General features: G+C 36.4%; 119 protein-coding genes, 1 tRNA gene, 1 pseudogene and 1 riboswitch (2 of these 122 only partly in view). Of the genes and pseudogenes, 34 read left to right on the top strand and 87 right to left on the bottom strand.

Features of this window, described 5'->3' with window-relative positions; genetic code table 11:
• Nucleotides 1-664: the 5' end (the start) of a hypothetical protein gene (locus EL194_RS02775; RefSeq protein ID WP_003775067.1), read on the bottom strand. 689 nt of this gene lie to the left of the window's left edge; 664 of the gene's 1,353 nt are visible here — the first part of the coding sequence; its start codon is at nt 662-664; the stop codon falls past the left edge of the window.
• Between the two features lie 154 nt (nt 665-818).
• On the opposite strand from EL194_RS02775, the gene EL194_RS02770 reads away from it, so the two are divergent.
• The 3 genes from EL194_RS02770 to EL194_RS02760 all read left to right on the top strand — a co-directional run bounded on the left by EL194_RS02770 (nt 819) and on the right by EL194_RS02760 (nt 2,383).
• Nucleotides 819-1,265 carry a hypothetical protein gene (locus tag EL194_RS02770; RefSeq protein ID WP_003775064.1) on the top strand — a complete coding sequence of 149 codons (447 nt, stop codon included), beginning with the start codon at nt 819-821 and terminating at the stop codon, nt 1,263-1,265.
• 90 nt (nt 1,266-1,355) lie between these two features.
• Entirely contained in the window at nt 1,356-1,880 is a 525-nt protein-coding gene (locus tag EL194_RS02765; protein ID WP_003775061.1) for a signal peptidase II, read from the top strand.
• Between the two features lie 86 nt (nt 1,881-1,966).
• Nucleotides 1,967-2,383 carry a hypothetical protein gene (locus tag EL194_RS02760; RefSeq protein WP_013853194.1) on the top strand — a complete coding sequence of 139 codons (417 nt, stop codon included), beginning with the start codon at nt 1,967-1,969 and terminating at the stop codon, nt 2,381-2,383.
• Nucleotides 2,384-2,401: 18 nt separating this feature from the next.
• Here the strand turns inward: EL194_RS02760 and EL194_RS02755 are convergent, their stop codons facing one another.
• From EL194_RS02755 to EL194_RS02700, 12 genes are all read right to left on the bottom strand, one after another.
• Nucleotides 2,402-3,010: a VanZ family protein gene (locus EL194_RS02755; RefSeq protein WP_126345113.1), complete on the bottom strand. Its 609-nt coding sequence runs from the start codon at nt 3,008-3,010 to the stop codon at nt 2,402-2,404.
• A 71-nt stretch (nt 3,011-3,081) separates the two neighbouring features.
• Nucleotides 3,082-3,504 (bottom strand): GNAT family N-acetyltransferase, encoded by a 423-nt coding sequence (locus EL194_RS02750; RefSeq protein WP_003775055.1) that lies wholly within the window; start codon nt 3,502-3,504, stop codon nt 3,082-3,084.
• Between the two features lie 36 nt (nt 3,505-3,540).
• Nucleotides 3,541-4,038 carry a DUF3307 domain-containing protein gene (locus EL194_RS02745; protein WP_034886736.1) on the bottom strand — a complete coding sequence of 166 codons (498 nt, stop codon included), beginning with the start codon at nt 4,036-4,038 and terminating at the stop codon, nt 3,541-3,543.
• 112 nt (nt 4,039-4,150) lie between these two features.
• A complete protein-coding gene (locus EL194_RS02740) occupies nt 4,151-4,444 on the bottom strand; it encodes a hypothetical protein (RefSeq protein WP_003775052.1) in 294 nt (97 codons plus the stop codon).
• Nucleotides 4,445-4,458: 14 nt separating this feature from the next.
• Nucleotides 4,459-5,157 (bottom strand): N-acetylmannosamine-6-phosphate 2-epimerase, encoded by a 699-nt coding sequence (locus EL194_RS02735; RefSeq protein WP_003775050.1) that lies wholly within the window; start codon nt 5,155-5,157, stop codon nt 4,459-4,461.
• A 4-nt stretch (nt 5,158-5,161) separates the two neighbouring features.
• Nucleotides 5,162-5,995 carry a carbohydrate ABC transporter permease gene (locus tag EL194_RS02730; protein ID WP_003775049.1) on the bottom strand — a complete coding sequence of 278 codons (834 nt, stop codon included), beginning with the start codon at nt 5,993-5,995 and terminating at the stop codon, nt 5,162-5,164.
• Nucleotides 5,996-6,007: 12 nt separating this feature from the next.
• On the bottom strand, nt 6,008-6,904 hold the full coding sequence (locus EL194_RS02725; RefSeq protein ID WP_003775043.1) for a carbohydrate ABC transporter permease: 897 nt from the start codon (nt 6,902-6,904) through the stop codon (nt 6,008-6,010).
• Between the two features lie 68 nt (nt 6,905-6,972).
• Nucleotides 6,973-8,268 carry an ABC transporter substrate-binding protein gene (locus tag EL194_RS02720; RefSeq protein ID WP_003775042.1) on the bottom strand — a complete coding sequence of 432 codons (1,296 nt, stop codon included), beginning with the start codon at nt 8,266-8,268 and terminating at the stop codon, nt 6,973-6,975.
• Nucleotides 8,269-8,465: 197 nt separating this feature from the next.
• On the bottom strand, nt 8,466-9,287 hold the full coding sequence (locus tag EL194_RS02715; protein WP_003775039.1) for a MurR/RpiR family transcriptional regulator: 822 nt from the start codon (nt 9,285-9,287) through the stop codon (nt 8,466-8,468).
• 1 nt (nt 9,288) lies between these two features.
• Nucleotides 9,289-10,164, bottom strand: a complete 876-nt coding sequence (locus tag EL194_RS02710) for an ROK family protein (protein ID WP_003775037.1) — start codon at nt 10,162-10,164, stop codon at nt 9,289-9,291.
• An 11-nt stretch (nt 10,165-10,175) separates the two neighbouring features.
• Nucleotides 10,176-11,048, bottom strand: a complete 873-nt coding sequence (locus EL194_RS02705; protein WP_003775036.1) for an N-acetylneuraminate lyase — start codon at nt 11,046-11,048, stop codon at nt 10,176-10,178.
• A 269-nt stretch (nt 11,049-11,317) separates the two neighbouring features.
• Nucleotides 11,318-12,001: a YjjG family noncanonical pyrimidine nucleotidase gene (locus EL194_RS02700; protein ID WP_003775034.1), complete on the bottom strand. Its 684-nt coding sequence runs from the start codon at nt 11,999-12,001 to the stop codon at nt 11,318-11,320.
• Nucleotides 12,002-12,101: 100 nt separating this feature from the next.
• Between EL194_RS02700 and EL194_RS02695 the strand changes: the two genes are divergently transcribed.
• A complete protein-coding gene (locus EL194_RS02695) occupies nt 12,102-13,424 on the top strand; it encodes an MATE family efflux transporter (RefSeq protein ID WP_003775031.1) in 1,323 nt (440 codons plus the stop codon).
• A gap of 6 nt (nt 13,425-13,430) precedes the next feature.
• On the opposite strand, the gene EL194_RS02690 is transcribed toward EL194_RS02695, so the two are convergent.
• Complete coding sequence (locus EL194_RS02690) at nt 13,431-14,213, bottom strand: alpha/beta hydrolase (protein WP_003775030.1); 783 nt, start codon at nt 14,211-14,213, stop codon at nt 13,431-13,433.
• A 26-nt stretch (nt 14,214-14,239) separates the two neighbouring features.
• On the bottom strand, nt 14,240-15,067 hold the full coding sequence (locus tag EL194_RS02685) for a hypothetical protein (protein WP_051009466.1): 828 nt from the start codon (nt 15,065-15,067) through the stop codon (nt 14,240-14,242).
• A gap of 145 nt (nt 15,068-15,212) precedes the next feature.
• Here EL194_RS02685 and EL194_RS02680 point away from each other — a divergent pair, with 145 nt between their 5' ends.
• On the top strand, nt 15,213-15,710 hold the full coding sequence (locus EL194_RS02680; RefSeq protein ID WP_003775025.1) for a YbaK/EbsC family protein: 498 nt from the start codon (nt 15,213-15,215) through the stop codon (nt 15,708-15,710).
• Between the two features lie 20 nt (nt 15,711-15,730).
• Here the strand turns inward: EL194_RS02680 and EL194_RS02675 are convergent, their stop codons facing one another.
• The gene (locus tag EL194_RS02675) at nt 15,731-16,222 is read right to left on the bottom strand and encodes a GNAT family N-acetyltransferase (RefSeq protein ID WP_003775023.1); all 492 of its coding nucleotides are present in this window, start codon (nt 16,220-16,222) and stop codon (nt 15,731-15,733) included.
• A gap of 37 nt (nt 16,223-16,259) precedes the next feature.
• On the bottom strand, nt 16,260-17,567 hold the full coding sequence (locus EL194_RS02670; RefSeq protein WP_003775022.1) for an MATE family efflux transporter: 1,308 nt from the start codon (nt 17,565-17,567) through the stop codon (nt 16,260-16,262).
• Between the two features lie 149 nt (nt 17,568-17,716).
• Here EL194_RS02670 and EL194_RS02665 point away from each other — a divergent pair, with 149 nt between their 5' ends.
• The gene (locus EL194_RS02665; RefSeq protein ID WP_003775020.1) at nt 17,717-18,217 is read left to right on the top strand and encodes a YbaK/EbsC family protein; all 501 of its coding nucleotides are present in this window, start codon (nt 17,717-17,719) and stop codon (nt 18,215-18,217) included.
• A gap of 224 nt (nt 18,218-18,441) precedes the next feature.
• Here the strand turns inward: EL194_RS02665 and EL194_RS02660 are convergent, their stop codons facing one another.
• The 4 genes from EL194_RS02660 to EL194_RS02645 form a co-directional block, all read right to left on the bottom strand.
• Complete coding sequence (locus EL194_RS02660) at nt 18,442-21,744, bottom strand: hypothetical protein (protein ID WP_003775018.1); 3,303 nt, start codon at nt 21,742-21,744, stop codon at nt 18,442-18,444.
• 360 nt (nt 21,745-22,104) lie between these two features.
• Nucleotides 22,105-22,824, bottom strand: a complete 720-nt coding sequence (locus tag EL194_RS02655) for a LytR/AlgR family response regulator transcription factor (RefSeq protein ID WP_003775016.1) — start codon at nt 22,822-22,824, stop codon at nt 22,105-22,107.
• Between the two features lie 138 nt (nt 22,825-22,962).
• Complete coding sequence (locus EL194_RS02650) at nt 22,963-23,535, bottom strand: alkylmercury lyase (protein WP_013853211.1); 573 nt, start codon at nt 23,533-23,535, stop codon at nt 22,963-22,965.
• A 56-nt stretch (nt 23,536-23,591) separates the two neighbouring features.
• Entirely contained in the window at nt 23,592-24,146 is a 555-nt protein-coding gene (locus EL194_RS02645) for a DUF1697 domain-containing protein (RefSeq protein WP_003775013.1), read from the bottom strand.
• A 130-nt stretch (nt 24,147-24,276) separates the two neighbouring features.
• On the opposite strand from EL194_RS02645, the gene EL194_RS02640 reads away from it, so the two are divergent.
• Complete coding sequence (locus EL194_RS02640; protein WP_034886731.1) at nt 24,277-24,726, top strand: hypothetical protein; 450 nt, start codon at nt 24,277-24,279, stop codon at nt 24,724-24,726.
• Nucleotides 24,727-24,754: 28 nt separating this feature from the next.
• Here EL194_RS02640 and EL194_RS02635 read toward each other — a convergent pair whose 3' ends face one another.
• Genes EL194_RS02635 through EL194_RS02625 form a run of 3 tightly spaced genes read right to left on the bottom strand, consistent with a single transcriptional unit; the run spans nt 24,755 to nt 27,391 of the window.
• On the bottom strand, nt 24,755-25,432 hold the full coding sequence (locus tag EL194_RS02635; protein ID WP_003775009.1) for an ABC transporter ATP-binding protein: 678 nt from the start codon (nt 25,430-25,432) through the stop codon (nt 24,755-24,757).
• Entirely contained in the window at nt 25,425-27,023 is a 1,599-nt protein-coding gene (locus EL194_RS02630) for a hypothetical protein (protein WP_003775004.1), read from the bottom strand. The genes EL194_RS02635 and EL194_RS02630 overlap by 8 nt, the downstream gene beginning before the upstream one ends.
• Nucleotides 27,024-27,073: 50 nt before the next feature.
• Nucleotides 27,074-27,391 (bottom strand): hypothetical protein, encoded by a 318-nt coding sequence (locus EL194_RS02625; RefSeq protein ID WP_123244883.1) that lies wholly within the window; start codon nt 27,389-27,391, stop codon nt 27,074-27,076.
• 209 nt (nt 27,392-27,600) lie between these two features.
• On the opposite strand from EL194_RS02625, the gene EL194_RS02620 reads away from it, so the two are divergent.
• Together EL194_RS02620 and groL are read left to right on the top strand one after the other, a co-directional pair.
• Nucleotides 27,601-27,891 carry a co-chaperone GroES gene (locus tag EL194_RS02620; protein ID WP_003775000.1) on the top strand — a complete coding sequence of 97 codons (291 nt, stop codon included), beginning with the start codon at nt 27,601-27,603 and terminating at the stop codon, nt 27,889-27,891.
• The gene (gene groL / locus EL194_RS02615) at nt 27,891-29,504 is read left to right on the top strand and encodes a chaperonin GroEL (protein ID WP_003774997.1); all 1,614 of its coding nucleotides are present in this window, start codon (nt 27,891-27,893) and stop codon (nt 29,502-29,504) included. Before EL194_RS02620 ends, groL begins: the two co-directional genes overlap by 1 nt.
• Nucleotides 29,505-30,121: 617 nt before the next feature.
• Here groL and EL194_RS02610 read toward each other — a convergent pair.
• Entirely contained in the window at nt 30,122-30,358 is a 237-nt protein-coding gene (locus EL194_RS02610) for a hypothetical protein (RefSeq protein WP_003774995.1), read from the bottom strand.
• A gap of 160 nt (nt 30,359-30,518) precedes the next feature.
• On the bottom strand, nt 30,519-32,177 hold the full coding sequence (locus tag EL194_RS02605; RefSeq protein ID WP_051009465.1) for a restriction endonuclease: 1,659 nt from the start codon (nt 32,175-32,177) through the stop codon (nt 30,519-30,521).
• A 297-nt stretch (nt 32,178-32,474) separates the two neighbouring features.
• On the opposite strand from EL194_RS02605, the gene EL194_RS02600 reads away from it, so the two are divergent.
• The 3 genes from EL194_RS02600 (at nt 32,475) to EL194_RS02590 (ending at nt 35,124) form a co-directional block, all read left to right on the top strand.
• Nucleotides 32,475-32,813 (top strand): nucleotide pyrophosphohydrolase, encoded by a 339-nt coding sequence (locus EL194_RS02600; RefSeq protein WP_003774992.1) that lies wholly within the window; start codon nt 32,475-32,477, stop codon nt 32,811-32,813.
• Nucleotides 32,791-34,554 carry a DUF2075 domain-containing protein gene (locus EL194_RS02595; RefSeq protein ID WP_003774989.1) on the top strand — a complete coding sequence of 588 codons (1,764 nt, stop codon included), beginning with the start codon at nt 32,791-32,793 and terminating at the stop codon, nt 34,552-34,554. Before EL194_RS02600 ends, EL194_RS02595 begins: the two co-directional genes overlap by 23 nt.
• 102 nt (nt 34,555-34,656) lie before the next feature.
• On the top strand, nt 34,657-35,124 hold the full coding sequence (locus EL194_RS02590) for a GNAT family N-acetyltransferase (protein ID WP_003774986.1): 468 nt from the start codon (nt 34,657-34,659) through the stop codon (nt 35,122-35,124).
• A gap of 148 nt (nt 35,125-35,272) precedes the next feature.
• On the opposite strand, the gene EL194_RS08635 is transcribed toward EL194_RS02590, so the two are convergent.
• From EL194_RS08635 to guaB, 13 genes and pseudogenes are all read right to left on the bottom strand, one after another.
• Entirely contained in the window at nt 35,273-35,680 is a 408-nt protein-coding gene (locus EL194_RS08635; protein WP_003774984.1) for a serine hydrolase domain-containing protein, read from the bottom strand.
• An 875-nt stretch (nt 35,681-36,555) separates the two neighbouring features.
• On the bottom strand, nt 36,556-36,807 hold the full coding sequence (locus EL194_RS02580) for a GNAT family N-acetyltransferase (RefSeq protein ID WP_232013002.1): 252 nt from the start codon (nt 36,805-36,807) through the stop codon (nt 36,556-36,558).
• A 26-nt stretch (nt 36,808-36,833) separates the two neighbouring features.
• Entirely contained in the window at nt 36,834-37,013 is a 180-nt protein-coding gene (locus tag EL194_RS02575) for a hypothetical protein (RefSeq protein WP_003774976.1), read from the bottom strand.
• Between the two features lie 799 nt (nt 37,014-37,812).
• The gene (locus EL194_RS02570; protein ID WP_034886730.1) at nt 37,813-38,118 is read right to left on the bottom strand and encodes a hypothetical protein; all 306 of its coding nucleotides are present in this window, start codon (nt 38,116-38,118) and stop codon (nt 37,813-37,815) included.
• 46 nt (nt 38,119-38,164) lie between these two features.
• Entirely contained in the window at nt 38,165-39,859 is a 1,695-nt protein-coding gene (locus EL194_RS02565; protein WP_003774971.1) for an AIPR family protein, read from the bottom strand.
• Between the two features lie 550 nt (nt 39,860-40,409).
• On the bottom strand, nt 40,410-40,682 hold the full coding sequence (locus EL194_RS02560) for a hypothetical protein (RefSeq protein WP_003774969.1): 273 nt from the start codon (nt 40,680-40,682) through the stop codon (nt 40,410-40,412).
• Between the two features lie 36 nt (nt 40,683-40,718).
• Nucleotides 40,719-41,282, bottom strand: coding sequence for a hypothetical protein (locus EL194_RS02555; RefSeq protein WP_003774967.1), 564 nt, complete (start codon nt 41,280-41,282; stop codon nt 40,719-40,721).
• Nucleotides 41,283-41,520: 238 nt separating this feature from the next.
• Entirely contained in the window at nt 41,521-41,691 is a 171-nt protein-coding gene (locus tag EL194_RS08550) for a hypothetical protein (protein ID WP_003774961.1), read from the bottom strand.
• Nucleotides 41,692-41,902: 211 nt separating this feature from the next.
• Nucleotides 41,903-42,655: an IS3 family transposase gene (locus EL194_RS02550; protein WP_003774960.1), complete on the bottom strand. Its 753-nt coding sequence runs from the start codon at nt 42,653-42,655 to the stop codon at nt 41,903-41,905.
• Nucleotides 42,656-42,763: 108 nt separating this feature from the next.
• Complete coding sequence (locus tag EL194_RS02545; RefSeq protein ID WP_003774958.1) at nt 42,764-42,979, bottom strand: hypothetical protein; 216 nt, start codon at nt 42,977-42,979, stop codon at nt 42,764-42,766.
• Between the two features lie 21 nt (nt 42,980-43,000).
• Nucleotides 43,001-43,051: pseudogene (locus tag EL194_RS08730) on the bottom strand (hypothetical protein); the annotation flags it as partial.
• 214 nt (nt 43,052-43,265) lie between these two features.
• Complete coding sequence (guaA, locus tag EL194_RS02540; RefSeq protein ID WP_003774956.1) at nt 43,266-44,798, bottom strand: glutamine-hydrolyzing GMP synthase; 1,533 nt, start codon at nt 44,796-44,798, stop codon at nt 43,266-43,268.
• A complete protein-coding gene (guaB, locus tag EL194_RS02535) occupies nt 44,788-45,924 on the bottom strand; it encodes an IMP dehydrogenase (protein ID WP_016357387.1) in 1,137 nt (378 codons plus the stop codon). The genes guaA and guaB overlap by 11 nt, the downstream gene beginning before the upstream one ends.
• Before the next feature lie 82 nt (nt 45,925-46,006).
• Here guaB and EL194_RS02530 point away from each other — a divergent pair, with 82 nt between their 5' ends.
• Together EL194_RS02530 and EL194_RS02525 are read left to right on the top strand one after the other, a co-directional pair.
• Entirely contained in the window at nt 46,007-46,807 is an 801-nt protein-coding gene (locus EL194_RS02530; protein ID WP_232012994.1) for a Cof-type HAD-IIB family hydrolase, read from the top strand.
• Between the two features lie 40 nt (nt 46,808-46,847).
• Complete coding sequence (locus EL194_RS02525; RefSeq protein ID WP_003774951.1) at nt 46,848-47,573, top strand: hypothetical protein; 726 nt, start codon at nt 46,848-46,850, stop codon at nt 47,571-47,573.
• A 324-nt stretch (nt 47,574-47,897) separates the two neighbouring features.
• Here EL194_RS02525 and EL194_RS02520 read toward each other — a convergent pair whose 3' ends face one another.
• From EL194_RS02520 to EL194_RS02475, 10 genes are all read right to left on the bottom strand, one after another.
• Nucleotides 47,898-48,872: an ornithine cyclodeaminase family protein gene (locus EL194_RS02520; RefSeq protein WP_003774945.1), complete on the bottom strand. Its 975-nt coding sequence runs from the start codon at nt 48,870-48,872 to the stop codon at nt 47,898-47,900.
• Nucleotides 48,873-48,881: 9 nt separating this feature from the next.
• Nucleotides 48,882-49,766 carry a sulfite exporter TauE/SafE family protein gene (locus EL194_RS02515; protein ID WP_003774944.1) on the bottom strand — a complete coding sequence of 295 codons (885 nt, stop codon included), beginning with the start codon at nt 49,764-49,766 and terminating at the stop codon, nt 48,882-48,884.
• Nucleotides 49,767-49,779: 13 nt separating this feature from the next.
• Nucleotides 49,780-50,577: a TrmB family transcriptional regulator gene (locus tag EL194_RS02510; RefSeq protein WP_003774943.1), complete on the bottom strand. Its 798-nt coding sequence runs from the start codon at nt 50,575-50,577 to the stop codon at nt 49,780-49,782.
• Between the two features lie 239 nt (nt 50,578-50,816).
• Nucleotides 50,817-51,071 (bottom strand): hypothetical protein, encoded by a 255-nt coding sequence (locus EL194_RS02505; protein ID WP_003774941.1) that lies wholly within the window; start codon nt 51,069-51,071, stop codon nt 50,817-50,819.
• A 130-nt stretch (nt 51,072-51,201) separates the two neighbouring features.
• Nucleotides 51,202-51,576 carry a hypothetical protein gene (locus EL194_RS02500; protein WP_013853249.1) on the bottom strand — a complete coding sequence of 125 codons (375 nt, stop codon included), beginning with the start codon at nt 51,574-51,576 and terminating at the stop codon, nt 51,202-51,204.
• A 192-nt stretch (nt 51,577-51,768) separates the two neighbouring features.
• Nucleotides 51,769-53,859 (bottom strand): heavy metal translocating P-type ATPase, encoded by a 2,091-nt coding sequence (locus EL194_RS02495; RefSeq protein ID WP_003774936.1) that lies wholly within the window; start codon nt 53,857-53,859, stop codon nt 51,769-51,771.
• A 3-nt stretch (nt 53,860-53,862) separates the two neighbouring features.
• Nucleotides 53,863-54,198 (bottom strand): ArsR/SmtB family transcription factor, encoded by a 336-nt coding sequence (locus tag EL194_RS02490; RefSeq protein ID WP_013853252.1) that lies wholly within the window; start codon nt 54,196-54,198, stop codon nt 53,863-53,865.
• A gap of 121 nt (nt 54,199-54,319) precedes the next feature.
• On the bottom strand, nt 54,320-56,134 hold the full coding sequence (locus EL194_RS02485) for a restriction endonuclease (RefSeq protein ID WP_034886729.1): 1,815 nt from the start codon (nt 56,132-56,134) through the stop codon (nt 54,320-54,322).
• A gap of 80 nt (nt 56,135-56,214) precedes the next feature.
• Complete coding sequence (locus EL194_RS02480) at nt 56,215-56,982, bottom strand: HAD family hydrolase (protein ID WP_003774929.1); 768 nt, start codon at nt 56,980-56,982, stop codon at nt 56,215-56,217.
• Nucleotides 56,979-57,857 (bottom strand): NAD(P)/FAD-dependent oxidoreductase, encoded by an 879-nt coding sequence (locus EL194_RS02475; protein WP_003774928.1) that lies wholly within the window; start codon nt 57,855-57,857, stop codon nt 56,979-56,981. The genes EL194_RS02480 and EL194_RS02475 overlap by 4 nt, the downstream gene beginning before the upstream one ends.
• A 126-nt stretch (nt 57,858-57,983) precedes the next feature.
• Here EL194_RS02475 and EL194_RS02470 point away from each other — a divergent pair.
• A tRNA-Lys gene (locus EL194_RS02470) sits at nt 57,984-58,059 on the top strand.
• A 90-nt stretch (nt 58,060-58,149) separates the two neighbouring features.
• On the opposite strand, the gene EL194_RS02465 is transcribed toward EL194_RS02470, so the two are convergent.
• Together EL194_RS02465 and EL194_RS02460 are read right to left on the bottom strand one after the other, a co-directional pair.
• Complete coding sequence (locus tag EL194_RS02465; protein WP_003774927.1) at nt 58,150-58,875, bottom strand: Type 1 glutamine amidotransferase-like domain-containing protein; 726 nt, start codon at nt 58,873-58,875, stop codon at nt 58,150-58,152.
• A gap of 81 nt (nt 58,876-58,956) precedes the next feature.
• Nucleotides 58,957-59,139 (bottom strand): hypothetical protein, encoded by a 183-nt coding sequence (locus EL194_RS02460; RefSeq protein ID WP_003774925.1) that lies wholly within the window; start codon nt 59,137-59,139, stop codon nt 58,957-58,959.
• Nucleotides 59,140-59,252: 113 nt separating this feature from the next.
• Here EL194_RS02460 and EL194_RS02455 point away from each other — a divergent pair, with 113 nt between their 5' ends.
• From EL194_RS02455 to EL194_RS02440, 4 genes are all read left to right on the top strand, one after another.
• Nucleotides 59,253-59,735, top strand: coding sequence for a hypothetical protein (locus EL194_RS02455; protein WP_003774922.1), 483 nt, complete (start codon nt 59,253-59,255; stop codon nt 59,733-59,735).
• Between the two features lie 86 nt (nt 59,736-59,821).
• Nucleotides 59,822-60,853: a M42 family metallopeptidase gene (locus EL194_RS02450; RefSeq protein WP_034886728.1), complete on the top strand. Its 1,032-nt coding sequence runs from the start codon at nt 59,822-59,824 to the stop codon at nt 60,851-60,853.
• 245 nt (nt 60,854-61,098) lie between these two features.
• Nucleotides 61,099-61,917: an AraC family transcriptional regulator gene (locus tag EL194_RS02445; RefSeq protein WP_003774918.1), complete on the top strand. Its 819-nt coding sequence runs from the start codon at nt 61,099-61,101 to the stop codon at nt 61,915-61,917.
• Nucleotides 61,918-62,026: 109 nt separating this feature from the next.
• Nucleotides 62,027-62,962, top strand: a complete 936-nt coding sequence (locus tag EL194_RS02440; protein ID WP_003774916.1) for a 2-dehydropantoate 2-reductase — start codon at nt 62,027-62,029, stop codon at nt 62,960-62,962.
• 13 nt (nt 62,963-62,975) lie between these two features.
• Here EL194_RS02440 and EL194_RS02435 read toward each other — a convergent pair whose 3' ends face one another.
• The 11 genes from EL194_RS02435 to EL194_RS02385 form a co-directional block, all read right to left on the bottom strand.
• The gene (locus EL194_RS02435; RefSeq protein ID WP_003774914.1) at nt 62,976-63,743 is read right to left on the bottom strand and encodes a membrane lipoprotein lipid attachment site-containing protein; all 768 of its coding nucleotides are present in this window, start codon (nt 63,741-63,743) and stop codon (nt 62,976-62,978) included.
• 148 nt (nt 63,744-63,891) lie between these two features.
• A complete protein-coding gene (locus tag EL194_RS02430) occupies nt 63,892-64,245 on the bottom strand; it encodes a response regulator (RefSeq protein WP_013853260.1) in 354 nt (117 codons plus the stop codon).
• A gap of 4 nt (nt 64,246-64,249) precedes the next feature.
• Nucleotides 64,250-65,674, bottom strand: coding sequence for a GNAT family N-acetyltransferase (locus EL194_RS02425; RefSeq protein ID WP_003774911.1), 1,425 nt, complete (start codon nt 65,672-65,674; stop codon nt 64,250-64,252).
• 107 nt (nt 65,675-65,781) lie between these two features.
• Nucleotides 65,782-66,537: an AIM24 family protein gene (locus EL194_RS02420; RefSeq protein ID WP_034886725.1), complete on the bottom strand. Its 756-nt coding sequence runs from the start codon at nt 66,535-66,537 to the stop codon at nt 65,782-65,784.
• Between the two features lie 106 nt (nt 66,538-66,643).
• Entirely contained in the window at nt 66,644-67,522 is an 879-nt protein-coding gene (gene sdaAA / locus EL194_RS02415; protein ID WP_003774909.1) for an L-serine ammonia-lyase, iron-sulfur-dependent, subunit alpha, read from the bottom strand.
• 8 nt (nt 67,523-67,530) lie between these two features.
• Nucleotides 67,531-68,202, bottom strand: coding sequence for an L-serine ammonia-lyase, iron-sulfur-dependent subunit beta (gene sdaAB, locus EL194_RS02410; RefSeq protein ID WP_003774908.1), 672 nt, complete (start codon nt 68,200-68,202; stop codon nt 67,531-67,533).
• Nucleotides 68,203-68,312: 110 nt separating this feature from the next.
• A complete protein-coding gene (locus EL194_RS02405; protein ID WP_003774907.1) occupies nt 68,313-68,690 on the bottom strand; it encodes a Rid family detoxifying hydrolase in 378 nt (125 codons plus the stop codon).
• Nucleotides 68,677-69,867, bottom strand: coding sequence for a MalY/PatB family protein (locus EL194_RS02400; protein WP_003774906.1), 1,191 nt, complete (start codon nt 69,865-69,867; stop codon nt 68,677-68,679). The genes EL194_RS02405 and EL194_RS02400 overlap by 14 nt, the downstream gene beginning before the upstream one ends.
• A complete protein-coding gene (locus tag EL194_RS02395) occupies nt 69,851-70,621 on the bottom strand; it encodes a MurR/RpiR family transcriptional regulator (RefSeq protein ID WP_003774905.1) in 771 nt (256 codons plus the stop codon). Before EL194_RS02395 ends, EL194_RS02400 begins: the two co-directional genes overlap by 17 nt.
• A gap of 37 nt (nt 70,622-70,658) precedes the next feature.
• Nucleotides 70,659-71,951, bottom strand: coding sequence for a PTS sugar transporter subunit IIC (locus EL194_RS02390; RefSeq protein WP_003774904.1), 1,293 nt, complete (start codon nt 71,949-71,951; stop codon nt 70,659-70,661).
• Between the two features lie 145 nt (nt 71,952-72,096).
• Nucleotides 72,097-73,125 carry an NAD(P)H-dependent amine dehydrogenase family protein gene (locus EL194_RS02385; protein WP_034886724.1) on the bottom strand — a complete coding sequence of 343 codons (1,029 nt, stop codon included), beginning with the start codon at nt 73,123-73,125 and terminating at the stop codon, nt 72,097-72,099.
• Between the two features lie 81 nt (nt 73,126-73,206).
• On the opposite strand from EL194_RS02385, the gene EL194_RS02380 reads away from it, so the two are divergent.
• Nucleotides 73,207-74,028, top strand: a complete 822-nt coding sequence (locus tag EL194_RS02380) for a MerR family transcriptional regulator (RefSeq protein ID WP_003774902.1) — start codon at nt 73,207-73,209, stop codon at nt 74,026-74,028.
• An 88-nt stretch (nt 74,029-74,116) separates the two neighbouring features.
• Here the strand turns inward: EL194_RS02380 and EL194_RS02375 are convergent, their stop codons facing one another.
• Complete coding sequence (locus EL194_RS02375) at nt 74,117-74,719, bottom strand: SIMPL domain-containing protein (protein WP_003774901.1); 603 nt, start codon at nt 74,717-74,719, stop codon at nt 74,117-74,119.
• Between the two features lie 83 nt (nt 74,720-74,802).
• Between EL194_RS02375 and EL194_RS02370 the strand changes: the two genes are divergently transcribed.
• Nucleotides 74,803-75,336, top strand: coding sequence for a hypothetical protein (locus tag EL194_RS02370; RefSeq protein WP_003774900.1), 534 nt, complete (start codon nt 74,803-74,805; stop codon nt 75,334-75,336).
• Between the two features lie 15 nt (nt 75,337-75,351).
• On the opposite strand, the gene EL194_RS02365 is transcribed toward EL194_RS02370, so the two are convergent.
• The 8 genes from EL194_RS02365 to deoD all read right to left on the bottom strand — a co-directional run bounded on the left by EL194_RS02365 (nt 75,352) and on the right by deoD (nt 84,725).
• Nucleotides 75,352-75,927, bottom strand: a complete 576-nt coding sequence (locus EL194_RS02365) for a phosphoribosyltransferase family protein (protein WP_003774899.1) — start codon at nt 75,925-75,927, stop codon at nt 75,352-75,354.
• Nucleotides 75,928-75,960: 33 nt separating this feature from the next.
• Nucleotides 75,961-77,337, bottom strand: a complete 1,377-nt coding sequence (locus EL194_RS02360; RefSeq protein ID WP_003774898.1) for an NCS2 family permease — start codon at nt 77,335-77,337, stop codon at nt 75,961-75,963.
• 80 nt (nt 77,338-77,417) lie between these two features.
• Nucleotides 77,418-77,519, bottom strand: a riboswitch (purine riboswitch).
• Nucleotides 77,520-77,692: 173 nt separating this feature from the next.
• Nucleotides 77,693-78,988 (bottom strand): phosphopyruvate hydratase, encoded by a 1,296-nt coding sequence (gene eno, locus EL194_RS02355; protein WP_003774897.1) that lies wholly within the window; start codon nt 78,986-78,988, stop codon nt 77,693-77,695.
• A gap of 50 nt (nt 78,989-79,038) precedes the next feature.
• Nucleotides 79,039-79,782 carry a triose-phosphate isomerase gene (gene tpiA / locus EL194_RS02350; protein WP_003774896.1) on the bottom strand — a complete coding sequence of 248 codons (744 nt, stop codon included), beginning with the start codon at nt 79,780-79,782 and terminating at the stop codon, nt 79,039-79,041.
• Between the two features lie 3 nt (nt 79,783-79,785).
• The gene (locus EL194_RS02345) at nt 79,786-80,985 is read right to left on the bottom strand and encodes a phosphoglycerate kinase (protein WP_013853269.1); all 1,200 of its coding nucleotides are present in this window, start codon (nt 80,983-80,985) and stop codon (nt 79,786-79,788) included.
• Between the two features lie 222 nt (nt 80,986-81,207).
• Nucleotides 81,208-81,399: a heavy-metal-associated domain-containing protein gene (locus EL194_RS02340; protein WP_003774894.1), complete on the bottom strand. Its 192-nt coding sequence runs from the start codon at nt 81,397-81,399 to the stop codon at nt 81,208-81,210.
• Between the two features lie 16 nt (nt 81,400-81,415).
• Entirely contained in the window at nt 81,416-83,872 is a 2,457-nt protein-coding gene (locus tag EL194_RS02335; protein ID WP_003774893.1) for a heavy metal translocating P-type ATPase, read from the bottom strand.
• A gap of 133 nt (nt 83,873-84,005) precedes the next feature.
• Nucleotides 84,006-84,725, bottom strand: a complete 720-nt coding sequence (gene deoD / locus EL194_RS02330) for a purine-nucleoside phosphorylase (protein WP_003774891.1) — start codon at nt 84,723-84,725, stop codon at nt 84,006-84,008.
• Between the two features lie 222 nt (nt 84,726-84,947).
• On the opposite strand from deoD, the gene EL194_RS02325 reads away from it, so the two are divergent.
• Nucleotides 84,948-85,676 (top strand): TetR/AcrR family transcriptional regulator, encoded by a 729-nt coding sequence (locus EL194_RS02325; RefSeq protein ID WP_232012993.1) that lies wholly within the window; start codon nt 84,948-84,950, stop codon nt 85,674-85,676.
• Between the two features lie 175 nt (nt 85,677-85,851).
• On the opposite strand, the gene rihC is transcribed toward EL194_RS02325, so the two are convergent.
• On the bottom strand, nt 85,852-86,781 hold the full coding sequence (gene rihC / locus EL194_RS02320; protein WP_003774887.1) for a ribonucleoside hydrolase RihC: 930 nt from the start codon (nt 86,779-86,781) through the stop codon (nt 85,852-85,854).
• Nucleotides 86,782-86,959: 178 nt separating this feature from the next.
• Nucleotides 86,960-87,178 carry a hypothetical protein gene (locus EL194_RS02315; RefSeq protein WP_003774885.1) on the bottom strand — a complete coding sequence of 73 codons (219 nt, stop codon included), beginning with the start codon at nt 87,176-87,178 and terminating at the stop codon, nt 86,960-86,962.
• An 805-nt stretch (nt 87,179-87,983) separates the two neighbouring features.
• Between EL194_RS02315 and EL194_RS02310 the strand changes: the two genes are divergently transcribed.
• Nucleotides 87,984-88,340: a carboxymuconolactone decarboxylase family protein gene (locus EL194_RS02310; protein ID WP_003774883.1), complete on the top strand. Its 357-nt coding sequence runs from the start codon at nt 87,984-87,986 to the stop codon at nt 88,338-88,340.
• An 80-nt stretch (nt 88,341-88,420) separates the two neighbouring features.
• On the opposite strand, the gene adhE is transcribed toward EL194_RS02310, so the two are convergent.
• The 4 genes from adhE to EL194_RS02290 all read right to left on the bottom strand — a co-directional run bounded on the left by adhE (nt 88,421) and on the right by EL194_RS02290 (nt 92,969).
• On the bottom strand, nt 88,421-91,060 hold the full coding sequence (gene adhE, locus EL194_RS02305) for a bifunctional acetaldehyde-CoA/alcohol dehydrogenase (RefSeq protein ID WP_003774881.1): 2,640 nt from the start codon (nt 91,058-91,060) through the stop codon (nt 88,421-88,423).
• A 164-nt stretch (nt 91,061-91,224) separates the two neighbouring features.
• Complete coding sequence (locus EL194_RS02300; RefSeq protein ID WP_003774879.1) at nt 91,225-91,608, bottom strand: zinc ribbon domain-containing protein; 384 nt, start codon at nt 91,606-91,608, stop codon at nt 91,225-91,227.
• Nucleotides 91,605-92,450, bottom strand: coding sequence for an aldose 1-epimerase family protein (locus EL194_RS02295; protein WP_003774877.1), 846 nt, complete (start codon nt 92,448-92,450; stop codon nt 91,605-91,607). Before EL194_RS02295 ends, EL194_RS02300 begins: the two co-directional genes overlap by 4 nt.
• Nucleotides 92,451-92,561: 111 nt before the next feature.
• Nucleotides 92,562-92,969 carry an OsmC family protein gene (locus EL194_RS02290; protein ID WP_013853275.1) on the bottom strand — a complete coding sequence of 136 codons (408 nt, stop codon included), beginning with the start codon at nt 92,967-92,969 and terminating at the stop codon, nt 92,562-92,564.
• A 160-nt stretch (nt 92,970-93,129) separates the two neighbouring features.
• Between EL194_RS02290 and EL194_RS02285 the strand changes: the two genes are divergently transcribed.
• Genes EL194_RS02285 through EL194_RS02275 form a run of 3 tightly spaced genes read left to right on the top strand, consistent with a single transcriptional unit; the run spans nt 93,130 to nt 95,336 of the window.
• Entirely contained in the window at nt 93,130-93,879 is a 750-nt protein-coding gene (locus EL194_RS02285; protein ID WP_123244904.1) for a methionine ABC transporter ATP-binding protein, read from the top strand.
• Nucleotides 93,876-94,538: a methionine ABC transporter permease gene (locus tag EL194_RS02280; protein WP_003774871.1), complete on the top strand. Its 663-nt coding sequence runs from the start codon at nt 93,876-93,878 to the stop codon at nt 94,536-94,538. Before EL194_RS02285 ends, EL194_RS02280 begins: the two co-directional genes overlap by 4 nt.
• Before the next feature lie 9 nt (nt 94,539-94,547).
• Nucleotides 94,548-95,336 carry a MetQ/NlpA family ABC transporter substrate-binding protein gene (locus tag EL194_RS02275; protein ID WP_003774869.1) on the top strand — a complete coding sequence of 263 codons (789 nt, stop codon included), beginning with the start codon at nt 94,548-94,550 and terminating at the stop codon, nt 95,334-95,336.
• 45 nt (nt 95,337-95,381) lie between these two features.
• Here EL194_RS02275 and asnA read toward each other — a convergent pair whose 3' ends face one another.
• The 7 genes from asnA to EL194_RS02240 form a co-directional block, all read right to left on the bottom strand.
• On the bottom strand, nt 95,382-96,386 hold the full coding sequence (gene asnA, locus EL194_RS02270) for an aspartate--ammonia ligase (RefSeq protein ID WP_013853277.1): 1,005 nt from the start codon (nt 96,384-96,386) through the stop codon (nt 95,382-95,384).
• An 85-nt stretch (nt 96,387-96,471) separates the two neighbouring features.
• Nucleotides 96,472-97,611 (bottom strand): YibE/F family protein, encoded by a 1,140-nt coding sequence (locus tag EL194_RS02265; protein WP_003774865.1) that lies wholly within the window; start codon nt 97,609-97,611, stop codon nt 96,472-96,474.
• Nucleotides 97,611-99,014 (bottom strand): murein hydrolase activator EnvC family protein, encoded by a 1,404-nt coding sequence (locus tag EL194_RS02260; RefSeq protein ID WP_003774863.1) that lies wholly within the window; start codon nt 99,012-99,014, stop codon nt 97,611-97,613. The genes EL194_RS02265 and EL194_RS02260 overlap by 1 nt, the downstream gene beginning before the upstream one ends.
• On the bottom strand, nt 99,014-99,934 hold the full coding sequence (locus EL194_RS02255) for a metal ABC transporter solute-binding protein, Zn/Mn family (RefSeq protein ID WP_003774861.1): 921 nt from the start codon (nt 99,932-99,934) through the stop codon (nt 99,014-99,016). The genes EL194_RS02260 and EL194_RS02255 overlap by 1 nt, the downstream gene beginning before the upstream one ends.
• A 179-nt stretch (nt 99,935-100,113) precedes the next feature.
• Complete coding sequence (locus EL194_RS02250; RefSeq protein ID WP_003774860.1) at nt 100,114-101,517, bottom strand: murein hydrolase activator EnvC family protein; 1,404 nt, start codon at nt 101,515-101,517, stop codon at nt 100,114-100,116.
• Nucleotides 101,518-101,602: 85 nt separating this feature from the next.
• Entirely contained in the window at nt 101,603-102,361 is a 759-nt protein-coding gene (locus EL194_RS02245) for a tyrosine-protein phosphatase (RefSeq protein ID WP_003774858.1), read from the bottom strand.
• A gap of 113 nt (nt 102,362-102,474) precedes the next feature.
• On the bottom strand, nt 102,475-102,921 hold the full coding sequence (locus EL194_RS02240) for a hypothetical protein (protein ID WP_003774856.1): 447 nt from the start codon (nt 102,919-102,921) through the stop codon (nt 102,475-102,477).
• A gap of 234 nt (nt 102,922-103,155) precedes the next feature.
• On the opposite strand from EL194_RS02240, the gene EL194_RS02235 reads away from it, so the two are divergent.
• The 3 genes from EL194_RS02235 to EL194_RS02225 are packed head-to-tail and all read left to right on the top strand — an operon-like array spanning nt 103,156 to nt 106,619.
• A complete protein-coding gene (locus tag EL194_RS02235) occupies nt 103,156-104,580 on the top strand; it encodes an ABC transporter permease (RefSeq protein WP_003774854.1) in 1,425 nt (474 codons plus the stop codon).
• 10 nt (nt 104,581-104,590) lie between these two features.
• The gene (locus EL194_RS02230; RefSeq protein WP_003774851.1) at nt 104,591-105,283 is read left to right on the top strand and encodes an ABC transporter ATP-binding protein; all 693 of its coding nucleotides are present in this window, start codon (nt 104,591-104,593) and stop codon (nt 105,281-105,283) included.
• A complete protein-coding gene (locus EL194_RS02225; protein WP_003774849.1) occupies nt 105,276-106,619 on the top strand; it encodes a PASTA domain-containing protein in 1,344 nt (447 codons plus the stop codon). The genes EL194_RS02230 and EL194_RS02225 overlap by 8 nt, the downstream gene beginning before the upstream one ends.
• 41 nt (nt 106,620-106,660) lie before the next feature.
• Here EL194_RS02225 and ppdK read toward each other — a convergent pair whose 3' ends face one another.
• The gene (gene ppdK / locus EL194_RS02220; protein WP_003774847.1) at nt 106,661-109,255 is read right to left on the bottom strand and encodes a pyruvate, phosphate dikinase; all 2,595 of its coding nucleotides are present in this window, start codon (nt 109,253-109,255) and stop codon (nt 106,661-106,663) included.
• Between the two features lie 179 nt (nt 109,256-109,434).
• Here ppdK and EL194_RS02215 point away from each other — a divergent pair, with 179 nt between their 5' ends.
• Nucleotides 109,435-109,881, top strand: coding sequence for a hypothetical protein (locus EL194_RS02215; protein ID WP_013853280.1), 447 nt, complete (start codon nt 109,435-109,437; stop codon nt 109,879-109,881).
• A 33-nt stretch (nt 109,882-109,914) separates the two neighbouring features.
• On the opposite strand, the gene galE is transcribed toward EL194_RS02215, so the two are convergent.
• Nucleotides 109,915-110,928 (bottom strand): UDP-glucose 4-epimerase GalE, encoded by a 1,014-nt coding sequence (galE, locus tag EL194_RS02210; RefSeq protein ID WP_003774843.1) that lies wholly within the window; start codon nt 110,926-110,928, stop codon nt 109,915-109,917.
• Nucleotides 110,929-111,058: 130 nt separating this feature from the next.
• Nucleotides 111,059-111,817, bottom strand: coding sequence for a hypothetical protein (locus EL194_RS02205; protein WP_003774841.1), 759 nt, complete (start codon nt 111,815-111,817; stop codon nt 111,059-111,061).
• A gap of 893 nt (nt 111,818-112,710) precedes the next feature.
• On the opposite strand from EL194_RS02205, the gene EL194_RS02200 reads away from it, so the two are divergent.
• Nucleotides 112,711-113,673 carry an ABC transporter permease gene (locus EL194_RS02200; RefSeq protein WP_003774838.1) on the top strand — a complete coding sequence of 321 codons (963 nt, stop codon included), beginning with the start codon at nt 112,711-112,713 and terminating at the stop codon, nt 113,671-113,673.
• Nucleotides 113,663-114,577, top strand: coding sequence for an iron chelate uptake ABC transporter family permease subunit (locus EL194_RS02195; protein ID WP_003774836.1), 915 nt, complete (start codon nt 113,663-113,665; stop codon nt 114,575-114,577). The genes EL194_RS02200 and EL194_RS02195 overlap by 11 nt, the downstream gene beginning before the upstream one ends.
• Nucleotides 114,570-115,343 carry an ATP-binding cassette domain-containing protein gene (locus EL194_RS02190; RefSeq protein WP_003774834.1) on the top strand — a complete coding sequence of 258 codons (774 nt, stop codon included), beginning with the start codon at nt 114,570-114,572 and terminating at the stop codon, nt 115,341-115,343. The genes EL194_RS02195 and EL194_RS02190 overlap by 8 nt, the downstream gene beginning before the upstream one ends.
• A protein-coding gene (locus EL194_RS02185) for a siderophore ABC transporter substrate-binding protein (RefSeq protein ID WP_003774832.1) crosses the window boundary here: on the top strand, nt 115,333-115,343 show its 5' portion. It continues 904 nt past the right edge of the window; 11 of the gene's 915 nt are visible here — the first part of the coding sequence; it begins with the start codon at nt 115,333-115,335; its stop codon lies beyond the right edge, outside the window. The genes EL194_RS02190 and EL194_RS02185 overlap by 11 nt, the downstream gene beginning before the upstream one ends.

Below are 115,343 nucleotides of genomic sequence, written 5' to 3'. Positions count from 1 at the left end.
AAAACCTTAGAATATCCTTCCACTCAATTGCACGATAAAACATCGCCATATCTTTCGTTTTCTTATGTGCGAGTGCTATCGTTACAACGAGTTGATGCAAAGGAAATACATCCAAGCCATTCGCTTCATGATACGCATAAAGTCTTCCAATTTGAACCAGACTCAAAGATGATAAGTCTTGATACTCCAAAACAAATTGATGTATGAGTCTTTCAAGATTTGGTTGATTTGGATTTGCTTCGCAAGTTGATGATGAACCTTCATTGTGCACATAATCGCTACGGGTTAATTTTAGTTCTCGGGACGAATGCGTTTCTGCCCGACGTTTACGACGATAATCAATACGAATTCCAAAGAGTTTTTTATACGTAATCCACAAAACAAAGAAAGCAAAAACAAGTGTACCGAGTTCACGATACGTTGTTATATTTCTGTATTTAAACGCAATAAAAAGCAATACAGCTTTCAAGGTTGCCTCGTGGTACCAAGGATCTTGCGTTCCATATTCCATTTTGAGTTCAAAAACCCCATGTGGAATATAACCTAAACTCAAGAAAACAGTTGAGAAGTAAAGACCTGTAATCCTTCTTTCTGGTATTATAAGCGCGGTAAATCCACCTGCAAGCACTGCAAGAAAAAACCAAATATGTGTTATCTTCTTCATAAATATCCCCTCAAATATTAGTCTTATTATATCAATATTTTGAAGCTCTTGATGATTCTCAACAAAGGTTGGGTAATAATTTCATGATTTTTCTAGCGTTTCACTCATTGTTCATGTTTTAATCCGTTATAATAGATAAAACAAGGAGACCAATATGGCAAATTTAAAAGATTTAGTGAAGCAATTTCTACCGCAAGACGAAACAACAGATGCTTTGATGGATAACTTCGATGTGAAGTCCTTAATGGGTCTAGCAAATAATCCTTCCGCAATGGTTATGGAGATGTTGAAGAAAACAAGTCAAGAAGATTTAGTCCAAAATCTGATGAACCAAGCACTATCTCATTTCACAAAAACGGATAGTACACAAGGAAATCAATTCTTCGATGTAATAATCAAAACCATTACATCACAATTAAGTGTTGATACCGGCGTAAAAGTCGTAAAATCACTTATGGAAACAATGATTCGCAATAAATCGTTTGATGTTGTGAATGATTTAAATGATGCCTTATCTGCACAAGATGTCAAAGAAGAAACACGTGGTTCTATTATGGATACCATCACTCAAAAAGCCTTTGATTTGGTTAAAGGCGCGTAAGCGGCACTAAAGTACAACACTTTAGTGTTTTTTTTGCACATAAATATCACACGTCCCCCCTATAATTTACATACATAGGGGGGGATTCTTATGAAAACAATGCTATGGGTATTAAGCTTTCTAATTGTTGATCAAGGAAGTAAGTATTATGTTGCATCAACCTTAAATCAATCGACACTATATCTGTGGGGAGATTCACTACAAATCCATCCACAATTCAGTCAAGATTTAAGTTGGATAAATCATTTTATGAAAGATACGTTTAATCTAACTTTTTCAGCGCATTTTATCTTACTCATGCGTATTGCCCTGTTTATTATTATCATCATGTACTTAATCTATCATATCGGGATTGATAATCGACGTTTAGACAGTCATTATCGTATTAGTGTTGCACTCATTACCAGTGCTACCTTAGCCTCGATTCTCGATCAAACATTATGGGGTGGATCACTCAACTGGATTCAATACACGACACAATCCTTATCTCAATTTTCTTTTGATCTTAAAGATGTTTTCTTAGATGTGGGGTTAATTTCTCTTGTCGGTGCGATGCTTATCAATCATGAAGGACGCTTGTCCGAGATTATATTCTTACGAAATCGGGTCAATTAGGACGATTATACGTCGATTAAGCCCACTTCATGCCTACCATTATGCTTTAACGGTATACTCAAGCTATACAACATGGAGGCATGGTTATGACACAACAAAACATAGAAATACGCGAAGCAATCAGTGCTGGAGAACAACTGCTCTATCAACTGGAGCAATCTCGTGCTCAATTAAAGAAAGCATCAGACTGGGGACTTTTTGATATGTTTGGTGGTGGGATGTTTGTGACGATGATCAAACATAACCGTATTAATGAAGCAAAACAACATATGAATGATGCACAGTTTCTACTTCAACGATTTAGTAAAGAATTACGGGATGTGCATGGTACCTTTGATGACTTAGGTGATTTGAATGGTTTCTGGACCTTTGCAGATTATTTTATGGATGGGTTTTTTGCGGATTATATGGTTCAAACAAAAATAAACAATGCCCTTTCAAAACTTGATGGTTTAATTCATAGTGTTCGCGGTATTGTTAACGATTTGCATCACATGCAATAAAAAAAAGACGCAATGCGTCTAAATATTATGAGATCTTCGTTCGGGTATAAGAGCGAAGATTTTTTCAATTGCAGGAGCACATAGCATGTACAAGGACCACCCAAGCATTCCTCCAAAGGTATTGGACAGAAGATCATTAATATCCGCAACACGACGTGTATACAGCGTTAACTGCATCATAAGTTGTGTCATTTCAATACACAAGGAGAAGGTCATACTTAAAAGCACAATCTTTAAAAAACTCGGTTTTTTAAGTTTATAATTCATAAGAAATCCAAACGGTACTAACATCACAATATTTGGAATAAGATAATCCATATAACTGGAATATTGGCTTACAAAAAGATCAATAAAAAAAGGTTGTGTATTATAATTTAGTCCAAACTTAAGGGCTTGATTTGCAAGAATTTGTTTATCGTTCATCGGGATGGGTAACAACGCTACCTCAAAGACACCACAAAAGTAAATAAAGAGAAGTATGTTGATGGCACTTTCGTTACGCTCTTGTTTTCTAAAATAAGTAAAATAACATACAACAAATAAAGCAATGTAGAGATAAATTCCAGTATTCAGTTGAACAGGACCATTGCGAATCGCGTCCAACCATGTACTCATTAATATGATCACCAAAGACTCCTTTACGGGTTACGTTGACTGTCATTGTATCACATCTATTCCAATAGACCAACGCGTAAAAACTAAAGCATTTTCACAAATTTATAGTGTGTTGATTCAAAGCCATGAGCTGTATAAAATTCATGAGCACGGATGCGATTTTTGTTGGTTGTCAGCTCAAGTTGTAATGCACCTTTTTCGATTGCATAGGCTTCCGCATGATTTAATAATGCAGATCCGTATCCTTTACCACGACAACTTGCATTCATGACAAAATCGTTGATTTCTGCGATGAAACCACTGTGATGGAGTTGGACATCAATTCTCATATTTAAACAGCCTAAAACCGTCTTATTTGCCTCATAGACAAACATATGCATATATGGATTGGAATACACAGCTTCAAATGCATCACAAAATAATTCATAAGGAAATTCAGTACATTCCAAGTCATTCATTAATTCCCAAATTACAGGTAAATCATCCAACTGAGTTTTTCGTATCATTCTAAGACTCCTTTAAAAAAAACAGACATAAGCCTGTTAGATGTTCACAAGTTCAAGTGAACCTTTTTTAATTTTAAATAAAACATGTACAGGTCGTGTAAGCATTAAAACAGCCACCACAACACTTAAACCAACGGTTGCATCCATTCCAAATACAGTATGCATTTGCGTAATTTCCAAGAAGAACTGATGTCTAAATAAATAACTAGAGAATGCATAAAGCACTCCAAAATGAACCAATTGACTGATCACTTCCACAAGCTCTAGACGATTACAAACACCTTTAAATTCACATTGAATGATGATTGCTTTCATCAACTCTAAGATAAAGTGAACAAAAACCATGGCTGCTACATAAATCCAGGCTTCTCCATCAAACATAAACGCAAACATTCCAAATACAATCGCATGGACACTAATATGTGCAATTAACCATGAAAATGATGAGCTCTTGTTCTCAAACATTTTATTGGATTGTAGATGAAAATCCGCAAGTATATGTAGAATGGCAAAATACAAAAATAAATTAATCATAACCTTCTCCATTCGTTCCCACTTCATTAGAGTATACATGAAATGATTTTAGAATATCAAGTATTTTTTACAAATAAAAAAGGCAAATGGTGACTTTGCCTTTTTAGGAGAATTATTTCATAAAAATACGAATGCGTTGTATTGCGACAAGGGATCCATTATACAAGACACTTGCGGCAACAACAGGCATATAAATAAAGTAAAGTGCATAAGCTTGTTGGTTTGGTGGTACAAGTCCCTTCGCTGCAAGTCCTAAAAGCAAGAGAATCGCTACCGCATTAATAATTAAGGGGGGTAACCATCGCTTTGTCGTTACTTTATTTAAGAGGAATGTCGCTAATACGGATAAACCCATAAATACAATACCGTAATAGAACCACCCAATAATTAATTGACTTAAAGTCATCAAACCAACTCCTTCTAGTTATCGTTCATCGCTTTCACAAAGCGATTTGTTATTTCTTGAGGTCGCGTAATTGCACCCCCTACAGTAACACAATGTACACCACATTCAATAGCCTTACGTGCTGCTTCGGGAGAATGTATTCTTCCTTCCGCAATCACTGGTATCGACAACTGTTGTACTAGATCTACCATAAGTTGGTAATCCGGTCCTTCTTGTTGTGGTGAATAATCCGTATAGCCACTAAGTGTTGTGCCCACACAGTCCATACCGATTGCTTCACAATGTATCCCTTCTTCTAACGTTGAAATATCACCCATTAAAATACAATTTGGATATTTTGTTTTAATTTCATGAATAAAGGCTTCGATGGATTTCCCATCACCTCTTGGTCTTAAGGTTGCATCAAGTGCAATGATATCACAGCCCGTTTCAACAAGTGCATCAATTTCAGCCATTGTTACCGTGATATACTGTTGATAATTTGGATAAGGTTTTTTAATGAGCCCAATTACTGGAAGTTCTACAGCATCTTTAATTTGTTTGATATCTGTAACCCCTTGTGCGCGGATCCCTACGGCACCCGCACGGACTGCTGCTTGAGCCATTAAAACCATGATCCCACCCTCTTCACGATAAAGTGGTTCATCGGGAAGTGCTTGACATGAAACGACAAGACCCTTCTCGAGTTGTTTAAAAATACTATGCTTTTTCATATGCTTATCCTTTCACAGCACCTACTGTAACACCTTGTGTAAAGAAGCTTTGGAAACAGAGGAACACAACAATCATCGGTAAGGATGCAAGTAATGCCCCTGCCATTAGAAGTCCGTAGTTTAATGAGAACTCTGCAGACTGTGCCATGGAAGCAAGGCCTAATGGAAGTGTCTTCATAACTTCCGAGTTTGTAAAGACAAGTTGTGAGAAGTAATCATTCCAACTTGAAATAAAGGTAAAGATTGCAAGTGCACCAATTCCTGGCTTCACAATTGGAAGCACAATGTGCCAGAATTTCTTAATTTCACTACAGCCATCAATGTCCGCAGATTCTAACAAAGAATCTGGAACTGCATGAGAGAACTGTTTCATTAAGAAGACACCAAAGGGCCATCCAACTGCTGGAAGAATTAAAGCTGCATAGGTATCCATTAACCCAAGTTCAGTTATGAAACGTAGAAGTGGTATTAAGATTACCTGTTTCGGTAGAGCCATCGCAGCAATAAAGATTGCGAAGATCAGCTTAACCCCAGGGAATTTTTTCTTCGCTAAGGCATATCCAGCAAGCGAAGCCGTTGTACACACTAACAAAGTTGTGGTTAAGGACACAAAGACTGAGTTAAAGAACCAGCGAGCGGTTAGTGGTTGTAGTAATAATTTATAGTTATCAAATGTTGGATTTAAAGGAAACCACTCGGGTGGCAATGCGATCGCAACATCTTGTAATTTAAATGAACCGGATGCAATCCAGTAAAATGGAAAGATAAAGAATATTGTGAGTGCGACTAAGAATATCATTGAAATGATATTAAAGAGTCCAAATTTTTTAAACTTCATATATGTTCCCCCCTAATAATTAACGTCATCGGACAAGAATTTGAATTGTAGAGTTGAGATAATTGCGATAATTACCGCAAGAATAACCCCCATCGCTGACGCCTTTCCATATTCTTGTAGAATAATCGCCGTTTCATAAACCAGATACATTACGGTTGAGGTAGAGTAGTTTGGTCCTCCGGCTGTCATTAATTGAATCAGTGAGAAAATTTGGAAGCTGTTAATGGTCGTGGTGACCACAATATAAAGTGTGGTTGGTTTGATCAGTGGCCAGATTATTTTTCTAAAAATAACCCAGTTCCCAGCACCATCGATACGTGCTGATTCCAATAACTCTTCTGGAACGTTTCCTAAAGCTGCGACATAAAGAATAATGGGTTGTCCAAGACTTGTGGTAATCAGAACTGCAATAATTGCATAGATTGCGGTCTTAGAGTTTCCAAGCCATTGTACATTTTCACTAATGAGTCCTACATTTTTTAGGATATAGTTCAAGATTCCAAAATCAGGGTTATAAATCCATAACCAAACAACTGTAATGGATACAACGGATGAGATTGCAGGAATATAGAATACACCTCTAAAGAACGAACGAACTGCAGCGTGTTTATTATAAATATGAATTGCGATAAACAGTGCCAACATTACCACAATTGGAACAGCAACCAAGGTAATAACTGCTGTATTACGCATTGATTTTAAGAATATATCATCATGCATTAAGTTTGCGTAATGATTGAGTCCATAGAAGACCTGGTTACGTCCTCTAAATCTGAAAAATGATAAGTAGATCCCTTTGACCATGGGATATAAAACGAATGTCACGAAGAATAACAATGCAGGGAGTAAGAATAAATATCCACTTGTATCAATATGCTTCTTTTTAATTTTCTGTTTTAATGCCTTCATACATATCCCCTTCTAATAAAAATGGGAGATGAAACAAACATCCATCTCCCATCACTATGATTGATAACCTATTGTGCTTCTTTTATTGTATTATTTGCTTTTTCTACAAATGCATCCGCTGCGGCTTTCGGTTCTGCTTCACCACTCATTACAGATTGTAACATTGGGAACCAGTAAGGACGCATTTTTGCATAACCTTCAATGGTATTGTAGTAAGGACCAAATTGAGGTGTTAGTGATTCTGCGAATTTAAGTTCTGCATCATCATATAATCCAGTTTGACCTTGTTGTGCTGAGAAGTTTCCTGTTGCAAGAAGTGTACGTTTACCCCATACTTCATCATTGATCATGAAGTCTGCGAATTTTTGAGCTGCTGCTGCTTTCGCATCATCACCGTTGTCAAATACGGCTGGACCTGCAACTAAGAATTCATATTTAGGTGCTTTCGCATCATTTGGATAAGGTAAGAAACGTGCATTCATGTCTGAACCTTGCATGTGTTGTGTACGAAGTCCTGGAGATGAAAGAATTGAAATTGCGGTTTTATTGGATTTGAAGTATTCTTGACCATCTTTTGATTCAAGACCTTGTCCACTTCCAAGTAATCCCTCTTTTGAAGCTTTAGCTACCCATTCTAGACCTTTAACACCTTGTTCGTTATTAATGGTATATTCTGAGATTGCTTCATCTGTAATCCATGAGCCGTATAAGTTTGAAACAAAGGCACGAGGACCTTGATCCCCTGCAGCTGATTTCGCATAAAGTAATGTCGGAATCATTTCTGGATCTTTTTCTTTAACTGCTTTTAAGAATGTTTCAAATTCATCAACAGTCCAATTACGTCCTGGATTATCTTCTTTATCTAATGGAAGTAAATCTGTGATTCCTAACTTATCTGTTACATTGGTATTTACAGCCATTAAGAACGGTGCAATCCCTTGTGGGTAAAGATAGAGTTTATTATCAAGACTACTTGCTTTTACTGCTGATGCATCAAGTTGTTTTGTATCAACATCTGCAAATTCTTTGAGGTATCCTTTTGAAGCCCAGTCAATAACACGACCTGGAGCATCATAGATTACATCAGGATTTGTTTTTGATTGAATTGCGGTTTCAACTTTTGCAGGACCATCTGTAAAGTCAATTTTTTGGTAATCAACCTTAATGGTTGGGTTTTTTTCCTCAAATGCTTTAATAAGCGCTGCATCGTAATCTGCTGAATCTGGAAATTCTTGATCATTGGTAAAGTTTGGGAAGTTCCAATATTTAATGGTTACTTCTTCAGAATCTTTCTTCTTACCACATCCTGTCAACAACAACGCTAATGCTGCTGTTGTGATAACACCTTTCGTAAATCGTTTCATGCTTTTCCTCCTCTAACATGCATATCAAGCATTTGAATATGCTGTACGTAATTTCATAATAGCATCTATTTGTATCTTTGCAAGCGTTTTCATAAAATTATTTACAATTTCATAATTCATGAAATTCATTTTCGTAAACACAGTTTAGATTTTGCTTTTATTAAAACAGTTTTCGTAAAAAACGGCTTTAAATTACCTTATTCTTCCATTTTTTCATTTGCTTTTTTTATAATCGCATCCACAGTTTGACTCATAACATAACTGTATTGATCATCTTCCAATAATTTCATGGAGATAATATCAACAAGATACATAATCGCAAACTGTGAATTCACAAAACGTTTGTTGTCGATAAATAAACTGTTGTATACAAACATTTGGTAATCACTAATATGCGCTAATTCACTTTCTGAGAAACTGGTCATGGATAATATTTTTGATCCATTATTTTTAGCTGTCTTTACAGCATTAAGTACTTCAATTGTTTTCCCCGATGTGGAGATACCAATTACAAGATCTTTTTCTTTGGTAATGGTTGAATTAATCAACATCATATGGGAATCGGTAATACCGGAGACATTGAACCCCATACGTAATAATCGTTGCGTCATTTCCATCGCTGTGAGCCCTGAACTCCCAACGCCATAGATAAAGATTCTCTGAGCATCTTTTAAAGCTGTAATTACACGTTCCAACTCTTCTTTGTCGATGTTTTTCTTTGTACGATCAATCACGCGATTGTAGTAAGAATAAACACTATCAAAGATATCCGAAGACTCAAGTGGTATCCCATCTTGTTCTGCTGCAGAAATTTGAATTTTCATATCAACAAAACTCTCACACCCAATTTTGCGACAAAAGCGTGTAATCGTTGCACTGGAAGTTCCCGTTTGTTCTGCCAGTTTGCCAATATTTATATTTTTAATTTCATTATTTTTTTGCAGAATGTACATGGCAATTTGTTTCTCTTTCTGAGAAAAATTGACATATTGTTTTTGTATTTCATCGAGGATATCCATGTTATCCTTCCTTTCTTCTTAAAAAGTGATAGAGCGCACCAACCATGCCCGCATCGTTTTTAAGTTTTGCAAACTGGATGTTTGCGGTATTAAAGGATGGGATCATGGTTTCTTCAAGTGCAGCTTTGATCATCGGTTCAAGATAAGCTTGCTGTGCCATAATTCCCCCACCAAGGACAATTACCTCGGGGTTGATTAAGTATTGAATGGTAGCAAGACCTTGAACTAAATGATCTACAAATCGTGTAAGTGCTTGTTGGCAAATAAGATCCCCTCTTTTTGCATTGGCAATTACCAATCGTCCATCAAATATTTGATCACTGGGATGATGTTTCATCACATCTTCGACCAATGCGGTTGTGGACGCTAAATCTTGAAAATATGCGTTCTTTATTGGAATGTACCCGACTTCCCCTGCCGTACCGCTTGCACCATGCCAAAGATTTCCTTCAAACATTAATGCACCACCAACCCCTGTACCAATGGTAAGGCATACCACCGACGATGCACCACGTGCAGCACCTTGCCAATACTCACCCATACAGGCACAATTCACATCATTCTCTACGAAACATGGAATGTGATAGGTTGATTCGATAATTTCTTTAAGCGGGGTTCCCGTGTAATCAGGAATGGTATACCCCGCATATTGAATCGATCCGGTTTCTAAATCCACAACACCGGCCGTTGAAATCGCAACACCATCGACATCTAAATCCTGCTTTAAAATTTGATGCAAGGTATCAACAATTTCATGATTACCGGCTGTTTGTTTTACAGAAAGGGTTTCAGTTTCAGTTAACGCCTCACCCAACTCGTTATAACATGCATGTTTTATCGATGTGCCTCCGATATCAATGCAACGGTAACGCTTCATGACAAACCTCCTTATGCCTTTACATACATCCGGTGAATTTCAATTGCACGTTTACGTTGTGCATCTTGAGGTGCTTTCATCGGTTCGCGACAAATACCTGCATGAACCCCTTCCTCCGCTAAAATTAATTTTAATGTGTTATATAGGTCATTATCTAAGACCGCACTGATTAAATCGTTAGTTTCTTTTTGGAGTTGTAATGCAGTTTTTAAATCCCCTGCATCCACGGCATCCATGGTTTGACGAGCTTTTAATGCATTCACATTAAAGGTTGAACCAATTGCACCATCAACACCCAATGCACATGCTGGCAACAACATCTCATCAAAACCTGCATAAATTAATTTTTCTGGGAATGTTGTGCGCATACGTTCAAGAAGATAGAAATCTGCTGCCGTAAACTTAACACCCTTAATTTTCTCGTTTTCAAAGAGCTCTGCAAATTGATCCAATGAAAGGGATACACCGGTTAGATAAGGAATTGAATAAATAATCATTTCAGTATCGATATCTTCTAAAATGCGGTTGTAGTAGTTTTTAACTTCCTCGAAATCAAATTTGTAATAGAAAGGCGTAACGGCTGAGATCGTTTTATATCCGAGATCAGTTACAAATCGAGCCAATTCTTTTGCTTCTTTAAGGTTTGTGGAACCTACTTGCGCAATTAAATCACAAGCACCTTGAGTTTCTTCAAAGGCAATCTCGAAGATACGTTTTTTCTCTTCCGTAGAGATTAAGAAGTTTTCCCCCGTACTTCCCCCGACATAAAGCCCATCGACTTTATTATGATCGATATTGTAACGGACAATTTCACGTAATCCTTGTTCGGAAAGATCCCCGTTTTCATCAAAGGCAACCAGTAATGCTGAATATAGTTTTTTCATTTTCCACCTCTGCGATTATCTTGGTATCGCTTACATTTGGAGTATAGCATCGAAAATTGTTTTAATCAAGATGATTTATTGAAAACAAATACCGTTTGCGTAAGCCCTTACAACGCAGTGTATACTATCTTTAACTTTGTAAATGATTACCAAATATAAAAAGAACCACTTTATAGTGGTTCTTCTGTTTGTTTTTTAAATTTTGAATTCAATCGAAAATTATTTTCATTAAAATCATTTTCGTAAATATATTTTTTATCGTTACGTTCTTATTTAATAATATCAAGGAAATCAAGCAAATTATTAATCTCAAAATCCGGTTTAATATCTGTTGAGTTGGCTTTCCCTTCAGGGTTATACCAACATCCAGTAAGTCCCGCATTCATCGCACCATAAACATCTGCTTTAATATTATCACCCAATACAATTGTTTCTGCAGGATTAAACGGTTGCATTTCTTTGGCGACAATCTCAAAAAACTCAATCATCGGTTTCGCATACCCAAGTTCTTGAGAAATAAAGATATGACCAAACCAATCACGAATGTTTGCGTGATCCAGTCGTTTATATTGTGTATCCGTAATCCCATTGGTCACAATGCCTAAACGATAGTCATCCTTGACTGCCTCCAGTAATTCCATTGCACCAGGCATAAAGATATTATTTTCTTCAATCAGTGTTCGAAACATTTGATCCATCTCACGACCTGTATACGGTAAATTAAAAGATGCTAGGGAGACACCAAAGCGCTCGTCAAGAATGGTTTGTTGATTAATCTCACCACGTTCATGTGCTTCCCATAACTTATGGTTCACATCATAGTAGTAATCCAAGACTTCTTTGGTATACGGTACCTTTAACGTTTCAAAAAGTTGTTTAAGCGCAATCGTTTCAGATTCCTTAAAATTTAACAAGGTATTATCAATATCAAATAGTAATGTAGTATATGTCATAATGTCCTCCAAATCCTCTTTATTCTATCATACATTAAAGACAAACATGATATGATGAGCTTAAATTCAACGTTTCAAAGTAGAATCTCGGAGGTCTTTTATGAATACAATAACCACACGCAAGCAATTGCGTCACAATCTCGCCCGTTACATCCTTCCCTCAATCGGAGCGATGATCTTTTTTTCTTTATATACCATGGTTGATGGGATGTTTGTCGGTAAAGGCGTCGGACCACAAGCTTTAGCCTCCGTAAACCTTTCAATGCCTTACATCAATATGATTTTTGCGTTTGCCTTAATGATTGCGGTCGGTGCATCAACCCGCATCACCTATTACTTCGGTAAAAAGAACCTCTATGAAAGTAACGTCATCTTCTCACTGGGTTTCTGGTTTTTAGGGCTTTTCGCTTTGGCCTTAGCCATACTTATGGGTCTATTCCGTGACTCCTTAATTCTTTTGTTAGGGGCAACACCTGATACCATGCACTCTGTTTCTCAATACCTAAGTATGATGATCCTATTTAGTCCATTCTTTATGTTGACCTATTACCTTGAGGTATTGGTTAAAGCCGATGGTGCTCCTGGTTTATCGTTGCTGGGTATCATCTTAAGTGCCTTTGTGAACATTATCCTGGATTATCTTTTTGTAATTCAGTTTCAATGGGGCATTCAAGGTGCGGCAATTGCGACAGGGATTGCGCAAGTCTTCGGCTTTATCTTCTTTTTATCGTATTTCCTATCTTCTAAATCAACCCTAAAATTTATCAAGCCTACTTGGAATTTTCAGACTCTCATAAAAATGATTCAAATTGGAATTCCTGATGCCTTAACAGAACTTTCTTCTGGATTTATTACCTTTGTCTTTAACCTTGGAGTTGCCTTCTATTTTGGATCCAATGGGCTTGCGGCCTTTGGAGTCTTAATGTATCTAACCAATCTGGTTACGGTTACCATGATTGGAATCAATCAAGGTATACAACCCTTAATCAGTTACTATCACGGTCAAAAACAACCAAAACTTATTAATTGGATTTTAAACGATGCACTTTTTGTCAGTGTGTTGTGTGGACTTGGGTTCTTCATCCTTTGTCAGGCTTTTCCAAAAGTCCTTGTAAGTGGCTTTATTGATGCAAAGAACATCGAACCTTTCAACCTTGCGGTTGAAGCATTACCGATCTTTAGTTTTGGATTCCTTCTATCGGGAATTAATATTGTCTTAGCCGGCTATTTTGCTGCGCTGGAACGTATTCGTCCGGCAATGCTTATTTCAATGATGCGTGGCTATCTTCTTGTAGCGCTGTGTGTAATCATCCTTCCTTACTTATTCGGTGCAAGCGGGATTTGGTTTGCTCCCCTAACGTACGAATTGCTTACCCTAGTCGTTTCATTAATCCTTTTTAAACACTATAAAAAAACAGCCTAGGCTGTTTTAGAAAAAATGTTTAAACGCATAATAGGTGCCATACTCCCAAAAAGGCCAAGAGTGGTCTCCATCATCAAGATAATGAACATCCACCTCTGTATAGGCTTGTAAATCGGTGACAAAGCGTTTTACTTCTGAAATCGAAACGGCGTCATCCATTCCGCCTGTCATAACCAAAAAAGACACAGGTAGGTTTTTTGATTGGTATGACGCAAGACTTGCACTTGGATGTTGGCGATTCCAAAGTTCATGATCAAATACATCATTTTGATCTCGGAATACATGCCACTCATAAGTTACGGTAGAGGGTGTCATGGAATACCAAACTGCAGGTGATAAAGCCATTACCTTTGAAAAATACTCAGGATAGCGTAAAGCTAAATTACTTGCGCCATAACCTCCCATAGATAAACCACCAATAAAGCGCTTGTCTCGGGTAGGCTTAAGCTCTAAACGTGCTTCAAGCGTCGGAATGAGATCTTCGATCACGGCCGTCTCCATTTGAAAACAACGACTGTTTAGATAAAACGAGTTAAAGCCATCTACAAAAATCACAACACATTTACGACATTCACCCAGTTCCATACATTCATCCAGAAATTCCGGCAATAAAAACCGTTCCGTCATATTACGATGGTTTCCAGTTGCCCCGTGTAATAAATAAACAACAGGGAGCGTACTGATTGATGCCTCACCATCTAAATATGGACAGTAAGCACTGTAATTCCAATCAAATCCTAATGATGGTGAATAGATTGTGCCATCGACCATCTCACCGCTTTTTCCCATAGAACCCCTCTTTTCTATTTTAAATACTAGTCGATATTTTTAACGTCAAAACCACCTAAGAATTCTTTCCATCCTTCAACGGTTTTACCATTATCTGCTACGAAATAACGTTGAATACCATTTGAGTTTGTTTCACTTTGATCAGAGCTTGTAAACGAATCACGGCTTGCCTTAATATTTTTATTTAGAACATCCCAAAATGGATTGTTCTCATCTTGAAGCAGTTCCTTCAGAGCATCACGATCTAAAGATCGAATAATGCCTCCTCTTGTTTTTGTTAAATCGATAACATCTTCAAAATCACTCTTTGACAGTGAGATGTTTAATAAGTGATCCATCAGTTCGTCAAACATATAGATTGAGTCTACATAATTCGTGTCTTCATCGTATTGAAGTAAGACACGCTTACCATTCTTCAACTCAAGAAACTCATAACTCGTCGAAAAGGGTGGTTTCTCTGTCAGTTTCTTTAAGGCAATTTCATTTGATTTTTTAATATTTTCAGTGACAAAAACTCCATCTGGATTCTTACGGTGGCTCAATATGTGAATCTTTTCAGTTCTTAGGTTTTGACCGTTTAAAATCGTCACGGTACCAACTACCAAATCTCCATCCGTATTTTCTTTATAGTAAACACGACCATTAAGATCATCCATATTCCCATAGGCATAATCCAATGGATTTAAATAAGTATCCAATTCACTCGATGACTCCATGCTTGAGATATAGGCTGTATAAGTTTTACCCGCAAAAAAAGCGTCAATTGCTTTTTGTCCCGACCCTTGCGAATTCGTGCCACACCCCACTAGCACAAGACTTAACATAACCAGGATGATTCCATATATTTTTTTCATAACGTCCTCCAATATGTAAGAAAATAATAGCTTAGGCACGTTTTAAAAGCAATGAGTTCACGCATTTATCATACTTGCATGGTTCTGCCTTGAAACCTGTTTCAAAATCAATTATGATGATTATAAAGAAACAGGAGGGGTTTTTATGAATCCACAACCATATCAAGAAGAAATCTATCATTTACTCCATGAACTCGACATTTCTTACCGGGAAGATCATCATAAACCAATTTTTTCCGTTGAATCCGATGATCTCGATATTCCAGGTCCACAAGTAAAATATTTACTATTACAACCTAAGAAAACGGATGAATATTACTTAGTCGTCGCTCACGATGAAACACATCCTGATTTAAAACAACTTGCACAAGACCTAGGAACTAAGCGTCTTTCATTTCCTTCGAATGAGGCAATGAAAGATTTATTAGGCATTGAGTTTGGCTCCTTGACCTTGCTTTCACTCATAGCGGATACAGACCACAAAGTCACACCAATTTTTGATACCGCGATTGATCGTGATGATACCATCGGCCTTCTCGCCAACAACAACACCATCACCTTAACTTTACAAGTTCGTGATGTAGAGAAATACCTCGAGCACCTTGGGTATACACCACGCTATCTTGAGTTAAAACAAAAATAAAGACCTCCTAGGAGGTCTTTTTAATGATATACAAGTTCAAACTCAATCATTTCATGATCTTGCATCTTTACGGTAAATCCGAGATCTGTCAATAAATGAATGGCAGATGTATTATGTGGGATGGAATAAGCAACAATTCGTTTCAAGGCTAAAGTTCTAAAACCGTACTCAATAAGGGCCTCACTGACTTCACGACCAATTCCCTGTTTCTGGGCACTCTGACGTAAAAGCCAACCCATTTCATACGTTTTAAGGTCGTCACCGACATCCTCAGTTTCCAATTCATGAAAAATCACATGTCCAATCGCTTCTTGGCTCTCACGATCTTCAATCGCAAATAAGGGAGGATTATCAATTAAACAATATGTCTTTAGAAATCCTTTGATGGTTTCATCATCCATTACCGGTTCAATAAACTGCATGACCGTGGAGTCTTTAAGCCATGTTTTCGCATAATTAAAATCTTCCCTACAAAAGGGTCTAATAATACATTTGTGTGTTTTGAGTTCCATAATTCACCTCACCGCTATCATATCAAATTCAGTTGGATTATACGTGAAAATCGTGTTTGTATTGCTTTACCTGTTTCCAATACACCACTATTGAGTACATTAAAACACAGTATTGAGCGAGTGGGACAGAAAGCCAAACACCTTTTAATCCAAACATACCCGGTAACACCCATAGTAGAAGAACTGTGGTCAAAATAGGTTCACTGTAGATCAGACGATAAGCAGTATGGTTGTCTCGCGTTGCATAGGCGTAAGATGTGGAAACACGAAGAAATGCAATCGGAATTAATCCTAATAAGAATAATGGCATGACTTCCGCAATCATCAAGGCAACTTCTTCTGATGCACCAAAAAATCCAGGAATCATAAATCTTAAACTGTATAGAATTACCATACATGTCAGTGCAACCCCTAACGCAAATCGAATCGCAATTGATACAATCTCATGAACTTTGTCCATACTATCATTACCATAATAACGACTGATTAAAGGTTGACAGCCATCGCCAATTCCATGAAGTAATAATTGAACACTAAAAACAACATAACAGATGACACCATAGCTTGCTGCTGCGATATCACCACCATATTGAATGGCAGATTGGTTTAAAACAATAATCATGAGATTGGGGGATAAGATTAATCCAAAAGGTGATAACGAAACCTTTAGGACCTGAACCACAGAACTCATTTTAACTTTGATTTTCTCAGATCCACCAAATGGCACGTGTTTAAACATGTAGCCGACGCATAAAAGCATGGTTAAAGCTTGGCCGATAATTGTAGCATAACCGGCTCCAGCTGTTCCTAACTTAAGAACGGATACAAAATAACCATCCAAAATAACATTCGTTATAAATCCAGTTATCATCGCAACCATCGCGAAGAGGGTACCACCATAATTACGGATAATGGGAACCAAACCAGTTGCCATTATTTGAAAAATTGAGAAAAGGATAATAATTCGAATATAATCGGCTGCATAATCGAAAAGACGTCCTTGCGCTCCAAAAAACGTTAAAATCTGTGGGTAGGTTTTAAAGAGTAAAACAAAAGCTACAAGGGAAGCAACGATCAGTAAGCATACCGTTGTTTTGAGATAACGTGCCTGGTCTTCATGATCATTCGACCCCAGTGCAATCGCTATTTGAATCGCACCCGCTAACCCAATTCCTGTTCCTAAAGCCTGTATAAAGGACGTAATCGGATAGGCTAAATTAATTCCAGCAATTCCTAAATCGCCTACATTTTGACCAATAAACCACCCATCGACAATGGCATATAAGCCAGAAAATGCGAACGCAAACATCGCGGGTAACACATTGCGATAAAAATCTTTACGCATATCATAAACCTCTATTATTTTCTAAGCATAATGATAAGTATAGCAGATATATTTTACATCGCAAGACACACCACTTAGCAAGAATGTTCCTTGTAATCACGTTATATTTGCGTTACGATTGAGGTACAAATAGAAAAAGGAGCAATAGAATGAAAAATCAATACGGACAACAGATTACAGACTTATTGCACGAACTGAATATTGAATATCGTGAAGATCATCATGAACCCATATTTTCAGTAGAAGTTGAAATCCCCGAGCTTCCTGGACCACAAATAAAATATCTTCTTGTGAAACCTAAAAAAACGGAACATGAGTTCTATTTAATTCTTGCACATGATGAAAAACATCCCGATCTAAAAGACTTACAAGCTCAACTTGGAACCAAACGCTTAACCTTCCCTACCAGTGAAGAGATGAGCGAATTAATTGGCGTTGAATTTGGAAGCCTTACTGCAGCTTCCGTAATTGCGGATAAAAATCATGAAATTACCGTAATCGTGGATGAAGCCATTAATCGTGATGATACAATTGGAATTCACCCAAATGATAATTCCATTACGTATACCATTGCATTTAAAGATCTTGAACGTTACCTTGATCATCTTGGTTATACACCCCGTTACATTCCTTTACTGGATAAAGAATAATCATCATATAGCACATGCGAAAGCGTGTGCTTTTTTAAACAAAAAAGAGAGAATTTACGCTTCCTCTCTTTTTTTTGTTTTTATAACTAAAACAGATTTGTATACATTTATTGATTTATAATTAACTTAAGAAGAGCTGTGAACTCGTAGGGGTAATCTCTTGTTACTTTAAATAATTATCTTGATGTAGTCCCAATAAGCTACTTGTGTACTCCATACAATTTCTATTCCTTGCGACGATGACTCATTATGACACCACAAGAAATAAGAATTCCCGCTAATTCGATTGTTTTGAATCCAACACCTGTTTTAGGTAAAACTTGATCTCTTTCTTTTTTCAGATCACTTGAATCAGGGGTTAATTGTGTTTCTGTTTCTGGTACGTTTTGTTCCGGTTTCGTTTCCTCTGGTTTCGTTTCCTCTGGTTTCGTTTCCTCTGGTTTCGTTTCCTCTGGTTTTTTTTCTTCCGCTATCCGAATAATCTTAGCCGGCATTGTTTCAATAGGCGGAAATTCATTAATTTCCAAAACAAATTTTAGGAAAGCAATGTCTTCTTGATCGTCTGTAAGCTTTAAAGTATTTAGTGTTAAATCAATATTAAACTCTTTTTCGTAAATACTACTTACTTCAGGTCGTTTCGTGATAAGAAAGCTTTTAATTCTACCCCAGTCTTTAACTTCCCGCTCCCCAATCCATTGTACTGTTCCTAAAGCAAGATTTTGGTCTACCAATTGTATATCATCTTCAGTATAAGAAACTATTAATTTAGATGCAAGAGATGGATCAAACTGAATTGGCCCGGTCAATTTATAATCGATTGTTGAACCTAAATCTGCGTCGGTTAAATAGAACCGGTCTCCAACATGCGGCAGTGTTCCTATTATTTTAAGATGTGTAATCGCTTTTTCTTTTAAGTTATTCACTTGAACACGATATGTTATATCTTTATTATCTGTATGTTTTAATGTTTTCACAAACTCATCAGAGCCTTGACCTTTTAATAATGCAGTTCCGTAATACAATGCATTCGTATGGTTAGCATAGAATCGTCGTGTATGAAAAATCATCTCTTTTGTATCACCGTTTCCATTAAAATCCCAAACGTCTTCAACTTTCCATATAAAGTGATCATCTATTTCGCTCACTGATGAAAGTTCAAAATCATCAACCAAATAACCGTAAAAATCCAAAGACATAATCTGTGGAACTCCATGTGTTACATTAACAGGAATTCGTGTTTGAATAGCTTGATCTTTGACAATGAGTGATTGATGAGCAAATGTAATTTCCAGTAATTTTCGACCACTCCCTTGATAATTTTCTTCAACAATTTTATAAGAATTATGAGTCGTCGATGTATCCGTGACCTCAACCCCTTCTGGTAATAAAAGATATCCCTTAAACGGACCTTTTAGCGCTGCAAGGCTCGAGGCATCATTTTTTAATGTCACCACAATATCGTGTTTTCCTTCTGTTATCAACGATTCATGAGCACCTTCAAATTGAACATCTGCTTGAATAACACGATTTATACCTTCTGCAGGTTCAATGAGATCAGCGCTTTTACACATTGCATAACGATAAATTTCATTGACAACAGCTGGCTTCATAAGTGGATCCATCTTTAAAGTATCCAGAATTGGTTCTGGAATATTATAATACATCGAAACATAGTCAGCATTTGGGTTTATCGCTGTATTGTTCATGTTATAACCTGTTGATGCGAATCCCATATTACTTTTAATTTTACCTTTCGATCCAGGTTTTACGGATGTGTCGAAATTTAGGGAAGCGATTGTAATGCCAGGTGGCAAAGCACTCCAAGTGCCAGGTCGATCGTTATTTTTGCCAATCGTATCCGTGAATGCGTCGTCATCATACTTATAAAAATGAATCCAAACACTTTGAATTGAGCGTTGATTATCAATACCCAACTCATTGAGATCATAAGTATTCCCTGGTTGAAGTCCAGATTTAAAGGGCTGCCAAGATTCTGAGCCTTCATAAAGTATACTCAACGACACATACACTGTTTCTCCCAAACTTTCATGTTTAAATTTTGAATTCGGACGATAGGTAACGTCACCAACATGTACTTTATCAACATTTAATTTTTCATCAGGATGAAAAAACAGGTCATAGGAATGCATCCGTTTTATTGGACTAGTATTAGAGTTTGGTGTTCCAAAGATATTCCACCGTAAGATCCCTTGACCAAAAACCTCTGGTGGTTCGTTATCAAATTTACCAGGACTTTGAATGCCTCCTTCTTCATCTAAAGGACCAAAGAAACCAAGATTATGAAGTGTTCCGCTTGATTCTATGTCTTTTTCACTATTTTTATCTGGTAATAAATAGTTTGATGCTACTGCATTTTGAGTTAATGATTTATTATCATCATAATTTGCAGTAATGGTTGCAGTCGTATCAAACTTGGAAAACGCAGATAATTTCGTATCTGTAATTTCAAAGACGACCTCAAATTCTTTTTCTGCATAATAAGTGTCGCTTTCATCAAGGTTTATAACATTCCAAGTCCAAGTTAATGTTTGCATTTTACCATCACTTGTAAGGTCCGGCTCAAGTCCCGAATTATTGGAAATATAACGTGCACCTTCCGGAATCATATATTTAAGAACGATATCCGAATTAGATTTGAGACGTATACTCCCAAATTCATATTTATTTATCGAAAATCCAAGTCCATAAGTCGGTTTATCCAAAATGCGTAATCCTTCTTGAGATGTTTCGCCTTCGGGTGTCGTAATTTTTTTTACTTTATTCGTTACTGAAATATTCTTTGTTGCCAAAAGGATAACCTCATCAGCTTCTTTTCTAAAGACCGATTCCTCATCTTTAAATAGTTCAATCGACGCATTAAGTTTCTTTTGATCAAATGGTATACCATTAATTGTTTTTACTTCAATAATAATACTTTGATTAAAAGACTTATCAAGTCCATCTAGGCTGTATACCAATTGATTTTTTTCTTTTATGTAGGATGGTGTTCGATCATGAATTCCTATCTCCTCCAAAGATTGATTAAAAACGATGTTAGTATCATCAATGGATTCCGGCAAACTTACAACCAAAGTATGAGAATCATATATTCCAGATGTAGCAAGATAACTTACATCTAACTTATACTTTACGGTTTGCCCTACATCAACTGCTTTTAGAACCGGCTGAAAAAGAAGACTAAAACTTGATTGTTCTTTTTTTTCGGTCCGTATTTCATCATCTATACTTGTGTTTTCTTGTTTTTCGGATACATCAGTATCCAATTCTTGTGTCTCGTCAATTTGTTGTAATTCTGTGCTTTCCTCTGAAGATTCATCAACCACAACTTGCTTTGGTTCAGAATTTTTTTCTTCATTTTCATCAAGTGTCTTCTTTACCTCACTCGACTGAGATTGTTCAAGTACTGGTGTAGCCTCATTGTTTTCTATGCTTGAGGCAGGAATTATCGTCGAGCTAATCATTAACCCCACTAAAAAAAGCGGTAAAAAACGATATCTTTTTTTCATAATATCCTCTTTCTAAAAGAATTCAGTACATCATTATGATAATAATGGATTCCAATTGTATATGATGATAATAAAAGAAATTAACTTTTCCCGCAGAACTCAACACAATAATAAGTCTATATATAAATAACATAGCATAGAAGCATTTATTTCTCAAATCAAAGAATTTCTTGCAAATTCTTCTCTATCGCAGTAATGTTTACAACGCCATTTGATTAATTGATAAAACCTGGAGTTAATACCTTAATCTAATCAATGAAATGGAACGATTTTTTTAAAAACCGTTCTTATAAACACATGTCGAATCTTTTTATATCCACCACTTCAAGTTTTTGTTTTTAATAATTCTCAATGTTTATCTTAAATTTTTTTTAAATATCCTTGGGACTCTTTTAACTTCGATACAATTTTTGAGTAGCGTCCACGTGCTATTACAATCGATTCTTCAAAATTTATAATTTTAAGTTCTTTGCTGCTTAACTGTACTAGATATCTCAAATTGATAATGGTTCCATGGTTCGCCCGTACAAATATCAGCTCATCTAATGACGCTTCAATCGACTTAAGAGATTGATTCATAACAGTATAAGTTCCTGCATCGGTATAAATAACGGGGTGACGCTTCTCATAGATGATTGCTTTAATTTGATTTTGTACCAGTCTTACCACACCCTCTCGTGTCTTAAAGATGATGCTTTGATCACAATTTTTAATCTTTAAAATCGCAGCGCGTAATGTTTCCTCTAAAGTTGATTCTAAATTTTCTTGAAACATTGATCCATAAATATTGGTTCCATAAGCCGTATGCATTACATCATCAAGTGACGATATAAAAATTACGATAAGCTTTGGATTTAAGCGTTCAAGCGCATGGATGCATTCGATTCCTAATTGATCGGGTATCATTACACTGATGATTAGAATATCAATCCTTGAACATAATGGATCTTTTTGAAGATCTTCAAATTTTGTGTATAAGAAACACTCCTTAATGCTATGGCGTTTTTTTATCAGTAAGAGTCTTTGGAAAAACCGGTGCCTAACATCTTCACACTCATGAACAACTGCAATATGATACATCTGTTTCCCCCCTTAGAATATTACTTAATACGCTATAAACATATAAAACCCCTAAAAATTTTATACACTACTTTTTAAATAATACGTAGAAACAATTCAATTGAGTAGTTCATTTGTACGAGTGGTAAAAAAAAGATCTCATGAAACTGAGATCTTCGCTTTAATTACATCCAGTGCATAATCAAAAAGTTGGACAGACAATACAAATGCCTCCGGTAATGTATAACTCACGCCACCACTACATGGAACGTCATCTTTAGCAATGAATTTGATTGAACTGCACGATTTAGAGGCAACACAGCAACCGGACTTCGCATTTGGAACCCAAACCTTCAGTGGGACGTCTTGGAGGTTTTCACGTGTGATTCTGGTGCCATCAAGACAAATAATTTCTGAATCCTTCAGAGATAAAAAGCACATGGCATCAAATGCACACATTGCGTAGACCTCTTCAACACCGGGTATTGAAACTTTAAAAGCGGTTTTCTGACCCGATATTGGATAGCATGCCTTACAAGAGGCATTTATTAAGTCACAATCGTAAAGTGATTGCGAACATGATAACCATGCTTCATCAGCAAGGTTCCCTTCCAAAAGTCGGCCCACAAATTCTTGGTACTCCTTTTGAAGTGCGGATGAAAGTGCTTGATACCGCTCATTAAAATCAGGATTTAAATCCAATTGTTTTTTTAAGATTTCGTATTGATTCATAGCATACTCCTTTCGCACTTATTTTATTCTAATTGCGAATGGTTTGCAACAACTTTCTAATCCTTCAACTTTTGGGAGAGTTCTAAAAGCTTGTAAACGGTATTGGCCGTTCGAAGAGTTACACAATTATTGATTGAAGTACTCGCAGTTTTGGACCAACGGGATTTCGAATAGTTTTGAAGGTCTGCGGACCAATAAATAACATCGAGTCCCGATTGAACCGATTCAAATTCCACATGCGCTTCACCCATGACTTCAATAATATCATCGAGTTTTGCAGGTGGTATTACAAAAATTGCAGTATGATAATTAGCTTTATTGGTCTTATCCCACCAAGCAGGCGCTTCATTTAAAACTTGTTCTAGGTGCTCAAGCGTTATAATGACAAGCGGAATTTCAAATTGAAAAAAATCTTTGAGGGTTCCTTCTAATGCTTCTTGCATTGATTTTAACGCTTCATTTTCACTTTTAAAAATAACATTCCCACTGTTTATGTACGTTTTAACGGAAGTATAACCCAGTGATTCAAAAATCTGTTTCAAGTCAGCCATCGGAACTTTATGCTTCCCGCCAACATTAATACCTCGTAATAATGCAATGTATGTTTTCATAAGAACCTCGCTTCATCTTTGATTATACGCGTAAACCATTTACCCTACAATCCGAGACGATTTCAATAAAATTTTATTTGTCTTGTTTAACGATATGTTATGCTTAAGAAAAGCGATTAAGGGGGATGTTATGAATATCCGTACATTTCAAAAAAATTTTAAGATTAAACACGAAGAAACCATTCTGGCTTGGATTCAAGATGGTCTTATTCCAGGTGCCTATTTTGATAAGCCGAAACAAACATGGATAATTCCGGATGCAGCACGACCACCTTATACAAAAGCACGTGCTAAAAACACTTCTGCCATTTACGTAAGTATTGTAAGAGGTTGTATGGATCGATATCATGTCCTACCTCAGCTTTATCATCTTAGTCAACAAGAGTTTGATGTTTACATCCAGCAACTTCTTAAAGCCAATTTAATTTCCGTTGTCTATCATGATCAGATTGCTTACTATTACGCGACACCCGAGAGTGAGGCTTTTATTGCATCCAAGAATCCGTTGCGTTACCTTGAAACACTTTTAGGTGTCGCAGTGAAAGCGGCAACCGAAGGAACCATTAAAGGTATGTTTTAAATGAAAAAAGCCAAGGAAACTTGGCTTTTTACGTTTTAAGGACTTCTTTGAGATAACCATCTTGAAATATAAGTTGGGTTGGACATGTAACTGCAAGTGATTGAGCATGGGTAACAAGAATGATGGTGACGCCTTGTTCATGAATATCTTTAAGGATACGCATAATCATGTGCGCATTCTCAACATCCAATGCGCCTGTAGGTTCATCTGCAAGGATAACCTTAGGACTTTGAATCAGTGCTCTTGCGATAGCGACGCGTTGTTTTTGTCCCCCTGACAGTTGGTGTGGATATGCATTCTTTTTATCTTTGATATTTAACATTTCAAGTAATTGAAGCGCTTTTTCTTGATGTTCTTTTCGAATTCGTTTTACGGGCAGTAATACATTTTGAATCACCGTCATCGTTGGAATTAAACCAAAGTTTTGCATAATGTATCCAATGGATTTATTGCGATAGTTAGCACGTAAAGCATCATTCCAATCAAGGATATTCTTCCCTTCAAACAAGACACTTCCCTGTGCATCTTCAATTAAACCAGCAAGGGTATTGAGAAATGTCGTTTTTCCTGAACCGGATAATCCCGTTACGGCAACAAAATCGCCGCGTTTAATCTCGACATTTACATTGTTTAAAGCATGTACCTTCGCGTCATGATCTCCATACGTTTTTGAAAGTGATTTAATGGTATATATTGTATCAGACATTTTCTCCTCCAATAATATTTAAAATTTGAATTGCGTTAATGCGTTTTGTGATAAATTGACTTAATAGCGCAACAAGTACGATTAAGATTGAAATACCAATGCCAAGCACAGTCCACGTTAAATCGAGGGTAATGTGCATCGTTTCAATTCCAATTAACGTCGATATAAAGATAAGGCAAAATATCGATTTTAGATATGAACGGATAAGATATTGTTTCGAGTATCCCACAACTTGATATAAAGCAAAATCTAGAGAGCGATAATGAATATCTACAAACACCGCGCAAATCAAGCCAAATAAGCTAAAAATCATATTAATCATTCCCACGCCTAAATAACTCGCCAACATCAACATTTTCTGATGATAGAATCCTTCTTGAATGCTTTTAATCGATGATACTTGGTACTTAAATGTCGGTTCATTTAAATCATTCCTAATGTGTTCCACCTCATCTTCTGAAAGATTCATAAAAAAGAGTTCATCAATAAAATTACTGTTGGTTAATTGGAGATGTTGATTAATGTTTGAGATATCGAAATACGCAATTTGGTAGTCCTTTGATGAGAGTTCTGTATAGTCGCTAGGACCAAGGAATGTAAATGGCTTTTCCACAACTTCCGCAATGACATAATTTAACCCTTCTGAATGAATTTGGTCCCCCACACTGTATTGGGAGTCACTTGTAATGATTGGTATCGTATCGGTATTCTGATACCGTTTCACGGATTCTGTATTTATGTTATTAAGTTTTAAGGCCGTTTCATTTAGGAATATAAGATTTCCAAGTATATTTGATGAATGGGAATCAAGATAGAACACAATCATATGATCGTGGTATTTTTCGTAGGTGGTAGCGAGTTTATTGAGGATATCACCACGATAGAGCTCGGGATTTTGTTCTATTTTCATGGTTTCTTGAAGAGATTCCGGATACTTAGCAGACACGGACCAAGCCGAATCTAATTGAGCATAGTTTTTATAAGGTGATACTTGCCGGTTTAAATCCTCAAAAAGAATGAGCGATACAAACAACAACATCAAAGAGGTTGAAAATTGAAATACTAAACCCACTTTCTTGGTGATATTAAGACCAACACTTTTATTTTTCCTATATGCCCTTAAACATCTCCAAAATAAAATATTGATGATCAATCCCATCACAAGAATCATGATTGTTCCCGCTATGATAATTGGCATTCCAATCGGCAATTTAAAATAGTTCAAAAAAGGAACTGACAGTAGTGATGAGAAGAGAAACGTTGCGACGAGTTGCACCATATAATCTAAGGTGAAAGAGCGTAGTATTTCTGAGTAGGTAAAACCAACAATACGCTTAATTTCGAGTATTTCTTTAGATACAAAAATCCAATATTCTGATACATAAAAGAGATTCAAGACGATTGAAACGAATACAATCGAAAATAAAACCAATAAGAACAGATTATCCTTGATGAAATAAATGAGATTCGATAAGTTGGAAACATTATTTTTCGCTATATCACAATATTGATTGAAAAAGAACGAAGTACATACAATCATATACAGTGATAAAAGCACATGATAAATTGTCAATAATTTTTTTTTATTCATATTTAACACCCCTTATAATAACTCCCTAGTTTATTAGGGAGTTCCATCGATTAATATGCATTACCCCAGGTATAGCAGGTTTCGTTATATCCTGAAAAAGCAACTGCATGAACCGATGTATATGGACTTGGACGATAAGCTTGTTTTTTAGTTTGCTTTGATCCTATTTTTGCTGTCGCTGACATATATGAATATTTAGCTTCATCAAAAACGGTAGTTTTTGAGTTACATGCCTTCGATAAAAAATTTGCGCCTGACCAACCTACATTTTCCCAACCTACTTTGGCAAGTGCGGTTAACTGTGCGCCTAGGATCATCAGTCCAAATAACAGCATTATCGGTACTGTTTTCTTTATGCTTCGTCGCAAAATATCCCCCCTTTCACCTTGATTTTATTCTCTGTGATCAATTATTCAAGACAAAATGACTAGATTGTAGTCTTCATTGATTACTCTGTATTTTATAAGCATTTTCAAACAAAAAGGGATTGACAAAATTTGAAGTCAATCCTAGAATATAGGTGTTGGCACTCATACAAAGAGAGTGCCAGAGGTCGAAATAAAGGAGGAAACGCATCATGATTAAACCATTGTATGACCGCATTTTGTTAGAAGAGATTCTTGCAGAGTCCGCTACTGCAAGCGGAATCTTATTGCCGGAATCCAAAGAGAAGCCTTCTATGGCACGCGTTGTTGCTGTAGGTAATGGAACGAAAGATAAAGAAGGTAATACACTTCCCATTGATGTAAAGGTTGGGGATTGTGTCATCTATAAAAAATATGCAACAACAGATGTAACTTATCAAAACAAAGATTATTTAATTATCGACATGAAAGATGTACTTGCAATTGTGGAGGATGATAAATAATGGCTAAAGATGTACGTTATGGACAAAACTCAAGAGATTTACTCTTAAAAGGAATGGATACACTTGCTAATGCGGTAAGTGTAACACTTGGTCCTAAGGGACGTAATGTTGTTTTAGAACGTAGTTTTGGTTCACCGCTTATCACTAATGACGGTGTTACCATCGCTAAAGAAATTGAACTTAAAAACCCTTTTGAAAACATGGGGGCAAAGCTACTTTATGAGGTGTCCAATAAGACCAATGATGTATCTGGAGATGGAACAACAACCGCTACATTACTTGCACAAGAAATGATTCATAAAGGATTAGTGCATGTTGATCGTGGCGCAAATCCCGTATTAATGCGTCTTGGTATTGAAAAAGCATCGCGGGTAATTGCTGACTACCTGCTTGAAAACAGCAGTAAAATAGAGACGAGCAGCGATATCGCAAACGTTGCCTCAATCAGTGCTGGTAGCGAAGAAATCGGTACAATTATTGCGGAAGCAATGAAGAAAGTTGGAAATGATGGTGTCATTACAGTAGATGAATCCAATACATTTGAGACTGAATTAGAAGTTGTGGAAGGACTTCAATATGACAAAGGTTATATTTCACCTTATATGGTTTCAGATCGTGAGACCATGGAAATTGAGATGGAGAACCCTTATATCTTGGTTACAGATCATAAAATCTCAACAATCCAAGAAATTCTTCCCCTCTTAGAACAAATTGTTCAACAAAATAAACCATTCTTTATTATTGCTGAAGATATTGACAATGATGTTGTCTCAACACTTGTAGTCAATAAACTCCGTGGAACCTTCAATGTAGCAGCAACAAAAGCACCAGGATTTGGAGATAATCAAAAAATGATGCTTGAGGACATTGCGATTGCAACAGGCGCTACATTCATCAGTAAAGAACTTGGAATGAACATCAAAGAAACTGAAATCGATCAGCTTGGAACGGCTTCTAAAGTAGTCATCCGCAAGGACGAAACAACCTTAATTGGTGGAGCAGGAACCAAAGAGTCCATTGAAGAACGTGCAAGCGAAATTCGTTCTCAAATAAACAATGTAAGCAGCGACTTTGATAAGAAAAAACTTGAAGAACGTCTTGCGAAACTTACAAATGGTGTTGCTGTCATAAAAGTTGGAGCAGCAACTGAATCCGAAATGAAAGAGAAAAAACTACGCATTGAAGATGCACTCAACGCAACCAAAGCTGCGGTTGCAGAAGGTGTCGTGCTTGGTGGTGGATATGCCCTTGCTCGTGCCTACACGGATCTAAAAGATAACCTAAGTTCAGAAAATCAAGACGAAAATAGAGGTATTAAAACCGTCTTTGAATCAATCCTAAAACCACTCTGGCAAATAGCTGAAAATGCCGGATTTGATGGAGACGAAATCGTTACAAAACAACTTGAATCAGAGGTGAATATTGGATTTAACGCAAAATCAGGACAATGGGAAAACCTACAAGAATCAGGAATCCTTGATCCTACACGCGTAACACGCAATGCACTGCTCAACGCTGCATCGATTGCATCCCTCTTCCTAACAACAGAAGCTGCAGTTGCATCGTCAGTTGAAGAGAAACAAATCACTCCTGAAATGCCGCCAATGTATTAACAAATCAAAAGGAAGCCCATAAAAGGCTTCCTTTCTTCATCCATAGACTTCCTATAAAATCAATAATTTGAAATGGTATCTATCATCAGTGGTCAGTACTAGAGGGTATCTTATGTTAGAAATTTTAAAATGAGGTAAATGCTATGAAGTTTGAGAATAAAAAAAAGAAATAGCTAACGAGGATTTAATCGTCCTTTTCCGAGGAAAACGGTAAAAGAACAAAATTATGAAATTTAGCAGATTCCTTATCTCAAGGATAATATTGTTTCTTTGGACAGTGATCTTGTTTTTATCAAATTTGGCGAAGTTAATAAAGTTATACTCCTCATAGAGTATTAATAGAGAGTTGTCGATCCTGAATACATTGGTAGAATTGAATTACTGATTCATGATTTAGATGAGGACTTTGAATACAAGTATTATATCTTTGATGATTTACTGAGTGAGACGGTTGATTGCTTTATCGAGAATTTGAAGGTCTAACGACTAAAAAGAACTATCTCCTGAATTGGGAACTGACCTAGTTCCGTGGGATAGTTCTTTTTTATCAATCTAAATTGACCTACTATAAATTACATCTGAAGTAGCTCTAATTGTTAAAATGTGTTAGATTGGCACTAATTCTTGTTTGATTTTCTGAATAATAAAACGCCAATCCCTGAAATTAAGAAGCCAACAACTATCAAACTAATTCTCGCAACTAGATCTACCGTTCCTAAATTACCTTGTATATTTAAGACTCTGTAAAAAATAACATCTGTAATAATAAAGCTACCTAAGGTACTTCCTCCTAAACCTGCAAGAGCAAAACCTAGAAATATTAAAAGAAATGAAATTGATTTTTTTTCAGTCATGAATTCTCCCCCTGCTTTTGTATCTCAATTATAAGCATCAATATAGAGAGTTTCAATAAACACTATCACCGAATAATTCAATCTTAACCGTAGATATCCACTTTGATTTTTTAGGTGATTGCTAGATTTACGGCTACATCAAGATATCAACTTTTTTATATTACTTCATCAGTTTTCTTGCTTCTTCTAGATCAATTTTTACTTTATGACCGTGCTTTTGCAACATATATAATAACTCTGAGCCATTAATTAAAGTGATCGGTTTATCTTTGGCAAATCCATATGAATCTGCACCATAATTCGAAGTCGTGACTAAGATGCCTTTATTGGCCCCCTCATTTAAGAGCGTCCCATATAAATCTCGAACGGCTGAAACCCCCACTACATTAGTATATCGCTTCGCTTGAATAATTATTTTTCCACCTTTTAGAGGATCTGGATCAAATGCGACAGCATCAACGCCACCATCCCTGCTTGCTTGTGTAATTTTGACTTCGCCACCATTACTGTTAAACTCTTTCTCAAATAATTCACGAATTAGATTTTCGAAATCCATCCAGTCTAAACTCGCTAAATTTGTATCATCATCCATAGTATTAATGATTTCATAGCCATCAACAAATCGATCGTCCTCTCTATTGATTCGCGCTATTGGAGCTACTGGAGTCAACGTAGTTAATTTTGTAGCAGATATCCCTTTGTTTTTTCTGAACCATTCCTTAGGATCAATGTTTGCTAGATTAATGATTTCAAAATCAGATTTTTTTACCTCTGTAGACAAGATGAAAGGCGAATGATTTAATCCAGTTGATAGATCAACCGTCTCTATAAATCCATTAATAATGACACTCTCTACATAATTATATCTGTTATCGGAAATAAATATTTTTTTAAAAACAACAAGAACTAAACTATAAATCACTTTTTCGTATAGTTTATCAATATACGTCTTTGAAAAAGCTACTTCTTTAAATTCTTTACGCGATTTAATATATTTAACTTCTTTAATGGTTGGTAGATCTTCGATAGTCGGGAGTTTTAAATCTACAATTAAATAATTTCCTTCCACATTATATTCTACGAAACTATCACGAGAATATTCGACTGGGAAAATTAGCTCATCAATAATTGATTGGAAGTATACCTCAATACTTTCCTGGTTTCCCTCAGAAAATTTTTCTCTTAATAAGTCTATGTTTTTGTTTTCTAATTCTCTTTCGTTATCATAGTTTAGCTTATCATGCTTCCATTTTTCAACAAGGCCCTCATATAAAGCAACTTTCGACTGGTATCGTTGCTCCTCATTTTCTACGAATTGCGACCATTTTTCAACATCAGCATTGAAGAGTTCTAAATTTTCATTTTGATTTCGCTCACGATTATCTTTACTTAATAATTTTATGAAACCGAGTTTTTTATTATATTTAAAATCACTTCGTTCTGGTTTTGGTTCTGGTTCTGGCTTTTGTGGTTTCACAGGTTTCTGAACATCAAAATTCTCAAAATTTTTTAATGTATCCCAATCAAATCCTCCAAAAAGAAAATCATTTTCCAGTATTGATTCCAGCATTTTTTGTTTTTCTTCTGCCTCATACGTTAGTGCAATGGCTTCTTCTTGATTATATGCATGTTCCTCTCGAACTTGTTCATTCATTAATCTCCGAGAGGCAACCTCTTGTTTTCGTCTCCACTCTTCGTCCCATTGGTTCTCTAACAGTGCAACTCTATTTTTTAACTCACGTCTGTTTGGTGCCTTAATGATTCTGTGTTTATTAAGCCCCTCATGTGTTACTGTTTGTCTATAATAATATTTAGTCATGTGCTTTCCCCTCATAGTTATAAACTTCTACAATCTACACTATCATATTTCTCTGTTTTATGCTCGGATAAATGGTCATTAATCAATCAATGCAATAAATAGCAAGAAACCGAAGCTTTTATTTAAGCATTTTCAAAGTAGTGAATAGACTCATTTTTCAAGGTCTTGATTCGTTTCAAAGCTTCATCGTACGAATTCCATTTAGTAATGTACTTTATGATTTACAAATAATGCATTTAAATCAGAATTATTTGTTATAATTTATCTAGTATACTTAACAAATTATGGGAGGGTATTATGAATAAGTCTATGGTAGCAATTAATAAATTTAGAGATGAACGAAATTGGCGACAGTTTCATAATGAAAAAGACCTGGCTATTTCTATCTCGTTAGAGGCAAGTGAACTTTTGGAACTGTTTCAATGGAAAACAGCAGACGAAGGTAAAGAATTCGTTAATGAAATTAAGGAAGAACTCGCGGACGTGTTAATTTATGCATATATGATGGCAGACAATATGAATCTCGATATCGATGAGATTATTTCAGAAAAACTTACTAAAAACGCGAAGAAGTATCCAATATCAAAGAGTTTTGGTAACAAAAAGAAGTACGATGAATTGGACAACGAAAAATAAAATGGCAAAATATAACTATATAGAATTAGATCTCAAAAATGGTGACATTCTCAATTTTGAGTCACTAAGAAATCCAGAAAAAAATATTTTAGAAAATGGTTACGTTGTATATATCTATAAAAGTAAACAGACTAAGCAAATCTATATTGGACAAACGAAACACTTTTTAACACGAAATAACCAACATTATTCCGGGAGTGAAGAAAAATTTGATAATGCTCAATTCAATCAAGCAATTATAGTGTTTTCTTCCTATTTTCATGGTTCTGCTTTAGATGATGTTGAGAATCAACTTATTACCTACTTCATGGCAGATTCCCCAAACGTTAAGAATCAAAAAATATACTTTGATGATCATGAGATTATCAACAAAACAAGCGGAAATAGTATAAACGAATATAACACACGTGAGAAAGTTGCATCGGAGGTTATTATCCCATTCTGGGAAGACTTATTCCGAAAAGGTTGGGTTAAAACACCGACACTTGAAACTTTAAAAAGTGAGGTTTTAGTTAAGTATAGCCCCATCAAAGAATTAACTGAGCAACAGATGAATTTAATCAATGAAATAGAATTGAATGAAGCCACAAGTTATGTAATTAATGGTGATGCAGGTACCGGTAAAACAGTTCTTCTTACCCATCTTGTTGCAAAACTATTAACAGAAAACAGTGATAAAAAAATAGCAGTTGTACTTCAACCAAATTGGATTAAGACAGCACGAGAAATCTTTAGTGTTTATGGTTTCAATAAACGCAATCTGACAATCGCGACATCGACACAGCTCATTAATAAGAGCGATACATATGACACAATCATAATTGATGAATCCCATAAGTTATCGAGAAAATTTTCAAAGCAGATGGCATCTTTTAATAGCGTCTATAAAGGAAAATTTCAAAACGATGAAAATCATCTGCAGTGCCTTCAAAAAAAAGGAAATCAGTTAATCTTAATGTATGATGCGCTTCAGGCAATTCGTCCAGCTAATATGACTCGTAATCAATTTGAGGATGCAACCGTCGATTTTGAAAAAAGGTACCTCAAAACCCAATTTCGTATACAAACTCCTAAAGGAAAATCATATACATCTGATGATTATATTAATGGCATTAAATATCTTTTATATAAGGATACAGGATTATTAGATCAGACAAATTTCAATCCCCATTTCGATAAGGGTGTTTTTATGGATAAAGACATCGATTCATATTTTGGTTATTTCGAAAATAACCCCTTGGAAAACTTAATCAATTGGATTGAAGAGGACCGAAATTTCAATAGTAATCATATAAATCGAATTGTAGCCGGTTTGGTTGAGCCTTGGAAACAGTCTCATGGAAAAGATTCTTCAATTAAACACTGGCATGAGAATGAAATTCACCGAAGATGGAATTCAACCCAAGAAAACTGGATTAATTCCAAGGACGAAGATGCAGAGGATCAAATCGGATCGGTTTTCGCCGTTCAAGGAATTGACTTGAATAAATGTGGTGTTTTAATTGGTAATGATCTTCAAATTGATGCAAACGGACATCTATTCGGAAATCCCGATAATTTTCATAATGTTAATGGTAAATTTTCTAAAAATGATTTTAACCCAGAAAATGAGAGAGAATTTACATTATTTGTGTTAAATATCTACTATGTCTTGATGACACGTGGAATTGATGGTATTCGTTTAGGATTTTGGAAGAACGAAGAGTTTAAATTATACATGAAGAAAACTTTAGAAATTTAAGTACAGCCTGGTAAACATTACAAAACATATAATATTTATAAGCTACAAAGATTAATAATAGACAACCGAATACACATTTACCATTATAGAGGAGCATATTATATGAAGAACGATTATTTAATTATTGACCTAAAAAACAAACCGGATCTTATTGACGCCGCAGCACTTTGGTTTCATTCGAAATGGGATGTTCCACAAGAAGCTTACCTTGAAAGTATGAACGAGGGTCTTAAGGCAAAGCATAGTGTCCCAAGCTGGTTTATTGTCACGGATCAGAATGAAAAAATTATCGCAGGTGTTGGTGTTATAGAAAATGATTTCCATACACAAGTTGACTTGACCCCGAATGTTTGTGCACTTTATGTCGAAGAAGAATATAGAAATAAAGGAATTGCAAAAAAGCTTCTTGATAATGTCTGTAAGAATTTATCCTTATCAAGCATTGATGAGGTGTATTTGATAACATCTCATACTAATTTTTATGAGCGATGTGGCTGGGAATTTTACGACATGATAGAAGAGAATGATGGTAATATGATTCGAATGTATAAACATAATAATGGACAATAGAAGTAATTGAGTGTTGATATTTAATAGAATGATTATTTATATATCCAGATGATTCATTTCGTTATCTAAGGAAAAAAAGAATTAGGCTGTGATTTATGACTCTCAAGATTGTATAGGGTTCATAAATCAAACTTAATTCTTTTTTGTATTATTCTAGAATTAACGGTTTAATATATTCCTCGATAAGATTTACTCTATCGAGTACTGAAGGTTTGAAATAAGAAGTAATCGCTATAACAACTTTGTTTTCTGAATCAAGATAGAGAATATTTCCGCTATCACCAATAGCTGCATAAATATTTTTCTGGGTATCAAGAATCCACCATAAATAACCATATTGGCTATTTTGGAAGCGTTCTAGAGGACAACTTGTAGGTTCAACAATTTCCTCTATCCATTTCGTTGAAATGATTTGTTTCTCTTGATATATTCCTTTATCTAAGCATAAATTACCAATTTTTACCATGTCTTTTGCAGATAAGCATAATCCGTATCCTGCTGTAGCAACATTGACAAGATCACAAAGCCAAATGTTTTGTTTAGAATTTTTTTTCATAATAAATTCCTTATGCTACTCTGCTGTTTTCACATAATAATTATTATGACTAGTTATTCCGATAAGATTAAATAAATATTTATTTGCAAACTCAACAGTAGAAATCTTACTAACTTGATATAACAGTCCTGTAAATATATGCAAACAAACTGTTTGATAATTAAACACCTCTGTAAAACCTTCTCTCCCGCCTAGAAAGTCTAAAGAAGCCTTAGTCCAGTCTTCACTTGAGCAGACTTTCGTCCAAGGATTGCCTTTACATTTGTATGGGGCTTTCATTGTGAGCAGGTGCTTGATTGTTACATCATATATTGTTTTTCATTTCGTTTTACTGTATATTCAGGAAAATAATCCAATACTTTATCGTCGATACTTTTAATGAGTCCCTGGTCTACGGCTATTCCAACGAGTAAAGATACATTGCTTTTTGTTGCTGATGCAATATGGCAGGTGTCATTCTTTTTTTAATGATTCCATTCGTTAGAATAGACCTCTTTGCCATCTCTATATGCAACAACTTGGCAAATATTAGGATGATTCGTTCTTATAAAAGTATTCAACGCTTCTTTTTTCATAGACAAAACCTACGCTTTCTTCTTTAAGCGTAATTCGATTTAAAATATATTTCAAGATTATTTTTTAACCACTACTTCAATGGCTACTTATTAATAAAGTTTTGCTAACTCCTAGTATCGATCATTTTTGCCAGTAACGGATAATTGGCTTTTATTTCTTCGCCATCAGTAAATAGAGAGTTAAGTTTGTAATTTTGTCACACATCAAAAAAAACTTCCATGATGGAAGTTTAAATAAAACTAAAATCTATTAAAAATATTCTTAAGAATTAACAACACTCTCCATAAGTGGTCTTCGTATTAAACTGAATAAATATAAATTTGACAAGGGTTATGTTCATCCCATAAATCAGTTATGACCTCAAATTGATCAAAGCCTAAAGATTGATAATATGAATTTGTTTTATCATATGAATCATAATATCCACTTTGTACAGTTTTAACTTGAATATACTTATAGTTATCCTTTTTAGCCACATCAATCGCCTCTTCAAATATCAATCTACCAATACCATGTCTATGATAGTTTTCTAATACACCACAAACATATATTTCTAGTACTACGTCACTTGTTGGTTTTAATGCATAAAAACCAATAACTTGCCATTTATATTTTTATAGACAAAAAAAGTACAATCAGATACGTTAGCAACATACTCATTTATTGAATCTTCTAAGCCAAACCAGAGAGATAACTCATTCAACATTTTTTCTGTAATTTCTCGTTTTAAAGACGATTCTTCTATATATTCAATCATTTGTACCCTCTTTTCTTTTTAACAAATCAATCAATTCTCGGAATACGAACTACATTCTTTAAAACCTTTTATATTTTAAATTACTACTTATTTCTCTTATTATAGCATTAAAAATGTTAGTAAAAGTTTTCAGAAATGTTAACATGAAATTTCGGAAATTATTGTTTACCTACTAATCTAGAAAACAAGATAATTTATGAAGTATACTTTATTAATTATCGTTCACTAAAGCCCCTCAAATGATTGATTTTCATTCTAAAAAAAACAAATTAAAAAGTCCACAATTTAGTGGACTTTTTAATTTGCAAATATCTAAAGTACTACTCCCACTCTGCTACACAAATTTAATAAAATTTATCTATAATAGGGATTACAGGCACATTTGATTCTACTTTTATCCATATTCTCCTCATTATCAGTTTTTGTAGACTTTTTGATATCAATTTGACATCAATTCGCTATAATCAAAATTGATAGAGATATATCATCCTTCAATACCTTACCATTAACGATAAATTTCAAAGACTATCCATCACTATGATTTCTTATTCCTTCTATTTGTCCATAAAGTTTTTTTCTATAGAAACGATCCCTTATCTATGAATGGAATGGACATTAATATGTTTACACTATTATTGTTTTGCTTCCTAAATACTAATAAATCTTAGGAAATTTTAACCTGATTCAAATCATAATCAATACTCAATGATTGAATTCCACTTATTGAATTTCTTAAAAATGTTATAGCCTGACCATATGTCTTAAAACATGTTTTTGCATAACCCTCAATAGGCTTTCATTATATTGAATAATTATAATGCTCATTAGTTTCATAATCATATAAACTAATCAAATTATTTCTTACATCCCCACTAAAATGATATCCACTTCCAAAATCATATAAACTATATTTGTTTTCCGATGAAGAGCTTCCACTAATGTGACACCCTCTACTATTATCATAAACATTGATTCTTGCTTCGCTTATTTTACCTGATACATTTATATGATCGGAAAGTGTAAAACTATACACGCTGGAATGATTTATTCCTCTAACTAATTTGTACACAATAAATGCAATAACTGCTCTTTGATTTTCTATCATGATTGGCATCTTCTGCTTTCTTTTAAGATCTATTAATACTTTATATTTATTGCAACATTACCCATTCTCTAGTTTTTGATCGTGCTTCTTCAAAAATATCACTCTTTTTAGTTAATGTCGCTGGTGAATCTATAGTTAAATGCGGTTTAATAACATCTCGTGATAAATAAATAGCATTTCTAATTAGCTCAGCCGTAGAATATTCTTTTCCCCTTGTGTCTAACGATTCCTTTAATGATTTACATACATTTAAGAGTAAAATATCAGCTGTATTCATAAATAAATATTCATTAATTGATACTATAAGGTTCTCTTGTTCAATGTTTAAATACTCACTAAACTCCTCATTTAATTCGTTTCGTCTCATTTTTCTATACTTAGTTATAACAAGTGCTATTTCACTGTACATATCAAATGACTCAATTACTCTATCCGCAGTAATATTACTTAATATCTCATTTATGTTATCAGTCTCAAATAACGCTCCTTTTCCTCTTTTTGATAATGAAGCTAAGCTGTCGATCCAATAGCCTGAATAGTATTGAATCATATCTTCTAGTTTTATTTGTTTCAACATTGAGTCAATCGTTTCGCCGAAGGCTACCTTATAATTCCGCTCGTTTTTTTGTCTTTCTAAGTAGTATCCCAACGGTTTCAAGTCATCTTGCAAGTCTCTTATAATTGAGTGATTCGCAATAAAGTAGCTACCCTTAATTGAATTTTGAGAATTCAAATAACTAGTAATTCTTGATCTTTCATCGTAATCAGCAATTACAATTACTCTAAATAGTAGTGAAACATTTTCGTGAAGTTTCCCTTCCTTATAAACTTGATATAATGAGTTCACCGTTTGACATCCATTTACTATAGAAGCTCCTTCAAGACTCAAAGTTAAGGAGTTTGGACTATTTACCGCGTGATCACAAATAAAAACAATACCATTGTTATAAAAATAAAACATATCCGAAAAATTTTCATCAGATGCTGTTTCTCTAATTTGATCATTAACAGAACTATTGTTTTCCAACAATCGAATATTTTCATCAAAAATAGTTAACATTTTATCCTCAATAGACTCAATTAGTTTTATAGCATCGAGCACTCCTACAAACGAGTTAATAACTCCTGTGCTGTATGCTTGCTGCGCTATTTTATATGGTACATCTGCCTTTACTGAGGTTGTTCTTGTCTTTTTTTCAAATAAATTTGAAATTGTCAATTTATCTATATACTCAATTTCCATTGAAGACCCAGTCTCTCTTATGAAGCTTTCTTTGTAAGACTCTACTTGTTCTTTATTATTTACCACACCATTATTAAAAGAAACAAATACAATTTTAAATTTTTCAATAAAAACACCCTTTAGGCGATCTTTAAACTCTTTAAATTTATTATTAGAATTATCCATCTCCAGTTTCCCTCTAAGAATATCAAACCCACTCAAGGTTTTCAGAATATCAGAGAGACTAATTTCTTTATCGAGTTGATCCGGATTATTAGGAAACTTAAATTGAAACACAGTTAAACTTTTGTTTTCTTCATCACAGATTATTGAATCTATGCCATTATCTCCACCTCCATCAACTATTGATTCCGCGATTTCTTGATCTGTAAAATCATACATAGATTGTAAGAACCAGTGATTGAAAGCCATAGACTTATTTAAATAGTCTTCTTCCATTTGAATTTTTTCAACAAGATCTGAGATTTTGTTATAATATTGTTCATACTTTGTTAGCATTTCTTACCTCCTTTATATTTTACATTGTATGTGTTTTCATTAATTAAAGCAACTCGTCATTGATTGCCTATTTTTTCAGAATAGTATTTCTATAAAAAAGAGCACCGCGGTTAAGTGCTGCTCTCTGAATTGGGATAATCAAGGGACACTTTATCCCACATTATACTTCTTATACTTTTTAATACCTACAATGTAGTTCTAAAAACCCTTGATTTACTATATATTTCAATTTATACTTACTCCCACTCTGCAACAGAATCTTAGTACAGTTTATCTAAGGGCCTATTTAAAGGCTATTATCACTCTGTTTTTCTCGACATTATCTCTATTATCTGATTTCGAAAAAATTTTGACATCACTTTGACATCATTAAACAGAATACCAGACATTTCACTTTTAAGAAAAACTCAAGATTCTAAATATCTGGGGTCTAAAATATATTTTAAAATTCATATATTATTCCATCTTTGTATTTATAAGTTTAAAACATTTGTTTATACTGTCATTTTCAAAGTAAGAACATTCATTAAAATATTAGCTCGTTAATCTTTCACAGTTGCCATTCTCCGGATAAACCACTATCACCAATTATTGAAATGTACGACGCTATGATATATTGTTGATTCATTAATTTAGTTTCCTTAATATATTCGGCCTGAGAATATGTCAGATCAACGATACATGGAATACCTACTTCAATATCTAATAAAGTTACCTCTTTGTAACTATCATCTATATCTATTTCTAAAATTTTGAAAATTCGTTTTCTTAGCAAGAATTTACTTCCAGATATTGTAAAGTCAATATCTTCATTTTTTAGCATTGAGTTTCTTAAAACTCTTTCAATTTCATCTTTATTTTATTTTAATGTTACGTATGAAAATAATGGATCAGCTTGTTCATAAAAATTTCTAATTATTTCTTTAAATGAATTTAAGTTTTTTAATGCTGTCTGCTTAATATCTACTTCATTCATTTGTTTGAATTTATCGCTATAATGAATACAATTATTTCTTGCTATTCTTATGAAATCGAGCTTTCCTGCCACATCAACTGTTATAACCTTACTAGTTTTAAGTCTAGTTATTCTAGTTTTTTCATTGTTTACATTCTCTCTTGAAATATTATTAATTTTGATGAGCTTTTTACAAAACTCCTCTGAAACAAGCCCTACAATTGATATACATCCTAAATAAAATCCATATGCATATAACAGCTCTGCTTCATCTAGAATTAAAGCTAAGTGTTTTTCAATATTCAATGATCCTATGTCAGCAACCTCATATAATCGATTTATAATTTCTTCTTTTTGTATGGATGTGTTCGTCATCAAATTATTCATGAGTAATTTTTTATCTTCCTCTATTTCTGCTTCATTCTCTTTTTTATGATTTGATGATTTTCTAAAATCTACATAACTCATATTGACCTCCTGTGCGTATGTAATTCATTTATTATCTTCTATTTTGATATTTTTCTCTAATTTCTAAAATATCAGTACCAGTTTCCTTATTACCGAGTAAGTTATTTACTTCCGGTTTTCCTGTCGCAATCCAGTGAGCTATCTGTGAAGCCCCGTCCACCCAACCATTATTTGTACCCGAGTCATTTTCTTTTTTATATTCAATATACTCAAAAACCTTCTTTGCTAAGAAAAAGTCTTATGCTTCCTTGATTAATTCTTTAGTCTTGTTTAACTCTTTATTGTATAAATCATAGTATATTTCTTCTGCATTTCTTCTTAGATTTTCTTTTCTTTCATTTTCTTCTCGTTCTAATCTAATTTTCCGTTCTTCTTCACTGATTTCATACATCGCGATGATGATTTCCATTATTTGATCTAAGATTGAATTTTATCTTTTTCCCAAAGTCTATACTTTAACTCCGAATCATATTTACTTGATTCTATCAGAAGTACCAATCTTCCATCGTATACGTAATCCTCTTTTCGAATTCTCGGTTTATTATACCACTCACTCTTTGTCCATTTATAGAGTTTTTTTGTTCTGGAGTTGTCAAACAAAAGTAGACATTAATAAAAGACTAGAAACCCTTATCCATTTTATATTGGATAGGGGTTTTGTAATTTAAACAGTAAGCAGGTCTTTCAAAATTATAATAATGTACATATTCTTCGATAAAATTTTCAAAGTTATCTACGGACCAGTATTGATAATCACACGCCATTTCTGCTTTAATCCATCCATTTAATGATTCGATAATTGGATTATCTGTAGGTGTTCCAGCTCGCGACATAGATCTAATTATGTTATAATTTTCATGCGCTTTAGCGAAAGCTTTAGAGTGGTAGACAGCTCCTTGATCCGTGTGAAGAATCGTGGGAGCTGTTTTTTTATTATTCTTAAGTAGCGCAAGGAGATCCTCGAGACACTTGTAGTAAGGCTTAGGATCACCAGTTGTACGCGATAATGCAGAACTTATAATTTCATTGTTGAAGATATCAACCATTAAGGTCCATTCATAATTAATCCCTTTGTTTCGAATATGTGTTATATCTGAAACAATAATTTCTAAATGTTTGGTTGCCTTCCATTGATTCTTTATAATATTAGGATAAATTCGACTTTGCGTTCCAGGTTTTTTATAGGAATAGTGTTTAACTTTTGATTTAATATTTAAAAACTTGCAACACTTGTGGATTAAATTATCGGAAAATTCAATCCCTAAATCACTTTGCTTTCTCATGACTGCAGCGATATCATGATAACCATAACTTGGAAAACGGCGATGCCAGTCTTTAATCACAAAGCTAAGAATCGCTCTTTTTGTGTTCATAAATATTGAGATCATCCTTATGCTTTAACCACTTGTAATAACCAGATCGGTTCAAATTCATAAATCTAAGAATGAACGTAATCGGATGTTTAAAAGATAAGTCATGTGCTATTTGGAATTCTTGTCTTTTAAAGTAACGTACTCCTTGTTTACACCAACTCCTTTCACCTGGTACCCTTTTTTTAATCGTGCAATCTCAATATCTCGTTTTAGAATTTCGAGTTGAAGTCGTTCGATCTCAGTTAATGATTTACTCGTATGAAGCGCAGAAAAATGATTTCCTGTCTTTTTCTTGTTTTTTAAACCCTCTTTACCATCGCGCATGAATCGATCAATCCATCCATTAATCGTTCCTTTAGGTATTCCTGTTTCTTGTGATAGTTTCGCAGCACTTATATGTTCATCAACATGACGTGCAACGACTTTAATACGATCCTCCTAAGTCCATTTATTATTTAATCCACCTTTAGGTCTTCCCATCATTAATACCTCCGTTTTATCTCTGATTTTATTATTACACAAAAAAAGTAGACAAGTCTTTTTACTTGTCTACTTTTAGTTTACTACTCCACTAAATTGTGGACTTTTTAATTTACAAATATCTAAAGTACTATTCCCACTCAATTGTTGCTGGTGGTTTTGAAGTACAATCATAGACGATGCGGTTAATTCCTTGAACCTCATTTACGATACGAACTGAGATTTTTTGGAGAATATCCCATGGGATACGTGCAAAGTCTGCGCTCATTCCATCAATTGATGTTACGGCACGGATTGCAAGTGTGTAATCATAAGTACGTTGATCACCCATGACACCCACACTTCTTAAGTTTGTTAGTACTGTAAAGTATTGCCAGATTTCACGGTCAAGACCGGCTTTCGCAATTTCTTCACGGAGAATGTAATCACTCTCTTGTACAATTTTAATTTTTTCTTCATCGACAGCACCAAGAATACGGATTGCGATTCCAGGTCCTGGGAATGGTTGACGGTGAACGATATGTTCTGGTAATCCAAGAACAAGTCCTAATTTACGCACTTCATCTTTGAAGAGTGTATCAAGTGGCTCAATCAATTTGAAGTCCATATCTTCGGGTAATCCACCAACATTATGGTGTGATTTAATTGTTTGAGCGGTCTTTGTTCCCGATTCAATAACATCAGTATATAAAGTTCCTTGTGCTAACCATTTCGCATCGCGAAGCTTTTTAGTTTCATCTTCGAATACGTAAATAAATTCGTTACCGATAATTTTACGTTTTTTCTCAGGATCATCAACACCTGCAAGTTTGTCTAAGAAACGACGTTGTGCATCAACTTTGATTAAATTCATCTTAAAGTGATCTTGGAATACTTCAACTACACTGTCAGCTTCCCCTTTACGGAGTAGACCATGGTCTACAAAGATACATGTGAGTTGATCGCCGATTGCATGGTGTAAAAGTGCTGCAACAACAGCAGAGTCAACACCACCTGAAAGCGCACAGATAACATGTTCGTTACCTACTTTTTCACGGATGATTGCAGTTTGTTCTTCAACAAAGTGTTCCATATCCCAGCCAGTTTCAGCTTTACATACGTTAACTACAAAGTTTTCTAACATTTCAATACCGTTTTCAGTATTGCGTACTTCAGTATGGAATTGGATTCCATATTGTTTCTTTTCATCATTACCCATCATAACGATGTCTGTATTTTCTGATGAAGCATATACATCAAATCCAGCAGGAACTGCTTTAACTTGATCGCCATGGCTCATCCAAACATTGTATGATGATGGTAATCCTTGAGTAATTGGGTTGTCTTGTTTTACTTCAATCGGTGCTAAGCCGTATTCACGTTTTGAATGTGATTCAACTTTACCACCATTTTGGTGCGCCATAAGTTGCATACCATAGCATACACCTAAAATTGGTAATCCAAGTTCAAAAATTTCTTGATCAATGTGATATGCATTATCTGCATACACTGAGTTGGGTCCACCGGATAAAACGATACCAGCGATATCTTTATCTGCGCGGATTTCTTCAGCTGTAATCTCATTATCTAATAATTCACTGTATACGCCTAAATCACGAATACGACGAACAATTAACTGATTATACTGTGACCCAAAGTCTAAAACAATAATCTTATTTGCCATGATAATTTGGTGCCTCCTTCACGTTGTCAACATCGTGAGGGTGACTTTCACGAAGTCCTGCGCCTGTGATTTTCACAAACTGCGCTTTTTGGTGCATTTCTTCAATCGTTCCGCAACCACAGTAACCCATTCCAGAACGTAATCCACCAAGCATTTGATAAATAACATCACGAATTGATCCTTTAAAAGGAACCGTCGCTTCAATACCTTCTGGTACAAGCTTCTTCAATTCAGAAACGCCACCTTGGAAATAACGATCACTTGAACCACGTTGCATCGCACTTAATGATCCCATTCCAACATAACCTTTAACCTTTTTACCAAATACTTCCATTACTTCACCAGGTGTTTCTTCAGTACCCGCAAGTAACCCACCTAGCATAACACAACTTCCACCGGCTGCAAGTGCCTTTGCAATGTCTCCGGATAGTTTAATACCACCGTCGGCAATAACACCCACACCATATTGGCGTGCTACAGAGTAAACATCGTTTACAGCAGTCAATTGGGGAACCCCAACACCTGCTACAACACGAGTTGTACAGATTGATCCAGGACCAACACCAACTTTAATGACGTTAGCGCCCGCATAGATTAGATCTGTTGCTCCCTGTGCAGTAACAATATTACCACCAACAATATCTAATTCTGGGAATTCGGCACGAATCATACGTACTGTGTCAATAACACCTTGTGAGTGTCCATGAGCACTATCAACCGCAACGATATCCACACCTGCATCTACAAGTGCACGAACACGCTCTAATGATGATTCGCCAACGCCAACTGCAGCACCTACACGTAGGCGTCCTTGTGGGTCGATGTTTGCATCCTCGAATGATGATTCAACTTCAGTTTCTTTAACGGCTTTAATCATTGCAGCTTGAGCTTCTACAGGCATGTTTTTGTGTACAAATCCCATACCGCCCAATTTCGCAAGCATGATTGCCATGGCATCTTCAGTAACAGTATCCATTGCAGCTGAAACAATAGGGATGTTCAGTGTAATTTTATCCGTTAGACGCGTTTGTAATTTAACTTGAGCTGGCACAACTTCTGACTTTGCAGGAACTAAAAGCAAGTCATCGAATGTGTAAGCTTCTTTAATTACTTTACCATTCATCATATTCATCTACCTCCATAAACTTATGGTATATTATACATAAAAGAACGCTAATATGAAAGCAAAATGTGCTAAAATAGTGAATATGGAAACTAAAAAAATAAAACTCGCGATTTTTGACATTGATGATACCCTCATCAAACGCGGAAAAGTCAAAATAGAATCAACAGCAGTTCAAGCAATTAACGATCTTAAAGCGAAAGGAATCGAAGTGATGATTGCGACCGGACGTGCTTTTTACTTCATCCATGATGATATCCACGAAACGATTAATCCTGATTACTATGTCACAATTAATGGAGCGTGTGTCTATGATCATAATAAGGATGTAATTTTTAATGTGCCAATGATACGAAGTGAGGTCAATGCAATTATTGACTATTGCAATCACCACGACATTGGTTTAGCTATGAAGATGCAAAAGGATATGCGTGTCTATCGAAATCTTGAAATATTTCAAACAGTTTATATGCAAGGCAGTGAAAAACAAGACATTCTTGTGGATTATACAGATGCTAAGTCTATCGAAGAAGGCGATGAAGTCCCTATGGGTCTCTTTTTAATGGGTGATGAAGCTCTGATCGAAGCCTCAAAAGCGCTATGTCCAGATGGTCATTACGCTAAAGCCTATGCCGATGCCTATGATATATATTCAAACCGTGCTGGTAAAATAGCTGGAATCGGAATTGTTTTAGACCGTCTTGGATTAACATGGGATGAGGTCATCGCATTTGGTGATGCCGCCAATGACCTTACAATGCTTGAAATGGCTGCTATTGGGGTTGCCATGGGTAATGCACCCGAACATGTTAAGGAAGCAGCAGACTATGTCACAACTGATATTTTAGATAACGGCATCTATAACGCAATTCATACATTATTCTAAAACGCCGTACCCGGCGTTTTATTGCTTTCAAGGGGGATCTATGAAACCAACACTTTTTACACTTTGCCTACTCCTTTTATTAAGTGGGTGCCACAAAGAAACAAAACAGTATTCGAAAACAGAAGGGTCAATTGGCTCGGATGTCTTAGAAGTTGAGCACCTCGAAAACGTGGTCGTACCTGAACTTTTACAGCGCTACCAAAACATCAGTGTCGTTGATACGCAACCCATTGAGGAAGCCATTCTTGAAGAGACGGAAACAGAAGATGATTCGGATTCGAATTTAGAACAAACGGATATTTCTTCCTATGGCATCAATTATAATTATAGTGGCGACAAACCCGATCTTTCTCACCCAATGATTGCAGGCATGCCTAGCAAACTGCGTCAATATTTCTATGCATTTCGTCGTGGTTATCACGAAGTTCCTGAAGGTTCCTACGCGTATGTTATGCCACATGAACCATATATCTATTTACTTCAAGATTGGATGATTATGGATACAGAAAGCATGTATCATGAGATGGCTCATTTATACGGATTTGCTACAGGTGTTCATGATACTTTAGAATGGGAAGAAATCTATTTGCAAGAATGGCAAGATGGTACCTATGGCTCCACAAACACTTATGAAGCCTTTGCGGAATCGGTAGCCGGATATTTTATCACACCGGATCTTCTGTATGGAAAACCCCACTCAAGCGCTTATGTAGATCAAATTTTTAAAGATTCCGAAAAACCGATTATCCCTCAAGGGGCTCATTAATCCTTTTTAGTAGACACAGTTGTTTTTAAATCAACGCTAAGGCGCATAATAGCCTCCTTGTTGAATGAAAACGGACAGCGAAGGAACTAACATGCTTTGAATCCGTTTGATGCATGCGAGTCCTTTATGGACACGAAAAGGAAAGTGAAATGATGGTTCAGGTAAAACAACTGTGTCCATTTCTAAATTAACCCGCACTTAAAAACCCCCTAAAAAAAATATCATTACAAATAAAAAGCCTTATTCCATAAACATGGATAAGGCTTTTTTGTTTAATTTAAAATATCGCTTTGTTTGATTGAATCTACAAACATATCAATTCTATTAGATCTCAGTACCAATTCCTAATTCGCGTGCTTTTTCATAAATCTTATGAGCCACAACAACATCAAGAACAGCAGTTCCTACAGACTTGAAGAATGTAATTTGATCATCACTTTGACGTCCTTTTGAAGCATCAAGTGCTAAGGTACCCATTTCCACAAAGTCTTCTTTTGTTTTTAGATTTTGTTCAAGAGCACTCAAGACATCCCCAGCTTCTGCAAAAACACCATCAAATGTATCAACCACAACAACATCTGCTTTCGCAATCGCTTCAACAGGAACTTCTTTCATTTCAGAAGTATAAGCACCCACACCATTAACGTGAGCACCTGGTTTCACAAGGGAACCATCAAATACTGGACGTTTTGATGTTGTAACTGCAGTAATAATATCCGCATTTGAAATGGCTGCATCAACATCTTCAACTAAATAAATTTCAGTATTGTATGACGCAAATTTTTCATTCATACGTGCTACAAATTTTTCCGCAAATTCACGGTTAAGATCCACAACACCCACACGGTCTAAATCACGAACAACAAGCATCGCTTCTAGTTGAGATTCCGCTTGTCCACCTGCTCCAATTAAAACTGCTTCTTTCGCATCCGCACATGCAAGGTAATCCGTTGCCGCACCTTGAACAGCACCCGTTCTTAATTGTGTTAAATATGTACCGTCGATCATGGCACAAACTTCACCCGTTTCCCCATCAAGAAGCACCATTTGTGCAGGTACTGCTGGTTTTCCTAGACTTGGATTATTTGGGAACACTGAAACAATTTTAATACCTGTAGTATTTAACTCTGAAACATAAGCAGGCATAAATAAGTTTTGCCCATTTTTCGCATCAATATTTGTACGAAGGGGTACTGTTGTACCACCTTCTGTATACATGCGTAACGCTTCTTTATCCGCTTCAATTGCTTCTTTCATTGAAAATATATTTTCGATATCACTCTTACTAATAACTAACATCATAGCCTCCTAGTTTGCTTCTACCAATTTTTTTGATTTAAAGAACTCTTCATAAATCATGCTTGCTCCACTATAAAGTAGAATTCCCGCTACAAGCCATTGTAACATACTTACATCTAACGACTTCACAAGGAAAACCGCAATAAGAACCCCTAATACTCCAAGTGTTGAAGTGAAAAGCGTAATCTTACGGCTGTATTCACCAAATTTAATAAATTGCATACTTCCAACAGGAACTGAGAATGTTGCAGCACCCATCATAATTGGGAAGGCAACCCCTGGGTTAAGACCCATTCCATAAACTGTAACCATTGTTAATGCATAAGAACCAATACCAATATTATTTAAAGCACCGAAGATAAAGATTAAAACTGCAGTCACAACAAGTTTCACGCCATAAAGTCCAGTAGCCGTTCCACCTGATGGAATAATATTCATTTTACCTGCAACAATTAATGTTGATGCAATCACAAGTCCGATACCAATAAACTTACGGATTAACTCTACCGGTAATTTCACAACAAAACGTGGTCCGACATAAGCACCTAAAATTTGTGCTCCAATACATACAAGTAAAGTAGTAAGATCGACTTGAATTCCAGAGATGTATGATAATGCCATTACCGCTACCGGTAAAACACATTGTGTATTAAGCGTACCTGGTAAACGTTTGTCATCTACCCATTTTAACTTACGGTATAAAACAGTTGAAATCGCAAAGTCTGAGATTCCAAATGTTGATAAGAAGAACATAATAAATGATGAGATTGCAAGACCTACAGTTGGTGCAGGTTCTGCTTTTGTTTCTTCACGGTGAGCTAATAAATCCATAACAAATTTCACTAAGAAGGTTCCGTTAATTAAAACGATTGCTCCTAAAATTATTCCTAACATAATGTTTTCTCCCTTAGAATAGTGTTTTTATTTTGAGTAAATCGGGTCCAAATTCTTTCTTCGCTTCTTCATCTAACGCATCAATCAATCTTAAACAATACGCATCATGACGCACATTCTCTTTAGCTAAAAACACCATACTGGGTGCTTTTGTCCACAAGACCTCTACGTTTTGCGGCTCTATATGACCAAAGATGAGTGCTTCATCATCGACAACAAGATTGATCCAACGACAACCACGGTTTTCCGCTAACATCGCTTCCTCAAAACCATGGGCGTAAACGTGTTTTAAATCCACATCGTAGTTCTTATCCTTGCTGTAAAGAATCACGACAAGATTTCCTGAGCGTGCTTCAAATTGCTTAAGTTCATCATAAATAAGCGGTAAATCTTCTTCCCAAACTTGTAAAAGAATTGTTGATTTCGCATCAGAAATCAAACGGCGGCATCGGTTAAAGACATTCTCATAACCTTTTAAACTCCACAACTCCGTTGATTCAATCTTATGACTAAAACGTTGCAATTCATGCGATACATCTCCAAGACGATCATTCATCTGATATTTGAAGTTATCAATAACCTCTTGAATATCCACTGCACTGTAATGGACCGGATCTGTTTGTTTCGAAACCAATACAGCACCTTTGTCTCTAAGGCTCTCGAGTATGTTATACACCTTAGAACGGGCTACCCCTGATAATTTACTGGCTTCATATCCCGTCATGGGATTGTTTTGTAAAAGCGTTAAATAGACTTTTGACTCTGATTCTGAAAAGTTTAAACTCTTCAACAATGAAACAGCTTTTTCCATTGAATCACCTCATTTTTTGTAGTAGCTACTTACAGGTACTATTATAGTCATCGTCATGAATTTTTGACGAGCGTTTCAACACCCAAAAACCATGAAATTTATAAAATCCAGGAGAAAACACTCAAAATACACCTTACTTTGTGAAATACATAGCAAGGTTCTACAATAAACTTCATAGTTTCTTCACGGACAAACGTAAAAAAAACTGGTTTCCCAGTTTTCAATTTGTCGCTAATTGATTATTTTCGACGTTTTCCAAGATATTTAAGAACAAGCGATACCAAGACACAGGCCATCGCAATGTATAAATACCATTGTTGTTTTGTAAAGACTCCAATAAACACAAATATCAACGAAGCAATGCTTAACGCAAGTGATGCGATTTCAGTTTTCTCATTCGCCTCTGCTTCCTTTACGACAGCTTGTTTTAATTGTTTTTTACTTACATGTTCTCCAGGAACACGATTTTTCTTCTCACGTGATTTACGACCCATGATATGTCCTCCTCATTTAAAGTTACCCATCTACATCAGACCAACTAGGTGATGCACACACTACATTTTAAACACTTAAAGACTTTATTTCAATTCATGTTGACATAAGAAAAACTACACTGGGTGTAGTTTAATCAGTCATTGCCCATTCCGGTAACACATTCCCACGGCGAACTAAAATTCCTTTTTGATAATCCGTTTGATTAATAAAACGAATGGTTTCAAGTTCTTCCGCTTCGGTACAACCCCATAACAATTTCACTTCTAAATCTCTCTTTAAAATATCAGCGACAATCATCACAGCGTCTGCACTTGAACGTTTTAAACTCCCCTTAAATACCTTGATTTGATCTGTATCTTCAAGATACCCATAATCAACGGGATACACCATATTCATATACTTAGGATGGTGAGACCCTTTGACTTGAGAAATTACTACATTTGTTGATAATACGAGTGAATCGATTTTCTGCCAAAAATAACCATTGTTTAATAATTCCTGCATGTACATCATCCTTATCTCTCTACTGGTGATATTATAACCTTTGTTTCATAAAATGTAAATATATGATATTTTTCATGAAAAATGTTTACAATCAATCACACTTTACTCAAACTGTGATTTTCAATCCTGCTTCACTTTACCGGCATGACCACAAAAAAACATGGATCTTAAGATTCATGTTTTTCTGTTTAATTAACGTTTGATACGCATAATTCGCATTGCATTAAGAACTGCAAGAATACTTACACCAACATCCGCAATAACGGCCATCCACATTTTCGCAAGTCCTAAACTACCAAGTACAAGGACTAGAATCTTAATAACCATAATCAAGATAATGTTCATGTATGTAATGCGTTGCGTTTTCTTCGCAATATCAATGGTTTCAAGAATTTGATGCGGGTTATCATTCACTAAGACAACATCTGAATATTCAATTGCGAGATCATTTCCGACTGCTCCCATTGAGAATCCAACATCACTGAGTCCTAATACTGCTGCATCGTTCATTCCATCCCCAGCATAAGCCAAGGTTGCATTGCGTTCTGCTTTGATTTTTGAAAATTGAGAAACTTTATCTTCTGGGAGTAATTCCCCGTAAGCATCATCAATACCCATATCTTTGGCGACACGGTCCACAACACTTTGACGGTCTCCACTTAACATGATGCTGAAGATATGACGTTTATGTAAATCTTGGATTAATTGTTTACTGTCTTCACGCAGTGTATCATCCAATTCAATACCACCAATTAAGACCTCATTTAAGACAACAAGTACCGAAGTCATGTCACTTTCATAACTGCTTACATCATAACCTTCTTCTTTTACGTTTTTAAGCGATCCTACAAAAACAGGCTCACCATCCCAAAGTCCTCGAATCCCTTTACCAAACACTTCTTTAACTTCCGAAACACGTTCTAAGTTTACAGGCTTGTCGTATGCATTCACAATCGCTTTCCCAATTGGGTGATTTGAATACGATTCTAAATGTGCTGCAATTTCTAAAACGTCTTCACGTCCTGAAACATTGGTAACGACGAGTTCCCCTTTGGTAAGCGTTCCCGTCTTATCAAAGACAACACCATCAACTGCTGCGAGCGCTTCAATCGATTCGCCACCTTTAATTAAGATACCCGATTTACTTGCGCGACCAATCCCTGCAAAATAACCAAGCGGAATGGACAGAACTAAAGCACAAGGACAACTGATTACCAAGAAGACGAGACCACGGTAGATACCATCATAGGCTACCCCTGTTGTTATACCGACATAAAGCATAATCACAAGCGCGAGTACAAATACGATTGGTGTATAAATACGTGAGAATTTCGTCATAAAGATTTCTGTTTTCGCTTTATTATCTGAAGATGCTTCAATCAGCGTTAACATCTTCGAGATTGTGGAATTTGAATATTCTTTTGTTACTTCCACTTCAATTGGAGATGAAAGGTTAATCGATCCCGAAAGAATCGTATCCCCTTCAAAAATGTTTTCAGGCATCGACTCACCGGTTAGTGATGACATATCGAATGTTGTATTCCCTGAAACTACAAGTCCATCTAAAGGAACTTGATCTGAAGGATTAATGCGAATGCGATCACCAACTTGAACCGCTTCACACGCTACAATTTCCTCAACCCCATCCACAAGTTTGCGTGCAAACTGAGGACGTTTATTCAAGAGGGCTTTAATCGAAGCACGGGAATCATCGACAGCTTTATGTTGGAAATACTCCCCAACACTGTAGAAAACCATAACACCCAAGGCTTCTCCGTATTCACCAATGGCAAGTGCTCCAAGTGTAGCCACCGACATCAAAACATTTTCATCAAAAAATTGTTTTCGTGATAAACCACTGACAAAGGCTTTAAGGACTGGCCATCCAACTACAAAATAAACCCCAATTGTCACGATATTTAACCACGGTGCGTCCATAAATAGTCGTAATGCAATGATAAAACCACCCAACCAAATAAAGGGAGACATCCCTGCATCACCATGATCATGACCTTTATGCTCATCTTTAGGATGCTCTTGAAGACCGCCTTCTAAACTGACACCGATGTTTTCAATACTCTGGATGGAATGGGTTACATTCTTTACAAATTCATCATCCACATCAACACCTTCTTTAATTTTCAGTTTTGCTTTTCCTAAAACAACATCAACGCGTGCATCTTCAATATAGTCTTGTTTTTGAAGCTCACGTTCAATTTTACCGGCACAATCGGCACAGTGTAAGCCATCCAATTCAAATTTAACTTCTTTTATTGTTTTCATCGTTTACTCCTTTACGTGATCGAGTGCTTGACTAAAGATTTGCATTACGTGACTGTCTGCGAGTTGATAGTAAGCATTTTTTCCAACTTTTGAACTTCTTACAAGATTCATTTTTCGAAGTGATGCCAACTGATGTGAGACAGCAGATTGCGTCATACCAAGAATTTCCGCTAAATCATCAACACAAACCGTTTGATGTGACAAGATCGTAAAGATTCTTAAACGGGTTGGATCGGCGAACATTTTAAATAGCATCGATAAATCAGTATATTCATCTTCGGCTAAAAGTGTTTCTTGAAGAATTTTAATTTCATCGTGTTCTAATTCTTTTTGATTCATAATCGGGGTTCCTTTCATATGAGTAGTTGTTCATGTGTTCATATTATACGTTGCTTTATTTAAAATCACAAGCCCAAAACGGAAAAAAGTGGCGATGCCATTCTTTCGCATCACCACTTTTTTAAACTGTTTCTAAATCCCCTAAACGCTTAATGATATCTAAATCATGAATGCGTTTCTTTCGTGTTGCATAATGTTTGATCATGCCTAAGTCCTTACCGTTTAATAATTGAATTTGTTTTGATTCCGCAAGACTTCGTGCTTCTTCTGTATAATCTGCATTTGAAAGAATAACATGTGCATCTGCACGATCATAATAGGGAGAAGTTAAGCCCTCCATCACAGATTGTTGATCGACACAAGACTTCATATACAGAATACGAACATAATACGTAAAGCCATCTGCACGATAGAGCACCATCTCCGATGGGTTCACTTCTTGATCACGTCCCAACACCGTATAACAAAACTTACTGAGCAAGTCTTTAGTATACTGGTAAAACTGTAAATCAGTTTTTATATGAGCACATGCAAGGTCTAAGGATTGATCACGTTCTTTTTCTTCTTCATAAGCTTGAAAGGAATCCGCATATTTTAACTGATAATCTTTAAAGTATGCCTCATAGTTTTCAAGTTGTCTTAAAATCCAAATAATGTCTTTTGTTTTTGTCATTGTAATCAGCGAACCACGGCGAATGCACGCATGCACAATTGGACGTGTAATACTCTCATGTGCACACTCTGGATTTTTCGCATAATATTCCAGCCAAATACAAATGTTATCATGAAGACTCTTCTCAGGATCCACAACCACATCATTAAAGATGGATCGACCGTCTTGATCATATTTGCTATGATAAAAATCATTCACAAGATAACGGTATTCAAATTGAACCCGAATTCCCGGTAAAGGATCTAATGCATAGATTTCATGTGTTTCATGATAAACCCCAACTACAGAATCGGTTTTAAAACACGCTTCCGATAAAATCTTATATAAAGGATGACGTGCATCCAAAGTCATTGCAATGCGTTCAAAGAATAGAAGTTTTGAAATCGCAATGGCGCTCGCAATGGTTACGAAAACTGTATTTACACGTGTTGTTCGGAAAAAATCAGACGTTCCTCCCGGTAGTTCAATCGACTCATTTAAAAGATAATCACTGAGACGATGAATCTCCAAGAAGCGATTATCAAACATACTTTTCGGACCATTAAAGTTATAGCGATCATTTTCAATTTCTTTATTCAAACGATTCCAATCAGATGGATCTAAGATCCACTGCGTTAAAGTAATTAAATAACGGACATCCAAACCCTTTAAAAAGTTTTCATAGGTATCAAAGTTTAGACTGTGACTATAAACATTTTGAATACATGTATCAATGCGGATTGGTTTTACCAGCTTAGCTTGGTTTTCCACTTGACGTTGAATATCCAGTATTTTAGATATCTGACACATCGTTTGGTATGACTGTGACTCCAGTGCATTACGAAACGCTTGTTCTTCGGTAAAATGAGTTTGTTGTTTCACAGGACGTTTGGGACGAACACATTTCCCGGGCCAACGCCACCAATTTAAAATTCCTAAACCAATACTCCAAACAATAATAAGTCCCATGTAGATGTAGTATAAGTCAAAGACGCGTAAAACAGAATATGACAAAATCCACATGATGACGGATAAAGACGCTAATGCAAGTAAAATTTGTCCTGGGATACACATACAAATCTCATATTTCTGACCGAGTTTGGTTAATTCACCACTGATCATAAAACCCAGAATCATTAACATTAATCCCAAGCCATGCATTTGAATCGATATCTCAAGTTTTCCTGGTGCGAGGAAATAAAAACATGCACCTAAAGCAAGAATTGCTCCGGCTAAAAACACAATAAAGCCAAGAAGCATCTGAAACCTCTTAAAAATCTTCATAGAATTCCCCTCTTCGTCCTCTATAATAACAGTTTTAAGCACTTTAAACATAGAAAAAACAAGCAAAAATGCTTGTTTCGTTATTTTTTATCTAAAAGTGAGCAAATCGCATCCCCAACACTTGGAAAAACGGCTTGTGCCATTGCTTTCACCGATGATTCGCCATCAGAAACCACAAAGCCACAAAACGCATCAATCATTGGAAGGTCATTATAACTATCACCCATGGTATACACAGGTCCTTCGAAATGATAGAAATCAAGAATTTCTTGTAATCCCGTTGCTTTGGAAATCCCACGCATACCTATATCGACAGCACTCACATTTTGATAGGCAACAACACCACGATCACCGTATTTTTCATTGATGTCATGGGTAAGGGCTAAAGCCTTATCCTGCGATTGTGTCACGACATACATCGCTTGAACACCACGTTCGTGTTTTAAATCCGATAAATCAGTAAGTGGAATATTAGGTTTAACTGGTTGAATTGATGCATCCATGACCACACGACTTAAGCGATATCCATCATTAACACCATAAAACAAAACCCCAAAAGCTTCAATATCTACGATCAGTGAATCCACGACATTTTGATTAAGATTGCTTAAAAACAACTCCTGATGATCATAACTTAAGACAACACCCCCATTAATCCCAACAATAAAATCAACGGGTATCCCATATTTATCAATTTCCGCACATATTGAATGCATTGTACGTCCTGTCACAATACCGAACTTATGGCCTCGTCTTTGAAATGCCTTAATCGCTTCAAGATCTTTTTGACTGACTTTAGAATTTCGAAAAAGCGTTCCATCATAATCGCTGGCAAAAACTTGGATCATGCTTTCAGACCGCGTTTAATACCACGAATATAACTGATCATGTTCATACCCGCAATACATCCATCTCCAACGGCTTTCGCAATTTGTTGGACACCAAAGGTACAATCCCCAGCAGCATACAATCCTGGCATATTTGTTTCCATATTCTCATTCACAAGAATGCGACCATTCTCAACACCTAAGCCTAATTTATTCGCTAAATCTGTTGTCGTTGCAGAGCCAATTGCGACAAAAATACCATCAAGATCAATAATACCTGATTCCATTTCAACTCCAGAAACTTTTTCCTCACCGACAACAGTTTTTACTTTTTCTTCAAGGATGATACAACGTTCGTCAAAGGTTCCGGTTATCGGTTCACCATTTGTAAGCACGTATACTTTGGATGCAATCTCGACAAGTTCCGCTGCCTCATGGGCTGCATACTCTGCACTCCCAACAACCGCAACGGTTTTACCACGATAGAAAAACGCATCACATACTGCACAATAAGAAACACCACGTCCATTATAATTTCGAATTTTACGAATTCTCGGTATATTTCGATGTGATCCCGTCGCAAGTAAAACACTGATGGCTTTATACGTCTCATGGATTGTTTCAACACAATACCCTTCACCATCAAAACTAATGGATAACACTTCATCTGTCACCACATCAATTCCAAGTTCAATGGCTTGATTAATCCCACGTTCAACCAATTCAACACCACCAATGGATGTGAATCCATAGAAGTTATCCACATCACGAGCCGTTTCACTAGCACCCAAATCTTTTCCTATTACAGTCGTGTCCACATTCCCACGTTTAAGATACACGGCAGCCTGTATCCCTGCTGGTCCCTTACCAATTATTAATGCATCGGTTTCTTTCATAGATATCTCCTTCAAACTCTTTCAATTATATGATATATGATTTTCGCATTCAAGTTTGATGTTTTTTAAAAAAGTGAAAGTTTTTATTGAAATTAAAAATCATAGCGTTATAATATAAAGGCAAACGCTCCGTTAGCTCAGTCGGTAGAGCAACTGACTCTTAATCAGTGGGTCCACGGTTCGAGCCCGTGACGGAGCACCATTGAGTTTATTACACCACTTTCGAGTGGTTTTTTTATGCTTATATACAAAAAAAACAGTTAGCGTTCCATTTGAAACGACTAACTGTTTTCTATATATTTATTTCGATTTCAAGGACATCATCTTCGTGAAGTTCATGCTTTTGAATTAATCCTTCAACATGTGTAAATACATACGCTTTACAATGATTATGTTCTTTAAAAATATGAGCTTTTGAACCTTCATAAATCATTGCAACTCCATCTTCCAAAGCAATCCCTGGCATTGTCGGATAAGCTTTATAAAACTCATCAAAGGTATCACGTCCCGGTTCATTATAATGGGGTACATGAACTGCTTGAATAAAACCAAGACATGAAGTCATGATAAACTTCCAATCCTCTTTATTATGGAACGATTCGGAATCACTATGACTGTATTGATACCAACAGTTTGACCCAGCACTAAGTCCAGCAAGAATAATCCCACGATGATATGCATCTTTTAAAACATGATCAACACCACGTTGACGCCAAACCTTAACCATCATGCGTGTATCGCCTCCACCAACATAAATTAAGTCTGTATTCAATAATTTATACTGAATCACAGCTTGGGATGGAGACTCCGAAACAAGTTTTAAAACATCCACATCACAACCAAGTGCTTCAAATCGTTGTGTAAGCGCCTCAATATATTCAACACCATCAGAGCTTGCGGTTGGTAATACCAAGACACGTGGTTTCGCCTTACGTGTCATGGCCACTAATTTCTTTTCAATTGCGGGTGCACTACCAAATACATCGGTGCCCCCACCGATTGTTACGATTGTTCCCATAAAATCACCTCTTTGATATATGAGATTAACACAAGATTGCTTAAAACACAAGAAATATAGAATACCAATTATAAAAATTAACTACTTGCGTTCTTCATCTTTCAGACCTAATAAGCCATAAAGAAAATGTTCATTCAACATAATAAACACAAAAATAATTACCACAATTCCTGTTATCTTAACTTCAAGGTCAAAAACCATAAAAAAGATTGCGCAAACAAGAATTTCTACGGACCAAATCATGATTTTTTTTGAATCTTTCATTGTGATCACACTCCTATAAGTATTATAACACCCTCCTCTCAAAACCTAAAATAATAATTGAAGGACCGCCTCATGTAGCGTATGATAATTGAAAGAGATTGGAGATTTTGATTATGTTAAAGGTTGTTGAGTTGGAAAATGAAGTTGTACATCATTCCCTAAAATTAATTGGAACACGATATACAGAGGTAGATCAAGAAAACGGTATGTATCAAAACCAATGGAAAACGTGGTTTGAAGGGGATTTATTTGAAGATGTCATGAAGGAAAGTGCACCCCATTATGCATCACCCATCGGTTTGGTGGCGGAAGATGATGCTTATTGGATCGGGCAAATTTTCAGAAGTGATGCACCAGTACCGGCATCCTATGACAGTTATCCTTTACCCAATGGGGTCCTTGTTAATGTGTTTATAGAAGGTTCAACACAAAATGGTGAACTCTTTGAAACACCCCTGGTTGATTTCGCATGGGATCATTTAAAACAGGCAAATGTCATAGAGGCAGAGCGTCAACCGAAGGTAATCTTGGAACGTTATGAATATTTTGACCCAAGCCAAGAAAAAACAATTATGATTATTGGATTTGTAATTTAGAGCGTGCTTCATGCTCTTTTTTTATGGATAACCTATGCTTAAAACTTCATCTATGGCATAATACTTGTATTATAAAGGAGACACGTATGAAACATCTTATCCATGATTTAGAAACACTTTTAAATATTAAAAGTCCTACTGGGAACACTGAAGAAGCAGTGTTATTCTGTGAAGAACGCTTTAAAGCGCTCGGTTTAAAAACACGTAGAACCGTCAAAGGGGCCCTAATCGCTAGTTTAGAGGGGGAATGTACTGAAAAGGAAGTTACCTTATCCGCACACGTGGATACACTTGGTTGTCTTGTAAAAGAGATTACATCTGATGGTAAGCTTCGTCTTACTCAATTAGGGGGTTATGCTTGGTCTACCATTGAAGGTGAACATGTCGCAATTGAAACCCTATCAGGAAGTTTTTATTCCGGTACTATTCTTACCAATGTCGCATCGTCTCATGTCCATGGTGCTTTAACCTCAACAACAGAACGTACACAAAAAAACTTAGAAGTACGTATTGACGAAAAAGTTAAGACACATGATGATGTTGTTGCACTTGGTATTAATGTTGGAGACTATGTTCATTTAGATCCACGCTGCAAGATTACAGATAGTGGCTTTATCAAATCTCGTCATCTCGACGATAAAGCATGTGTTATCGCGTTATTTGGTATGGCCGAACATTTTGTATCCACAAAAACAAAACCCAGCTACACGACCAATTTCTTTATCTCTACCTTTGAAGAAGTAGGACATGGCTCCAGTGCCGCAATCCCTGAAAAGACATTTGAATTCATTGCAGTCGATATGGCAGCACCCGGACAAGGACAAACTTCAGACGAATTCTCAGTAACAATCTGTGCAAAAGATAGCAGCGGCCCTTATGATTACGAACTTCGTAAACGTCTTGTAGCGCTTGCTTCACAAAACAATATCCCTCACAAAATTGATATTTATCCTTACTACGGATCAGATGCTTCCGCTGCATTACGTGCAGGTTATGATTTTAAAGCAGGACTCATCGGTCCTGGTGTTGATGCATCTCACAGCTTTGAACGTACGCATGAAGAAGCCATCAAAGCAACGATTGATCTCGGAATTGCCTACCTCAGTTCAAAATTCTAACCAAATCAAAAGATTTGGTTTTTTTTAAGAGCAAGATTCCTATCTTTTTAATGCATGTTCAATTTGTGAAATGAATCAAAGAAAAGACAAAATATATCGATTTACCGCTAAAATAGATAATATACTACGCATTTATTGTGAACACTTTGAAAATTGTAAGCGTTTACTTGACACTTGATAAAAGCAAGTCTATACTGAAATTATAAGATAATGATATATAAAGAATTGTTTAGGGGTGCTAGGGTATGAATAATCTTTATTTCGAACATTATAGTTTTAGTCGTGCAGATTCGCCATTGATTGTGGAACATTGTGAGTTTGATCTTTCAACTGCAACCAATGCTTTTTACTGGCATAATGACTTTGAAATCATCTTAGTCAAAACCGGTCTTTGTGAGATTGATATTGAGGATGAGGTCTTTACAGCAATGAAAGACACCGTTGTTTTTATCAATCCCGGTCAAACACGACGTATTGTACCAAGAACAGAAGGAATAACACTTGATCGCTATATCATTGATCATCGTTATCCTGAGAATTTTAATCTTGATTTAGAACACAAACAGTTTGAAACGGTATCACTGAGGCCAGAACTTGTAGCCATGTTGCATGTTATATCACTTGAATACGATGCAAGCCTTAATGACGCCACATCATCACTCAGTCCCTTAACGTATTCCCTTTTTGATATGCTGGTTAAATATCAACCACGAATCCCTGTTCACACCGATCGAAAACACTCTAAAATTGATATTGTGAAACAAGGAATTCAATATATGCATAAAAATTACAAAGAGGAATTAACACTTGATCAAATATGTCGTGATATTGGTATCAGTAAGTTTTATTACTGTCGTCTTTTTAAAGAGGAAACCGATACCACCATCAACAACTACCTCAATGAGGTAAGGTGTCATTATGCTTATGAACTATTAAGTGAGTCAAACCTACGTGTGGGAGAGGTCGCTAAAGCCTGTGGCTATAATTCTACTTCTTATTTTACCAAAATATTTAAACACTTATTTGGCTATCCTCCTTCACATGTGGAGAAAACTGTCGTCTAGTCCTTATTTTGAAAAGCAGCTGAGTCCGTCGGCTGCTTTTTATGTGCACACCTCATTCTTAATTTCCTGGATGATGATACAATACTTGTGAAATAAAAAGGAGATTGTAATGAAAATATTATTTGCAGGTGCGGGTGCCATGGGTGCTCGTTTTGGTGCCTTATTGCACCGTAGTGGTAATGACATTGTTTTTGCGGATGGATGGCAAGCACATCGAGACGCAATCAACGAACATGGACTCAAGATGATTATTGATGGTGTTGATGAAGGGTTTGTTCATATTCCCGCCGTTTCACCAAAACAAGTCGAAGGAACCTTTGACCTTGTGTTTGTCTTTACCAAGGCGATGCATCTTGATCCCATGATGCAAGACATACAACACGTAATTACAGATACAACACGTGTTATCTGTTTACTGAATGGATTGGGTAATGTAGAGGTGATCGAACGTTATGTTCCCAAAGAGAATATCTTTTTAGGTGTTACGGTATGGACTTCAGGTCTTGGTGGTCCAGGAATCGTTGATGCTGTGGGAACCGGTGCTATCGAACTCCAACAAGTTCATCAAATCCCATCATTATTTAATGAAAGACTCCTAGAGACTTTAAACCAAGCAGGTCTCAATGTTATTTACAGTGATGATGTAAAACAATCAATATGGAATAAAGTTGCTTTGAATTCCGTACTGAATACATACTGTACACTGATTGACTGTAATGTTGCAGAGTATGGACATTATGAAAACAATCGCATCCTCACTGAACTTGTGGTCGATGAAGTAATTGCGGTTGCGAATGCAGAAGGAATTGTGCTTGATAAAGATGCCTTGGTATCAAAAATCGAAGCTGTATACGACCCTCAAAAGGCTGGCAATCATTATCCTTCCCTATATCAAGATATGGCTGCAGGACGCAAAACAGAGATTGACTATCTCAACGGTGCCATTGCACGTCTTGGAACGAAACATGGTATCGCTACCCCCGTATGTTTGGCAATTACTCATATGATTCACGCTAAAGAAAGCGTAAAGAAAACACATCGTTAGATGTTTTTTTTTCTTATTCTTGAAATAAACTCTCACTTGTAATGCCATCTACACTAAAATACAACATACTATCTTCATTAGCAGGATTGTTAATTATGTAAACGATTTTACGGTCCGATTTATTCGCAGAAACCATTTCGCGTTCCATATTTTTTAGGTTTTTCATGAAATATTTCATCTCATCCTTAAACATTCCTTTAGTAATATTATATGCGAAGGCATCAATTGTATCAGAATCTGTAACATTCATTCTAATTTTGATTATTTTTTTTCCTTCAAGAGTTTCTTTATAAACATCATGCGTTGCTCTTCCTTCAAAGTTTTTTTCCAACATAGCACTTGCCATACTAATGAATTCATCAGCCTTTTCCTCATTCTCTTGCTCTTTTTCTTTGGCTTTAATTGCTGCTTCTTCACGTTCTTTAGCTAAACGTTTTTCTTTTTCAATTTTCTCTTTTTCTTCTTTATCTTTTACAGATTTTTGAAGTGCTTCTTCATCCCATTTAGCTACTAAGACTACATCTTTCTTTAACTCATCAAAATTAAACGATTCAATATTAATAACTTCATCGTTATACATCCAACCCAAGAAAAACGGTAAATATTCTTCATCGAATGTTGGAATACCATCTTTCCAAGTCTCTTCTGATGTGTTGAGAACTTTTCCAGTTAAATCTCCAATCATTTTTGGTTCGTCACTTTTAAACGTGACATCAATTGACTTAGATCCACATCCTGTTAATATTAAAATCATTGTTAATAAAACTATAATTTTCTTCATCTCTATCCCCTTAATGTAATTTTTTTGAACTAATATCCATTGCTAAAAAACGTAAATCAAACCTTATTAAATAGGTCCCCTGATCTAATTATACACACGATAATCTTAAGTTCACACAAAAGCGACCGAAAGAAAAGAAAATACATCGTTAGATGTGTTTTCTTTTCTCATAAGCTTCAATTAATGTTGTGATACGTTGGCTTGCAATCTCACAATTGTAAGGTTCAACCAAATAATCTTGTGCCCCTTGAACTAAAAGTTCTAAGGTGCGCTTCGGACGATATCGTGTTGTTAAGATGACGATGGGTTTGTGGTAATTTTGATTGAGCCACGAAATTAATGCTGCACCATCATGATCACAATAGTCAATATCAACTAAAAAACAATCCGTATCCTCTGACTGAAGTGGAAACGTATGTACGTATTTCACACACCATGTCGGATCTAGATAATCCAAAATATCAAGATCCTGATGATGACTAATAATCGTGATTGTATACATGTCTTTAACTCCTTGGTTCAATGTAATGCATCGTTTTAATGAATAAACCTTCTGTTTTAAGCAGCATAAAACCTTCTAGTTCCTTCTTAAACGACGATTCTATAATAATATAAGGAATTTGTCGGCGTATTGCAATCTGTTCGACACAATCTAGCATAATTTGAATTAAAACTGAATCGGTTGAAGTTATTAGTGTTTCAATTTGATGAATTTTAAGACTTGTTTCACCATCAATTTCATAAACTAGAAAACCTAGGTATGCTTGAGGTGATCCTACAGTGATAAGACCTTGATCCTCGGTAAGTGTTGAAGACTGAAAATCATTTTGGAGATGCGTTATGACTTCAGGAATTTGATAAATCGACCAGTCAGTAGCTCGATATAATTCGTGACTTCTTAAAGCCCATTGCGTACGGGTTATACCATATGATACTGAATCATAGTAGACACCTTTATAATACCGTGCCTTCTGGATAACTGCTTCACGCTTCAATCCTAATTTGTCGCCAATGCGTTGCATTCCCGCATTCCCAGACCATGTTACAAAGCCAATGCGTTCTATTTCATAATACATAAATGCTTCTTGAATCAATTGTTTCATTACTACAGTTCCAATTCCTTTTGACCAATACCTTTCATCAAAAATATCAAAACCACTATTCATCCAACGGGTTCGTTGATCTTGCCAATAAAGCGAAGCACGACCAATAATAACATCATCGTAGAGAATCACCAGGGATCTTGGATTGTTGAGATAGAAAGGCGCTTCATTTTCAATAAATTCACGAAGAGACATTTGTTGGTATTCCTCAAAATAAGGTGCATCCAGTTCACACCATGCATAATGTGCTTCCTTTGCAGATAACTCCCATACTCTCGGTAAATCCACATGGCGGAAGGGTCTTAACTTAATGATTGATTCTAAAAATAATTGATTTGGTTTAAAGCGTTCCCATCTAAGTTCAAGAACCATTTGACTTGGTCGATATCCTTCAGGAGGATCAACTTCAATAAAACCAAGTGATTTATACAAATGAATCGCGATGTGATTATCTAGACTTGGATCGACATAAAGATTTGTGCAAGAGGTGTTCTTTAAAACGTGATGAATCAACCAACTGAGTGCATACCCACCTAAATGGAAACGATGATACAATTTAATATCAAGCTGCGCGTATGATTTCACAACACGATAAAAAAGTTCACCAACATATTCCGTATTTTGGTAAACACTAAAATGAAACGTGTTTGGGTTCGCGTTAATCTGTTTATGCCAGGTGGACATCGCTTCATCATCCATCACCAATCCCTCTTCAAAACCCACGTGATACATTATTTTAGGGTCCGACCATAACTGCTGGAGGTTTTTTAAATCCTTTTCCATTGTAGGTTCTATCTGAATATTTAGACTTTTTTTATTCGAATTCATCACATCACCTCTTTTCTAATGAAAATATACCATAATGATAGGTTTTTAGGTAGCGTCCGTTATCAATATGTACACAAAGGATACAAAAAAAAGAGTCAATGACTCTTTTAGGCAATCGGTGCAAGTAATACTTTACCTGTACCACGATATACATTCACAAATCCTTCTCCCGAAACAGCAGAACCCATTAAGCTTTTTGTTGATTTTTCTACACGGAATTCCAATGATCCTGACCAAGCAATCGCAAAGTTTCCATCGATTCGAATTTCATCATCTTGAAGTTCCACAACAATCAGTTCTTCTCGTGGAACTGGACTTTCAAGAACGGCTACTCCGTGACCTTCTAACGCAAGGTTGAATAGACCTTCGCCACCCATCATTGCTGATGAGAAATTACCACGTGATACTACTTTTTGTTTGATATCTGAATCGCAGGCTAGGAATAAGCCGTCTTCAAGCACAATCTTACCCCAATCTTCTACACGTTCAAGCAAGATGTGTTTGTATGTAGGTTCTAACATCACATATCCTATTCCTGAATAGCGAGGTTTTGCTGCAGATTCTTTGGTTACAGAACCTTTGATTGCTTTCCCAATAAAATCACCAACACCTTTTACGTCTGCCCCCATTTTCACATCACCTGCAGACCATTGCATGGCACCGGCACTCACCGTAACGGCTTGATTTTGAAGTTGAATATAGACTTGACGTTTACGTATATTCATTTCGGATGCATAGTATGCTGCAATTGCACTTTCTGCATTAACACTTAAGTCTTTTTGGTATTCCAATACTTTAAAGCATCCCATGGAAGCTACTTCCACAATATTACTGTTATCCTGTAAATTTTTAATTTGAATCATCATCTTCTCCTTAGAATATAAGGGTATCCTACCAAATTTTTATATACAATAGTGCTCATACGACCTAAACAGGTGTATTTTTGTGCTTAATGAAAAAAAAGACTGATTATTCAGTCTTTTCGTTTCCAAATATTGATTCCGCAAGCGCTCTACCTTCAATCGTGTCGGCAAGACCACCTTCTCCGGTTTCTCGGAATTTACTCGGTAACTCTTTCCCTACTTTATACATTGCTTCCACAACCGAATCGGGGGTGAGTGCACTCTCAACACCTGCAAGAGCCATATCCGCAGAAACTAAAGCTTGGGATGCTCCTAAGGCATTCCGTTTAACACAGGGTACTTCCACAAGACCTGCAACGGGATCACAAATAAGACCCAGCATATTTTTAATGGTCATCGCAAAAGCATGAGCACACATCTTCGGACTTCCACCTAAAACATCCACAACTGCAGCACTTGCCATTGCACTCGCACTACCAATCTCTGCTTGGCATCCTCCCGTAGCTCCCGAAATAGAAGCATTATTCGCAACCACCAAACCAAACCCTCCAGCTACAAACAAGAAATTAATTTCCTGCTCTCGGGTCAAGTTATATCGCTCTGATATTGCGGATAATACTCCCGGTACAACACCTGCACTTCCGGCAGTAGGTGTTGCACAGATAATTCCCATCGCAGCATTCACTTCATTGGTTCCTACCGCATTTTGAACAGCAGTCATGACCGTAGGTCCACAAATCGATTCACCACGATTAATATATTCAGAAATCTTTGTAGCATCGCCACCTGTTAAACCTGTTGTGGATTTTACACCACGTTTCCCCTGTTCAATCGTACGCTTCATTACGTCTAACTGAGATCCCATACGCGCTACAATCACCTCACGGGATTCTTCAGAACGTATCATTTCAAGTTCAATAATTGTTTCGGCTAAACTTCCACGTTTGGTGGCTGTATCAACTAATTCTTGGATTGATTTAAACATAATATCCCCTATTTCGCAATGTAGAGAACTTCATAAATATTCTCCACACATCGTAAGCGATCAAGTGAAGTTTCTAAGTCATCTTGATCCAATTCAATAACCATATAGGCTTTCTTGCCTTTTTCTTCGCGATCTACTTTCATAGATCCAATATTAATATGCATCTCACTTAAGATGGTTGCGACTTTCGCAATCATTCCCGGACAATCTTCATGGAAAATAAGAATTGTCGCAACACCACCATCAATTTCAACTTTAGTTCCATTGATTTCGGTAATCTTAACATTTCCACCACCAATGGATATTCCAACAACCGTGCATTTACGGCCGTCTTTATGCATTACAATTTTTGTTGTGTTTGGATGATCCACCTTATCCACTAATGGAATGAAGGTAACCTTCATGCCTTCTTCTTGCGCAATAAGTAAAGATTCATGCAAGCGCGCATCGTCTGGATCCATCCCTAAAAGACCTCCCGCTAAAGCAACGTTTGTACCATGTCCTTTATACGTTTTCGCAAACGATTCATACAAATAAATATTAGCACGCTCTGGACATTCTCCAAAAATACTGCGTGCGATCTTTCCAATCCGTGCCGCACCTGCAGTGTGAGAACTGCTTGGTCCGGCCATAACTGGCCCAATAATATCAAATACCGACTTAAAATCTTGACTACTCATAATGGACCCTCCTTACGCACATTATAACGATTTTCACTGCGTATCACAACACATCACTTCATAAGAAAAACACCTCATATTCTTCATTTAAGAATACAAGGTGCTTAGATTTATTTGTCTTGTACTGCGATAGCTTCTATTTCTATTAGCCCGCCCATAGGTAGTGCTCCTACCTGATAAGCTACCCTAGCAGGGAACACACCTCTAAACGAATCTGAATAGATTTCATTTACTACGTTAAAATCATCTATATTCGTTAATAAAACAGTTGTTTTAATAACAGATTCCATATTACTTCCACCTGCTAAAAGAACTGCACTCAAGTTATCAAGAGCTTGACGAGTCTGAGCATCAATACCATTACAAAGCTTATTTGTTTTGGGATTTATTCCAAGTTGTCCTGACGTAAATATTAATCCTTCGAACATTTTTCCTTGCACATAGGGACCAATTGCTTTTGGTGCATTTTCCGTACTAATTGATTTCATTTGTGTCTCCTTCATAGTTAACGTAATGCTCAACAAATTTCTTCATTGCTTCGTTTACACTTTCAGTGTCCATTGCAACATTTATTCGTAAACAGTGTTTATAGTTACCAACAAAACGGGATCCAGTCTCCAACAACACTCCTGTACTCTGAGCAAGATCAATCACATAAGCATCCATATCTTGAATTCGAGGACAATATACCCAGACTAAGTACCCCGACTCTGGCTTAATTACTTGTAAGTCTGTATTCTGAATAACGTTGTATAGACATGAGATGTTGGCCACCACACAATCTTTAACGGTCTCCATCCAGTTATAACCTTCTTCATATGCGATGCGTGTTGCTTCCATTCCGATACGATTAATCGAAATATGGTAACGATTAAAATGAGATCGGATTTTATTTCTAAGGGACTCATCAGGGCACATCAAATAGGAACTATTCAGTCCTGATAGATTAAATGTTTTATTGGCTGAAGTACTAACAACTATTTTGTCGTAATCATTTCTGAATGTAAGAATTGAATTAAAGGTATATCCTTCATGAACAAAATCAGCATGAATCTCATCTGATACCAAAAGCACATCATATTTCTTACAAAGATTAACCAATGACTCTACGGTTTCATAGGACCAAACTTTTCCAGAGGGATTATGTGGATTACAAAACAATATTGTATCAATAGAACTTGTTAGAATTGTATTCTCTAACTCCTTAAAATCAATATCATAATTATTGTCTTCAAATGTTAACGGAAACTCAAAACGCTTACCAAAACGATCAGCAATAGATTGAAAAACGCCATAGACTGGTGTCATCAATAGTATATTACCTTTTTGATTCAGCGTATCCATAACAAAATGTAGTGATGTAATTGTACCATTGGCAGGAATAATCCACTCAGGCTTAATAGCTATATTATGATTTTTTTTATGCCACGTGACGATTGACTGGTAATATGAATCCGTAACGTCGAAATATCCAAAGTCATCTTGTTCAATTATTGATTTCAAATGTTCAATAATTCTATCGTCATGTCGAAAATCCATATCAGCAATAAACATTGGATAAATCTGTGTCGGTTCCTCTATCTGAAACCTTTTTGAAATATAGGTTTTATCCCATTTTTTCGAACCATTTCCAATTCGTTCGAGGGTTTTAATACTTTTCTTCATTACTAACTTCTTCTTTCTCTCTAAACTCAATAAATCTTGCCATTAATAGATCCATCGCAATATGTGCATTTAATCTTGTATCAATATCATTATCTAGATCTTTACTTTGTGATGTTTGGATAATATGTGTAGCCATCATTCCTATTGGAGAATCTGGAACTTCAGTTATAAGTATGATATCAATTTTCCTCAAGTTTGCCTCAACGACTGCTTCAACAATTTCAGGCGGTCTTCCACTACGAGATAAGACAAATAATACATCTTCTTTTGGGACCAGTGCACGTGCTGATAGTCTCATAAAACGAGAATCGTCGTATTGCTCTGCTGTTTTTCCATAAAGTTGTAATTTTATTTGAAACATCTTTCCAAGAAAATTACTCATCCCCATTCCATAAATAGTAATTCTTTTTGAATTAATCATTTTTTTTACAATGTCATCAGTAATGGTCTTTGTTGCCAGTTCATAAGTATGTGTAAGCATATCTACATATGGGATTCGTGTATATGCAAAAACCTCATCCTGAACGACACGCCCAAAAAAATCATCTTTAAAATATGTAAAACTGTCATAACCCAGTTTTTTTGTAAAGCGATGAACACTTGTTTTTGATACGTTAAATCGATCTGCAATATTTTCTATCGTAAAATACCTATATTCGAATGATTCAAAATTATCTAAGAGATTACGGAGAAGTTCTTTCTCCATAAAAGTAAGACTATGTATATGAATTGAAATTTGTTTTTGTAAACTCATAGCAACTCCTCCGTTTCCCTTAAATTATACATTAACTTTATTGAATATGTTCTTCCTCAAGATATTGGTTATCCAATGCCTTAACAAATGGATAGTAAATAACTGTTGAGACAGCAATACAAATTATTTGTACAACTGCTCCTTGCCATCCGGCTACCAAAAATCCTGAAAAAATTGGTGGAGTTGGCCATGGAGCTATAACACCATTAAACATAGGCATAAAACCAATCATCATAGCAAAATATGCTATGAGAACTGACACCATAGGTGCAATAGTTACAGGAATTAACATCAAAGGATTAAAAACGACTGGTAATCCGAAAATGATAGGCTCGTTAATATTAAATAATGACGGTACTCCAACTAGTTTTGACATTGCTTTCAAACGTGAGGAGCGTGCTACTACCAGCATTGCAATAACTAATCCTAGTGTTAACCCTGCACCCCCTATTGTTGCAAATTGATCAATCATTTGTATTGTACCAACATTTCCAGTAGCCATAGTCAAGTTTCCAGCTTTAAACAATTCTAAGTTTTTAACTGAGTTTGCATTTAGTAGTGGATTGACCACAGAGTTTACAACAGTTGGATGAATTCCAAACCACCATAAGAATCCGTTCAAACCAGCTACAACTGTAATGGCACCAATCGAAGATGTTAATCCTTCAAGCGGAATTTGGATAATCTGATATATTAATTCTGGAAATGAACCAGCAAAAACTTTTGCAATCCCTGCAAAAATAAGACTAATAATTACAACTACGATTCCCGGAATTAATGCACTAAAAGACTGAGATACCATTGAGGGTACTGATTCCGGCATCGTTATAACCATTTTTTTCTCAACACAGAACCGGACTATCTCAACAGTAACAAAACCCATAATAATAGCTGTTATAACGCCTTGTGTTCCTAACCATGTAAAAGATAATACACGACCTATAACTTCACCCGATTCAGCCACAACTGATTTCGGCAATACTACTATATACGATACGAGCGCTAATATCATTGTTGATAATGCATCCAATTTATAATCTTCTGCAAGTCGATATGCAATCGTCCCTGTTAAAAAGAATCCCATCATATTAAACGTTGCTCGATAAGCAGAGTCCAAATATGATGTCCATTCTGTACCAAAGATTCCAGCCATGAATTCAGCATAGCCTGGTAAAGGGAAATCAGTAATCAACAAGAATAATGATCCGATAATCGTGAGTGGCATAATTACCAAAAATCCCGATTTTAGTGCATTAAAATAGCGTGTATTCGTTACTTTTGCAACGCGTGGAACCATTTTTTCTTCAATAAATTGAATAAATCGATCCATTCTCTCCTCCTTGACGATAATTAATGTTATCGTTTACATTTCTATTATAGATGAAAATTTCCCAAAAGATATTCAAGCATGTGGGAAATTTTCCAGATGTTATAAAATAAAAAAAACATACACTGAGTATGCTTTTTCTATTTTATTAATTGTAATGATCCATTGGATAAGTGAGGTAATGAATTTCCTCAAGTTTTTCGGCAGTTATAAATCCTGCAGGTGCATCAAGGACTTGTGGTATACGATTCACAACCGTCGCACATGTATGACCTACAGTATCAGGTTTTTCTACAGAGAATACAACATCTGGCTCTCCGACAATCTTCCACTCACAAAGATCCCCATCATTTTCATCATAAACTTTCCCAATACATTGGACTTCAAGTTCTGGACCTTGATGTGTCAGGATAGTGGTGACGGCTGACATACCGATTGCATCACCTGCCGGAATTTCTCTTCCTAAAGTCTCCGAGTAAATAGCTTGTTCAAGCACATAAGGAACACTCTTTTGTGAGATTGACTTTATGGTCCATCCCATTTTCGCGCAAATTCCTTCGCCCGCATTCCACATATAGCTTGGTAAACTTTCTGCTTGCGTAATCTCTTTTTCAAACTTTTCAAGATCATAACCTGCACCGTGAGCTTCCGCCAATGCAAGTCCGTAATCTTCTACGTTATAGCTAGCCGTTCCATACATTTTTTGAATATGATTCACGCCTCCTGCTACTAAACATGGCATGTTAATCCAATAAATATCCTGCATACCACTTCCCGTAATGGTAATATTATAATCTTTCGCAAGACGATCAAGACGGTTTGTTTCCGAAGGTGCGGTTGTCCAAGGATAGATTGCTTCTTCACATGTGGTAATGACGTTCACACCGTGAATTGCACAGGTCTCAAAAATTGAATACATATCATTCATATAACTAAATACGGTCACAATCGCAACATCCGCATCACATTCAGACAATACCTTATCCGCATCATCGGAAATAAGCACGCCAGTTTTACGTCCTAAATTCGCAAAGTCTCCAACATCCATCCCAACTAATTTCGGATTCGCATCAATCGCTCCAACGATTTCTGCTCCATGATCAACCAAATTACGAACAATAACTTCAGCCATTTTACCACAGCCGTATTGTACAACGCGTATTTTTTCGTGTTTCATATCTAAGCCTCCTATTTTCTTGATATTTATTTCACAACTATAGTATAATGTCTCTAGTAAGGTGAGAGTCAAGGAGGGTTTATGCAAAAGTTGAGAATTGGTGAAATTGCACGATTAAATGACGTTTCCATTCAAACATTACGCTATTATGATGAAATCGGTCTTCTTAAACCGGCTTCAATCGACCCAGAAACACATTATCGCTATTATACAATTGAACAGTCTGCCACCCTGGATATGATTCAATTTCTCAAAAGTCTTGATTTCAATCTTTCTGAGATTCATGACATTCTCAAACAAAAAATCAGTCTTGAATCTTTAAAAAATTCTTTAAAAACGAAAGAAGAAACACTTCTTGAAGCACATCGTACGATTATTCATCAAATTCAATCCATTCATCGTTTTATGGAAACCACAAACTTGTATACACAAAACATGGATAAGCATTGGATGGAAATCAGTTCATTTCACAAACGTCATATCTACCGATATCCCATTACTCAAAATATATATGAAATGTCCATTGATGAGTATGAATATGCGCTCAGAGATTTTAAACACCACCTTAAAGCCATCACTGCATTTAATCGTGTTGGTTCAATTATGTCTCAAAATAACTTTATTCATCAACAATTTGATTCCAAAGAACTATTTGTTTTTGTTGAAGATCCAACGCAAGCAAATGACAGCCTACCACAAGGTGATTACGCTGTCTTCTTCTGTCAGTCCTTTGAGGATGAAACGAAAGCAATGCATACGTTTCACCGCCTAATCCGCGAACAAAACCTAATCATTAATGGGGATTATATTTGTGAAGTCCTTTATGAAATGCCTAACACCAATTCGGGTCGCCGTGATATGTTTATTCGGTTACAAGTACCCATTCTTCTTGAAATATCATAATAAAAACATAAAAAATACTACAACCCTAATGAAGCGGTTGTAGTATTTTTATTTGGAAACACAAGACGAATTGCCAACAAGTTCTCTCTTACTTAATATCCCAACTTATGCGAATTGATTGTGTAACGGCTAAGTCGTTTGCGGTCATGGTTGAACCCATCATATCTGCGCTTGCCATACGGTGCATCGGTCTTGCACTGGAATGATTCATGTACTCCATATCACAAATATGACCCAAACGAATACCTGAAGTATCCGCAATCAATTTTGCTTTATCTGTAGCTTGATTTATTGCCAGTATTAAAGCATCATCATCCGCTTTCGTTGAATCCTTTAAGAAATACGAAAGACTGAAATTAAAGTCATCGCTGGTTCTTAGATGATCTAACAGTTCCGACATTTTCGTAAGATTAATATTATCTTCAAATACAAGTCGTTGGACACAACGGAACATCTTCGGCTGATTCTCTGTAGGTTGTAGGATTGAAACTTCAATCCCTGATGTCTTAATCAAACTGGTATTAAATTCCACACGTTTAAATGCTTTCACGATATTCTCATATTGAGTTTTTAAGGCATCAAATGAACTCGCATACGATGCACCATCTTGCACTAATTCATAACTAAAGCGCATCATATCAGGTGTTACATACACACTTCCCAATCCTTCGATCGTTAATTTATTACTCATATCAATCACCTCTCTCTCTAATAATACAGTATAATAGGTGAAAAAAAAGTTAAATGTGCTATATTTTAATAAAGGAGTCAACAATGAAAAAATTAAATTTCAAACAAAAACTGATGGTAAGTCTTACAGTTCTCGTCATTACCATCCTCGCTTTTATCGTAATGACCTTCTTCGTTTTTAAAGTGCCCTTCCAAATGGACATTTTATTTAACGAAGTAGTCCTCGCACTCGTCGTATCGCTTTATGCATTTTTTATGATTCAATATGGATCATGGGTTGGTATTGTAATTTTTATTTTAGGGATGGTCGCATCATTTTGGGCACTCGCATTCTCTGTAGAACGTTCTGGCGGCAATGCAATTGCCTTTAACGGTCTGTTTATTTGGATAATTGTGATGTTAAGTTCAAACATCATCGGATTGATTTTAGATTTAGTCTGGAAATCGAAACGTAAAGCCAAACGGATTGAGAAAGCCACAAAAGAAACGCTTAAGCAAGAACGTCTTGAAGCCGAGCGTGAATTATTAGCGTCCCAAACTGAAAAAACGCCTTCAATTCACCTCAATGACATTACCGTAGATGAACCACTGGAAGATAAAGAAAACAACGTTGATTAACGTTGTTTTCTTTATTTATGATTTAAAAGTAATAATACCTGAATCGACATCAATTGATTCAATTTGAGCCTGACAATAAAGATCATGTCCTTCATCTACGAGCATTTGATAGCCTGGTTGGAAATTCTTTGAAATACAAATACCCGTAGCAACCAGGGATGCATTTGCTTGAGTAAGAAGCTTATCCACATTATGAACGACACTTCCTTTCGCAAGGAAATCATCAAGAAGAATAACACGTTTTCCTTCAATAAGATGTTTTGGAACAGTTAGGTGATAACCGTTTTTCTTTGTGAATGAAAAACATGATTGTTGGATAAACTTAGGGTCATCTTTTTCAGTTAAACTTTTTTTGATAATGATTAGAGGTTTGTTTGCATACAAAGCTGCGAAAACACTGGGAGCAATTCCCGATGTCTCAACGGTTACAAACAAATCAAAGTCATAATCTGCATAGAAATCTGCGAAATCTTTCCCAAGCGCTTCCATAACTTTAGGATCAACTTGAGCATTAAGGAATGAACTCACATCCACAATTTCTTCAGATTTAACTTTACCTTTTTCTTGAATTATTTCTTCGAGTAATTTCATGGGTACCTTCTTTCAATTTTACTTAGTATTATACTACAACGTACAAATATATGCTATTGAAATCAGGGTAATAAAGTGCATAATCTTAGGAAGTTCTTTACCACGTCCCGCAAAGATCATACACATTTCATAGGAAATAAATCCTAAAGTTAACCCTAAAGCAATCGATCCGGTTAAAGGCATCATCACGATCGTTAAGAAGGCAGGAATAATATTTTCAAAACCTGAGTGCCATTCAATATTTGTAATGTTTTGCATCATAAAGATTCCAATCACAACCATCGCAGGTGTTGTAACGGCTGGTGTTACAAGTGACAATAAAGGATAAAAGAACATCGATAATAGGAACAACACCGCAGTCACAACTGCCATAAGCCCTGTTCGTCCACCATTAATAATTCCCGATACCGATTCGATATAGGTTGAAAGATTTGACGTTCCAAAAAGAGAACCTACAAAAGTACCAAGGGCATCAGCCATATAAATACGATTGTTGTTTTCAAATTCTTCTTGTGGAATATGTGGAATTTGTGATGCTGCAGCGGATAATGTTGTTGCAGTTCCAAAGAAGTCTAAGAATAAGAATGTTAAGACCACAATAATTGCTTGTGGATTTAATAAGTTCGGTAATTCCTTCACCGCCACAAACATCGTTTCATTAACCATTGTCTGAATCGGTTCTATAGGAAACACTATAGGGCTTCCTGCTGGCAATTGAGGTAAAGTTGCAACTACATCCGGTGTCATTGACAATACGCCCATATTTACCCCTAAACGCATCAACAAGCCACAAAGCGCTGCACCAACCATACCGAGAAATACAGCATATTGATTTCCACGAACTAAGAAAAACGCAGCCGTAATAATCCCTACAAAAGCAATAATAACATTAGGATTATCAAAACCACCAAATGTAATAAACATACCTGGGTCGGGAACAATAATCCCTGAGTTTTTAAAACTTACAAAAGCAATAAAAATTCCTAAACCTACCGTTCCTGCTTGCTTAATGGTTAACGGAATCGATTTAATAATCTTCGATCGAACCCCTGAAGCAGCAAGAATAATGAATAAAATTGATGATGCAAGCACCGAAGCCAAAGCTGTTTGCCATGAAATTCCCATTTGCATGACAACACTAAAAGCAAAGAACGCATTCATCGACATACACGGTGCAAGCCCTAATGGAAACTTCGCATAAAGCCCCATAATTAACATTGCAATTGCCGAGGAAATAATGGTTGCGATAAAGACTGCATCCTTCGGCATTCCTGCTTGTCCTAAAATAATTGGATTAACGAAAATAACGTATGACATTGAAAGAAATGCCGTTAACCCTCCTGCAAATTCGCGTTTGATTGTCGAACCTGCTTCTTCAATCCCAAAATATTTATTGAGAATATTTTTCACGTAATGTCCTCCTCTTCCTCAATATATAAAAAAACTGCCATTATATGTGGCAGAAAGAGACGTGAAAATATCCTATCATGAAGATAAGGCTCTTTTGCCATAGTTTACATCTTTACGGGATGTAAGTAGAAACTTCCGGACCCTATTACCAGAAATATATGGAGTTTTTTCATATCTTAAGCCTACCATGAGCCGATGTAACATGCAAGCCTTGATAACTGCTATTTATTGTATTACTTGGCTGAAAACGATATCAATACAAATTTATGAGATTTTATTGTTTCATTTATTCAGTTGGGATGATTCTGTCGCATAAAAAAACTCACTCTTACGAGTGAGTTTCATCAAAGTTTAATTATTTTTTGATGTTGAAGAATGTTTTAGCACCTGAGTATTTAGCTGCTGAACCTAATTCGTCTTCGATACGGATTAATTGGTTGTATTTAGCTAAACGGTCTGTACGTGACATTGATCCAGTTTTGATTTGACCTGCGTTAAATGCTACTGCGATATCAGCGATTGTTGCATCTTCTGTTTCTCCTGAACGGTGTGAAACTACTGATGTATATCCTGCACGTTTTGCCATTTCCATAGCGTCAAATGTTTCTGTTAAAGTACCGATTTGGTTAACTTTAATAAGGATTGAGTTTGCAATTCCTTTTTCGATACCTTCTGCAAGAATTGCAGGGTTTGTAACGAATAAGTCATCACCAACGATTTGGCAACGGTCGCCGATACGATCTGTTAGACGTTTCCATCCATCCCAGTCGCGTTCTCCTAAACCGTCTTCGATTGATACGATTGGGTATTTGTTTAAGAATCCTTCATACATATCGATCATTTGGTCAGCTGTTAATTCTTCGCCGCCTGATTTACTTAATACATAAACACCTTTTTCTACATCGTAGAATTCTGAAGCAGCAACGTCCATTGCAAGAACGATATCTTCACCTGGTACAAAACCAGCGCGTTTGATAGCTTCAACAATAACTTCTAAAGGTTCTTCGTTTGATGCTAAGTTTGGAGCGAAACCACCTTCGTCCCCAACAGCTGTAACGTGACCTTTTTCTTTTAATACTGATTTCAATGCGTGGAATGTTTCAGCACCCATACGGATTGCTTCTTTAACTGTTGTTGCACTAATTGGCATAATCATGAATTCTTGGAAATCAACTGATGAGTCAGCGTGTGAACCACCATTGATAACGTTCATCATTGGAACAGGTAATTCTTTTCCGTTGAATCCACCTAAGTATTTGTAAAGTGGCATATCGTAGAAATCAGCTGCAGCGATAGCACAAGCCATTGAAACACCTAAGATTGCGTTAGCACCGAATTTTGATTTATCAGGTGTACCGTCTAATTCGATCATAGCTTGGTCAATTAAGTTTTGTTGTGTTACGTCAAAGCCGATTAATTCTTCAGCAATGATATCGTTAACGTTAGCAACAGCTTTTAACACACCTTTACCGCCGAAACGTGATTTGTCACCATCACGAAGTTCTAAAGCTTCGCGTTCACCAGTTGAAGCACCTGATGGTACCATTGCGCGTCCGAATGCGCCTGATTCTGTAGTTACTTCTACTTCAATTGTTGGGTTACCGCGTGAGTCCATGACTTCGCGTGCATAAATATCAATAATACTTGGCATGTTATATCCTCCTGAGCCTCTATTTATTCTTTTATTAACTTGTTAATAAATTATTTAATTGCATCGATGATTGCTTTGAATGAATCCACTTGAAGTGAAGCTCCACCAATTAATGCACCATCAATGTCTTCTTGTGACATGTATTCTTCAATGTTTTCAGGTTTAACTGATCCACCGTATTGAATACGAACTTTATCAGAAACTTCTGCTCCAAATAAGTTTTTAACTTCATCACGAACTAAAGCACATGTGTTTTGAGCAATCTCAACAGTAGCGCTCTTACCAGTTCCAATTGCCCAAACAGGTTCGTATGCGATCACGATGTTTTGTACATCTTCTGCATTTAAACCACTTAAGCAACCCGCAACTTGTTTACGAACAACTTTTTCTGTTTTATCTGCTTCAAATTCAAACAATGTTTCCCCAACACAAACGATTGGAGTCATACCATTTTCGATTAAAACAGCAGCTTTTTTATTGATGTCTTCATCTGTTTCATTGAAATATTGACGACGTTCTGAGTGTCCGATAACAACCCATTTTGTGCCAATTTCTTTTAACATTTCAACTGAGATTTCACCTGTATAAGCACCGTTAGCTGCCCAGTGAACATTTTCAGCTGCAATGTTTAAGTTTTTAGCATTTGCAATGGATGCTTGTAATGCTGTGAAAGGCACGGCAACACCAAAGTCTGCTTTATCTGTAACAAATGCATCAATACCTTGAACGAATTCAGTTGCTTCTGCAATTGTCTTATTCATTTTCCAGTTACCAAAGATAATCGGTTTTCTCATGTTTTATTTATCCTGAATTGCTGCAATACCTGGCAATTCTTTTCCTTCCATAAATTCTAAACTTGCTCCCCCACCTGTTGAGATGTGAGTAATTTTGTCTTTGAATCCTAATTGAATTGCTGCCGCTGCGGAATCTCCACCACCGATAACACTCAATACATCAGGAAGTTCTGTAATTGCTTTACAGATTGACAATGTTCCTTGAGCAAATGCTTCAAATTCAAACACACCCATTGGACCATTCCAAACAACAGTTTTCGCACCCTGTAATTCTTTTTCGAATAATTCGATTGTCTTAGGACCAATGTCCAGTCCCATCATATCTGCAGGAATTTCATTTGAAGGCACAACAACAGGTGTTGCATCTGGCGCAAATTCCTTAGCAACAACAGTATCAACTGGCAATACTAATTTATCGCCTGCTTTTTCCATAATTGCTTTCGCTACATCAATTCGGTCCATTTCAACAAGTGATGATCCGATTTCGTAACCTTTTGCTTTGTAGAATGTATAAGCCATTCCACCACCAACAATAACTTTGTCAGCTACGTCTAATAAGTTTTCAATAACATTAATCTTGTCGCTTACCTTAGCACCACCTAAAATCGCTACGAATGGTCTTTTTGGTGAATAGATTGCTTCTGTTAAGAACTTAACTTCTTTCTCAACGAGGAATCCAAGTGCTGAAGGAAGATGTTGTGCAATCCCTACAGTTGAAGCATGTGCACGGTGAACAGATCCAAACGCATCTGTTACAAATAAGTCTCCCAAACTTGCCCAGTATTGTGATAAGTTGTCGTCACATTTGCTTTCGCCAACTTCATAACGTGTGTTTTGCATTAACACGATATCGCCATCAGCCATAGCTGCAACTGCATCTTCTAACGCACTACCACGAGTAACCGGAACAAACTTAACATTTGTTTCAGGCATTAATTCTTGTAGTCTTACTGCAACAGGTGCCATATCATTTTTAGCTTTGTCTGCTTCAGTTTTTTCTGAATCCTTATGATTTACTTTCCCCAAGTGTGACATAAGAATAACTTTTGCATTGTTTTCTACCAAATATTTGATTGTTGGAAGTGCACCATTGATACGGTTATCGTCTGTAATAACGCCATCTTTTAATGGAACGTTAAAGTCAACACGTACAATGACTTTCTTACCAGCAACATCCAAATCACTGACAGTTCTTTTTGTCATAATTGCCTCCTTATTTACCTTTCCCATTATAACAAATACAAATGGGTTTCTCAATGAAATCATGTGCAGTAGTTTACGCTTTCACACATGAAAACGGTTTAAAACCAATATTTCCACACTTATATGTTTGTTGCTTGTGCAAATCTGTCTTTGCTTCATATAGTTATTCATGATTTTTTTTACTAAATTGCTTTATTTTTACTCGAAAATAAGAAAAACAGGCTATTTTACAGAATAGCCTGCTGATTGAATTGCTTGTTTTGCTGCATGGACGGTATCGTTTGATCCTTCAACCGTTACGGATTTATTGGCCAAACTGATCGTATAATCCACACGTGTGTTATCCAATTCTTCTGAAATACGTTTAACGCATCCCTCACACTTCATATTATCGACAAAAATTATATGCTTCATAGTTACCGCCTTTCTCTTATATTTTAATCTTAAAGCGACGTAAACGCAATGCATTTGAAACAACACTTACGGAACTTAGTGCCATTGCGGCACCGGCTATCATTGGATCAAGAAGTGGACCTTGGAATAAGACTTTAAAAAGACCCGCTGCAAATGGTATTCCGACAACATTATACGCAAATGCCCAGAATAAGTTTTGTTTAATATTACGCATTGTTGCTTTACTTAAGGCCAGTGCATTCACAACATCTTTCAAATTGTCTTTCATGAGCACAATTTTCGCAGATTCAATCGCTACATCCGTTCCCGTACCGACTGCAATCCCTACATCGGCTTGAACCAAGGCGACCGCATCATTAATTCCATCTCCAACCATCAAGACATTTTGACCTTGGTTTTGAAGTTCTTTAATTTTTGCGGATTTTTCTTCAGGCATCACTTCTGCTAAAACATGGTAGATGCCAATTTGATCGGCAATTGCATGTGCCGTATCACGATGATCACCAGTAAGCATGATGACATCATAGTTCATATCTTGTAATACTTTTACGGTTTCAATCGACTCAGTTTTAAGGGTATCCGCAACTGCAACAATCCCCATTAATGCTGTTTGATCAGAAACATACATAGCCGTTTTACCTTCTTGAGATAAACGTTTCACATCCGCTTCATAACGATCTGTAGAAATATTTAACGAATCCATCAACGCTTCATTTCCAATTGCAATGGATTTTCCACCAACACTTCCTTGAAGACCTTTTCCTGAGATTGATTTAAATGAATCAATGGCTAAAATATCTAGATTTCGCTCTTCTAACTCCGAAACAAGCGCGTGTGCTAAGGGATGTTCAGAAGCATTTTCAAGTGAACCCACAATAGTTAAGAATTCATTTTCAGGCAAGTTCGTGATGATATCCGTCACAACAGGTTTCCCATGTGTCAAGGTTCCTGTTTTATCGAAAACAACGGTATCAATATGAGCCGCAGCCTCTAATGCTTCTGCTGACTTAATAAAAATTCCATTTTGTGCGCCCACTCCGGTTCCGACCATAATGGCCGTTGGCGTTGCAAGTCCAAGTGCACATGGACAAGCAATAACGAGTACCGTTACGAAAATGGTGAGAGCACGTTCTAGATCTTTGGTAGCGATAAACCATAAAATTCCAGAAATAAGCGCAATGACCATTACCACCGGAACAAACACACCCGCTACTTTATCCGCTACTTTAGAGATGGGTGCCTTTTCATTTTGCGCATCTTCAACCAAACGAATAATTTGTGCAAGTTTTGTATTTTGATCATCAACGGTCACTTCGATGACAAGACGACCGTTAAGATTCATCGTCCCCATCACAACATCATCATCGAGCGTTTTATCAACTGGAATACTTTCTCCAGTCAACATCGACTCATCGACCGCACTTTCACCTTCTAAAATTCGACCATCCATTGGAATGGATGTACCTGGTTTTACCAGCAGATGATCACCAATTCGGATTTCATCCGCATCAATCTCCACAACACCATCCTCACGAATCAAAAGTGCCGTTTCTGGTTTAAGATTTAATAAAGCCTTAACGGCACTGGTTGTTTTTGCTTTACTGCGTGACTCCATGGTTTTCCCAAGACGAATCAACGCTAAAATCACCGCTGCAGACTCAAAGTAGAGATGATGTACAAAATGAGGTTCTCCATTTAAAATTTTGAAGAATCCATAGAAACTGTAAAGCATTGCACTACCGGTTCCAATCGCTACTAAAGAATCCATATTAGGATGCCCTTTAAATAATGTTTTAAAGCCTCTTCTAAAGTAATCACGATTTAACCAAACAATGGGGATGGTAATAACAATTTGTAAGAGCGCATTGTTCAAAGGATTAATATCAGGATCGATAAAGGATGGTAAGGGTAGTTTATAGGTAAACATTTGACCCATTGTAATATAGAGCATGGTTGCAGCTAAGATTAAACTAAAGTAAAGCGCACGATTCTCTTTTTGATCTTGGTGTTTTTGAGAATCCGTGGATATCGCTTCAGCTTCATCCAAACGGCTAGCACCATAGCCTTGATTTTCAATGGCTTGGATCATATCCACCAGTTTTAGTTTATGAGGGTCATAGGTCACACGTGCACGTTCCGTCATTAAATTAACACTAGCGGACATAACGCCTTCTAAGTGTTGGAGTGCACCTTCCACATTCGCAACACACGATGCACAGGTCATGTCAGTAAGTTTTAGATCCACCGTTTTTTCTTGAATTGGATTGGGGATTTCAAGGCCATAACCTTGATCTTCAACGGCTTGGATTAGGTCTGCTTCGGGAATGTCGCTTTGAAAAGAAACAACTGCTTGATTGGTAAGCAAGTTAACTTCCACATGATCAACCCCCTCAACACCTTGTAATGCTTTTTCGACTTGGCTTTGACAGGATGCACACATCATCCCAATTATATTATATGTCTTTTTATCCATAACCTTGGTCCTCCTTCATCGTTTACATTTGTAGTTTATCATGACAATTCTTCGATATCAAGTATCATGACTACAAATGTAGTTCAATAAGAAATTAAAAAAACTCACCGATCATCGATGAGTTTCTTTTTTTTTAGAATTTTAAAGAAATTGCTGCATCCAACGCAATCTTCATCATATTTGTGAATGAGAGTTGACGTTCCTCAGCTGAAGTTACTTCTTGTGTTACAAATGAATCTGAAATTGTTAAAAGACATGCTGCATGTTTGTTTAATTTCTTAGCATTTGCGAAAAGTGCAAATGATTCCATCTCAACACATGTTACACCATGATTCTTCGCAAGTTCTTTCCATGTAACACCGGAGTCGCGGTAAAAGACATCACTTGAATGAATGCGTCCCTCTTGCATAGGAATCTCTAGTTTTTGTGCAGAAGCACGTAATTGATCATTTAACATAGTACTTGGTTCAAGGACATCTTCTTCATATCCAAATCCAACCTTCGCAAATGAAGATTCACTGTATGCACTATCTGAAAGAATTACATCATAAACATCAAGTCCTTCAACATAAGATCCTGCTGAACCAATACGAATAATTGCTTCAACATCAAATTGTGAATAAAGTTCATAAGAATAAATTCCAATACTTGGTTGTCCCATTCCTGAACCCATTACTGATACTTCAACGCCTTCATAGGTTCCTGTATATCCAAACATATTACGAACATCGTTAAATTGTTTTACATCTTTCAAAAATGTTTCCGCAATAAACTTTGCACGAAGTGGATCTCCTGGCATTAATACAACCTTAGCGATTTGCCCTTTTTCAGCATTAATATGTGGTGTAGCCATAAATATAAATTCCTCCCATTAATTTCTTTAATTATAGCATAGCCTTCCAAGAGATTCATTACCTTTGGTGTAAAGAACGAAAATGCCAATAATTCACCAACTTAGCAATAAAACCTTAGAATATCGATAAACATTATGAAAAAGCACCAAAAAAACCATAAACCCACTGTGATTTATTTCTTTATGTTATATAATTCACATAGTAAGGAGGTTGTCATGACAATGAGCCATAAAAAAATAAAAAAACAACGAACCATGCTCTATTTTATGCAGGCAGCCAAAGAAATTGTGAATACGGAAGGCATGCAAGCAATCACCATACGAAAAGTCGCAGACATTGCCGGTTATAACAGCGCTACCCTCTATAATTATTTTGAAAATCTGGATCAACTTATTGCTTTCGCCATGATCCATACCATCACCGATTACCTCAGTGATCTTGAAACCATTATCAACTTAGACCTCAATGCACTTGATAAGTATTTATTAATGTGGCGTTGTTATTCAGATTGGTCTTTTAAAGATCCGGAAATCTATACCTATGTATTTGATTCTGAAAAATCTGATGAAATTCTAAGTCATATGGATGCTTACAACGCAACTTTCCCAATGCATAAAACCAAACCCGCAAAACACATCAGTGATCTTGTTTTGGGGCAAGGAATGAAACGGCGTAATCAACTTTCAATTGATCCATGTGTCGAAGTGGGATATTTTAAAGCCGATGATGTTTCAACGATCGTGAATTTTGCTTATATTATGCATCAAGGGATTATCCGTCGTATTCTCAAAGGATCCTATACAAACGATAACGATCATGTTGAAGAATTTCTCAATTATTTTGTTTCATTTCTGGGACAATACGATCAAAAAATGGGCATCAATGACGATACCGTTAAGAATATTTTAGAGTTCGATATCCACAAAAAACACATCCAGCCTAAACGCTAATGTGTTTTTTTATGTTTATAGAAAATTATGGGAACTATAAAACGCGATATTACTACATACTCCAAACCATAGAAAATCTTTACTTAGCAATGAAAACTTTAATATGCAGCAGTTATTCAATAATCAAATCAGACTAAGTTCATAGTTTGCAAATGGCTTTACATGTTTCATTACATTAAATATTATTTTGACACTCTCGAATAGATTCTAAGAACCATGATTTAAACATATCTTCATCAATGTCGATTGTGACTTTCGCATTAACCGGACGACCACAATATCCATTAAGGTCTACCACGGTAGCCCCTGCTGTATATTCCCCTTGGGTCTCAATCCCCACAAATGTCTCCACCACTTCAAACATTTCTGGTTTAAGTAAGTATGCAATCGCACAACTATCATACATCTTTAAACCAACTTTAAAGCTTCCACCGCGATAAGTTTTAAATAAGTGATAAAACATATTTCCAACAGGATTCATATCTTTAATCAATTCAGAATCTTCCGGATAAACAAGCGCTTTAAGACCTACATCAAGACCTGCCATCACAATATTTAAACCACTTTCAAAGACAATCTTCGCAGCTTCTGGGTCTACTTTAATATTGAATTCAGAATAGACACCCGCATTACCACGTCCGACACTACCTCCCATTAATACCACTTCATCAATGCGTTTGATGACTTCCGGATATTCACGAATTAACAGAGCTATATTGGTTAGTGGACCAATAGGAACAAGCGTAATTTTCTCCGCACTGTTCATAATGACCTCATGCATTGCCTCCACCGCATTTTTATCGAGAAGTAGGCTTTGATCTTCCTCAGGGAAATCATAACCATCCATCCCTGTTTTACCGTGGACACCACTTGCATCAATTGGTTCTCTTAGTAAGGGACGGGATGCACCCATAGCTACTGGAATTTTTTTACCGTAAAAAGGCAACAACTTTAATGTGTTTTTTGTAACCTTCTCAATACTTACATTACCTGCAACCGTTGTAATCAACTGAACATCCAGTTCTTCTGAAAATAAAGCGATTGCGAGTGCAACTGCATCATCAATTCCGGGATCTGTATCAATAATAATTTTTCGTTTACTCATCATTTCCTCCTTGGTTCATTAAAATTCGTTAATACTTCGAGTATGGGAAGCACCTTTTGAACACCTTGTTTCATACATGGAAAATCACCCGAAACACTTGGATATTTTAATGATTTATGTAAATTTCATTGCTTGTTGAGACCTTATAAGATCGTTCAAATAAAGTAGTTGCAACACGCTAACAATCTTCAAAATCATGTTGGAATACCTCAGGTAAAATTTCACTTCTTGATTGATTTTCAGCAAGATAATCACGTTCGACTCTTCCAATTAGGGAATGTAGGTGCACCAAGAATGGAACATGTTGCTGCATGATTACGTCGCTTACCAGCAATTGTTTCAAAGTAATTATATCAATCGCTTCACTTTGTTGTATTATGCGATTTGGGGAAATCATCAAATTCTCATTAATACATACAAATTCATTATTTTACTATTTTAAAAAAATACCCTTACTTTTAAATTTCTATCAAAAATCTCGTAATAAAATCATTCAAACCTTGTCACAATTTAACAATTTGATTCAAAATAAAACCCACAAAAAAAATTTATATTCATCGAGAAATAGATAACTATAGATACATCTTACAGCCACACAAAACGAGATCCAATTTTAAAACTGTATTTATAAATTTATATAATCTCGCATTTTCTCTATTTTTAAACCAAAATGCATACGTGATTAAGTGCTTAATCTCCATATAATTCTAGTTTACATCTCATTATAGATACCGTCAATATTATTGAATTAAACGCTTTATTTACAAAAATATCCACAATGTAATTAATTCCTTAGTTTAGTAGTTCTGGTTCAAATTCAATAATTTCATGATATTCTTGTTCCTAAATTGAATCCATCAGCCAGTTACAGCATGCAGAGCTAAAACTAGAAGATGTTGGGAATAGATGTTAAAAGATTTAGAAACTTCTCTTGATGATACAAATTTTCATTAATAAAATTCCTTGACATCTCCCATTTAAGTTAGAATTTTTTACATTACATTAAGTCATCCTTAGGGTATCAAGCCATCACTGAAATTGTAAATTTATTCACGTTAAGAACCTTTTACACAAACAGTCTCCGATTATTTTATTTTTCATAAGTATATCAAATATCCGTAATTCAAAAAAAGTATGGATAAAACAATTGAAGATATTTCTTTTTGTGTTAGCATTGACGTATACATACAGGAGGAACGATCATGGCACAATATGATGTTAGAGAAATGTATAAAGCTTTTACAGGTGGTTTAACTGAATTATCACGTACACAACGCGAGGGTGTTGGTGCGTTTATGAATCTTTTAGGAAAAAGTTATGCTCCTGGAGCATTGGATCCTAAAACGAAAGAATTAATCAGTGTTGGGATTGCGGTATATAACCGTTGCGAATACTGCATTGTTTACCATACACATGAAGCATTAAAACATGGTGCAACACGTCCAGAAATTGAAGAAGCAGCACTTGTTTCTGTTGCATTTGGTGGTGGTCCAAGCATGGCTTATACGGTAACACTACTTAAAGAAAGCCTTGACGAATTCGAAAAAGATTTTAAATAATTAAAGAAAAGCCCACTTTGTATTAAACAGAGTGGGCTTTTTACATGCACCGGTAGAGCGGTGTTTTTTAAATCATTATATTATTTTTTTGATTTTGTAGGAATTTTTCCTGCAGGATAGTAAGCATGTTCAATGATTGCTTTCATATCCTTAACAAGTGGAAGACGTGGGTTACATGGTGAACATTGGTCTTCATATGCAAGATAAGCAATGGTTTCTGTTTCAGCCATAAATGCTTTTTCATTTACACCTTGTTCTTGGAAACTCATCTTAATACCACAACGTACTGCTAAGTCATGACATGCTTGAGCATAACTTTCAACACCTTCTTCAGTTGTGCTTGCTGGTAATCCGAGGATACGAGCTAATTCAGCATAACGTTCATGTGCACGGTATACATTGTATTTTGGCCATAATGAAGGTTTTTCTGGATGTGTACCATTATAACGTACAACATATGGTAAGAGAATTGCATTAATACGTCCATGAGGCATTTCGTGGAATTTACCACCAATTTTATGCGCTAATGAGTGACTCATACCTAAGAATGCATTCGCAAATGCCATCCCTGCAAGAGTTGAAGCATTATGCATTTTTTCACGTGCATCCAAGTCATTTTTACCGTTATATACTGCACGTTCAAGGTTTTCAAAAACCATTTTAATGGCTTGGATTGCAAGACCATCTGTATAGTCATTTGCGAAGTTTGAAACATATGCTTCTGTAGCATGTGTTAACACATCAAGACCTGTATCTGCAGTTACTGAAGCAGGAAGGTTAGTTGTGAAGATTGGATCAACAATCGCAACAGTTGGAACAAGTGAGTAGTCAGCAAGTGGGTATTTCTTATTTGCATCTGTATCAGTGATAACTGCAAATGGTGTAACCTCACTACCGGTACCGGAAGTTGTTGGGATACATACAAGTTGTGCTTTTTCGCCCAAGTCTGGGTAACGGAATGCACGTTTACGGATATCCACAAATTTTTGTTTTAAATCATTAAAGTCTACATCTGGATGTTCGTAGAAGATCCACATACCTTTAGCGGCATCCATCGGTGAACCACCACCTAAAGCAATAATTGTATCAGGTTGGAATGATTTCATCATTTCATAACCACGTTTAACGGTGTTTAATGATGGATCTGGCTCAACATCACAGAATAATTGAATTTGAACTTTGTTACGACGTTTATTAAGTTGTTCAACAATTAAGTTGTAGTAACCTAAATCAACCATCGCACGGTCTGTTACAACGAATACACGTTCAACATCACGCATTGATTTTAAATATTGAATTGAGTTTCTTTCGAAATAAATTTTTGATGGTACTTTGAACCATTGCATATTGTTATTACGTCTCCCAATCTTTTTAATATTCAAGAGGTGAACAGCACTTACGTTATCGCCTACTGAGTTATGTCCATATGAACCACAACCAAGTGTTAATGAGGGAATAAAGTCATTATAGATGTTACCAATTCCTCCAAAGGTTGATGGTGAGTTCCAGATAATACGAATTGCAGGAACAGTTTCTCCAAATTTTTCGGAAAGTTCTTTTGATTTTGTATGGATTGCTGCTGAGTGACCCAATCCATCAAATTCAACCATTTGACGTGCTAAGCTGATTCCTTCGTCACTGTCTTTTGATTTTAAGACTGCAAGAACTGGTGATAATTTTTCACGTGTTAGAACTTCATTTGGTCCTACTTCTTTACATTCTGCTGCTAAGATTACTGTATTTGAAGGTACTTTAATCCCTGCTTGTTCAGCAATCCATGTTGCATCTTTCCCTACAACATTTGGGTTTAATTTTGCTTCAAGGACATTTGCATCGCCACTGGAAACACCAAACATAAATTTCTCAACTTTTTTCTTATCTACAGCTGAGAGGAAGTGCATACCGTATTTTTTGAATTTTTCAATTGCTTCATCATAAACGTCTTCGTCAATAATAACTGCTTGTTCTGATGCACAGATCATACCGTTATCAAATGATTTTGATAGGGCAATATCATTTACAGCTTGTGCAACATCTGCTGATTTTTCAATATATGCAGGAACATTTCCGGCACCAACACCAAGTGCAGGTTTACCGCATGAGTAAGCAGCACGAACCATTGCATTACCACCGGTTGCAAGAATTGTCGCAACACCGTCGTGATTCATAAGTTCATCTGTTTTTTCTTTTGATCCACGTTCAATCCATTGAACACAGTGTTCAGGAGCACCTGCAGCAACTGCAGCTTCATAAACAACTTTCGCAGCCGCAATACTACATTTTTGTGCAGATGGGTGGAATGAGAAAATAATTGGATTTCTTGTTTTTAATGAGATTAATGATTTGAAAATTGCAGTTGATGTTGGGTTTGTAACGGGTGTAATTCCACAAATAACCCCTACTGGATCAGCAATTTCGGTAATTCCTGTGATTTCATCATCACTGATAACGCCAACTGTTTTAAGGTGACGCATATGGTTAATAACATGTTCACATGCAAATAAGTTTTTAGTTGCTTTGTCTTCAAAACAGCCTCGTCCTGTTTCTTCAACAGCAAGTTGAGCTAAAACACCGTGTTGATCGAGTGCAGCAACACTTGCTTTCGCAACGATATAATCGACTTGTTCTTGATTTAAATCCATAAAACCTTTTAACGCTTTTTGAGCATTCGCAACGAGTTCATTGACTTCGTTGTCCAATTCTACTTTTTTAGTTGTCATGGTATGTGACCTCCCTTGTTATTTCTTTCACATACATATTGTATGTTGGATCAGAGGCTGACTCAAACAAATCAACGTAAAAATGCGCAAATAAAAACTAAATTCGTGATGAAGAAACAAGTTAAGCGTTTTCATTGTGAAAACTATCACGAATTTAGTAAGTTTTATGATTTTGCGTTAAATTTCGTTTTGCAGTTTGGACACGTTATTTCGATGTTTCCTTTTCTTCGGGGTACGCGAAGTCGCGTTTTACACGTCTCACATGTGAAATATTTGTACTTTGGCCATGACTTTATACGATCCCATTTCGCATTTACCTTACTTAGGAATGTAAGATAAGCTTGATTCTCTTGATATCTTTTTTGAATCTTACGCGAAAAGGTACGGTAATAGACATAAACTAAGAGTAAAAGCCAAACCCCTTGTAGCCAAACCTGGCGGGTAAAAATCCCAACAATCGCTACCACAACACCCAAATAGAGAAGATGTTGATTCAACTTATCCGTTCCATAACGGCCCTGCATCATTTGAATAAATTTTTGTTTCATTGAAACGTCACCGTATATTGATGGACAATGTCATCACCTTTCTGAAGACGCTTAATTCCAAGCTTTTCGCGAATATCACGATATCCACCGTATTCATCCGCAATGCCAACCCAAGGTTCGATACATACAAAAGGTGCCATAACACCTTCCTTACAAGGTCGCCAGAGCGCTAAATAGTCAAACCCTTCATACCCTACTGTAACGGATTCTTGGGTTATCTTATTAATTAACTTCACCTCTGAAGTATGATCATAGATTAAGGTTGTATCTTTGAAGTTTGCTTCATTCACTTCAATTCGATCTAATTGAACGGGAACTTTTCCATCAATAAATCCTTCTTTAAGACCATATTGATGAACATTTTCAGTTTGTTCAAAGACAAACTCATAATCACCTTCAGCATCAAGAAGAAATGCAGGATGTGCTCCAATTGCATAATACATTTCCTTCTCATCTTTATTATAGATATGCCAGGTTACGGTAATTCGCTTTCCATCTAATTTATAAGCAATCTGCACTTTATGTTTAAATGGATATACATCCAACAGTACATCATCACTATGAAACTCAAATACAAATTCATGCTCTGTATGACGTACGACTTCAAATTCTTGGTCTCTTAAGAACCCATGTTGGGATAAATGATAGTCTTGACCATCGATTGAGTATTTCCCATTAAATACTTTTCCTACAATGGGGAAAAGGACTGGAGAAACACGTCCCCAAAATGCAGCATCACCGTTCCACATTAATTCTTTTTGTGTTTCTTTATTTAATGCGCGACGAAGTTCTGCACCTTTACAATCAAATTCTAAAAGTAACGATTCATTTTCTAATTTCATCTTATACCACCTTTTTACGTTTTGATTATATCATGACTTAATGCAAACTAAGTCTCATTCCCAAACTTTACACTAAATAACATAATACAAAAAAGCAGTCTTTAGAACTGCTTAGTATGATTCCACAAACACATCCACATGTTCGTTACCATGTATCAGTTTCGATACAGGACATCGTTCATGAGCTTGACGTACAAGGCGTTCACTTTCTTCAAGTGTAAAACCTTCGACGGCTAAGTAGGCATAGGCACTGAAATAAAATCCTACTCCATTTGCCTCTTTATGAAGGTCTACTTCAACACGTACTCTTGAATTATGTTCGAGTTTTCTTGCTTTTAAAAGTGCTTGACTTGTGGCATTAAGACATGTTGCCCATGACATGGCAAGAAGTTGTTCTGGATTGGAACCTTCTTGTTGATCTAAAGGCGGTGTCATTGTAAGTGCAAGCCCATCTTCAATTCGCGTTTGATTTGGCACAGTTGTTTCATTTATAGCCGTTGTTTTATAAATCGATGTCATGTTTATCATTCTCCTTTTTTATTATTATACATGAGTCTGTATTTATGAGCCTCCAGAACGCTCATTTTGTTAGTAAAATCACGTTGTTTAATTGTGTTTTTTTGAGTATATTGAGTGAAAAAGATGAGTGAAGACTCTATAATAACGGTGGGTTAATGAGCTGGGAGGTTTTATTATTATTGAGTTTAAAAATGTTTCTAAACATTATCAAGGTAAAAACAAAACATTCAAGGCACTCGACAACGTTTCATTTGAAATCAAACAATCCGAAATTTTTGGAATTATTGGTGAAAGCGGAGCCGGTAAATCAACTGCGTTGCGTTTAATCAATGGATTAGAACTACCCGATGAGGGTGCGGTTTTCATTGATGGCACCGATTTAAAATCACTATCAAGTTACGCACTGCGTTCACTTCGTAAAGAGATTGGCGTCGTTTTCCAGAATTTCAATTTGTTGGGGAATCGTACAGTGTTTGATAACATTGCCTTGCCACTAAGACTTGCAAAGAATAAAGATTGTAATATGGTGTCTGAAGCACTTTGCTTTGTACACTTAGAATCAAAGATCCACCACTATCCTGCACAACTTAGTGGTGGTGAACGTCAGCGTGTCGCCATTGCGCGTGCACTGATTACAAAACCTAAGATTCTGGTTTGTGATGAACCATCATCTGCCTTAGATCCTCATACTACCAAAGAAATTCTTGAGGTTTTAAAACAGATTAATCAACAATTCGGCACAACAATTGTGATTGTTACTCATGAATTAGAAGTTGCGAAGATGCTGTGTGATCGGGTTGCGATTTTGGATAATGGAACACTTCATGAAGTGATTTCAGTAAATCGTCACGATGAAGACACTACGACACCCTCTTACGCAATCCATGCAAAGGACTATTTATTACAATGATATCGATATACGCTGAATTTCATGCTGAGTTGCTTAAAGCACTGAGCGAAACCTTTATTCTTTTAGGATTTTCAATTCTATCTGCACTTTTAGTTGGATTACCACTGGGCACACTTATCTACCTTACCCGCAAAGACGGGTATTACGAAAACCGATTTGTTTCGTTTATCTTAAACGGATATGTGGATGTGGTGCGTTCGTTTCCGTTTTTATTGTTTATTGTGTTTATGATTCCAGTGACTCGATTCTTAATTGGGACTTCACTTGGAACTTATGCAGCCTCAGTACCCATGAGTTTTGTTGCAGCGGCGTTATATGCTCGATTTGTTGAACAAGCACTCCTTGAGGTTCCTCAAGGGATTATTGATAGTGCCCTTTCACTTGGAGCAACACCGTTTCAACTTGTTTTTAAATTTCTGTTTGTTGAAGCACGATCAGGACTTGTCCTCGGACTTACATCTTCCATTATTAGTTATGTAAACTACTCGACGGTAATGGGTGTTGTTGGAGGAGGCGGGATCGGGGACTTCGCAATGCGATATGGTTATCAGCGATTTGAGTGGCAAATCATGTATGCAACCATTCTCATTATGATTGTTCTTGTACTGATGATTCAATTTACAGGTAATAGAATCGCTAAACGAATTGATAAGCGATAAGGAGAAAAGATGATTAAAAAAGGAATTGTATTACTCACAGCAATGCTTATGCTTACCGCATGTGGCGCCAAAAAAAATCCAGATGACATGAAGTTAAAGGTTGCATCACACATGATGCCAATGACGGATGTTGTCGAAATTGCTAAAGAGGAATTGAAAAAAGACGGCTATGAACTTGAACTTGTATCCGTTTCAGACAATACCCAAGCTAATACTGCTCTTAATAATAAAGAAATCGATGCAAACTTCTTCCAACATGTTCCCTTTATGGAAATGTTCAACAAGAGTCAAAGTGGAACCCTTGTCGGCATTCAGCCAATCTATGACGCAATCGTAGGTTTCTACTCTAAAGATCTTAAAGACATTAAAGATCTTAAAGATGACGCTAAAATTGCAATTCCAAATGATGCAGTCAACCAAGCACGTGCCCTTCTAATCTTGCAAGATGCTGGACTCATTACATTAAAAGATGGCGTTAAATATGATGCAACGATTAAAGACGTAACAGATCATAAAAACTATCAGTTTATTGAAGTTGATCTCTTAACTTTAAATCAAGCATATGAAGAAGTTGATCTTGTATTCAACTATCCTACTTATATAAAACAAGTTGGACTTACACCAAGTGATGCCCTTATTTTAGAAAAATCAGACGGACACTACGCGATTTCATTAGTAGCTCGTGAAGATAATAAAGATGACGCTAAAATTCAAGCACTTAAAAAAGCAATGACTAGTGATGCTGTTCGTAAATTCTTAACTGAAGAACACAGCGCAACACTCTCACCAGCTTTCTAAAACAAAAAAACCTCTCAATTTAAATCGAGAGGTTTTTTTGTTGATTTATAAGAGTTCTATTTTACCCTTACATGTATCTAAAGTCTCATCATCCCAAAGACTTACTTGTACTTCACCAATATGTGCATTTCCTAATAACAACATACACATACGGCTTTGACCAATCCCACCACCAATTGTCAGTGGTAGTTCATCGTCGACGATCATCTTGTGGAAATCATACTTTAAGCGGTCTTCTTGCTTTGCCTCTTTAAGTTGATATAACATCGCATCACGATCGACACGAATTCCCATACTTGATAATTCAAGTGCAATCCCAAGCGGTTCATGCCAGAACAATAAATCTCCATTCAAAGACCAATCATCATAATCCGGAGCGCGATTATCATGCGGTTTTCCACTCTTCAGTTTATCACCAATCTGAATGATAAACGTTGTATGATGTTCTCTAACAAATGTATTTTCACGTTCTTTAGAACTTAGGTTTGGATAAAGATCTTCTAATTCCTGACTTGTAATAAAAGCCACATTAGAGTCAATCATGACATCCACATCTTGATACTTCGTATGCAAGCGACTTGATGTCTCCACAATCGCGTTCACGATGCTTTGAACTGTATCCTTAAGATAGTCGAGGGTACGTTGTTCACGTGAGATCACACGTTCCCAATCCCATTGGTCCACGTAGATAGAGTGGATGTTGTCCAACTCTTCATCACGACGGATTGCATTCATATCCGTATAAAGACCGTTTCCTTCTCTAAAATCATATTGATGTAATGCCATGCGTTTCCATTTTGCCAAGGAGTGTACTACTTCACCCTCTGCATCCAGTGAGGGAACGTCAAAACGAACAGGACGCTCCACACCATTTAAGTCATCATTTAAACCCGAATTTCGTGCCACAAACAAAGGCGCAGAAACCCGTTTTAATTTTAAACTTCCTGTGAGCGCCTCTTCGAAGCAACGCTTAATAAAACCAATCGCAGTTTGTGTGTCATAAACACCAAGTCTGGACTGATACCCTTCTGGTACAATAGTTTTTTTCATATAAACACCCCTTATCATCTATTTGTACTGATGATAATTCTACCACACATAGATATGAAAAACTATGTTATACGACCATTTAGATTCACGTTTTTGTGATCGCTTTTTGACGTGATCGTTTTTGAATCCAACTCATAAAATATACGGTCAACGGAACGGCTGCCATCATACCAATCGAACCGACAAGAGCTTGGAGGACTTCAACCGAAAACCACAAACTATTAAGGATGTACGTACCACTTCGTTGATATAAATTCAAAAGAATTATGGATGGCAACGCGCCTCCTGTATACGCGAGCACTAATGTTGTGACCATCGTTGAAATCGCATCAATCCCCACGTTCATGCCCGCTTTCACTAAATCATGTCTAGATAATGAAGCTTCGATTTCAATCATCTCGCACATTGATGAAGCAATGGACATTGAAATATCCATCATCGCGCCAAGGCCCCCGATTATCACAGCTCCAAAAAGTATTTGATTTACATTGAAAGGCTGTTCGCGATTCATCATCGCAATATAGGAATATTCTTCTGAAGCCGCGCCTCGAATCTTCAAAAAAAAGACAATAAGCATCGCTGATATAATTGCGACCAGAACACCACCCAGTGTTCCCACAATCGAAGCCATTGTTTTATTGGAAAATCCGGATAATGTGATAAATGATAAAAGTGTTATACACAAAGACACAATTAGTATCAAAAGATACATATTTTGTTGTGCTAAAATACCTGGTATAAAGATGGTTCCTACCACAAAAACCGTTGACGCAAACGAGATTAACGTTTTCAAACCTTGTCTTCGAGCAATAAGGAGTAAGAGGATACTAAATACTCCAATCACGACAAATATACGCATGCTACGGCTTGGGCCATTCAATGTGTACTGTACTCCTTCGTCATTGGTTGTTTGATTTAATAAAACAGAATCGCCTTTATGTAACGGAAGAAGTGCCTGAGCCGTATTTTCACTCAAGGATTGTTCGATTGAAACTGTTTTATTGAGGTAAGGAAAGGACTCGGAGTACACTTCTAAAAATAGTTTTGTCATTTTAGAGACCTCATCTTTTTCTGTTCGCACTTTAGTCACCGTCCCTTGATACAATGCATCATGTTTAAGATCCAAAGACTGTGCTATAACAGCATGATTTTGAAATGTATAACTTAAGATTGAACATAATATGATGATTAAGATAATAACACCGTGTGGTAAATATTTTCGCATTAGTATTCCCCTCCCAGTGTGTATTGGTATATCGTCATTGGATTTTCCCGACAAGGTACACTACGACCATTGGTATCACAGCGCATATTCCAACCATTCCCCCAGTAAGCACCACCTGTACCAAAGGTTACGGAACGATCCCATCGCTCATACGCGGCTTCAATTGAATCATCTCCAAGATAGTAAAGCTCATGATGTAGATGCGGACCCATAGATAATCCTGAAGAACCCATTTGCGCTAAAACTGTTCCACCAGAAACGATATCACCCGGGGACACAGTCGTACTTCCTTCTTTTAGATGGGCAAACATCGCACCATAAACAACACCATTCGTCTTAAAAATCATGGTAATGTAATTACCAAATCCCCCATTACAAGATCCATTTGGATAAGATCCATATGTGGGACAGCCCCCATTAACTGCGGTTATAAGTCCTGATCCCGGCGCTAAGATATTGAGCCCAATTGATCCCGTTACGGAAGCTAAATCCACCCCCATGTGATGACCACCCCATGGATAGGTCCATGTTCCCGCCGAAACCCAATACCCACTTTCAACTGGCCGAATAAAACCATTTGTTTCTTCTAAACTTGAAACACGACTTAACAATCGACTATCGAGCTCAATTTTTTCTTGGAGTTCGTCATATTGAAGTTCGAGTGCCTTGTTCTTTTCCATTAACGACGCAATCGTCTTTTTAACTTTTTCCATATATGTTTTCTTAATAGTTTCTTGTTCTTCAATGAGTTTATTCTTTTTCTCTAACTCAAGTCGTTGATATTTCAAGTGTTCCTTTTCTAAATCAAAAACCTTCTTTGCTTCAATTAATTTATTTACGGTAATATCGTTGTTTTCTTTAATCCGTGCCATACCTTCAACACGGCGAATGAGGGAGACAAAGTCAACGGCCGCAAAAACAAACTCTACAAGAGGATCTACATAAAGTTGTGATTGAGACGTCGCAATGTTTTTCTTTACCTTTTCATTTAATACATCAATTTCTTTTTGGTAGACATCAATATTGATTTGCGTTTGTTTAATGTCCTCATTGATTGCAGTGATAGAAGCCTTCAATTCGCGAGCGGTTGTCGAGAGCGCATGAATCTCTTCTTGATACACCCGAATCGTTTCTTGTTGATTTTCAATTGATGTACTAATATCGTCCTTTTGTTTTTCGATATTTTTTAGACGGGTTTGCGAATCACTTATTTTTTGATTTATATATTCTGTAAATTGACTGCATAAGGTTTCATGGTCACGTGATGATGGACCTGAGCATAAGTCATGAAAATATGCTTCATCCTTTTTAAAGTCATTTTCAGATAAAGCATGAATGGTCGAAGTTGAAAAAAAGAGTGCAAGCACTATGAGTATACTTGCACTCTTTCTTTTATTAATCATTAGAGCGACAAGCCCTCAACGAGACTTTCTAAGTTTTCATTCATGACTTTAAAATAATCGTTTCCATTTTCTAAATCCTGCTTTGATAAACTTTCAAGTGTATTAAGTTTAAGAATTTTCACACCTGTTTCTTTGGATATCGTTTGGAGTAATTTATCATTACTGAGTGATTCCATATAAATAGCCTTAATGTTTTGATTCTTTATATACTGGATGGATTCATCCACTTGCTTTGCAGTTGGCTCACTACTTAAAAGACTTCCTGCAATTGCAACTTGTTCAATACCATAAGGTTCAAGCATATATCCATAGGCTGTATGATCGACGACAACTTCTTTGTTTTTCACATTTCGTAATTTATTTTCAAAATCATTGCTTAACGACTCAAACTCAGCACCATAACGTTTAAAGTTTTCTTCATAATAATCTTTATTTTCTGGATCAACTTCCACAAATGCATCTTTAATATTTTTCATTTGTTGATAAGCATTCATCGGATTCATCCAAATATGTGGATCATATTCTCCGTGATGATGTTCCTCATGATCGTGATCGTCATGGTCATGATCATGGCCCTCATGAAGGGTAACACCTTGGCTTGTATCCACAATCTTTAATTTATCATTTTTTACACTTTTTAAAGTTTTAGGTGCCCATCCTTCAAATCCAGCACCGTTCATGATAAAAACATCCGATTCTTGAATACGAATGATATCGTTAGCACTTGGTTCATATCCATGTGCTTCTCCACCTTCAATGATGTTTTCTACCGCAACTTTATCGCCCCCTACTTTTTGTGCAAAATCATAGAGTGGATAAAAACTTGTCATTACTTTTAATTTTCCAGTTTCATCATTTTTTTGAGACTGACACCCTGCAAGCATCATCAAGACTAATAACATTAAACCTAATTTTTTCATTTTAAATCCTCACCTTCGTGTCCTTGCATTTCCTAAATATGAATGATTTAGGTGTGACCCTTAATTCACATTGGTTCATTTAAATGCGAAACGTTTGCAACAAAAGAATAACTTTGTTCTTCTTTTTTGTCAATGGATATGTTCAAAAAAAATAAAAAATCGAGATTTTCTCTCGATTTTTAGTATTCTGCTTCATAAGTATAATTAAATATTTTCATAGGATTTTCTCGGCATGGAGCATCATGATTATTCATTTCACAACGTTTCTCCCAACCGTTGCCCCAATTTGCACCACCCGTACCAAAGGTAATGTTTCCATCCCATCGATCATAAGCTGCCTCAATACTATCTGATCCAAGATAATATATTTCAAGATGAAGGTGAGGACCCGATGATAATCCCGAAGATCCCATATTCGCAATCACATCACCAGCACGAACTACAGAACCCGGTGATAACTTGAAAGAATTCTCTTCAAGATGCGCAAACAGTGCTCCATAAATCTTTCCATTCACACTAAACATCATTGTTAGATAATTACCCCAGCCCCCATTGCAATTTCCACGAGGATAAGAACCATAGGTTGGACAACCGCCTTGCGTTCCAGTAATAATCCCAGAACCAGGTGCTAAAATCTCCATTCCAACACGGGCATCAATATGTGCTAAATCGACCCCCATATGACGACCACCTTTCGCATAATGCCACGTACCCGTTGATACCCAATAGTTTGTCTTAATCGGTCGTACAAATCCATTTTCATTTGGTAAGTTACGCAGGTCTAAGAAAAGTTTATTCTCAAAACTCAACTTTTCTTGAACTTCTTTACTTTGATCTTCGAGAACTTGATGTTTTGCCATTAAGGATTGAATTAAATCGCGAACTTCCATCTGATAAACTTTAATGTCATGTTCTTCTTTTTTTACAGATGCTTCCTTCGCTTCCATTTGTTCCTTTTGAGAAAGTAGGTGTTCTTTCTCTTCATCAAAAGCTTTACGGGCTGCAATCAGTTCATTGACAACGCCATCATTACTTTGTTTAATACGGGTTACGCCTTCCATTCGCCGAATTAAATCTACAAAATCTGCAGCACCAAATACAAATTCGATATAATTATTAACATACAACGAGGATTGTGATGCACGAATATTAAGTTTAACTTTTTCTTCCAATACTTTAATTTTCTTCTCAAACACTTCAATCTTAGCTTCAGTCTCAACAACATCTGCTTCGATCATTCGTATACTCTCTTGAATTTCTGTAACACGTTCTTTTAAAACTAGAATCTCTTTTTGATAGACTTCTAACAATTCATTATTATCTTCAATTTCTTCTAAAACAGTATCTTTCTGCTCACGAATACGACGCAATAAGGTTTCCGAGTCAGCAAGTTTGTCATTAATATATTCTGTAAATCCGGTACATTCTTCTTGATGATCACGAGCTTTAGCACCCGAACACAATTCATGATAATACCCTTCATCACGCTCATAGTCCGTACGCGAAAATGCATCGATGGGCTGAATCCCAATCAATGCGAATACGAGAATAATATTGATACTTTTTTTAAAACGAGATGCCATGAATCTAAACCCCTCAAATCACTTTGTGAAACTTTCGTGAATATTATACCATAATTTAAAATAAAACGATTGCCATTGGCAACCGTTAGAATTCAATATAAATTTGTTTAAGTGTTTCCACATCTTTATCTGAAAGTAACAATCCTTTCGCAACATAGGTTTCAAAGTCGCCGTAGATTTCTATAATCGCATCCCATGCTTCTTTGAGATAACTTGTATCAACGGTCATGTACCCACGAATATTATTCACTTGGTCATCTGTTAGATTTTCTTTAACTTTAAATCCCGCTAATTCTTTTTCAACGAGTTCATGGGTCATCGTATTGGTTTCAAGATAATCTGCTAAGATTGCTTCATCACTGGCTCCCAATATTTTAAGAATTTGAGCAGCGGCAAAACCCGTTCGGTCTTTACCTGCAGTACAGTGAAAATAAAGAGCTCCTTCTTTATTCTTAAGGAGATATTTAAAAAATGTACGATACTCATCACGTGCATCGTGACTTTCCACAAACAACCGGTTTAAACCTTTCATGTGTTCTGTAGAAATCTCACGTCGATATTTAAGTGCCATTTTTTCCGGATCTGCATTCTGCTGTGCTTTAGTCATAATATCAAGATGTACATCTTCAACACCTTCAATATCCATATTAGGCTTTTCTTCAATTTCACGTTCTGATCGTAGATCAACAACCGTTTTCAAGTGGTATTCATTAATGAGACATGCGACTGTAGTCTCATCTAAATTATAGAGTGGACCCCCTCTTAGAAGTTTATGGTATTTTACGTGGCCTCCCTTTACAGGAATCCCCCCTAAATCTCTAAAATTTCGAATTTTATGATGCATATTCAAACCCTCCTTACATTTTATTATAAGGGATTTACGCTTTCAAAGTAACGCTTGCTATCAACCTATTTATTTTAGATATAAAAAACACCCGAATCCGGGTGCTTTTTATATTATTTTCCTGAACAGCTGAATGAACCTTCAGATTCAAGTACTGCTTTAACAGCATCAACGTTTAAATCTTCTTGATCAAGAATTATTTTTTGACCAGACTTGCTTAGGTATGAGAAATACTTTTCTAATTGAGTACCTTTAGCAACTGCAAGATCAACAGTTGTTTTAACTGTGATTGCGGTATCGGATTTCTCATATTCAAAGGTAACACCATCTGTTACTTTTGATTCAGCGAATTGCTTATACAAGTCATCATAGGTATTCATCTGAGTTGCTTTATCCATTTGGATTACGGTTTCTTCTTCTAAACCAACAACTTCAGAATTTTTCACATCCAACTTAAGTGTACGTTTAATGCCATCTGCTTCTACTGTACAAACGTTCTTATTTGCGGAACATCCAACAAGTACAAGAGAAAATAATACTGCTACAATTATTTTTTTCATTTCCTTCTCCTTTTAACCGTATAAATCATATCATAGATTTAATTTTGCGGAATGAAATTTTATTAAAAATCACCATTTTTTTGAAATGTTTATACACTAAAGCTCAAATTGGCGGTTCATTTCCCACAGAATATAAATATCTTTTCCTCTTATGTTATTTTTCTTGCTTTACGGTAGTGTAAACGCTATTATAAATTCAGGCGTACTATTGCAAGTAGTACAGTAGGAGGTATCATGAATCATTTTAAAAGAGCCTGGTTAAGTGTCTCTCGACGTAAAGGAAAATCATTAATCCTTTTAATTGTTGTCTTTATACTCGGCAACTTAATCGCAGGAACATTTGCCATTAAACAAGGTACATCACGTGTTGAAACAAATCTTAAAGAAAAACTTGGTTATAACGCAACCGTAGCGCTTGACTACGAAGCGTTTGATCGTATTGATTTCGAAACCCTTAAAATTAGCGAATCAACCATTCAAAAATTAGGAAAACTACCCGAGGTTGCATTTTTTGATTATTCGTTGAAACATGATATTCAATCAAGTTCTTTAAAATCATATCAAATGCCACATGTACGAGATCGTTCTGATACCGAAGAACCGACGCACTATTTTTCATTTCAAGGTGTCGAATATCTAGATCTTCTTGATACCAAAACAGGGCGGATCGAACTAACATCTGGCCGTACCTTTACCGAAGATGACTTAAAGTCAGATGTCTATCCAGTAATTCTTTCGGACATTGTGATGACTGAAAATAATCTTCGTCTTGATGAAGTCATCGACCTTAAAACAATGCTCCCTAATTATGGTGTTAACGAAGGGGAATCAACACCTAACATAAACTTCAAAATTAAAGTTGTAGGTTCATTTAAACCGGTATCGTTTAATCAAAAAGCTGATAATGAAAACTGGAGCCTCGTATCCATGTATAACCGAATTTATATTCCAAATCATCGTTTACGAACATTGAGAGCTGAGGAAGCGAAGATTGCGGAAGCACATGGGATTGATATCCTCGGTAATGACTCAATTTATAACGAAGAAAAATATAACTATCGAGATTCTGTATTTGTGATGGAATCGGAAGCAGATTTAAACGCATTTACACAACAGGCAAAAGAACTCTTGGAAGATGGACTCACGGTTCGCACCTCCCAACAATCTTTTGAAATGATTGCGGCACCCATGGCAATGTTGAATGTAATGGCAGACTATACCTTAAAGGGTGCAGCCATCACCACAACCATCGTGCTTTCCCTTGTCGTGATTCTCTTTTTAAGAGATCGTAAACATGAGATGGGAATTTATATTGCGCTAGGAGATCGTCAATGGGGTGTATTAGGGCAAGTAACCCTTGAGGTGCTCATGATTACACTTATGGGTCTTACCTTATCGTTTGGAACGGGTTTAATGCTTGCGAATAAGGTCTCTGATGTTCTCATTTCGGATTCTTATATGGATGATGTATTTATTGATACGGAAAGTTCTTATCTCCCATCAATTAATATGATTGAAGTGAATGAAGATTATCGCATTGAATTAACCCCTTCCTATGTACTCTCTGTCTATCTTCTGGGTGCAGGGGTTGCAGTTGCTTCAAGCATCCTTCCAATGTTTTATGTTACACGCATGAAACCTAAGAAAATATTAATGTAGGTGAGCCAATATGAAACTATTAGAAACGAAGAACATCAACTATTTTTATCAAGATGGAGATCAACGTCGCTTTATTCTACGTGATGTGAATACCAGTTTTGAAGCCGGGACCTTTTATGCTATTTTAGGCCAATCCGGATCTGGAAAAACTACATTTTTATCCCTTCTTAGTGCACTTGATACACCGCGTGAAGGCGCTGTTTACTATAAAGATAAAAACATATCCGAAATTGGGCTTGCGGAATATCGACGTAACCAAATTGGGATTATCTTTCAAAGTTATAATCTGATTCCTCATTTAACGGCTGTCGAAAATGTTCTTGTAGCGATGAACATCACCACCAACCAAATTCCCGAAGAAACAAAAGAAGTTGCATACAACCTTCTTGATTTTATTGGGATTACCCGAAGTAAGGCTGATCGTCTTGTGACCATGCTTTCTGGAGGAGAACAACAACGGGTTGCGATCGCGCGCGCCTTATCAACCAATGTGGACGTAATTCTAGCGGATGAACCTACTGGAAACTTGGACGAAGAAATGGAAGCTGAAATTATTAATATCTTCCAACATCTTGCCCATGACCACCAGAAATGCGTTATTGTTGTGACGCACTCCCAAGAAATCGCAAAACAAGCAGACAAAATTTTATATCTAAAAAAAGGATCACTGGAAGAAATTAGTAGAGGTGACTTGAATGAGTAATTTTCTTGATCAATTTAAACCCGGTGTTTATGACCGAAATAAAATACATATTGGAACTGAGAAGTCTGAAAAAAAAGTTATTGAAATGGATGATCTTGAAACCACAAGCACTTATCAAGATGAAGAACGCTTCTATGTTCGCGAAGAAGAAACGGAACTAGACCCTTCCTATAAAGCAAAAAAACAAAAAAAGATGGTCCTAATCGGAGTCGGTGTACTCCTATCGTTGTTACTTGTAGGTCTAATTTGGAATAAACAATCACATACAATGATGCCTGATTTTACGGACAAACAGCGTCAAGAAGTCGAGATTTGGGCTAAAAAACATAAAGTTGAAGTTGACTTCAAAGACGAATTCAGTTTGGTATATGATGAAAATGTTGTCATTTCCCAAGAATTTGAACCCAAAACTAAAATACGAAAAGGCAGCATGGTAAGTGTCGTCATAAGCAAGGGGCCCGATCTTGAAGAAGTCATTAAACTCCCTGATTTTGAGAAACTCAACGGAACTGAAATCAATGCATGGATTGAAGAACAAAAAATGCGTTACATCCAAGTTGAAAATGTATTCTCCAAAGATGTCGCAAAAGGTAATTTTATATCGTTTGAAATCAAAGATAAAAACGTCACAAAAGATCATTTCCAACGTAAAAACAAAGCACTTATCAAAATTTCGAACGGACCCGAAAACTACGAAAAAAACATCATCGTTCCAGACTTTAAAAACAGAACAAAGATGGATATTGAACTTTGGGCGAAAGAAAAAGAATTTGTAAACACCTTTACGTATGAAGAAGAATTTGATGACAAAATCGAAGCGGGCGGTGTGATCTCACAAAGTGTGAGTGCAGCAGAGAAAGTTGCGAAAAATGACGAACTTACCTTCGTAATTTCAAAAGGAAAAGCTGTACGCGTACCGGATTATTCCTCTTCCGATCTAAATACTTTCGATACGATCAATTCCATGGGGGCTCAAGTAATTCAAAAACAAATTTATACGATGAATTACCCTTACGGAGCATTTGTTGAACAAAACACAGAACCGGGTACGATTTTAAACGATGACCCAGATACTGTTGTGATTGTATACTACTCCATTGGTCAGCCTTATATTAAAGGACTTGTTGGTCTTACCGAAGGTGATTTACCAGCTTATTTCTATGAATTCAGTGGTAAAGGAGCACACATCACCTATGATGTGACTCGCGTTGCGGAATGTGGTGAAAAAGGAACTGTAGTTCGTGCTTCCAAAAACAATCAATTTGTTTCCACAACTGACCACATTAATATTTACATTAGTGATGGTACCAAAGCTTGTACCGCACCTGATGCTTAACCAATGAAAAAACACCACGTCTCAAACGTGGTGTTTTTCTATTAAACTGTTTGTGCTGCACTAATGCGTGCAATTGGCACACGATACGGCGAACAGGATACATAATTAAATCCAGCATCTCGGAAGAATTTAACCGATCGTGGATCACCTCCATGTTCACCACAAATTCCAATCTTTAAGTCTGGCTTAACGCCGCGTGCTTTTGATATCGCTAGTTGAATTAATTGCCCAACACCCTCTTGATCTAATGAAGCGAAAGGATCATTTTGATAAATCCCTTTCTCATAATAATCTTTTAAGAATGTTCCGGCATCATCTCGGGAAAAGCCATAGGTCATTTGTGTTAGATCATTGGTTCCAAATGAGAAGAATTCCGCTTCTTCCGCAATCTTATCCGCAAGTAAACATGCACGTGGAAGCTCAATCATGGTACCAATACGATAATGAACTTCTACACCAGCCTTGTCAATTAACGCATCCGCAAGATTTCGTATGCGTCCTGCAAGGAAATTAAACTCATTCACATCCCCAACAAGTGGAATCATGATTTCTGGGTTTACGCGGTGACCTTTTTGATTCACATTAATTGCCGCTTCGATCAATGCTTGAGTTTGCATAAGTGCAATTTCTGGATATGTGATTGCAAGACGGCAGCCACGATGTCCCATCATGGGATTATATTCATGCAAGGATCTCATAACCGTTTTAATCTCTGCAACACCCATATTCATCGACGCTGCCAACTCTTCAATTTCTTGGGTTGTGGTTGGCATGAACTCATGTAGGGGTGGATCAAGATATCGCACGGTAACACTTCGATTTTCCATTACCGTAAAGATTGCTTCGAAATCCTTACGTTGAATGGGTAAGATTTTCGTTAATGCAGCCTCACGTTGTTTAGGGGTTCGACTTAAGATCATCTCACGCATCGCACGAATACGATCACGTTCAAAAAACATATGTTCAGTACGAATTAAGCCGATTCCTTTCGCACCAAATTCGATTGCGGTTTGCGCATCAGCAGGCGTATCCGCATTGGTGTAAACATCAATCGAACTCAATTCATCCGCCCAATCAAGAAGTGTTTCAAACTCTTTAGACATCGTCGCTTCTTGAGTTTTAAGACGTCCTTGATATACACAACCGGTTCCACCATCAATTGAGATTTCATCACCGAGATTATAAACTTTACCATCAATCTCACAGGTATTATCCTCATATACGATCACATCACTACATCCTACAATACAGGATTTCCCCATACCACGCGCTACAACCGCCGCATGTGATGTCATCCCACCACGACTTGTCAGGATACCCTCCGCAAGATGCATCCCCTCAATATCCTCAGGAGACGTCTCTAAACGAACTAAAATTACGGGTTTACCTTTTTGAGTGTATTTAACAGCCGTAAGTGTATCAAAGACAATCATACCGCTTGAAGCCCCTGGCGAAGCCGGTAACCCTTTCGCAATAGGCTCTATAGATTTTAAATTTTCGGTATCAAATTGAGGATGGAGTAATCCATCCAAAATGGATACATCAAGATTGTTTATGGCTTCTTGTTTGGTAATGGTTCCTTCATGAACCATATCATAAGCAATTTTCACAGCAGCTTGAGCCGTACGCTTTCCACTTCGTGTCTGTAACATATAGAGTTTTCCTTTTTCAATTGTAAACTCCATATCTTGCATATCATGATAACGTTTTTCAAGTTTCTCTGCGAGTCGTTCAAATTCATTATATGCTTCTGGCATAGTTTCTTTTAGAGTAGAAATTGGTAAGGGTGTGTGCGTTCCCGCCACCACATCTTCACCTTGCGCATCATAGAGAAACTCACCATAAAGTTCATGTTCTCCCGTTGCGGGATTTCGTGAAAAGGCAACACCTGTAGCACACCCTTCACCACGATTTCCAAAAACCATTTCTTGTATATTTACCGCAGTTCCCCAATCATCGGGAACATCATGCATTTTTCGATAATACTTCGCTCTAGGATTATTCCAACTTCTAAAGACTGCCTCTACGGCATGAACCAATTGAACTTGAGGTGAATCAGGGAACGGTTCTCCTACTTCAATTCGATACGTTTCTTTAAGACGCTGAATCAATTCCTTCAAAGCAATAACACTTAAATCATGATCACTGTCCACACCATATTTATGGACAACTAAAGCAACTTCTCGATCCATCTTCACTTTCTCAATCCCCATAACCACATCCGCATACATTTGAATCAGACGTCGATACGAGTCATAAGCCATCTTTTCATTATCTTTCGCCAATGCTTCAACCACTTCATCGTTTAAACCAAGGTTTAAGACGGTATCCATCATCCCTGGCATGGAAACACGGGCACCACTTCGAACGGAAACAAGCAATGGTTTATCCGTTCCACCAAAAGTCTTACCCGTTAATGATTCCAATTTACTGAGGTTTGCGAAAATTTCATCCAGTATATTTTGTGCGATTGCATGATCTTTTTCATAATAATGGAGACACGCATCCGTACTGATTACAAAACCTTGGGGTACTGGTAGCCCCAAATTCGTCATTTCACAGAGGTTTGCACCCTTACCACCTAGGGTTGGACGCATCGCTGCACTTCCTTCAGAAAACATGTAAACATATTGCATATCGAAAAGCCCTCCTTATACACTTTCAATTATACATTGTCCGTTTTATTTTTTGGGTGCACGCCAACAAGGTAGTACCTACAAATTTAAAATCTCACCATAATTACACAAGGATAGCAATATCCTTAAAGTAACTGTTATATCTTAGTGATACAATGACTGTAAAGGGGGGCGTGATTATGAAGCGTTTCATAGTTTTTCTAATCTTACTTGGTTCACTTACAGGATGTAATGCGAAAAGCAATCCTGAATCGATGCATGATGGAATTCGTACAGTAAGTCATACCGATTTATGTCTATCAACCATTCAAAGTGAACTGTCTACGGTCAATGAAGGATTTTACTTCATACGCGATACCCAAGACAATGCCTATTTCTATATTTACTCTAAAGCACGTAACTTTGAACAGATGAGTATTTCCAACCAAATGGTTGATAAAGAACCACATGTGATCTTTACGGCAACCACTAAAAATCTTGTTTATCATTATGATGAACCAAAACTCGATGGATTTATGGCCCTAAACGTGAATGAGCGTGTTGATCAGTTTCGATTTATGGTGGATGGTAATGAGATTTATCCACAAATTATTACTTCCCGCATCCAACTTGATGCGGCACGTTAAAAAGGAGTTCCAGTTGGAACTCCTTTTTTCTGATTATTGTTCGTATCCGTTAGGATTTGATTTTTGCCAGTTCCATGAATCTTCACACATTTTATGAAGATCACGTTTTGCTTCCCATCCTAACTCTTCACGAGCCTTTTGTGGATCAGCATAACATTCCGCAATGTCACCGGGGCGACGTTCTTTAATTTGATAAGGAATTTCATGACCGACTACATCACTAAATGCTTTAACCATCTCTAGAACAGAATATCCTTGACCTGTACCAAGATTATAAACACGGTATTCTGGTGTTTCTGTCATTTTCTTAAGTGCAGCTACGTGACCTAAAGCAATATCAACCACGTGAATGTAATCGCGAACACCACTACCATCAACCGTGTCATAGTCATCTCCAAATACAGATAGATGATCTAATTTTCCAACTGCCACTTGAGTGATGTAAGGAACAAGATTATTTGGAATACCTTTTGGATCTTCGCCGATCGTTCCTGACTCATGGGCACCAATTGGATTAAAGTAACGTAAAATCACAACGTTCCATGAAGGATCCGCAATATTTAAATCACGCAACATATCTTCTGCCATGAGTTTTGTACTTCCATATGGACTTGTTGTGGAAAGTGGGAATGATTCATTAATTGGAACGGTTTTAGGTGCTCCATAAACCGTTGCGGATGAACTAAAGATAATATTCTTTACATCATTATCACGCATCACCTCACAAAGAGTAAGTGTTCCTGTAATATTATTTTGATAATACTCTAAAGGTTTGGATACACTTTCACCCACAGCTTTTAAGGCTGCGAAATGAATGACAGCATCCACGGATTCCTTTTCAAAAATTGCATTTAGGCTTGGTTTATCAAGAACATTGGTTTCATAAAACGTAACGGTTTTTCCAGTAATTGCTTCAACACGTTTGAGTGCTTCGACACTTGAGTTACTTAAATTATCAACCACAACAACTTCAAATCCTTGGTTTAATAATTCAACACATGTATGACTCCCAATATAACCAGCACCACCTGTAACTAAAACTTTCATACTACCTCCCAAGGCCAATTCTTGGCTTCTTCTAAGTTTATTTTATCAGTTTACAAGATTAATGCAATGTAATAAAAAAACAAGAAATGTTATTTTCTTGCTTTTTTTATTGCGTAAATTTTACTAATATTTACTGGTATAGCTGAGTCATGTCGATGAATGCATCAAAGTTTGGGAATGACATTTCTACTGAATCATTTAACCCAACAACTTCAGTTGTAATCAATAATTCCATCGATTCCATCGAATTCTTTTCAGTTACCATAAAGCTGAGGTCGATGTTTTCAATCTCTTCCCCTACCTTCACAATCGCTTGACCTTGCTTGAAATCTAAGTCTACATCTTGACCTTGTTCTGCCAATGCTTTTTTAAATGTATCGGATTGTAAGAAGTCATTTAGGTCGAAGGTATAAACAAGTTGATTGTTTTCTGATACGACGGTTGCTTTGTCAAAATTAATATCCGTAGTTTTGGATTGTATATCACTATATGGAAATTCTAAGATTGTACCAACTTGTGGAATTTGTTTAATATCAATTTTCATTTTTTGTTCCATAAAGTCCATATAAACATCAGAACCTTTTTTATAGATGTTCATTGATGCATCGTCTTCATCGGGTACGTTAATTTTAAAAATTAAATCAAAATCAAGCGGTAATCTTGCTTTCGCATATTTAATTCCCATATTTGCGGATACGGCATCGTTAAGCTGTTCGCGTTTTTCTGGTTTCATCTCAAGCACTAAGTCAATGTCGACCGCATTTGCGTTCATTAAACGATCAGTAGCTTCGTTTAGCTTTGCTTTTTGTTCATCATTTGGTTTGTTTGATTTTGAACATCCTGATAGCAAAACAAGAACGATTAAGATCGTAGTCATTATTTTTTTCATTTTTTATTCCTTTCTCGGTCAAAGACTGACCTTTTCTATTTTGAAAACGATTAGAAATTCAACACAAACACGCATACCGCTATAAGTAGCACGTGACTGTTTACTCCAGTTTAAGATAATGTAGGCGTTTTAGGAGTTGGTATAGATGCTAATGTTATTTCCGCAAATTTTTGTATTGCTAAGAGAGAGTATCAATCTATAATTCAAGCCTTCGACATCATAGCCATTTGCTTGTTTAAATGTGTATCCACACCATGGTTTTTGAAGTGTTCTATATGGCGTTCCTTACTTATCCGTAGCAGTTTCTAAATAAGAAATAGTTTTACATCACCATGATATTCAATGACCCGTTCTTTTTAAAGAATCACAATCAATACTTCTTTTTCATCGACATATACAACATTAAGGATTTCATCGCTTTAATTAGCCTATATGGGATAATTATGCTAAATTCATCTGTTTGAAAATTTCAATTATACACAAAAGTATCCTAATTTCGTTTAATAATTAAAAGACAAAAAACTCCTTTTTGACTGCCTACAATCCATTAAACACATATACGAACACTTTTCTACAACGACATCGTATCATTTCCACACATAAAGACCGCTTTCTTGTCCTGAAAAATTCAATTTCTGTCATAAAATGAACGCTTTTCACAAAACGTTTATTTTAGAAGCGCAATCAGGGTGGTTTTTGTAGATGAAGCGTAATTTTTCACAAGATAACGAAAACCAGTATCATTTAGACCTCGAAAACGAAATTTTCAATCGTAATCAGACATGATTATTAAGAGTTTGTGAAAAAAGAACCAAAATTAATTAATGTTTTGCTTGTGTGTTCTAAAGCACTTCCATACACTAAAAGGGCAGTAACAGAAAGGAATCGAGAATATGTTTGTTCGTTTTACGCTTAAAGATCGACACACCACATGGGCAGGAATGTTCTTATTGATTCTTAGTTTTGGATCATTATTTGTAGGTGTACTGCCCTTGTCTTTTAACGCCTTGATTACAGGGAGTAGCGATGCGTGGTCGATTCTGCTTACAAGTCGCCTTCCCCGTCTTTGCGCGATTATTCTTACCGGTAGTTCCTTAGCCATTTCGGGCATGATTATGCAAAAGGTGACGCGTAACCGGTTTGTATCTCCCTCAACCGCTGTTACGATGGATGCAGCCCGGATGGGAATTCTCATCGCATTGATTCTCTTTCCAGGGGCATCATTGCTTCATAAAACCTTACTCGCATATTTATTTGCGATTTTAGGTACAGCCCTTTTTCTGAGGCTCTTACGTCTGATTCCCTTAAAGAATGTAGTCTTTATTCCCCTGCTTGGGATTATGGTCGGAACCATGATTGAATCGATGACCACCTTTTTAGCCCTTAAGTTTGATTTAATGCAAGCTTTAGGAGGGATGATGACGGGATCGTTTACTCAAATTATTGCAGGGCGTTATGAGTTACTTTTTACGGCCGTTCCACTGTTATTGTGTGCATTATTTGCCGCCCGTAAATTTGATATTCTATCACTTGGTGATGACTTTGCGCGTAATCTTGGCTTAAAACCTAAGTCCGTAATGAACCTTGCATTGGTACTCGTATCGCTGCTTACCGCTTCTGTCGTTGTGACGGTGGGAACATTGCCTTTTATAGGTCTGATTGTTCCCAATATGATTGCCATGCGTTATGGTTCATCCAACTCATTTTTACTGTGTGGGCTTTATGGGTCATGCCTGGTCTTAGTATGTGATCTCATTACACGCATCGTAATCTTCCCCTACGAACTTCCCGTAGGATTTATATTGGGAATTGTTGGGTCCTTAGGATTTCTAGGGATGATCCGCCATGAATTATAAAAAAATCTTAGGATGGATTGCGTTTCTCTGTGCTGTTTATTATTTAGGAAGTGGCTTAACCAGTGCGTATATCTTTCAGCGTCGATGCGTCCAAATCCTCACTCTGTGCATCACTTCTTATTTAGTTAATCTGAGCACAACGTTATTTCAAAGACTAACCCATAACCGCATTGTCTCTCCGGCTTTATTGGGTTTTGAACGCATGTACCTATTGATTCAGATCGGGTGTCTTATGATTCTAAACAATCCGATGCTCAATCCACTAATCGCCTTATTCACCATGTCAATCATCGGCCTCATGATCTACCCAAAAATCTTAAAGCGATGTGGAAATGACATCTATCTTTTGCTTCTAATTGGGACGGTCTTTTCAACCTTAATGGGTGCACTCTCCACAACCTTACAAATGATGATGGATCCGCTGGAATTCAGTATCCTTCAAAGTCAAAACTTTGTATCCTTTAATGCCATCCAACCGAAATTTTTAGGTATTTCCGTTTTACTTACGGTTCTCATCCTCGGCATCTATAACCACAAACGCCATCAGTTTGATGTTTTAGTCCTTGGGGATGATACTGCTCAAAGTTTGGGTCTGGATGTCCCTTTGGTCCACAAGGAAGTCTTATTTCTTGTCATTCTCTCAAGTTCCCTTGTCACAAGTCTTGTCGGACCACTGACCTTTCTTGGTCTACTGACCAGCAATTTAGCCCAAGAACTGTGTCCAAGTTCAAAGACAAAACCAATTATCATCACCGGAACGCTTCTAGCCTTTATACTGCTTCTCGGGTCCCAACTTATCTTCGAACGTCTTTTTAATTTCACCGGAACCATCACCGTTTTTATTAATTTGATTGGCTCATTGGCACTGATTATTTTTATGATTAAGGAGCGTAAACATGATTAAAACAGAAAGCCTTACTAAAACTTATGGGACCCTTAATGCCTTAGAGAACTGTGCAATCACAATTCAAAAAGGTGCTATGACCGCCATTCTTGGCGAAAATGGATCGGGTAAATCAACCTTACTCAATCTAATTGGACGATTATCCCATCCCTCATCAGGGAAAACATATCTTAACGATAACGATATCCAAACCTTCAAAGCCATTAATTTTGCGAAACACGTTTCGATTTTAAAACAACGCAATCACCATAACTTGAATTTAAGTGTCTACGATCTTGTATCCTACGGTCGTTACCCCCATAATCCACGTCAACTAACGGAAGAAGATCATCAAATTGTGAGGACATGCCTTCAAGACATGGAATGTTGGGATTTTAAAGACCAATCCATCCAAACCCTTTCCGGAGGACAGCTTCAGCGTGTCTATATCGCGATGGTCTTAGCTCAAGATACCGAAGTAATTCTTTTGGATGAACCGTTAAATAATTTGGACTTAAAACATGCCCATGAATTCATGCAATGCATGAACCATTTCGTAAGTCATCGCAATAAAACCATCGTCATGATTCTGCACGATGTAAATATGGTGTATCGATATTGTGATGCGGTTGTTTGTTTAAAAGATGGGGAATGCATTGCGCATGGCGCCGTCGATTCAACGCTAACACAACCCATCCTAAAACAGCTTTATGATTTAGACTTTACAATTTTCACCCATAACACAATCAAACAATGTTGTGTAGAAACGAGGAACTATGAACTTTAA

This window comes from Erysipelothrix rhusiopathiae (assembly GCF_900637845.1).
Lineage (GTDB): Bacteria > Bacillota_I > Bacilli_A > Erysipelotrichales > Erysipelotrichaceae > Erysipelothrix > Erysipelothrix rhusiopathiae.
Note: the sequence above shows the minus strand (reverse complement) of the source record. Positions and strands in the feature narration are given on the sequence as shown.

Excerpts from the sequence above, each read along its gene's own strand:
- EL194_RS02770 (WP_003775064.1), top strand. The coding sequence starts at position 819 with ATGGCAAATTTAAAAGATTTAGTGAAGCAATTTCTACCGCAAGACGAA.
- EL194_RS02765 (WP_003775061.1), top strand. The coding sequence starts at position 1,356 with ATGAAAACAATGCTATGGGTATTAAGCTTTCTAATTGTTGATCAAGGA.
- EL194_RS02760 (WP_013853194.1), top strand. The coding sequence starts at position 1,967 with ATGACACAACAAAACATAGAAATACGCGAAGCAATCAGTGCTGGAGAA.
- EL194_RS02750 (WP_003775055.1), bottom strand. The coding sequence starts at position 3,504 with ATGATACGAAAAACTCAGTTGGATGATTTACCTGTAATTTGGGAATTA.
- EL194_RS02745 (WP_034886736.1), bottom strand. The coding sequence starts at position 4,038 with ATGATTAATTTATTTTTGTATTTTGCCATTCTACATATACTTGCGGAT.
- EL194_RS02740 (WP_003775052.1), bottom strand. The coding sequence starts at position 4,444 with ATGACTTTAAGTCAATTAATTATTGGGTGGTTCTATTACGGTATTGTA.
- EL194_RS02735 (WP_003775050.1), bottom strand. The coding sequence starts at position 5,157 with ATGAAAAAGCATAGTATTTTTAAACAACTCGAGAAGGGTCTTGTCGTT.
- EL194_RS02730 (WP_003775049.1), bottom strand. The coding sequence starts at position 5,995 with ATGAAGTTTAAAAAATTTGGACTCTTTAATATCATTTCAATGATATTC.
- EL194_RS02725 (WP_003775043.1), bottom strand. The coding sequence starts at position 6,904 with ATGAAGGCATTAAAACAGAAAATTAAAAAGAAGCATATTGATACAAGT.
- EL194_RS02720 (WP_003775042.1), bottom strand. The coding sequence starts at position 8,268 with ATGAAACGATTTACGAAAGGTGTTATCACAACAGCAGCATTAGCGTTG.
- EL194_RS02715 (WP_003775039.1), bottom strand. The coding sequence starts at position 9,287 with ATGGATATCCTCGATGAAATACAAAAACAATATGTCAATTTTTCTCAG.
- EL194_RS02710 (WP_003775037.1), bottom strand. The coding sequence starts at position 10,164 with ATGAAGCGTTACCGTTGCATTGATATCGGAGGCACATCGATAAAACAT.
- EL194_RS02705 (WP_003775036.1), bottom strand. The coding sequence starts at position 11,048 with ATGAAAAAACTATATTCAGCATTACTGGTTGCCTTTGATGAAAACGGG.
- EL194_RS02700 (WP_003775034.1), bottom strand. The coding sequence starts at position 12,001 with ATGACATATACTACATTACTATTTGATATTGATAATACCTTGTTAAAT.
- EL194_RS02695 (WP_003775031.1), top strand. The coding sequence starts at position 12,102 with ATGAATACAATAACCACACGCAAGCAATTGCGTCACAATCTCGCCCGT.
- EL194_RS02690 (WP_003775030.1), bottom strand. The coding sequence starts at position 14,213 with ATGGGAAAAAGCGGTGAGATGGTCGATGGCACAATCTATTCACCATCA.
- EL194_RS02685 (WP_051009466.1), bottom strand. The coding sequence starts at position 15,067 with ATGAAAAAAATATATGGAATCATCCTGGTTATGTTAAGTCTTGTGCTA.
- EL194_RS02680 (WP_003775025.1), top strand. The coding sequence starts at position 15,213 with ATGAATCCACAACCATATCAAGAAGAAATCTATCATTTACTCCATGAA.
- EL194_RS02675 (WP_003775023.1), bottom strand. The coding sequence starts at position 16,222 with ATGGAACTCAAAACACACAAATGTATTATTAGACCCTTTTGTAGGGAA.
- EL194_RS02670 (WP_003775022.1), bottom strand. The coding sequence starts at position 17,567 with ATGCGTAAAGATTTTTATCGCAATGTGTTACCCGCGATGTTTGCGTTC.
- EL194_RS02665 (WP_003775020.1), top strand. The coding sequence starts at position 17,717 with ATGAAAAATCAATACGGACAACAGATTACAGACTTATTGCACGAACTG.
- EL194_RS02660 (WP_003775018.1), bottom strand. The coding sequence starts at position 21,744 with ATGAAAAAAAGATATCGTTTTTTACCGCTTTTTTTAGTGGGGTTAATG.
- EL194_RS02655 (WP_003775016.1), bottom strand. The coding sequence starts at position 22,824 with ATGTATCATATTGCAGTTGTTCATGAGTGTGAAGATGTTAGGCACCGG.
- EL194_RS02650 (WP_013853211.1), bottom strand. The coding sequence starts at position 23,535 with ATGAATCAATACGAAATCTTAAAAAAACAATTGGATTTAAATCCTGAT.
- EL194_RS02645 (WP_003775013.1), bottom strand. The coding sequence starts at position 24,146 with ATGAAAACATACATTGCATTATTACGAGGTATTAATGTTGGCGGGAAG.
- EL194_RS02640 (WP_034886731.1), top strand. The coding sequence starts at position 24,277 with ATGAATATCCGTACATTTCAAAAAAATTTTAAGATTAAACACGAAGAA.
- EL194_RS02635 (WP_003775009.1), bottom strand. The coding sequence starts at position 25,432 with ATGTCTGATACAATATATACCATTAAATCACTTTCAAAAACGTATGGA.
- EL194_RS02630 (WP_003775004.1), bottom strand. The coding sequence starts at position 27,023 with ATGAATAAAAAAAAATTATTGACAATTTATCATGTGCTTTTATCACTG.
- EL194_RS02620 (WP_003775000.1), top strand. The coding sequence starts at position 27,601 with ATGATTAAACCATTGTATGACCGCATTTTGTTAGAAGAGATTCTTGCA.
- groL (WP_003774997.1), top strand. The coding sequence starts at position 27,891 with ATGGCTAAAGATGTACGTTATGGACAAAACTCAAGAGATTTACTCTTA.
- EL194_RS02610 (WP_003774995.1), bottom strand. The coding sequence starts at position 30,358 with ATGACTGAAAAAAAATCAATTTCATTTCTTTTAATATTTCTAGGTTTT.
- EL194_RS02605 (WP_051009465.1), bottom strand. The coding sequence starts at position 32,177 with ATGACTAAATATTATTATAGACAAACAGTAACACATGAGGGGCTTAAT.
- EL194_RS02600 (WP_003774992.1), top strand. The coding sequence starts at position 32,475 with ATGAATAAGTCTATGGTAGCAATTAATAAATTTAGAGATGAACGAAAT.
- EL194_RS02595 (WP_003774989.1), top strand. The coding sequence starts at position 32,791 with ATGAATTGGACAACGAAAAATAAAATGGCAAAATATAACTATATAGAA.
- EL194_RS02590 (WP_003774986.1), top strand. The coding sequence starts at position 34,657 with ATGAAGAACGATTATTTAATTATTGACCTAAAAAACAAACCGGATCTT.
- EL194_RS08635 (WP_003774984.1), bottom strand. The coding sequence starts at position 35,680 with ATGAAAAAAAATTCTAAACAAAACATTTGGCTTTGTGATCTTGTCAAT.
- EL194_RS02575 (WP_003774976.1), bottom strand. The coding sequence starts at position 37,013 with ATGATTGAATATATAGAAGAATCGTCTTTAAAACGAGAAATTACAGAA.
- EL194_RS02570 (WP_034886730.1), bottom strand. The coding sequence starts at position 38,118 with ATGATAGAAAATCAAAGAGCAGTTATTGCATTTATTGTGTACAAATTA.
- EL194_RS02565 (WP_003774971.1), bottom strand. The coding sequence starts at position 39,859 with ATGCTAACAAAGTATGAACAATATTATAACAAAATCTCAGATCTTGTT.
- EL194_RS02560 (WP_003774969.1), bottom strand. The coding sequence starts at position 40,682 with ATGCTAAAAAATGAAGATATTGACTTTACAATATCTGGAAGTAAATTC.
- EL194_RS02555 (WP_003774967.1), bottom strand. The coding sequence starts at position 41,282 with ATGAGTTATGTAGATTTTAGAAAATCATCAAATCATAAAAAAGAGAAT.
- EL194_RS08550 (WP_003774961.1), bottom strand. The coding sequence starts at position 41,691 with ATGGAAATCATCATCGCGATGTATGAAATCAGTGAAGAAGAACGGAAA.
- EL194_RS02550 (WP_003774960.1), bottom strand. The coding sequence starts at position 42,655 with ATGAACACAAAAAGAGCGATTCTTAGCTTTGTGATTAAAGACTGGCAT.
- EL194_RS02545 (WP_003774958.1), bottom strand. The coding sequence starts at position 42,979 with ATGCGCGATGGTAAAGAGGGTTTAAAAAACAAGAAAAAGACAGGAAAT.
- guaA (WP_003774956.1), bottom strand. The coding sequence starts at position 44,798 with ATGGCAAATAAGATTATTGTTTTAGACTTTGGGTCACAGTATAATCAG.
- guaB (WP_016357387.1), bottom strand. The coding sequence starts at position 45,924 with ATGATGAATGGTAAAGTAATTAAAGAAGCTTACACATTCGATGACTTG.
- EL194_RS02530 (WP_232012994.1), top strand. The coding sequence starts at position 46,007 with ATGGAAACTAAAAAAATAAAACTCGCGATTTTTGACATTGATGATACC.
- EL194_RS02525 (WP_003774951.1), top strand. The coding sequence starts at position 46,848 with ATGAAACCAACACTTTTTACACTTTGCCTACTCCTTTTATTAAGTGGG.
- EL194_RS02520 (WP_003774945.1), bottom strand. The coding sequence starts at position 48,872 with ATGTTAGTTATTAGTAAGAGTGATATCGAAAATATATTTTCAATGAAA.
- EL194_RS02515 (WP_003774944.1), bottom strand. The coding sequence starts at position 49,766 with ATGTTAGGAATAATTTTAGGAGCAATCGTTTTAATTAACGGAACCTTC.
- EL194_RS02510 (WP_003774943.1), bottom strand. The coding sequence starts at position 50,577 with ATGGAAAAAGCTGTTTCATTGTTGAAGAGTTTAAACTTTTCAGAATCA.
- EL194_RS02505 (WP_003774941.1), bottom strand. The coding sequence starts at position 51,071 with ATGGGTCGTAAATCACGTGAGAAGAAAAATCGTGTTCCTGGAGAACAT.
- EL194_RS02500 (WP_013853249.1), bottom strand. The coding sequence starts at position 51,576 with ATGCAGGAATTATTAAACAATGGTTATTTTTGGCAGAAAATCGATTCA.
- EL194_RS02495 (WP_003774936.1), bottom strand. The coding sequence starts at position 53,859 with ATGAAAACAATAAAAGAAGTTAAATTTGAATTGGATGGCTTACACTGT.
- EL194_RS02490 (WP_013853252.1), bottom strand. The coding sequence starts at position 54,198 with ATGAATCAAAAAGAATTAGAACACGATGAAATTAAAATTCTTCAAGAA.
- EL194_RS02485 (WP_034886729.1), bottom strand. The coding sequence starts at position 56,134 with ATGAAGATTTTTAAGAGGTTTCAGATGCTTCTTGGCTTTATTGTGTTT.
- EL194_RS02480 (WP_003774929.1), bottom strand. The coding sequence starts at position 56,982 with ATGATCCAAGTTTTTGCCAGCGATTATGATGGAACGCTTTTTCGAAAT.
- EL194_RS02475 (WP_003774928.1), bottom strand. The coding sequence starts at position 57,857 with ATGAAAGAAACCGATGCATTAATAATTGGTAAGGGACCAGCAGGGATA.
- EL194_RS02465 (WP_003774927.1), bottom strand. The coding sequence starts at position 58,875 with ATGGGAACAATCGTAACAATCGGTGGGGGCACCGATGTATTTGGTAGT.
- EL194_RS02460 (WP_003774925.1), bottom strand. The coding sequence starts at position 59,139 with ATGAAAGATTCAAAAAAAATCATGATTTGGTCCGTAGAAATTCTTGTT.
- EL194_RS02455 (WP_003774922.1), top strand. The coding sequence starts at position 59,253 with ATGTTAAAGGTTGTTGAGTTGGAAAATGAAGTTGTACATCATTCCCTA.
- EL194_RS02450 (WP_034886728.1), top strand. The coding sequence starts at position 59,822 with ATGAAACATCTTATCCATGATTTAGAAACACTTTTAAATATTAAAAGT.
- EL194_RS02445 (WP_003774918.1), top strand. The coding sequence starts at position 61,099 with ATGAATAATCTTTATTTCGAACATTATAGTTTTAGTCGTGCAGATTCG.
- EL194_RS02440 (WP_003774916.1), top strand. The coding sequence starts at position 62,027 with ATGAAAATATTATTTGCAGGTGCGGGTGCCATGGGTGCTCGTTTTGGT.
- EL194_RS02435 (WP_003774914.1), bottom strand. The coding sequence starts at position 63,743 with ATGAAGAAAATTATAGTTTTATTAACAATGATTTTAATATTAACAGGA.
- EL194_RS02430 (WP_013853260.1), bottom strand. The coding sequence starts at position 64,245 with ATGTATACAATCACGATTATTAGTCATCATCAGGATCTTGATATTTTG.
- EL194_RS02425 (WP_003774911.1), bottom strand. The coding sequence starts at position 65,674 with ATGAATTCGAATAAAAAAAGTCTAAATATTCAGATAGAACCTACAATG.
- EL194_RS02420 (WP_034886725.1), bottom strand. The coding sequence starts at position 66,537 with ATGATTCAAATTAAAAATTTACAGGATAACAGTAATATTGTGGAAGTA.
- sdaAA (WP_003774909.1), bottom strand. The coding sequence starts at position 67,522 with ATGTTTAAATCAATCCAAGAATTAGTTGATACAGCCACCAAACGTGGA.
- sdaAB (WP_003774908.1), bottom strand. The coding sequence starts at position 68,202 with ATGAGTAGTCAAGATTTTAAGTCGGTATTTGATATTATTGGGCCAGTT.
- EL194_RS02405 (WP_003774907.1), bottom strand. The coding sequence starts at position 68,690 with ATGAAATCAATTAGTACGGAAAATGCACCAAAAGCAATTGGTCCCTAT.
- EL194_RS02400 (WP_003774906.1), bottom strand. The coding sequence starts at position 69,867 with ATGAAGAAAAGTATTAAAACCCTCGAACGAATTGGAAATGGTTCGAAA.
- EL194_RS02395 (WP_003774905.1), bottom strand. The coding sequence starts at position 70,621 with ATGAGTTTACAAAAACAAATTTCAATTCATATACATAGTCTTACTTTT.
- EL194_RS02390 (WP_003774904.1), bottom strand. The coding sequence starts at position 71,951 with ATGGATCGATTTATTCAATTTATTGAAGAAAAAATGGTTCCACGCGTT.
- EL194_RS02385 (WP_034886724.1), bottom strand. The coding sequence starts at position 73,125 with ATGAAACACGAAAAAATACGCGTTGTACAATACGGCTGTGGTAAAATG.
- EL194_RS02380 (WP_003774902.1), top strand. The coding sequence starts at position 73,207 with ATGCAAAAGTTGAGAATTGGTGAAATTGCACGATTAAATGACGTTTCC.
- EL194_RS02375 (WP_003774901.1), bottom strand. The coding sequence starts at position 74,719 with ATGAGTAATAAATTAACGATCGAAGGATTGGGAAGTGTGTATGTAACA.
- EL194_RS02370 (WP_003774900.1), top strand. The coding sequence starts at position 74,803 with ATGAAAAAATTAAATTTCAAACAAAAACTGATGGTAAGTCTTACAGTT.
- EL194_RS02365 (WP_003774899.1), bottom strand. The coding sequence starts at position 75,927 with ATGAAATTACTCGAAGAAATAATTCAAGAAAAAGGTAAAGTTAAATCT.
- eno (WP_003774897.1), bottom strand. The coding sequence starts at position 78,988 with ATGCCAAGTATTATTGATATTTATGCACGCGAAGTCATGGACTCACGC.
- tpiA (WP_003774896.1), bottom strand. The coding sequence starts at position 79,782 with ATGAGAAAACCGATTATCTTTGGTAACTGGAAAATGAATAAGACAATT.
- EL194_RS02345 (WP_013853269.1), bottom strand. The coding sequence starts at position 80,985 with ATGACAAAAAGAACTGTCAGTGATTTGGATGTTGCTGGTAAGAAAGTC.
- EL194_RS02340 (WP_003774894.1), bottom strand. The coding sequence starts at position 81,399 with ATGAAGCATATAATTTTTGTCGATAATATGAAGTGTGAGGGATGCGTT.
- EL194_RS02335 (WP_003774893.1), bottom strand. The coding sequence starts at position 83,872 with ATGGATAAAAAGACATATAATATAATTGGGATGATGTGTGCATCCTGT.
- deoD (WP_003774891.1), bottom strand. The coding sequence starts at position 84,725 with ATGGCTACACCACATATTAATGCTGAAAAAGGGCAAATCGCTAAGGTT.
- EL194_RS02325 (WP_232012993.1), top strand. The coding sequence starts at position 84,948 with ATGAGCCATAAAAAAATAAAAAAACAACGAACCATGCTCTATTTTATG.
- rihC (WP_003774887.1), bottom strand. The coding sequence starts at position 86,781 with ATGAGTAAACGAAAAATTATTATTGATACAGATCCCGGAATTGATGAT.
- EL194_RS02315 (WP_003774885.1), bottom strand. The coding sequence starts at position 87,178 with ATGATTTCCCCAAATCGCATAATACAACAAAGTGAAGCGATTGATATA.
- EL194_RS02310 (WP_003774883.1), top strand. The coding sequence starts at position 87,984 with ATGGCACAATATGATGTTAGAGAAATGTATAAAGCTTTTACAGGTGGT.
- adhE (WP_003774881.1), bottom strand. The coding sequence starts at position 91,060 with ATGACAACTAAAAAAGTAGAATTGGACAACGAAGTCAATGAACTCGTT.
- EL194_RS02300 (WP_003774879.1), bottom strand. The coding sequence starts at position 91,608 with ATGAAACAAAAATTTATTCAAATGATGCAGGGCCGTTATGGAACGGAT.
- EL194_RS02295 (WP_003774877.1), bottom strand. The coding sequence starts at position 92,450 with ATGAAATTAGAAAATGAATCGTTACTTTTAGAATTTGATTGTAAAGGT.
- EL194_RS02290 (WP_013853275.1), bottom strand. The coding sequence starts at position 92,969 with ATGACATCGATTTATAAAACAACGGCTATAAATGAAACAACTGTGCCA.
- EL194_RS02280 (WP_003774871.1), top strand. The coding sequence starts at position 93,876 with ATGATATCGATATACGCTGAATTTCATGCTGAGTTGCTTAAAGCACTG.
- EL194_RS02275 (WP_003774869.1), top strand. The coding sequence starts at position 94,548 with ATGATTAAAAAAGGAATTGTATTACTCACAGCAATGCTTATGCTTACC.
- asnA (WP_013853277.1), bottom strand. The coding sequence starts at position 96,386 with ATGAAAAAAACTATTGTACCAGAAGGGTATCAGTCCAGACTTGGTGTT.
- EL194_RS02265 (WP_003774865.1), bottom strand. The coding sequence starts at position 97,611 with ATGCGAAAATATTTACCACACGGTGTTATTATCTTAATCATCATATTA.
- EL194_RS02260 (WP_003774863.1), bottom strand. The coding sequence starts at position 99,014 with ATGATTAATAAAAGAAAGAGTGCAAGTATACTCATAGTGCTTGCACTC.
- EL194_RS02255 (WP_003774861.1), bottom strand. The coding sequence starts at position 99,934 with ATGAAAAAATTAGGTTTAATGTTATTAGTCTTGATGATGCTTGCAGGG.
- EL194_RS02250 (WP_003774860.1), bottom strand. The coding sequence starts at position 101,517 with ATGGCATCTCGTTTTAAAAAAAGTATCAATATTATTCTCGTATTCGCA.
- EL194_RS02245 (WP_003774858.1), bottom strand. The coding sequence starts at position 102,361 with ATGCATCATAAAATTCGAAATTTTAGAGATTTAGGGGGGATTCCTGTA.
- EL194_RS02240 (WP_003774856.1), bottom strand. The coding sequence starts at position 102,921 with ATGAAAAAAATAATTGTAGCAGTATTATTTTCTCTTGTACTTGTTGGA.
- EL194_RS02235 (WP_003774854.1), top strand. The coding sequence starts at position 103,156 with ATGAATCATTTTAAAAGAGCCTGGTTAAGTGTCTCTCGACGTAAAGGA.
- EL194_RS02230 (WP_003774851.1), top strand. The coding sequence starts at position 104,591 with ATGAAACTATTAGAAACGAAGAACATCAACTATTTTTATCAAGATGGA.
- EL194_RS02225 (WP_003774849.1), top strand. The coding sequence starts at position 105,276 with ATGAGTAATTTTCTTGATCAATTTAAACCCGGTGTTTATGACCGAAAT.
- ppdK (WP_003774847.1), bottom strand. The coding sequence starts at position 109,255 with ATGCAATATGTTTACATGTTTTCTGAAGGAAGTGCAGCGATGCGTCCA.
- EL194_RS02215 (WP_013853280.1), top strand. The coding sequence starts at position 109,435 with ATGAAGCGTTTCATAGTTTTTCTAATCTTACTTGGTTCACTTACAGGA.
- galE (WP_003774843.1), bottom strand. The coding sequence starts at position 110,928 with ATGAAAGTTTTAGTTACAGGTGGTGCTGGTTATATTGGGAGTCATACA.
- EL194_RS02205 (WP_003774841.1), bottom strand. The coding sequence starts at position 111,817 with ATGAAAAAAATAATGACTACGATCTTAATCGTTCTTGTTTTGCTATCA.
- EL194_RS02200 (WP_003774838.1), top strand. The coding sequence starts at position 112,711 with ATGTTTGTTCGTTTTACGCTTAAAGATCGACACACCACATGGGCAGGA.
- EL194_RS02195 (WP_003774836.1), top strand. The coding sequence starts at position 113,663 with ATGAATTATAAAAAAATCTTAGGATGGATTGCGTTTCTCTGTGCTGTT.
- EL194_RS02190 (WP_003774834.1), top strand. The coding sequence starts at position 114,570 with ATGATTAAAACAGAAAGCCTTACTAAAACTTATGGGACCCTTAATGCC.